Annotated in this window: 104 protein-coding genes, 3 tRNA genes, 3 rRNA genes and 1 pseudogene (2 of these 111 running past the window's edge); 52 read left to right on the top strand and 59 right to left on the bottom strand. The window is 40.0% G+C overall.

Annotation, left to right across the window (positions count from 1 at the left end; genetic code table 11):
- Window positions 1–356 carry the 5' portion of a metalloprotease PmbA gene (gene pmbA / locus L5B83_RS11950; protein WP_265778674.1) on the bottom strand. Its footprint begins 994 nt before the window's first position, so only the first 356 of its 1350 coding nucleotides appear in the window; the start codon lies at window positions 354–356; its stop codon lies beyond the left edge, outside the window.
- A gap of 119 nt (window positions 357–475) precedes the next feature.
- On the opposite strand from pmbA, the gene yjgA reads away from it, so the two are divergent.
- On the top strand, window positions 476–1009 hold the full coding sequence (gene yjgA / locus L5B83_RS11945) for a ribosome biogenesis factor YjgA (RefSeq protein WP_250364125.1): 534 nt from the start codon (window positions 476–478) through the stop codon (window positions 1007–1009).
- Between the two features lie 85 nt (window positions 1010–1094).
- Here yjgA and rpiB read toward each other — a convergent pair whose 3' ends face one another.
- From rpiB to bioA, 25 genes are all read right to left on the bottom strand, one after another.
- Window positions 1095–1532, bottom strand: a complete 438-nt coding sequence (rpiB, locus tag L5B83_RS11940) for a ribose 5-phosphate isomerase B (protein ID WP_265778673.1) — start codon at window positions 1530–1532, stop codon at window positions 1095–1097.
- Window positions 1529–2428 (bottom strand): allose kinase, encoded by a 900-nt coding sequence (gene alsK / locus L5B83_RS11935; protein ID WP_265778672.1) that lies wholly within the window; start codon window positions 2426–2428, stop codon window positions 1529–1531. The genes rpiB and alsK overlap by 4 nt, the downstream gene beginning before the upstream one ends.
- An 8-nt stretch (window positions 2429–2436) precedes the next feature.
- A complete protein-coding gene (alsE, locus tag L5B83_RS11930) occupies window positions 2437–3126 on the bottom strand; it encodes a D-allulose 6-phosphate 3-epimerase (RefSeq protein WP_268739434.1) in 690 nt (229 codons plus the stop codon).
- A 15-nt stretch (window positions 3127–3141) separates the two neighbouring features.
- Window positions 3142–4083 carry a D-allose ABC transporter permease gene (alsC, locus tag L5B83_RS11925; RefSeq protein WP_265778671.1) on the bottom strand — a complete coding sequence of 314 codons (942 nt, stop codon included), beginning with the start codon at window positions 4081–4083 and terminating at the stop codon, window positions 3142–3144.
- A complete protein-coding gene (gene alsA, locus L5B83_RS11920; RefSeq protein ID WP_265778670.1) occupies window positions 4080–5618 on the bottom strand; it encodes a D-allose ABC transporter ATP-binding protein AlsA in 1539 nt (512 codons plus the stop codon). Before alsA ends, alsC begins: the two co-directional genes overlap by 4 nt.
- A gap of 97 nt (window positions 5619–5715) precedes the next feature.
- Window positions 5716–6657: a D-allose transporter substrate-binding protein gene (gene alsB, locus L5B83_RS11915; protein ID WP_265778669.1), complete on the bottom strand. Its 942-nt coding sequence runs from the start codon at window positions 6655–6657 to the stop codon at window positions 5716–5718.
- 7 nt (window positions 6658–6664) lie between these two features.
- Complete coding sequence (alsR, locus tag L5B83_RS11910) at window positions 6665–7516, bottom strand: transcriptional repressor AlsR (protein WP_265778668.1); 852 nt, start codon at window positions 7514–7516, stop codon at window positions 6665–6667.
- A 187-nt stretch (window positions 7517–7703) separates the two neighbouring features.
- The gene (hflC, locus tag L5B83_RS11905; RefSeq protein WP_265778667.1) at window positions 7704–8588 is read right to left on the bottom strand and encodes a protease modulator HflC; all 885 of its coding nucleotides are present in this window, start codon (window positions 8586–8588) and stop codon (window positions 7704–7706) included.
- Complete coding sequence (gene hflK, locus L5B83_RS11900) at window positions 8588–9820, bottom strand: FtsH protease activity modulator HflK (RefSeq protein ID WP_442780647.1); 1233 nt, start codon at window positions 9818–9820, stop codon at window positions 8588–8590. The genes hflC and hflK overlap by 1 nt, the downstream gene beginning before the upstream one ends.
- Before the next feature lie 83 nt (window positions 9821–9903).
- Complete coding sequence (locus L5B83_RS11895; RefSeq protein ID WP_265778665.1) at window positions 9904–10641, bottom strand: 4'-phosphopantetheinyl transferase family protein; 738 nt, start codon at window positions 10639–10641, stop codon at window positions 9904–9906.
- A gap of 30 nt (window positions 10642–10671) precedes the next feature.
- Entirely contained in the window at window positions 10672–10935 is a 264-nt protein-coding gene (locus L5B83_RS11890) for a DUF5339 family protein (protein ID WP_250350899.1), read from the bottom strand.
- 70 nt (window positions 10936–11005) lie between these two features.
- On the bottom strand, window positions 11006–12889 hold the full coding sequence (gene htpG / locus L5B83_RS11885) for a molecular chaperone HtpG (protein ID WP_265778664.1): 1884 nt from the start codon (window positions 12887–12889) through the stop codon (window positions 11006–11008).
- A gap of 147 nt (window positions 12890–13036) precedes the next feature.
- Window positions 13037–14371, bottom strand: coding sequence for an anaerobic C4-dicarboxylate transporter (locus L5B83_RS11880; RefSeq protein WP_265778663.1), 1335 nt, complete (start codon window positions 14369–14371; stop codon window positions 13037–13039).
- A 165-nt stretch (window positions 14372–14536) separates the two neighbouring features.
- Window positions 14537–14767, bottom strand: a complete 231-nt coding sequence (acpP, locus tag L5B83_RS11875; protein ID WP_005544465.1) for an acyl carrier protein — start codon at window positions 14765–14767, stop codon at window positions 14537–14539.
- Window positions 14768–15062: 295 nt separating this feature from the next.
- Window positions 15063–15791: a 3-oxoacyl-ACP reductase FabG gene (gene fabG / locus L5B83_RS11870; RefSeq protein WP_250364119.1), complete on the bottom strand. Its 729-nt coding sequence runs from the start codon at window positions 15789–15791 to the stop codon at window positions 15063–15065.
- A 17-nt stretch (window positions 15792–15808) separates the two neighbouring features.
- Window positions 15809–16753 carry an ACP S-malonyltransferase gene (fabD, locus tag L5B83_RS11865; RefSeq protein WP_265762272.1) on the bottom strand — a complete coding sequence of 315 codons (945 nt, stop codon included), beginning with the start codon at window positions 16751–16753 and terminating at the stop codon, window positions 15809–15811.
- Between the two features lie 47 nt (window positions 16754–16800).
- Window positions 16801–17751, bottom strand: coding sequence for a beta-ketoacyl-ACP synthase III (locus tag L5B83_RS11860; RefSeq protein ID WP_265778662.1), 951 nt, complete (start codon window positions 17749–17751; stop codon window positions 16801–16803).
- A gap of 141 nt (window positions 17752–17892) precedes the next feature.
- A complete protein-coding gene (gene plsX / locus L5B83_RS11855) occupies window positions 17893–18924 on the bottom strand; it encodes a phosphate acyltransferase PlsX (protein WP_265778661.1) in 1032 nt (343 codons plus the stop codon).
- Window positions 18925–18947: 23 nt separating this feature from the next.
- Complete coding sequence (gene rpmF, locus L5B83_RS11850; protein WP_005544470.1) at window positions 18948–19118, bottom strand: 50S ribosomal protein L32; 171 nt, start codon at window positions 19116–19118, stop codon at window positions 18948–18950.
- A 17-nt stretch (window positions 19119–19135) separates the two neighbouring features.
- Entirely contained in the window at window positions 19136–19660 is a 525-nt protein-coding gene (gene yceD, locus L5B83_RS11845; protein ID WP_250364115.1) for a 23S rRNA accumulation protein YceD, read from the bottom strand.
- Between the two features lie 83 nt (window positions 19661–19743).
- A complete protein-coding gene (gene bioD / locus L5B83_RS11840; RefSeq protein WP_265778660.1) occupies window positions 19744–20391 on the bottom strand; it encodes a dethiobiotin synthase in 648 nt (215 codons plus the stop codon).
- A 10-nt stretch (window positions 20392–20401) separates the two neighbouring features.
- Window positions 20402–21163 carry a malonyl-ACP O-methyltransferase BioC gene (bioC, locus tag L5B83_RS11835; protein WP_265778659.1) on the bottom strand — a complete coding sequence of 254 codons (762 nt, stop codon included), beginning with the start codon at window positions 21161–21163 and terminating at the stop codon, window positions 20402–20404.
- Window positions 21163–21867, bottom strand: coding sequence for a DUF452 family protein (locus tag L5B83_RS11830; RefSeq protein WP_265778658.1), 705 nt, complete (start codon window positions 21865–21867; stop codon window positions 21163–21165). Before L5B83_RS11830 ends, bioC begins: the two co-directional genes overlap by 1 nt.
- 5 nt (window positions 21868–21872) lie before the next feature.
- A complete protein-coding gene (gene bioF / locus L5B83_RS11825; RefSeq protein WP_265778657.1) occupies window positions 21873–23042 on the bottom strand; it encodes an 8-amino-7-oxononanoate synthase in 1170 nt (389 codons plus the stop codon).
- Window positions 23035–24324 carry an adenosylmethionine--8-amino-7-oxononanoate transaminase gene (gene bioA / locus L5B83_RS11820; protein WP_265778655.1) on the bottom strand — a complete coding sequence of 430 codons (1290 nt, stop codon included), beginning with the start codon at window positions 24322–24324 and terminating at the stop codon, window positions 23035–23037. The genes bioF and bioA overlap by 8 nt, the downstream gene beginning before the upstream one ends.
- 772 nt (window positions 24325–25096) lie before the next feature.
- Between bioA and asd the strand changes: the two genes are divergently transcribed.
- The gene (gene asd / locus L5B83_RS11815) at window positions 25097–25981 is read left to right on the top strand and encodes an archaetidylserine decarboxylase (protein ID WP_265778653.1); all 885 of its coding nucleotides are present in this window, start codon (window positions 25097–25099) and stop codon (window positions 25979–25981) included.
- A 25-nt stretch (window positions 25982–26006) separates the two neighbouring features.
- Entirely contained in the window at window positions 26007–26639 is a 633-nt protein-coding gene (locus L5B83_RS11810; RefSeq protein ID WP_265778652.1) for an FKBP-type peptidyl-prolyl cis-trans isomerase, read from the top strand.
- 102 nt (window positions 26640–26741) lie between these two features.
- Here the strand turns inward: L5B83_RS11810 and L5B83_RS11805 are convergent, their stop codons facing one another.
- Entirely contained in the window at window positions 26742–29315 is a 2574-nt protein-coding gene (locus L5B83_RS11805; RefSeq protein ID WP_265778651.1) for a penicillin-binding protein 1A, read from the bottom strand.
- A gap of 157 nt (window positions 29316–29472) precedes the next feature.
- Here L5B83_RS11805 and L5B83_RS11800 point away from each other — a divergent pair, with 157 nt between their 5' ends.
- From L5B83_RS11800 to L5B83_RS11765, 8 genes are all read left to right on the top strand, one after another.
- Window positions 29473–30261 (top strand): competence protein ComA, encoded by a 789-nt coding sequence (locus tag L5B83_RS11800; RefSeq protein WP_265778650.1) that lies wholly within the window; start codon window positions 29473–29475, stop codon window positions 30259–30261.
- The gene (locus tag L5B83_RS11795) at window positions 30251–30775 is read left to right on the top strand and encodes a hypothetical protein (RefSeq protein ID WP_265778649.1); all 525 of its coding nucleotides are present in this window, start codon (window positions 30251–30253) and stop codon (window positions 30773–30775) included. Before L5B83_RS11800 ends, L5B83_RS11795 begins: the two co-directional genes overlap by 11 nt.
- Window positions 30756–31295: a hypothetical protein gene (locus tag L5B83_RS11790; RefSeq protein WP_250350919.1), complete on the top strand. Its 540-nt coding sequence runs from the start codon at window positions 30756–30758 to the stop codon at window positions 31293–31295. The genes L5B83_RS11795 and L5B83_RS11790 overlap by 20 nt, the downstream gene beginning before the upstream one ends.
- The gene (locus L5B83_RS11785; RefSeq protein WP_265778648.1) at window positions 31292–31657 is read left to right on the top strand and encodes a pilus assembly protein PilP; all 366 of its coding nucleotides are present in this window, start codon (window positions 31292–31294) and stop codon (window positions 31655–31657) included. Before L5B83_RS11790 ends, L5B83_RS11785 begins: the two co-directional genes overlap by 4 nt.
- A gap of 9 nt (window positions 31658–31666) precedes the next feature.
- Window positions 31667–33079, top strand: a complete 1413-nt coding sequence (locus L5B83_RS11780) for a type IV pilus secretin PilQ (protein ID WP_265778647.1) — start codon at window positions 31667–31669, stop codon at window positions 33077–33079.
- Between the two features lie 134 nt (window positions 33080–33213).
- Complete coding sequence (gene aroK / locus L5B83_RS11775) at window positions 33214–33762, top strand: shikimate kinase AroK (RefSeq protein WP_326938203.1); 549 nt, start codon at window positions 33214–33216, stop codon at window positions 33760–33762.
- Between the two features lie 20 nt (window positions 33763–33782).
- Window positions 33783–34871: a 3-dehydroquinate synthase gene (gene aroB, locus L5B83_RS11770; protein WP_265778706.1), complete on the top strand. Its 1089-nt coding sequence runs from the start codon at window positions 33783–33785 to the stop codon at window positions 34869–34871.
- A gap of 5 nt (window positions 34872–34876) precedes the next feature.
- Window positions 34877–35743 carry a Dam family site-specific DNA-(adenine-N6)-methyltransferase gene (locus L5B83_RS11765; RefSeq protein WP_265778646.1) on the top strand — a complete coding sequence of 289 codons (867 nt, stop codon included), beginning with the start codon at window positions 34877–34879 and terminating at the stop codon, window positions 35741–35743.
- Here the strand turns inward: L5B83_RS11765 and L5B83_RS11760 are convergent.
- Entirely contained in the window at window positions 35731–36045 is a 315-nt protein-coding gene (locus L5B83_RS11760) for a DciA family protein (protein ID WP_250350924.1), read from the bottom strand. The genes L5B83_RS11765 and L5B83_RS11760 overlap by 13 nt on opposite strands.
- Before the next feature lie 106 nt (window positions 36046–36151).
- Between L5B83_RS11760 and secM the strand changes: the two genes are divergently transcribed.
- The 3 genes from secM to mutT all read left to right on the top strand — a co-directional run bounded on the left by secM (window position 36152) and on the right by mutT (window position 39775).
- Window positions 36152–36463, top strand: a complete 312-nt coding sequence (gene secM, locus L5B83_RS11755; RefSeq protein WP_265778645.1) for a secA translation cis-regulator SecM — start codon at window positions 36152–36154, stop codon at window positions 36461–36463.
- 87 nt (window positions 36464–36550) lie between these two features.
- Entirely contained in the window at window positions 36551–39259 is a 2709-nt protein-coding gene (secA, locus tag L5B83_RS11750; RefSeq protein WP_250350926.1) for a preprotein translocase subunit SecA, read from the top strand.
- Window positions 39260–39373: 114 nt separating this feature from the next.
- The gene (gene mutT / locus L5B83_RS11745; protein ID WP_250350927.1) at window positions 39374–39775 is read left to right on the top strand and encodes an 8-oxo-dGTP diphosphatase MutT; all 402 of its coding nucleotides are present in this window, start codon (window positions 39374–39376) and stop codon (window positions 39773–39775) included.
- A gap of 454 nt (window positions 39776–40229) precedes the next feature.
- On the opposite strand, the gene mltF is transcribed toward mutT, so the two are convergent.
- The 3 genes from mltF to mfd all read right to left on the bottom strand — a co-directional run bounded on the left by mltF (window position 40230) and on the right by mfd (window position 45835).
- A complete protein-coding gene (gene mltF, locus L5B83_RS11740) occupies window positions 40230–41618 on the bottom strand; it encodes a membrane-bound lytic murein transglycosylase MltF (RefSeq protein WP_265778644.1) in 1389 nt (462 codons plus the stop codon).
- A 111-nt stretch (window positions 41619–41729) separates the two neighbouring features.
- Complete coding sequence (lpcA, locus tag L5B83_RS11735; protein ID WP_250350929.1) at window positions 41730–42314, bottom strand: D-sedoheptulose 7-phosphate isomerase; 585 nt, start codon at window positions 42312–42314, stop codon at window positions 41730–41732.
- 86 nt (window positions 42315–42400) lie between these two features.
- Window positions 42401–45835: a transcription-repair coupling factor gene (mfd, locus tag L5B83_RS11730; RefSeq protein WP_265778705.1), complete on the bottom strand. Its 3435-nt coding sequence runs from the start codon at window positions 45833–45835 to the stop codon at window positions 42401–42403.
- Window positions 45836–46066: 231 nt separating this feature from the next.
- On the opposite strand from mfd, the gene L5B83_RS11725 reads away from it, so the two are divergent.
- Together L5B83_RS11725 and L5B83_RS11720 are read left to right on the top strand one after the other, a co-directional pair.
- Window positions 46067–46156, top strand: a tRNA-Ser gene (locus tag L5B83_RS11725).
- Window positions 46157–46369: 213 nt separating this feature from the next.
- Window positions 46370–47038, top strand: coding sequence for an integrase arm-type DNA-binding domain-containing protein (locus tag L5B83_RS11720; protein WP_265778643.1), 669 nt, complete (start codon window positions 46370–46372; stop codon window positions 47036–47038).
- A 23-nt stretch (window positions 47039–47061) separates the two neighbouring features.
- Here L5B83_RS11720 and L5B83_RS12520 read toward each other — a convergent pair whose 3' ends face one another.
- The 3 genes from L5B83_RS12520 to L5B83_RS11710 form a co-directional block, all read right to left on the bottom strand.
- On the bottom strand, window positions 47062–47235 hold the full coding sequence (locus L5B83_RS12520) for a transposase (protein ID WP_442780651.1): 174 nt from the start codon (window positions 47233–47235) through the stop codon (window positions 47062–47064).
- A gap of 44 nt (window positions 47236–47279) precedes the next feature.
- On the bottom strand, window positions 47280–47867 hold the full coding sequence (locus L5B83_RS11715) for an IS630 transposase-related protein (RefSeq protein WP_265778642.1): 588 nt from the start codon (window positions 47865–47867) through the stop codon (window positions 47280–47282).
- A gap of 134 nt (window positions 47868–48001) precedes the next feature.
- Window positions 48002–48340, bottom strand: a complete 339-nt coding sequence (locus L5B83_RS11710) for a helix-turn-helix domain-containing protein (RefSeq protein WP_326938367.1) — start codon at window positions 48338–48340, stop codon at window positions 48002–48004.
- 361 nt (window positions 48341–48701) lie between these two features.
- On the opposite strand from L5B83_RS11710, the gene L5B83_RS11705 reads away from it, so the two are divergent.
- Complete coding sequence (locus L5B83_RS11705; RefSeq protein WP_265778641.1) at window positions 48702–49277, top strand: hypothetical protein; 576 nt, start codon at window positions 48702–48704, stop codon at window positions 49275–49277.
- A 196-nt stretch (window positions 49278–49473) separates the two neighbouring features.
- Here L5B83_RS11705 and mreD read toward each other — a convergent pair whose 3' ends face one another.
- The 4 genes from mreD to uvrA form a co-directional block, all read right to left on the bottom strand.
- The gene (gene mreD / locus L5B83_RS11700; protein ID WP_265778640.1) at window positions 49474–49962 is read right to left on the bottom strand and encodes a rod shape-determining protein MreD; all 489 of its coding nucleotides are present in this window, start codon (window positions 49960–49962) and stop codon (window positions 49474–49476) included.
- The gene (gene mreC / locus L5B83_RS11695) at window positions 49962–51008 is read right to left on the bottom strand and encodes a rod shape-determining protein MreC (RefSeq protein ID WP_265762335.1); all 1047 of its coding nucleotides are present in this window, start codon (window positions 51006–51008) and stop codon (window positions 49962–49964) included. The genes mreD and mreC overlap by 1 nt, the downstream gene beginning before the upstream one ends.
- A gap of 80 nt (window positions 51009–51088) precedes the next feature.
- Window positions 51089–52135: a rod shape-determining protein gene (locus L5B83_RS11690; protein WP_250351514.1), complete on the bottom strand. Its 1047-nt coding sequence runs from the start codon at window positions 52133–52135 to the stop codon at window positions 51089–51091.
- A 147-nt stretch (window positions 52136–52282) separates the two neighbouring features.
- Window positions 52283–55111, bottom strand: coding sequence for an excinuclease ABC subunit UvrA (gene uvrA, locus L5B83_RS11685; RefSeq protein ID WP_265778639.1), 2829 nt, complete (start codon window positions 55109–55111; stop codon window positions 52283–52285).
- A 172-nt stretch (window positions 55112–55283) separates the two neighbouring features.
- Here uvrA and L5B83_RS11680 point away from each other — a divergent pair, with 172 nt between their 5' ends.
- Window positions 55284–55799 (top strand): single-stranded DNA-binding protein, encoded by a 516-nt coding sequence (locus tag L5B83_RS11680; protein ID WP_265778638.1) that lies wholly within the window; start codon window positions 55284–55286, stop codon window positions 55797–55799.
- Window positions 55800–56221: 422 nt separating this feature from the next.
- On the opposite strand, the gene L5B83_RS11675 is transcribed toward L5B83_RS11680, so the two are convergent.
- A complete protein-coding gene (locus L5B83_RS11675; RefSeq protein ID WP_265778637.1) occupies window positions 56222–57955 on the bottom strand; it encodes a DUF262 domain-containing protein in 1734 nt (577 codons plus the stop codon).
- Window positions 57956–58098: 143 nt separating this feature from the next.
- A complete protein-coding gene (locus tag L5B83_RS11670) occupies window positions 58099–59385 on the bottom strand; it encodes an ATP-binding protein (RefSeq protein WP_265778636.1) in 1287 nt (428 codons plus the stop codon).
- Window positions 59386–59716: 331 nt separating this feature from the next.
- Between L5B83_RS11670 and L5B83_RS11665 the strand changes: the two genes are divergently transcribed.
- From L5B83_RS11665 to L5B83_RS11620, 10 genes are all read left to right on the top strand, one after another.
- Complete coding sequence (locus tag L5B83_RS11665; protein ID WP_265778704.1) at window positions 59717–59875, top strand: MarR family transcriptional regulator; 159 nt, start codon at window positions 59717–59719, stop codon at window positions 59873–59875.
- Between the two features lie 448 nt (window positions 59876–60323).
- The gene (locus tag L5B83_RS11660; RefSeq protein ID WP_265762337.1) at window positions 60324–62195 is read left to right on the top strand and encodes a PTS mannitol transporter subunit IICBA; all 1872 of its coding nucleotides are present in this window, start codon (window positions 60324–60326) and stop codon (window positions 62193–62195) included.
- 68 nt (window positions 62196–62263) lie between these two features.
- Window positions 62264–63415 (top strand): mannitol-1-phosphate 5-dehydrogenase, encoded by a 1152-nt coding sequence (locus L5B83_RS11655; RefSeq protein WP_265762339.1) that lies wholly within the window; start codon window positions 62264–62266, stop codon window positions 63413–63415.
- A gap of 44 nt (window positions 63416–63459) precedes the next feature.
- Window positions 63460–63969: an MltR family transcriptional regulator gene (locus L5B83_RS11650; protein ID WP_250351509.1), complete on the top strand. Its 510-nt coding sequence runs from the start codon at window positions 63460–63462 to the stop codon at window positions 63967–63969.
- Window positions 63970–64065: 96 nt separating this feature from the next.
- Window positions 64066–64764 (top strand): SIMPL domain-containing protein, encoded by a 699-nt coding sequence (locus L5B83_RS11645; protein WP_265778634.1) that lies wholly within the window; start codon window positions 64066–64068, stop codon window positions 64762–64764.
- Between the two features lie 60 nt (window positions 64765–64824).
- Window positions 64825–65433: a peptidylprolyl isomerase gene (slyD, locus tag L5B83_RS11640; RefSeq protein ID WP_250350968.1), complete on the top strand. Its 609-nt coding sequence runs from the start codon at window positions 64825–64827 to the stop codon at window positions 65431–65433.
- A 174-nt stretch (window positions 65434–65607) separates the two neighbouring features.
- The gene (pepE, locus tag L5B83_RS11635) at window positions 65608–66327 is read left to right on the top strand and encodes a dipeptidase PepE (RefSeq protein WP_265778633.1); all 720 of its coding nucleotides are present in this window, start codon (window positions 65608–65610) and stop codon (window positions 66325–66327) included.
- A gap of 10 nt (window positions 66328–66337) precedes the next feature.
- On the top strand, window positions 66338–67630 hold the full coding sequence (gene dcuC / locus L5B83_RS11630; RefSeq protein WP_265778632.1) for a C4-dicarboxylate transporter DcuC: 1293 nt from the start codon (window positions 66338–66340) through the stop codon (window positions 67628–67630).
- 185 nt (window positions 67631–67815) lie between these two features.
- Window positions 67816–69147 carry a 30S ribosomal protein S12 methylthiotransferase RimO gene (gene rimO, locus L5B83_RS11625; RefSeq protein ID WP_250363629.1) on the top strand — a complete coding sequence of 444 codons (1332 nt, stop codon included), beginning with the start codon at window positions 67816–67818 and terminating at the stop codon, window positions 69145–69147.
- On the top strand, window positions 69132–69623 hold the full coding sequence (locus tag L5B83_RS11620) for a low molecular weight protein-tyrosine-phosphatase (RefSeq protein WP_250363630.1): 492 nt from the start codon (window positions 69132–69134) through the stop codon (window positions 69621–69623). The genes rimO and L5B83_RS11620 overlap by 16 nt, the downstream gene beginning before the upstream one ends.
- 56 nt (window positions 69624–69679) lie before the next feature.
- Here L5B83_RS11620 and L5B83_RS11615 read toward each other — a convergent pair whose 3' ends face one another.
- The 5 genes from L5B83_RS11615 to dnaA all read right to left on the bottom strand — a co-directional run bounded on the left by L5B83_RS11615 (window position 69680) and on the right by dnaA (window position 74483).
- The gene (locus tag L5B83_RS11615; protein WP_442780646.1) at window positions 69680–69880 is read right to left on the bottom strand and encodes a hypothetical protein; all 201 of its coding nucleotides are present in this window, start codon (window positions 69878–69880) and stop codon (window positions 69680–69682) included.
- Between the two features lie 36 nt (window positions 69881–69916).
- Window positions 69917–70609: a 7-cyano-7-deazaguanine/7-aminomethyl-7-deazaguanine transporter gene (locus L5B83_RS11610; protein WP_265778631.1), complete on the bottom strand. Its 693-nt coding sequence runs from the start codon at window positions 70607–70609 to the stop codon at window positions 69917–69919.
- Between the two features lie 304 nt (window positions 70610–70913).
- Window positions 70914–72005, bottom strand: coding sequence for a DNA replication/repair protein RecF (gene recF, locus L5B83_RS11605; RefSeq protein ID WP_265778630.1), 1092 nt, complete (start codon window positions 72003–72005; stop codon window positions 70914–70916).
- 5 nt (window positions 72006–72010) lie between these two features.
- Window positions 72011–73111: a DNA polymerase III subunit beta gene (gene dnaN / locus L5B83_RS11600; RefSeq protein WP_250364062.1), complete on the bottom strand. Its 1101-nt coding sequence runs from the start codon at window positions 73109–73111 to the stop codon at window positions 72011–72013.
- Between the two features lie 10 nt (window positions 73112–73121).
- Window positions 73122–74483 carry a chromosomal replication initiator protein DnaA gene (gene dnaA, locus L5B83_RS11595; RefSeq protein WP_265778629.1) on the bottom strand — a complete coding sequence of 454 codons (1362 nt, stop codon included), beginning with the start codon at window positions 74481–74483 and terminating at the stop codon, window positions 73122–73124.
- 353 nt (window positions 74484–74836) lie between these two features.
- On the opposite strand from dnaA, the gene rpmH reads away from it, so the two are divergent.
- From rpmH to L5B83_RS11535, 12 genes and pseudogenes are all read left to right on the top strand, one after another.
- A complete protein-coding gene (gene rpmH / locus L5B83_RS11590) occupies window positions 74837–74971 on the top strand; it encodes a 50S ribosomal protein L34 (protein ID WP_005539760.1) in 135 nt (44 codons plus the stop codon).
- Window positions 74972–74985: 14 nt separating this feature from the next.
- Window positions 74986–75345 carry a ribonuclease P protein component gene (rnpA, locus tag L5B83_RS11585; protein ID WP_250350957.1) on the top strand — a complete coding sequence of 120 codons (360 nt, stop codon included), beginning with the start codon at window positions 74986–74988 and terminating at the stop codon, window positions 75343–75345.
- Window positions 75309–75569, top strand: coding sequence for a membrane protein insertion efficiency factor YidD (gene yidD, locus L5B83_RS11580; RefSeq protein ID WP_250350956.1), 261 nt, complete (start codon window positions 75309–75311; stop codon window positions 75567–75569). The genes rnpA and yidD overlap by 37 nt, the downstream gene beginning before the upstream one ends.
- Window positions 75569–77182 (top strand): membrane protein insertase YidC, encoded by a 1614-nt coding sequence (yidC, locus tag L5B83_RS11575; protein ID WP_265778628.1) that lies wholly within the window; start codon window positions 75569–75571, stop codon window positions 77180–77182. The genes yidD and yidC overlap by 1 nt, the downstream gene beginning before the upstream one ends.
- Window positions 77183–77697: 515 nt before the next feature.
- Complete coding sequence (gene mnmE, locus L5B83_RS11570) at window positions 77698–79056, top strand: tRNA uridine-5-carboxymethylaminomethyl(34) synthesis GTPase MnmE (protein WP_265778627.1); 1359 nt, start codon at window positions 77698–77700, stop codon at window positions 79054–79056.
- A 180-nt stretch (window positions 79057–79236) separates the two neighbouring features.
- Window positions 79237–80184 (top strand): bifunctional riboflavin kinase/FAD synthetase, encoded by a 948-nt coding sequence (ribF, locus tag L5B83_RS11565; RefSeq protein ID WP_265778626.1) that lies wholly within the window; start codon window positions 79237–79239, stop codon window positions 80182–80184.
- 172 nt (window positions 80185–80356) lie between these two features.
- Window positions 80357–83176 carry an isoleucine--tRNA ligase gene (gene ileS / locus L5B83_RS11560; RefSeq protein WP_265778625.1) on the top strand — a complete coding sequence of 940 codons (2820 nt, stop codon included), beginning with the start codon at window positions 80357–80359 and terminating at the stop codon, window positions 83174–83176.
- An 89-nt stretch (window positions 83177–83265) separates the two neighbouring features.
- Window positions 83266–83760, top strand: coding sequence for a signal peptidase II (gene lspA / locus L5B83_RS11555; protein ID WP_265778624.1), 495 nt, complete (start codon window positions 83266–83268; stop codon window positions 83758–83760).
- Entirely contained in the window at window positions 83757–84701 is a 945-nt protein-coding gene (gene ispH / locus L5B83_RS11550; protein WP_265778623.1) for a 4-hydroxy-3-methylbut-2-enyl diphosphate reductase, read from the top strand. Before lspA ends, ispH begins: the two co-directional genes overlap by 4 nt.
- Before the next feature lie 314 nt (window positions 84702–85015).
- Complete coding sequence (aspA, locus tag L5B83_RS11545) at window positions 85016–86443, top strand: aspartate ammonia-lyase (RefSeq protein WP_265778622.1); 1428 nt, start codon at window positions 85016–85018, stop codon at window positions 86441–86443.
- Between the two features lie 274 nt (window positions 86444–86717).
- Window positions 86718–87419, top strand: coding sequence for an IS3 family transposase (locus tag L5B83_RS11540; protein WP_265778621.1), 702 nt, complete (start codon window positions 86718–86720; stop codon window positions 87417–87419).
- 114 nt (window positions 87420–87533) lie between these two features.
- Window positions 87534–87882: pseudogene (locus tag L5B83_RS11535) on the top strand (IS1595 family transposase); the annotation flags it as partial.
- A 113-nt stretch (window positions 87883–87995) separates the two neighbouring features.
- Here L5B83_RS11535 and L5B83_RS11530 read toward each other — a convergent pair.
- A complete protein-coding gene (locus L5B83_RS11530; protein ID WP_265778620.1) occupies window positions 87996–88376 on the bottom strand; it encodes a hypothetical protein in 381 nt (126 codons plus the stop codon).
- Between the two features lie 156 nt (window positions 88377–88532).
- Here L5B83_RS11530 and L5B83_RS11525 point away from each other — a divergent pair, with 156 nt between their 5' ends.
- The 5 genes from L5B83_RS11525 (at window position 88533) to purT (ending at window position 92283) form a co-directional block, all read left to right on the top strand.
- Window positions 88533–89135, top strand: a complete 603-nt coding sequence (locus tag L5B83_RS11525; protein ID WP_265762891.1) for a beta-phosphoglucomutase family hydrolase — start codon at window positions 88533–88535, stop codon at window positions 89133–89135.
- Complete coding sequence (locus L5B83_RS11520; RefSeq protein WP_265778619.1) at window positions 89136–89744, top strand: sugar O-acetyltransferase; 609 nt, start codon at window positions 89136–89138, stop codon at window positions 89742–89744.
- A complete protein-coding gene (locus L5B83_RS11515) occupies window positions 89737–90192 on the top strand; it encodes a YqaA family protein (RefSeq protein WP_265778618.1) in 456 nt (151 codons plus the stop codon). The genes L5B83_RS11520 and L5B83_RS11515 overlap by 8 nt, the downstream gene beginning before the upstream one ends.
- Window positions 90193–90569: 377 nt before the next feature.
- Complete coding sequence (luxS, locus tag L5B83_RS11510; protein WP_250351492.1) at window positions 90570–91076, top strand: S-ribosylhomocysteine lyase; 507 nt, start codon at window positions 90570–90572, stop codon at window positions 91074–91076.
- 25 nt (window positions 91077–91101) lie between these two features.
- Complete coding sequence (purT, locus tag L5B83_RS11505; RefSeq protein ID WP_265778617.1) at window positions 91102–92283, top strand: formate-dependent phosphoribosylglycinamide formyltransferase; 1182 nt, start codon at window positions 91102–91104, stop codon at window positions 92281–92283.
- Between the two features lie 199 nt (window positions 92284–92482).
- On the opposite strand, the gene L5B83_RS11500 is transcribed toward purT, so the two are convergent.
- Window positions 92483–92800 carry a DUF5389 domain-containing protein gene (locus L5B83_RS11500; RefSeq protein WP_265778616.1) on the bottom strand — a complete coding sequence of 106 codons (318 nt, stop codon included), beginning with the start codon at window positions 92798–92800 and terminating at the stop codon, window positions 92483–92485.
- A gap of 47 nt (window positions 92801–92847) precedes the next feature.
- Between L5B83_RS11500 and L5B83_RS11495 the strand changes: the two genes are divergently transcribed.
- On the top strand, window positions 92848–93717 hold the full coding sequence (locus L5B83_RS11495) for a rhomboid family intramembrane serine protease (RefSeq protein WP_265778615.1): 870 nt from the start codon (window positions 92848–92850) through the stop codon (window positions 93715–93717).
- 25 nt (window positions 93718–93742) lie between these two features.
- Entirely contained in the window at window positions 93743–94501 is a 759-nt protein-coding gene (locus tag L5B83_RS11490) for a DeoR/GlpR family transcriptional regulator (protein WP_250351496.1), read from the top strand.
- 106 nt (window positions 94502–94607) lie between these two features.
- Here L5B83_RS11490 and glpC read toward each other — a convergent pair whose 3' ends face one another.
- From glpC to glpA, 3 genes are read right to left on the bottom strand one after another with little or no spacing between them, the layout of a single operon-like run.
- On the bottom strand, window positions 94608–95879 hold the full coding sequence (gene glpC / locus L5B83_RS11485) for an anaerobic glycerol-3-phosphate dehydrogenase subunit GlpC (RefSeq protein WP_265778614.1): 1272 nt from the start codon (window positions 95877–95879) through the stop codon (window positions 94608–94610).
- On the bottom strand, window positions 95879–97171 hold the full coding sequence (glpB, locus tag L5B83_RS11480; RefSeq protein ID WP_265778613.1) for a glycerol-3-phosphate dehydrogenase subunit GlpB: 1293 nt from the start codon (window positions 97169–97171) through the stop codon (window positions 95879–95881). The genes glpC and glpB overlap by 1 nt, the downstream gene beginning before the upstream one ends.
- Entirely contained in the window at window positions 97161–98852 is a 1692-nt protein-coding gene (gene glpA, locus L5B83_RS11475) for an anaerobic glycerol-3-phosphate dehydrogenase subunit A (RefSeq protein WP_265762884.1), read from the bottom strand. The genes glpB and glpA overlap by 11 nt, the downstream gene beginning before the upstream one ends.
- Window positions 98853–99138: 286 nt before the next feature.
- Between glpA and glpT the strand changes: the two genes are divergently transcribed.
- Together glpT and glpQ are read left to right on the top strand one after the other, a co-directional pair.
- Complete coding sequence (glpT, locus tag L5B83_RS11470) at window positions 99139–100584, top strand: glycerol-3-phosphate transporter (protein ID WP_250351500.1); 1446 nt, start codon at window positions 99139–99141, stop codon at window positions 100582–100584.
- 90 nt (window positions 100585–100674) lie between these two features.
- Window positions 100675–101772, top strand: coding sequence for a glycerophosphodiester phosphodiesterase (glpQ, locus tag L5B83_RS11465; protein ID WP_265778612.1), 1098 nt, complete (start codon window positions 100675–100677; stop codon window positions 101770–101772).
- A 76-nt stretch (window positions 101773–101848) separates the two neighbouring features.
- Here glpQ and ftsY read toward each other — a convergent pair whose 3' ends face one another.
- Window positions 101849–103459, bottom strand: coding sequence for a signal recognition particle-docking protein FtsY (ftsY, locus tag L5B83_RS11460; RefSeq protein WP_442780650.1), 1611 nt, complete (start codon window positions 103457–103459; stop codon window positions 101849–101851).
- Window positions 103460–104030: 571 nt separating this feature from the next.
- Between ftsY and rsmD the strand changes: the two genes are divergently transcribed.
- Window positions 104031–104642: a 16S rRNA (guanine(966)-N(2))-methyltransferase RsmD gene (rsmD, locus tag L5B83_RS11455; RefSeq protein ID WP_265778611.1), complete on the top strand. Its 612-nt coding sequence runs from the start codon at window positions 104031–104033 to the stop codon at window positions 104640–104642.
- A gap of 7 nt (window positions 104643–104649) precedes the next feature.
- Here rsmD and dprA read toward each other — a convergent pair whose 3' ends face one another.
- Together dprA and copM are read right to left on the bottom strand one after the other, a co-directional pair.
- Window positions 104650–105777: a DNA-processing protein DprA gene (gene dprA / locus L5B83_RS11450; protein ID WP_265778610.1), complete on the bottom strand. Its 1128-nt coding sequence runs from the start codon at window positions 105775–105777 to the stop codon at window positions 104650–104652.
- 157 nt (window positions 105778–105934) lie between these two features.
- A complete protein-coding gene (copM, locus tag L5B83_RS11445; protein ID WP_326938368.1) occupies window positions 105935–106237 on the bottom strand; it encodes a CopM family metallochaperone in 303 nt (100 codons plus the stop codon).
- Window positions 106238–106727: 490 nt separating this feature from the next.
- On the opposite strand from copM, the gene L5B83_RS11440 reads away from it, so the two are divergent.
- Both L5B83_RS11440 and L5B83_RS11435 read left to right on the top strand, forming a co-directional pair.
- Window positions 106728–108755, top strand: a complete 2028-nt coding sequence (locus L5B83_RS11440) for a BCCT family transporter (RefSeq protein ID WP_250351506.1) — start codon at window positions 106728–106730, stop codon at window positions 108753–108755.
- Between the two features lie 110 nt (window positions 108756–108865).
- Window positions 108866–110650, top strand: coding sequence for a cation:proton antiporter (locus tag L5B83_RS11435; RefSeq protein ID WP_265778608.1), 1785 nt, complete (start codon window positions 108866–108868; stop codon window positions 110648–110650).
- Between the two features lie 82 nt (window positions 110651–110732).
- On the opposite strand, the gene polA is transcribed toward L5B83_RS11435, so the two are convergent.
- From polA to L5B83_RS11405, 6 genes are all read right to left on the bottom strand, one after another.
- The gene (polA, locus tag L5B83_RS11430; protein ID WP_265778607.1) at window positions 110733–113600 is read right to left on the bottom strand and encodes a DNA polymerase I; all 2868 of its coding nucleotides are present in this window, start codon (window positions 113598–113600) and stop codon (window positions 110733–110735) included.
- Between the two features lie 674 nt (window positions 113601–114274).
- Window positions 114275–114350 (bottom strand) — tRNA-Trp (locus tag L5B83_RS11425).
- Between the two features lie 8 nt (window positions 114351–114358).
- Window positions 114359–114435 (bottom strand) — tRNA-Asp (locus tag L5B83_RS11420).
- 11 nt (window positions 114436–114446) lie between these two features.
- A 5S ribosomal RNA gene (rrf, locus tag L5B83_RS11415) occupies window positions 114447–114562 on the bottom strand.
- Window positions 114563–114612: 50 nt separating this feature from the next.
- Window positions 114613–114728, bottom strand: a 5S ribosomal RNA gene (gene rrf, locus L5B83_RS11410).
- Window positions 114729–114841: 113 nt separating this feature from the next.
- Window positions 114842–115343: ribosomal RNA gene (locus tag L5B83_RS11405) — 23S ribosomal RNA — on the bottom strand (it continues 2601 nt past the right edge of the window).

Here is a 115343-nt window from a genome sequence, read left to right as displayed (position 1 = left end):
GCCTCAAACGCCATTAAATCGCGATCAGCCAAACCGGCACAATCATCAGGTGAGGTATATTTCGCAATGGCAAGTGCTGCCTCCACGGCATTTTTTATTGCCACAGGGCTTAAATCCGAAGTGGAAGCGTTGCCTTTTTGTTGTCCTAAATAAACCGAAATGCCCAATGCGCCATCATTATTAAATTCCACATTTTCAATTTCTTGCAAACGCGTGGAAACAGAAAGCCCATTTACTTTGGTCACAGCGACTTCAGCACTAGCCCCAGCTTTTGTTGCAATATCAATGGCATAACTTACAGCCTCACGTAATTCTTGCTCTTGCTGTTTTAAAAGTGCGGTGGAATTTTGTTGCATTTTTTTAACCTCTTATCAAAATTTGCCGTATTTTATCCCAATTTCCCTTATCTCGCTAATTTAGATGAAATTATGCTACACTAGCGTCTATTTAATGCATTTCGATTTAGGAAACCCTTATGGCAAAACGTAAGAAAGAACAATTTGATTGGGAAGATGACGAACAAGAAGAGATTATTTGGGTAAGTAAAAGTGAAATAAAACGCGATGCAGAAGCGTTAAAACAGCTTGGTGAAAAATTAGTTAATCTGACTAAAACAAACTTGGAAAAAATACCGCTGGAAGAAAATATTCTTGATGCGATTGAACTTGCCCAACGTTTACAAAAAGAAGCCAAGCGTCGCCAATTACAATATATTGGCAAACTGCTACGCCAGATTGATACCACGGCTATTCAAGAAGCGTTGGATAAAATAGAAAATAAGCACAACCATCAACAAGCCTTACTACACAAATTAGAATTATTGCGTGATGAACTTATCATCAAAGGGGATGAAGTATTAGGCGACGTCCTGAATGATTATCCTAATGCGGATCGCCAGCATTTGCGTAACTTAATCCGTGCCGCCCAAAAAGAAAAAGCACAAAACAAACCACCAAAAGCCTATCGTGAACTCTTTCAATACTTGAAAGCATTAGCGATTGAAGAATAATTTCGAATATCTCAATAAAAATGGCACGTTAATGTGCCATTTTTTATATAAGGTTATCTCAGTTCCCTTGAACATACACTTCATTCTATTGAAACAGTTCCATCATCTCCAACCGTTTCTGATGTCGTCCCCCCTCATAAGCTGTATTTAGCCAAAGTGTAGTAAGAGCTAATGCTTTCTCCATAGAAACTACTTTTGCACCAAAGGCGATGATATTACTATCATTGTGTTCTCGCGACATCAGCGTGCTATATTCATCGGCACATAAAGCACAACGAATATGTGAAAATTTATTTGCCGCAATAGAAATGCCGATACCAGTACCACAGATTAATATTCCACAATCAGCTTGTCGCATTTGCACAACTTGTGCGACCTTTTGTGCATATAAAGGATAATCTGTGCGTTGTTCATCATAGGTTCCCATATCTAATAAGCTATATCCTTGAGAGCGAAGCTTTTCTATTAAAAAAGTTTTATGTGCTAGTCCGATATGATCCGAACCAATTGCGATTGTTTTCATAAGGCTTCTCCATAAATTGCTTGTAATGCTGCGCCAATTGCGCCATTAAAATCCGATGATTGTGCTGGGTAAAAATGGATTTTGTCATAAGGAAGTGGCTTTCTAATCATCATTAAACTATCTTTTTGCAAAACTTGATAAGGAAAATCTGACATATCCATTACACCACCGCCTAAAATGATACAATCTGGATCAAATAGATTGGCAGCCATTGCGATTGCTTTTGCTAAATGATGTAAAAAAGATTTTATAAATTCATCCTCCTTTGCTTGCGTGAATATTTGGCTAAATGGAAACGATTTTGGACTGCTGTCATACCATTCTTTTAGAGTTCTACCAGAGCAAATTGTTTCTAAGCAGCCATAATTACCGCATTGACATTGTTTATTACTATTGCCATAAGGAATATGCCCTAATTCGCCTGCAACACCATGTTGTCCAATAAATAGCTTATCTTGTTGATAAATTGAGAAACCAAGACCTGTACCAAGATAAATGCCCAGTACAGCTTTATTTTGTAATTTAAAATGATGGATATCATAGAGTAACTGTAAATTTACATCTCGTTCAAGTTGAACTGGGCAATTAAAATATTGTGAAATCACTGGGATTAGCTGTTTAAATTGCAAAGGATTTACATCGATATTGGGTACAGAAAGTACTTGTGTTCGATCTTTAGAAACTGCAGCAGGCAGCCCAATCACGATATGTTTTATGTGATACTTTTCACAGTGTTGATTAATAAATTGTCTTATTCCTTGAGTAAGATCGTGCTTAATAATATCTTTAGTACGACGTTTTTCTGTCAAAATAATTTTTTTTGCCAAGGTCATCAAGCAGATCCGGATATGTGTTGCCCCCATATCAATGCCGATAACAATCGATGGTTTTCCCATAATTCCTCCTAAAAATTAGGTGAAAATTCAACCGCACTTATAGAATCTTGCATTATTTGCCATGCTTTGCTGATATCAGGATCGTTATTGAATAATCCTGAAGAACCAACAATTAATACGTCAGCTCCCGCCTTAATTAATCTATTAAAGGTTTTTGGATTACAAGAACCATCAATTTCGATTAAATAATTTAGGTGGTGCTGCTGACGATATCGTTTTAATTCTTCAATTTTTTGTAGCATTTCTGGAATAAAGCATTGTCCAGCGAAACCGGGATCAACGGTCAGTACAGTAACTTTATCTACTTTATGTAAATAATATTTTGCTGCTTCAATAGGCGTTTCAGGATTAAAGATCAAACCAATTTTCATCCCTAAACGCGCTATTTTTTCAAATAAACGAAACGCTTGCCCTGAAATAGTTTCAACATGTAACGTAATCATATTGCAGCCAGACTTAGCCAATTCATCAATATAATTTTCTGGTTGAGTTACCATTAAATGACAATCAAGTGGTTTAGTTGAAATTCGATTTACTTGCTGAACAAAAAAGGGCGATAAGGTTAAATTAGGTACATAGTGTCCGTCCATAATATCAATATGAAAATAATCTGCAGCTTTATCAAGAAATTCAATTTGTTCTTTAAATTTAAGTAAATCCATACACATTAATGATGGTGAAATATACACTTTTTTCATTGTATCCTCCTTTTGTTATCGACTAATTAGACGATCAAGCGCTACGGCTGCAATAATTAGTCCGCCCATAACGATCAATTGGTAATAGGTTTGTACTTGAAGTATATTTAATCCGTTATTAATTACGCCTATGATTAAACCACCAATAACGACGGAGAAAATACGTCCTTTCCCACCAAAGAAACTGGTACCTCCAATAATTGCACTGGCAATTGCATAAGTTTCAAAGCCAATTCCAGCTAAGGGTTCTGCAGCACCTAAACGAGCAGTGGACACGACACCAGCAAATCCAGCACAGATACCTGAAATTATAAAAACGATTAGCGTATGAAATTTCACATCAATTCCCGAATAGTAAGCAGATTCTCGGTTTCCTCCTAAAGCATAAATATTCCGCCCTAATCGCATTTTTGTAGTTAAAACCCACAATAATCCTGCAACAATCAAGGCACAAATTACTGGAATAGGAATTCCCAATAAATCTTGGGCAAAGAAATTAACGAATTCAAAAGAAAATCCATAAACAGAATTAGCATCAGAGATAACTAATGTAATCCCTCTAAAAATCGCATTAGTACCTAAAGTAATAATGAATGGATGTAATCCGGTATAATTGACGAGTAGCCCATTAATTGCGCCTAAACTTCCTCCTACGATAACACTTCCGATAAATGCGGCAAATAGAGGATCAATACCTGCTAGCATTAATTTTGCTGTAATCATTCCAGAAAGAGCAAGAATAGCCCCTACCGAAAGATCAATACCTGCAATCAAAATAGCAAAAAATTCTCCAACACCGATTAAAACGGTTACGGAACTTTGTACAAAAATTTGTTGAATATTATTGGCTGTTAAGAAATATTGTGGGGAAAGAAAACCAAAAATAATCACAATAATACTTAGGATAAAAAATGTGCCGTATTTATCCCAAAATTGTGGAAAATTAAATTGTTTCATACTGTCTCTCCTACATTTATTGGTAAGGCATAACTCATAATTTTTTCTTCTGTGAGTGAGATATCATTCTCAAAGATAGTCGATATTTCTCCTTCTCGATATACAGCAATACGATTACAAACCGCCATAATTTCAGGCAATTCGGAAGATACCATCAAAATTGCTTTTCCTGCCGCAGCTAATTCACGCATAATTTTGTAAATCTCTGCTTTTGCTCCTACATCAATGCCTCTAGTTGGTTCATCAAAAATTAATACTTCAGGTTGGCAAGCAATCCATTTCCCAATGATAACTTTTTGCTGGTTTCCCCCAGAAAGCTCCGTAATATTTTGTTTCACGGATGCACATTTAATGCGTAAATTCTGTTGTTGAATTTGAGCAAGATTTTGTTCTATGCTTGGCTGAATAAAGCCCATTGCTCCTTTAAACTTACCTACTTTTAAACTTTGGCTGACTGCAATATTTTGCTGGATAGAAAAATTAGCAAAGAAACCATTCCCACGTCGATTTTCTGTAATGTATGCCATTCCTCTTTTAACCGCTTGGAATGGATTATTTGGCGTGATCTCTTTTTGATTAAGATAAATCTTCCCACTTAATTTCTTATCTACACCAAAAATACAGTTCATTAATTCTGTACGACCAGAACCAACTAACCCCGCAAATCCTAAAATCTCACCACGTTTTAAATCGAAAGAAATATTGTTTACCTGCTTTTTATTCCTACCGGTTAAGTTTTTGACTGAAAAGATAATTTCTTCTGAAGAAGATTGATAAGAAGGAATAAAACGAGATGGTAATTCTCGTCCTACCATCAAGTGGATGATATCGTCATTAGTAACATCTTTTATCATTCCGGAAGCCATACTGCTGCCATCTTTTAACACGGTATAACGATCACAGATTTGACGAATTTCATTAAGTTTGTGTGAAATATAGATAATCGCTTTACCATCTGCTTTAAGCTGACGCATTACAACAAATAAGAATTCAATCTCATTATTGGTCAGTGAAGATGTGGGTTCATCCATAATGATGATACTGACATCTGAAATTAATACTTTTGCGATTTCTACCATTTGCTTATAAGAAATAGATAGGTTTGCAACTTTCTCATCAAGATCCACTTTAATGCCCAAACGTAGTAACGTGATAGCCGCTTGCTTACGCATTTTTTTCCAATCGACAACACGGATACCGCAAATTGTTTTATAAAGCAAACGCCCAATATAGAGATTTTCTAATACAGAGAGTTCATCAATCAAACTAAGTTCTTGATAAATAATTCCAATTCCTAATTTGGCGGCAGTTTTATGATCGAGATAAGGATAAGATTGATTTTCAATGAAAATTTTTCCCGCACTTGGTTTATGTAGCCCAGATAAGGCTTTCATTAAAGTAGATTTTCCCGCACCATTTTCACCTAACAATGCGTGAATTTCATGCGTATAAATATCCATATCGACATTCTGTAACGCTTTAACTGCACCGAAATGTTTCGCTATACCTCGCATTCTTACTAAAGGTTCTCGCATAGCTCCTCCTAATCACTAATTTTAGGCAGATCACCACCGTATCAGTAATCTGCCTACTGATAGATAATAGAAATAAACCTGTAAATAAATTATCTATTTACTTTGTGATTAAAATAGAATCGACAGTTTCAAAAATTGGTTCTTGTTCAAGCGTAATTTTCTTACCTGATTTCACTGATTCAACCAGTAAAGTTAATCCTCTTGCACCAATTTTTGCTGGATCTTGTGCCACTGTCGCGGTGAGTTTTCCTTCTGCTACCATTTTTCTCGCTTCTGGTACACCATCTGTTCCTACGACAAGGATATGATTCAACTTGCCTACATTAGCTACAGCTTGAGCAGCTCCCATAGCCATTGTGTCATTTGCGGCATAGAAAGCTTTAATATTTGGATTACGAGAAAGCACGTTTGTTGCAACATCTAGGGCTTTAATACGATCCCAATCAGCGGGTTGGCTCGCAACTAATTTAATTTGTGGATATTTTTCAAATATGCCTTTTGCACCACGACGACGAGCTTCACCAGACGCATTGCCTGCTTTGCCCTCAATAATTGCAACTTCACCGCCTTTTGAACCAAGTTGATCGACAATAAATTGTGCAGCTTTAGCCCCTACTGCGACATTGTCAGTAGTAATAAAAGCCTCAATATTGCCTTTAGCTTTATGTAGATTTTCTAGATCAATTTTCTCATCTAAATTGACGAGATAGATACCTTTCTGATAGGCTCTTGCACTAGGAATGACAAGGTTAGCTGGAGAAAGCGGTGCAAACGCAATTCCTTTATAATTTTTGTTGATAAGATCTTCAAATAATCTAAGTTGTGATTGGTAATCTCCTTCTGAAGGTGAAGCAAAAACATCGACTTCCACATCCATTGCTTTTGCTTGTTCTTCAATACCTTGTTTCATTCCTACCCAAAACGGATTGGATAAAGTTTTCAAAATCACGGCATAATCTGCAGCCGCGCTATTTACCGAATAGCATAATCCTAATGCGGTAAAGCAAGCCATCAGTTTTTTCATTGATTTTTTCATCATTTACTCCTTACTTTTTACGAAAATATTCCGTTACTAATGACGTTTTTTCCAAATTTTGTTCAGAAAAAACAATATCTTGCTTAGCAACAGAAACGAAAAATGCATCAACAAGGATTAATTGAAGAATCCGAGCAGATGCGTTTTTACCTAATAACGGACTGTCTGGAGCTGGCGTACAAATAACAAAGTCCGCTAATTCTGCAATGGGGGAAATATTACTGTGAGTAATACAAATAATTTTGGCCCCATTTTCTTTTGCTATTTTTGTTGCTCGTAATAAATCACTGGTTTTCCCTGAATGAGAAACGACGAGTACGACGTCTTGTTCATTCAGCAACGACGCTGACATCATCATCAAATGAATATCACGATAGCTATTACAACGAATACCAATACGCAAAAATTTGTGAAAAATATCATCACAGATTGTATTTGAACCACCCGCCGCATAAAGATCACGCTGTCTTGCATTAAAAAAGCATCTTGCTGCCTGCTTCATTATTTCTGGTGAAACAATTGCTTTTCCTTCAGAAATAGTTTGGTAAGAAAGACTAAAAACTTTGTCTATTAAATCTTGCGTTGTATCTTTCTGAGAAAGTTCAAAATGTTCTATATCTTGTTGTTGCAATTGCTCACTTAATATTGCTCTTAATTCTCTAAATCCCTTGAAACCGAGAAGTTTTGCAACTTTGACTATTAGTGCCTCTGAAACATTAAGCTCAGTTGCGATATCTTTTAGGGAAGTTTTAAAATCTAAATTGCCAGAATTTAGCAAATACTCAATGATACGCTTTTCAGTTGCAGTCATTTGTTCTTGCTTCATTCGAATATGAGGAATAATAGTGTTTTCTATATACATAAACTTTACTAATTTTCAAATAGAATAAAATTTATATTATTTATAGCATAAAAAACCGATTTAAAAAGCGATCTACTTCACAAAAATAATTTTTTTGTAAAGTTTTTGTAAGAGGAGAAGAATAGGAAGAAAAGAAAGGAAATCTTAAGTAATGCACCTTAACCTATTGATTAAGGTGCAAATTGGATTATTTCGGCGCTTGCATAAAGCGGAAGAAGTCGCTGTCTGGTTTGAGAATCATCATATTGTTTGATTCTGCAAAACTTTTTTCGTAGGCTTTCATACTACGCACAAAGCTGTAAAATTCAGGTTCTTGTGCGAAAGCATCAGCATATAATTTAGCGGCTGTCGCATCGCCATTGCCTCGTAATTCTTGTGCTGTTTTATTGGCTGTGGCTAAAATAACGGTAACTTTACGATCTACATCAGCCTGAATAAAGGCAGCTTTTTCTTTACCTTGTGAACGATGCTCACGAGCCACTGCATCACGCTCCGCACGCATACGTTGGTAAATTGAGGAAGACACTTCATCAGGTAGATTGATTTGTTTTACCCGCACATCTACTACTTCGATACCTAATTCTGAGGTGCTATCTTGCCCTGTATTCAAGGCCTTGCGTGCGCCAACCATTAATTCGCCACGTGTGCCTGATACAATGTCTTTAATGGTGCGTGAACCCACTTCAGAACGTAAACGGTCATTCACTTTACGGCGTAGTAAATTAGAGGCTTGTGTATAATCACCGCCACCTGTTGCAGTGAAGAAACGGCCGAAATCACTGATTCGCCATTTCACATAAGAATCCACTAAAAGATCTTTTTTCTCAACGGTAACAAAGCGATCTGGCGCACCATCAAGGGTGCGAATGCGGGCATCTAACACTTTCATTGAATCAATAAAGGGGATTTTGAAATGTAAACCCGGTTCATAGACAACCACTTTATTGTCTGAATCACGATGAACCTTGCCGAAACGCAACATAATGCCACGCGTGCCTTCATCAACAATCACAAGGCTAAAATAAATCACCGCGAGCAATACCAGTAAAATAGGGGTTAAAATTTTACGCATTAGTTAAATCTCCCTTGGCGGTTTTCAGATGATTGTTGATCGTTCTCACTGTTGGAAAAACGGCGAGTATCGGAATAAATTTCCTGATTTTTCACCGCACTTTGTGAATTTGATGAATTAGGTGCGGTGCTTTTTTCGCTATTTTTTTGCGATAAAATTTTATCCAACGGCAACACACTTAAATTATTGCTGTTACTATCTAGCAAGACTTTCGGTGTGTTTGCCATCACTTTTTCCATCGTTTGAATATATAAGCGATCACGCAATAATTGCGGTGCTGCTTTAAATTCAGGTAAGAGACGTTGGAAACGTTCTACTTCCCCTTGCGCATTTAACACCACTTGATCTTTATAGGCAGTAGCTTCTTCGATAATACGTTGCGCATTACCACGTGCGATGGGTTCTTGCTCACGGGCATAAGCTTCAGCTTCACGAATGTAGCGCTGTTCATCTTCTTGTGCTTTAATCGCATCATCAAACGCCGCTTTGACTTCTTCTGGCGGACGGGCTGATTGGAAGTTTACATCAAGCACTTCTAGTCCCATATCATAAGGCTGAATAATGCCATTCAAGGCTTTCCAAGTGTCTTCACGCACAATTGAACGCCCTGTGGTTAAAATATCATCCATTGACATATGTCCGATCACATAACGCAAGGCACTGTCTGTAGCTTGGTTTAAGCTATCGTCTGCATTGGTCACGCTGAATAAATATTTCGCTGGATCACTCACGCGATATTGTACGGTCATTTCTACTTTCACCATATTTTCATCGCGGGTAAGCATTGCACCTTGAGTTTTCAATTCTTTCACTTGTTCTACATTGACAGGAATGACTTTATCCACGAAAGTCGGTTTCCAGTTCAAACCCGGTTGGACGATTTTTTCCAATTCACCAAAGCGTAGCACAACACCTCGTTCCGCTTCTTTCACGGTATAAAACCCACTCACGCCCCAAACAATTGCCCCAATCACCGCGGCAATAGGTAATAATTTACCTAAGCCAAAAGACGCCCCTTTACCGCCGTGATGGTTACCACCATTTTGACCACCACCAAGTTTTTTCAATAAATTACTAAAGACTTCTTCAAGGTCAGGTGGGGATTGTTCTTGCTTATTGCGCTTATCCCATTGGTCATTCGGATTGGCTTTGTTATCCGATTGATTTGGGTTATTCCCCGGTTTTCCCCAAGGATCTTGCTCTGAACCATTTAAGGACATTTTTTTCTCCATTTGTCAAAAAATTGTTATCAGTCTAAACAAAATATATCGTGAAGTCTAGGGCGGATTGCCCCCCTTTCTCATTCCCTTTCCTTTCAAAAATCCGTTAAAGTGGGGTTTACTTTATAGCCAATTTTTTGCTTTAATTCGATTTGTTTCAACCCTTTGTCATTCCAATAGAAATAATGCGCGGCGGCAAGCGTTTCATTAGCAAAAGCGGATAAATAAAAGGGCAATTCTTGCGTGAATATGGCTTCCCCTTGTGGGCAATGCGCAGAAAATAATTGCAAATCATCTGCTTGGTGATCCACTTCAGACAATTTTACAATGCCAACCCCTTGAGATTTCAGCAGTGCTTCACGCAAACACCAAATACGATAAAAGGCGTTTTTTTTATCGGGCTGTTTGGCAAACCATTGCTGTTCTTGTTCAGAGGCAAAATAGCCAAGCAAGGCAGTATAATCTCGGGCTTTTTGCGGAAATTCAATATCAATTCCTACCGCACTTTGCTTTTGGCTTGCTTTTTCATTCACGCTTAGCATCACCGCCACCCAATCTCCCGAATGGCTAATATTAAAATCAATCGTGGGGTCAGGAAAATAAGGTCTCTGGCTTTGGCTGTAAGCAATCTGAGATAAAAGTGCGGTGGAAATTTTTGCTGTTTTTAATAACTCCCATAATAAAAAATGCGCCACCCAACGGCAACGATAACGTTGCAGCAAACGCGATTGTTCAGGCGGTGTTTGACGCAATTTTGGCGTGAGTAATGCTGTTGGAATCTGCTCGAAAGGATAAGACTGATGAATATTTCCCCACGCAATAAAAACGCTCATTGATGCTCCTTGTTACGCAGGGAAAGAAAATTAATGCTGAAAACGTGCTAAACGCGCACGGCAGAATTGCGCTTGTTTCTCGGCTGAAAGTTGAGTAAATGCTTTGCGATATTGCGCAAAATCTTGTTGCAATGCCTGCAAGGTTTCCGCAGGTAACGTGGAGGTAGCAACATTCTCATCTAAAATATTGAAATAGGTTTGGCAACTGTTCACTAATTTATCCGATTGACTGATATTCAATACTGAACTACACGCAGATAGCAATAAGCTGATAACGACAATAAATTTTTTCATACCATTCCTTTTTATAAGTCAAAAAATAAGCGTTGCCGCATTTGAGACAACGCTTCTATTCTAACCGAATTTATTTAGATAACAACTCATTTACACGTTTAATGAATGCCGTTGGGTTTTCTAATGAACCACGTTCCGCAAACATTGCTTGCTCAAGCAGTAGCTCAATCCAATTTGCAAATTGTTCTTCATCTGCCATATCAGCGACTTTTTTCACTAAATGATGCTCTGGGTTTAACTCGAACGTATATTTCACTTCAGGTACAGGCTGACCACTCATCGCAAACAATTTTGCCATTTGGGTAGTCATCTGATCATTGTCCGTTGATACCACAGCAGGGGTGTCTGTTAAACGATGGGTTAAACGCACCGATTTTACGCGATCTCCTAATAAGGTGGTTACTCGTTCAATAAAAGACCCAAAGGCTTGATCTTGGGCTTTTTGCTCTTCCTGTTCTTGGTCAGCCAAATCACCTAAATCGAGATCGGATTTTGTGATTGGTTGCAATGGTTTGCCATCAAATTCAGTGAGATAGCTAAGCATCCATTCATCAATACGATCAGAAAGCAATAAGACTTCAATGCCTTTCTTATTAAATAGCTCTAAGTGCGGGCTATTTTTCGCAGCAATATAGCTATCTGCGGTGATGTAATAAATGGCTTTTTGCCCTTCTTTCATTCGTGAAACATAATCATCTAAAGAAACGGTTTGGTCGTTGCTATCATTATGTGTTGAAGCAAAACGATATAAGCGTGCAATTTGCTCACGATTAGCAAAATCTTCTGCAACCCCTTCTTTTAACACCAAACCAAATTCTTTCCAGAATTGTAAATATTGCTCTGGGTTGTCTTTCGCTAATTTTTCTAACAGTTGTAATGAACGCTTGGTGAGCGCTTTACGCAAGGCGGCGGTAACTTTGTTATCTTGCAAAATTTCGCGAGATACGTTAAGCGGTAAATCATTGCTGTCAATTAAACCACGCATAAAACGCAGATAGTTCGGCATAAATTGTTCTGCATCGTCCATAATAAATACACGTTGCACATAGAGCTTCAAGCCTTGTTTATGATCACGGTTGAACAGATCCCAAGGGGCTTTAGATGGCACGTAAAGCAGGCTAGTATATTCTTGATTACCTTCCACTTTATTGTGCGCCCATAAAAGCGGATCAGCAAAGTCGTGGCTTAAATGCTTATAAAATTCCTTATATTCCTCATCAGAAATATCGCCTTTTGAACGCGTCCAAAGTGCTTGTGCTTTGTTAATTTTTTCCCATTTTACGCCCGTTTCTTTGCCTTCATCGTCATATTCTTGCGTTAAAATTTCTACTGGCAAGCCGATATGATCAGAATATTTGCTGATGATTTCACGCAAACGCCACGCATTGGCAAAGCCTTTATCTTCCTCGCGTAAGTGTAAAGTAATCTCGGTGCCACGATCTTTTTTCTCAATATTTTCAACGGTATATTCACCTTCACCAGTAGATTCCCACAACACGCCTTGATCGGCAGGCACGCCCGCGGCACGGGTTTTCACCGTAACTTTATCCGCCACAATAAAGGCCGAATAGAACCCCACACCAAACTGCCCAATAAGCTGGCTATCTTTAGCTTGATCTGCACCCAGTGCGCTCAAAAATTCTTTCGTACCTGATTTGGCAATTGTACCTAAATGGTCGATAACTTGCTCGCGTGTCATTCCAATGCCATTATCGCTAATGGTGATCGTGCCTTTTTCCTCATTAAAGCTGATACGTACTTTTAAATCACCTTCGCCCTCATACAGTTCAGGAGCAGAAAGGGCTTTAAAGCGCAATTTGTCCACTGCATCAGAGGCATTTGAAATTAGCTCACGTAAAAAGATTTCTTTATTAGAATAAAGTGAGTGGATCATTAATTGAAGCAATTGTTTAACTTCAGACTGAAATCCACGGGTTTCTTGATTTTTGTTCATATTGTATCCTCTCTTTTTAATGGGATCTTATATAAGAATAAATGAAGGAATTTCAATGGGTGAGGTTTTATTCGATGAAAGTTTAAGCATTTCTACACAATAAAAATGCGGTGAAAAACCACCGCACTTTTTTATTTATGAAATCAATTATCTAATCACAATTTCTGCGATGACATAACCAACCATACAAGCGACAACCACGCCAATTAAGCCCGGCATCATAAAGCTGTGATTGAAATAGTATTTACCAATTTTGGTTGTTCCTGTTACGTCAAAGTTCACGGTTGCAATATCTGACGGATAATTTGGAATGAAGAAATAACCGTAAGTTGCTGGCATCAAACCAACCAGTAGCGGTGCTGGTAAGCCTAAACCAATACCAACAGGCAACATCATTACTGCCGTAGCGGCTTGACTGTTAATCACAACAGAAACAGCAAACAAGGCGAAAGCAAATGTCCAAGGGTAGGCTTTTACCATTTCAGTAATGCCCGCTTTAAATTGTGGCATAGCATATTGGAAATATGTATCACTCATCCACGCAATCCCAAAAATCGCAATTGCCGCAACCATTCCTGATTTAAATACCACACCATTAGGCACAATTTGCGGGTTGGTTTTTGTTACTAAGAGAATAATCCCACCGAAACATAGCATCATCATTTGAATAATGATAGACATTGAAATGGCTTTTGTCCCCTCGCCGAGGGTACGTACTTCTGGGAACATTGCGATACAAACAATGACAATAAGTGAAAGAATGAAAAGATAAACAGACTGTTTCGCTGCGGGTGGTAATTCTTCATTCAACGTGGTGCTTGTTGTATTTAAAATACGTTCACGCCAAATAGGATCTTGTAAACGGCGTTGATATTCTGGATCTTGTTCTAATTCTTTACCACGACGCATACTATATAATGCAAGTGCAATCGTACCGGCAAACGTAGCAGGAACAGTAACACAAATAATATCCAATAAACTAATATGCTCAAATCCCGGTAATTCCGTAATTTTACCTAGATAATATACCACTGCCGCAGAAAGTGGGCTTGATGTAATCGCTAACTGAGAGGCAACAGAGGCTGCAGCCATTGGTCTTTCTGGACGAATTTTATTTTTTAGCGCAACATCACCAATAATAGGCATAATAGAATACACGGAATGACCTGTACCAAGCATAAAGGTCATCAAATAAGTAACGATTGGCCCAAGTAACGTAACGCGCTTAGGGTTATTACGCAAAATTCGCTCTGCCACTTGTAACATAAATTTTAACCCACCCGCGGCTTCTAATACGGAAGCACAAGTAACAACCGCTAAGATGATTAGCATTACACTGATAGGCGCTTTCCCTACGGGCATTCGTAATACAAAAACCTCAATGGCAAGACCTATTCCTGAAACAACACCAAGACCAATCCCGCCATAACGGCTACCGATATAAAGCATTAAAAGTAGAAATAAAAATTCTAAATAAAGCATAGTCTATCCCTAAAATGAGTTATAAAAAATTCTACTCACAATAATACTTTATTTACTATTTTCTACAATATGGGAAGAGAAATTATTTAATGAAAAGGCTATCTAAATCAAATTTTACAGAAAAGAGAAAAAATTAAGGCGGTTTAAAAACCGCCTTAACTATAATTATTGATTGTTTTGAACGTAATCAATTGCAGATTGAACTGTCGTAATTTTTTCTGCTTCTTCATCCGGAATTTCAATATCAAATTCTTCTTCTAAAGCCATTACTAATTCAACAGTATCTAAAGAGTCAGCACCTAAATCTTCAACGAATGAAGCTTCTGGTTTTACATCTTCTTCTTTAACACCTAATTGTTCAACAATGATTTTTTTTACGCGTTCTTCAATGCTCATTTGCTTTTTCCTATTTATAGTTAGCCATAAAATAATGGTTTTATAGTGTATTTATTTTTTGCTAAGTTGCAACCTCTTTTTACAAGGTCAAACCACAAATTCTTAATGAAAATACACTTGTTAAAATACGTTAGCTTACTCTGCTAACGCAACAGCCAACGTAAATAATTTACATCGCTACCAATGATTCTAGCATTAAGGCTAGTTTTTGGCTATGTTTTCATTCGATAAATTGCGTTAAATTCAAGATAGATCAAACAAATTTAATGGAATACCTCCACGAAATATTTCTATCTTAAGCCATATACATACCGCCATTAACGTGTAATGTGGTTCCTGTAATATAGCCAGCATCATCAGAGGCTAAAAAAGCCACTGCCTTGGCAATATCTTTTGGCTCGCCTAAACGCCCAGCCGGCACGTTAGCCAACGTCGCTGCTTTTTGTTCTTCGGTTAACGCATCGGTCATATCTGTTGCAATAAAGCCGGGCGCAACAACATTAACCGTAATGCCACGGGAAGCCACTTCTTTTGCTAATGCTTTACTAAAGCCGATAAGCCCCGCTTTTGCCGCGCAATAATTTGATTGTCCGGGGTTACCCATTGAACCAACCACAGAACCGATAGTAATAATACGCCCAAAACGTTTTTTCATCATTGAGCGTAGCATCGCCTTAGAAAGATGGAATACAGAAGTAAGGTTAGTTTGTAAAATATCAAACCATTCTTCCTCTTTCATTCTCATTAATAGGTTATCACGGGTGATCCCAGCGTTATTAACAAGAATATCAATATCACCAAAGTCTGCTTTAATTTTCGCTAATACATCTTCAATAGATTGCTGATCTGCAACATTTAAAACTAAACCTTTACCTTTCTCACCTAAGTAAGCTGAAATACTTTCCGCTCCTTTTTCAGAGGTCGCTGTACCAATCACAAAAGCACCTTTAGCACTTAACTCTTCGGCAATTGCACGACCAATGCCACGGGTTGCTCCTGTTACTAACGCAATTTTACCTTGCATAATGTTTCTCCTAATTTTTAGGCTTCAGTTAATAAAGTGTGCGCCTTTTCTAATGAGGCAAGATCATTTACCGCAACAGCCGTTAATTCTTTCACAATACGACTCGTTAATCCTGTTAATACTTTATTCGGTCCGATTTCAAGTAATACTTCAATGCCATTCTGTGCCATTGCTTCTACGCTTTCAGTCCAACGTACAGGGCTATATAGCTGGCGAACAAGTGCGGTGCGAATTTCGTGACTTTTTTCTTCTGCTTTTACATCAACATTGTTAATCACCGCAATTTCAGGCGTTTTGATGGCAATGCTTTCTAAAGAGACTGCTAATTGATCGGCGGCGGGTTTCATTAATGCACAATGAGATGGTACGCTTACTGCAAGTGGTAAAGCACGTTTTGCGCCCGCTTCTTTACAAGCCGCTGCGGCTCGTTCTACTGCAGCTTTTGCACCGGCAATTACCACTTGTCCCGGTGAATTAAAGTTCACCGCTGAAACCACTTCACCCTGCTCTGCCTCTTTACAGGCTTTAATGATTGATTCATTATCTAAGCCAATAATGGCATACATTGCCCCAGTTCCCTCTGGCACGGCTTGCTGCATTAATTTTCCACGTAACTCAACTAATTGGATAGCATCTTGAAAATCAATTACGCCAGCACAGACTAAGGCTGAATATTCACCTAAGCTATGCCCCGCCATAACAGCAGGCACTAACTGTGGATATTGCTGTTGCCATACTCGATAAATTGCAACAGATGCCGCTAAAAGAGCGGGTTGAGTTTGCCACGTTTTATTTAATTCTTCAGCGGGTCCTTGTTGGACTAATTGCCATAAATCATAGCCAAGTACCTCTGAAGCTTGCTTAAAGGTTTGTTCTACAACAGGAAATTGCTCAGCTAATTCCGCTAACATTCCCACTGTTTGTGATCCTTGTCCGGGGAAAACCATTGCAAATTTTTTCATTCTTATATCCTATTTTTGAAATTGAGTTGCTATTCTAGCAGATAAAGTTAAAAACGAACTAAGGCTGATCCCCAAGTCCAACCACCACCAAAGGCTTCTAATAAAAGTAATTGACCGCGCTGAATACGCCCATCGCGCACTGCTTCATCTAGCGCGGTAGGAACGGTTGCGGCACTGGTATTACCATAGCGATCAAGGGTAATAACCACTTGTGCCATATCCATTTCTAGTTTTTTCGCGGTGGCACTAATAATGCGTAAGTTTGCTTGATGTGGCACTAACCAATCCAGATCTTTTTTACCTAAGTTATTGAAAGAAAGGGTTTCTTCCACCACGTTAGATAATTGACTTACTGCTAGTTTAAAGGTCGCATTGCCTTGCATTGAAATATAACCAGACTGCTCATTACCACGTTGCGCCTGCGGTAAGACGAGCATATCTTCTGTATCTGGTGAAGCGTGTAGATGGGTAGAAATAATTCCCGCTTTTTCGCTTGCTTCCAAAATCACAGCCCCTGCCCCATCACCGAATAGCACCACAGTACTACGATCTGTTTCATCAAGATGGCGAGAATTTAGATCTGCACCAAGCACCAAGGCTTTTTTTACCTGTCCGTTACGCACAAATTGATCAGCAACAGAAAGCGCATAAATAAAGCCTGTACAAGCTGCTGCGACATCAAATGCAATCGCATCTTTAATTCCTAATAAGCCTTGTATTTGACAGGCGGCACTTGGATAAGAATGAGAATTTGTCGTTGTCCCCACCACAATCAGATCAATTTCTTGTGGATCAAGATTTGCCATTGCCAAAGCATTTTTTGCTGCTGCTGCGCCCATTGTTGCAACAGTTTCATTCTCACCAGCTATGCGACGTTCTTTAATACCTGAACGAGTCGTAATCCATTCGTCCGAGGTATCCACCATTTTTTCTAAATCCGCATTTGTTCTCACTTGCTCTGGTGCATAGCTACCAGTGGCTAAAATTCTACTATACATAATAATTTCAAATAATTAATGTTCACTAACGAGGAAAGCCCGCTGAAAAAAAAAGTGTATTAAAAGTGCGGTCTGTTTTTTGCACATTTTTACTAAAACACCGTTTATCCTATCAGCTTGACAGAATAATCATCTCCGAGATTACTTTTCTAACCCTGCCAAAATTTTTTCTGGAAGGTTATACCTTGCTTGCTGTGCGGCATCAAGGATTGCATAAGCAAAACCATCAATATTTGCACTACCGTGGCTTTTTACAACCACGGCAGTTAAACCGATTAAGGTTGCACCGTTATATTGATCAGGATTAATTTGTCTTAATCGCTGAAAACTTCCTTTTAATAAAAAAGTTTTGACGAACCAACGCCCAATAAATTTACAAATATGATTTGTTTTATTCAATGTTGAATGCCCTTTGAATAAAGAAATCACATTCTTCGCTGCACCCTCTAAGGTTTTGAGCGCAATATTACCCGCAAAACCATCATTTACGATAACATCTGCTTTACCATTAAGTAATAAATCCCCTTCAATAAATCCGATATAATTTAACGCCGGATTTTGCTTCAACAGGGTGGCGGCCTCACGAATAGACTTATGCCCTTTAATTTCTTCAATACCAATATTCAATAACGCAATACGGGGATAAACCAATCCAAGACAACTTTCCGCAAAAATTGCACCCATTAAGGCAAACTGATAAAGATTCTGTGCAGAACAATCAATATTTGCCCCTAAATCTAACATCACACTGCGATCGCCATTAATCGTAGGAATAAGTGAAACGAGTGCTGGGCGCTCGATTCCTTTAAGCGGTTGCAATAAAATTTTTGCTAAGCCCATTAATGCCCCAGTATTCCCTGCACTGACACAAGCCTGTGCCTCACCTTTCTGCACGGCCTCAATGGCTAAACGCATTGACGTCCCTTTACTATGACGCAAGGCATAAGATAAATCTTGGCTATTATCAATAACCTTAGTGCAGTGGCAAACTTTAATTCGTTCTTGCAAAGATGAAGAGAGGTTTTCTAATAAAGGAAGAATTTGTTGGCTATCGCCAAATAATAAAACAGAAAGCATTGGATCTTGCTCCAACGCTTTTATTGATGCGGGGATAGTAACACGGGGACCAATGTCCCCGCCCATCACATCTAACGCAAGGGTTAGACGGCTCAAGTCAATACCTTATAGAAAAGGAATTACTTGTTGATCACTTTACGGCCACGGTAATAACCGTCAGCGGTAACGTGATGACGTAAATGAGTTTCGCCACTTGCTTTATCTACTGATACTGCAGCAGTAGTTAAGGCATCATGTGAACGACGCATATCACGACGTGAACGAGATTTTTTATTTTGTTGAACAGCCATTGGCTATACTCCTAAATTTACTTTTGCTTTAAACTAGCTAATACAGCGAACGGGTTCGGTTTTTTTGCCAACTCTTCAGGCAATGTTCCAAAAACCTGTTCAGCCACGGACACTTCACAGTGTTCAGATGAATGCATCGGCACAATCGGCAGACATAACATAAGTTCATCTTCAATCGTTGCCAATAAATCTATTTCACCAAATTCGTTAAGTTCTATTGGTTCATAAATGTCTGGTAACGCATCAGCTTGATCCAAATGAGAAACAGGGCTATATGCAAATTCAGTTTCTAAAAGCTGATTAAAAGGTTCTCCACAGCGCTGACAAGTAAGTGCCACCTCAACGCGTGCGTTGCCCTTCATAACAACTAATTTTTGTGGATCAATGAAAAATGATAATGTTACCTGTGCATCGCTGAGCACTTTATCTACTGATTCAGCCAGACGGCAAAGTTGCTTGATCGCATAATAACCATCATAATCCAACCTACGTTGCGCATCTCTTACTGGATCAGTTGTAAGGGGTAATTTTACCTTTTGCATAGGGCGTGAATATTACCTTTTGATGTGCAAATAGTCAAAGGAAATTATAATTTTTTATGTGAAAAAGCCAAATTTCCTTTTTATCAGATTGACGTTAATTTTTCTAAAGAGAGAAATTCCGCTTGCGGAAAATGTTTTTGCAAATAATTTTGCAAATATTGTGCCGTTTCCTTGTTAATCATTTCATCACCTAATGGATAGCGATTATAAATTAATCCTTTTACTTCAATATGATACTGTTTACAGGCTAACAAGCTGAGTAAGGTGTGATTAATGCTACCTAATTTCCCTGAAGTAACAAGGATAAGGGGATATTGTTGCTGGGCAATATAATCCAATGTGGTATGTTGATCATCATAAGGCACACACAAGCCCCCAGCACCTTCCAGTAAAACATAATCATAACGGCTTGCTAGTTCATCTGTGGCTTGACGGATAAGTGCGGTAGAAATTTTTCGATTTTCTAGCTGTGCTGCTAAATGCGGCGAACAAGGGTAAGAAAATAAATAAGGACAAGTCAGCCCTTGCTTATCTTCTGGCAATAAGCCTATGCCTTGTAATTTACGATGCTGTATGATGTCTTCTGAAACGTCTTCACAGCCCGTTTGGATCATTTTCTGCGTAATCACAGAAGCCCCTTGGTCAGCGAGCTTTTTCGCATACCAACCTGTAGCAATGGTTTTGCCCACATCCGTATCAATCCCAGAGATGAATAATACTTGCCCTGCCATTTTATTCCTCTTACGTTAATTTTTCTGCCAAAATAAAAAGTGGCTGATAATTCAACCGCACTTGCCCTTGCGTATTTTGATATTGCGCGTTGTAATCTGCAATAAATTGTTGTAAGCGCCCTTTTGTCCAGCCCCCTTGTCCTGTCGCTGTTACACCAGTCACTTTGAGATGTTGCAAGACCGCCAACGGACTAGCAAAATAAAGCGGAATCGCTTGCTCAAACAGCGCTTTGATTTCAAATCTAGCACTCAACCATTGTTGCCACTGCGATAGATCAGGATAGTCCAAACCAATTCCCGTCAAAGCACGAATTTCTGCTAAATTTTTCGGTGCAAAAGTGCTAATAAGCAAAATGCCTTTTTCACGTAATAAATCGGCACATTTATTGACGAACGCTTGCGGATCGGCAAACCATTGTACTGCTGATGCTGAAGCGATCAGATCATAATCGGTAGGAAAGGGATAAATTTCTCCATCTCCTTGATAAAAAACAAAATTATCTTGTGGGAATAATGTATCAAGTTGATTTTTTACATCACATAAATCGTTAAACGCCCAAGATTTTACTTGTAAATGTTGTGCCAAAAGTTGGCTAAAATGCCCTGTTCCACAACCAATTTCTAACACCTGTGAAAACGTAGTGCGACCCGTTTGCAATAAAAGTTGCAACAGTTGTTGATTAATTTGCTGTTGTGCTTTAGCTTGACTGTCGTAGCTGTGTAAAGCTTGGCTAAAGCATTGCGCAACACGAGATTTATCCACCACGTTCATTAAAATAACTCAGTCCAAGTGTGAAATTGTGCAAAGGGATAGTGAGGCAATGGCATTGTTTGCAAGACAAATTCTGTGGAATTTTGCACCGCACTCGGTTGTGCGGTATTGCCTGTCTTTTCACTCATATAAGTTTGCCAATAAACACGCTGATTCGGACTAGGAAAAATGCGATCTCTCTCACCAATAATGGCGCGTGTCCAATCAATAGTGTCTCCCTTATCCTGTTGAATATATTGATAAAGTTCGCCTAATTCTGACCGCACTTGTTGCCAATCACGTTGTCCTTCTAATTGACAATATTGCTCAAATGTAGCGCTATCACCGCACATTCTGCGTTGAAATTTCGCTAAATGGCGTTCATCTAGCTGTTCCAGTGTACCGATAAATACGGCTTGCGGAATGCCCATTATATCATCACAAGGTTTGCCTGTGCCGTTTATTGCGGTGGCACTCGTAAGAGGCATTTGTCCTAGCACTTGATTTGCCACCCACACGCCCATTGACCAAGCCACGACTCGGATCTGTGCATAATGAGAAAGATCAAAATGAAAATTCAGATCTTGATAGTCATAGCACAGTAATAAATCCGTTTTTTCTGGTAACACCAAGTGAGAAACGGCGCTGGCTGGCGTTCCCCAACCGGCAAAATAGAGGATTAAATTCGGGCTATGTTCTGCGCCTTTGATCAATTCTGTTTGCATTGTTATTACTCAAATTTTACTAAGGTTGTGAGAAAAGCGTTCACGTCTTGTTCTGTCATATCTGCGGTTAAAGATAAGCGAATACGCGATGTGCCTTTAGGCACTGTAGGTGGTCGGATTGGCAAACAATAATAGCCTTGCTCTTGTAACGCAAGTGCCGTTACCACTGTTTTTTCATTATCGCCAATAATATAAGGAATGATACAGCTTTCACTAACAAGAGACTGGGCCAAATTCTGCTCAAAAAACGACCGCACTTTTTCACTTAACTTTTGTAAATGCTGGCGTCGTTGGGTAAAGTGCGGAAGTTTTTCAAATAAAAATGTCGTCCACGCTACACACAGCGGAGGCAGAGCAGTAGAAAAAATCAATGGTCGCATTTTATTTATTAAATATGCTTTAATCAATTCATCGCACACCACATAAGCGCCCATTGAAGCTAAAGCCTTACCAAAAGTGCCAACTAAAAAATCAATCTCTTGAATACAGCCTTGCTGTTCAGCGATACCTAGCCCTGTTTTGCCGTAAGCACCAATAGCGTGGGCTTCGTCCACATATAATAAGACATTGCCAAAGCGTTGCTTGAGAGCCACGAGCTGAGGCAAATCCACCACATCACCGTCCATACTAAATACACTTTCGGTAACAATGATCATTCGTTGATATTGGTTCTGATGCTTACCTAATAGGGTTTCTAAATGGGTAAAATCATTATGTCGATAGCGTACAAAATCCGCTTCACTCAAACGAATGCCATCAATAATACTGGCGTGAACCAGTTTATCCGCTAAAATTAACGTTTTTTTATTCGCCACCGCAGGCAAAATACCGATGTTAGCGTGATAGCCACTATTAAACAGTAAGCACGCCTCTCGCCCAAAACATCGCGCCATTAGACTTTCTAATTGTTGATAAACCGCAAAAGATCCCGTTAATAAACGGGAAGATGAAGAAGTAAAGTGCGGTAATTTTTCGCCGTATTTTTGTAAAAATTCGGTTTTTAATGCCTCATCATTGGCAAGACCTAAATAATCATTAGAAGACATATTGAGCATTAAGCGCCCATCTTTTTCGATCATTTTGCCTTGATGATCTAACTGCGGAAGCTGACGAAACTGCCCAGCCGCCTTGAGTTCAGCCAAGGTTTGTGCAAAATCAGCGAGATGATTATTCATTGTAAACCTCTTTAACTACAGACAATAAGCCTTGCGTGAGCTGGCTAAGTTGCGTTGGCGAAATAATAAAAGGTGGCATAATATACACCAAATGCCCAAAAGGACGTAACCAAATGCCTTTTTCAACAAATTTTGGCTGTAATACGGCTAAATCCACAGGGGATTTCATTTCTAACACCCCAATGGCCCCTAATACACGAACGTCTTTCACCGATTGAAAATCTTTCGCTACCGCAAGCTCTGTTTTTAATTGTTGTTCAATGGCTTTAACCTTGCCTTGCCAATCACTTTCTAATAATAAATCAATGGATGCACTGGCAATGGCGCAAGCAAGTGGATTCCCCATAAACGTTGGCCCGTGCATAAAGCATTTTGCTTCGCCATCACAAATGGTTTGTGCAATATGCGCGGTGGTTACCGTTGCAGAAAGTGTTAAATAACCGCCCGTTAAGGCTTTGCCTAAGCACATAATATCCGGTTTAATGGCAGTATAGTCGGTGGCAAACAGCTTGCCCGTGCGTCCAAATCCTGTGGCGATTTCATCAAAAATCAGCAATACGCCATATTCATCACACAACGCCCGTGCTTTTTCTAAATAGGTGGGCGAATAAAAATACATTCCGCCAGCGCCTTGTACAATCGGCTCTAAAATTAAGGCAGCAATTTCACCGCTCTTTTCTGCAAGTAACGCTTTAAGCGGTTGAATATCCGCTTCTTGCCATTGTCCATCAAAGGGAGTTTTAGGTTGCGGTAAAAAATATTGCACGGGCAAGCCTTTAGCGAACAGGCTGTGCATTCCCGTAACAGGATCACACACTGACATTGCGTGCCAAGTATCGCCGTGATAGCCCGAACGTATCGTGGCAAATTTATATCGTCCAGTTTCACCTTTTGCTTGCTGATATTGCACCGCCATTTTCATCGCGACTTCAACCGCGACAGAACCACTATCTGCAAAAAAAATTTTATCCAGTCCTTCAGGCAATAATTTCACCAAGCGTTGTGCTAATTCTCCCGCAGGATCGTGAGTCAATCCGCCAAACATAATATGGCTCATTTTGTCTAACTGGGCTTTCGCCGCTTGATTCAATTTGGGGTGATTATAACCGTGTAATGCCGCCCACCAAGAGGACATTCCATCAATCAAGGTGTTGCCATTTTTTAATGTGATTTCCACCCCGTCAGCACGTTCCACCGCAAAAATAGGCGCATCGCTATTTATTGATGAATAAGGATGCCAGATATGATTTTTATCAATATTAAGAAGGGATTGTTCTTGCATTTTTATCCTATTATTCCAGCAAATTTTAGGGGGAACGATGTACTCGCCCGTATTTCATATCATTTTTCTGTAGGGACGGACCTGTGTGTCCGTCCGTATAATCATTAATTTTTCGGGCAGACACATAGGTCTGCCCCTACACCAATTATAATAGAGGAGGAACATTACTATTTTTAATCTATTATTCCAGAAAATTTTAGGGGGAACGATGTATTCGCCCGTATCTCATATCATTTTTCTGTAGGGACGGACCTATGTGTCCGTCCGTATAATCATTAATGTTTCGGGCAGACACATAGGTCTACCCCTACACCAATTATAATAGAGGACGAACATTACTATTTTTAATCTATTATTCCAACCTATTCTAGAAAACGATATATTCGCCTGTATTTCATATCATTTTTCTGTAGGGACGGACCTGTGTGTCCGTCCGTAATCATTAATGTTTCGGGCAGACACACGAGTCTGCCCCTACACCAATTATAATAGAGAACGAACATTACTATTTTTAATCTATTATTCCAACCTATTCTAGAAAACGATGTATTCGCCCGCATCTCGTATCATTTTTCTGTAGGGACGGACCTATGTGTCCATCCGTATAATCATTAATGTTTCGGGCAGACACATAAATCTGCCCCTACAGACATATAATCGAAAATGAACACTACCCCTATTCCCACGAGAAATCAAGGCAAATTCTGCATATCATTGCACAAGTAGGATAAGTTGATATAATCCCCTTTCCATTTTAACAAAGGAAAACGTTATGACAGTAAAAACGCAAATGCCTTTAACTTATTGGCAACGTGCAAAAGTGGCATTTCAATATCTGATGCCGCAGCTTTATTTAACTCAACTTGCGGGTTGGTTTGCTAAACAACGCTGGGGAGTTGTTACCCATTTTGTCATCAAATTATTTGCTAAAAAATATCAAGTCAATATGCAAGAGGCCGCAAAACCTCACTTTAATGATTATGCGACGTTCAATGAATTTTTTATCCGTCCCTTAGCAGAAGGTGCAAGAAAAATTGATGAAAATTCTACCGCACTTTGTTTACCTGCGGACGGCAGAATCAGCCAATTAGGACACATTGACGACAATCGTTTATTACAAGCTAAAGGGCATAATTTTCATTTAGAGGATCTATTAGCGAATGATGACGAATTAGTCCAGACCTTTAAAAATGGTGAATTCGCCACTATCTATCTTTCACCGAGAGATTATCACCGTGTACATATGCCTTGTGATGGTACATTACGCAAAATGATTTATGTTCCGGGTGCGCTTTTTTCAGTAAATCCATTTTTAGCCGAGCATATACCAAATCTATTTGCACGTAATGAGCGTGTCATTTGTCTTTTTGATACAGAGTTTGGGCAAATGGTACAAATTTTAGTTGGTGCGACCATCACGGCGAGCATTAGCACGCAATGGGCTGGCATTATTAATCCTCCACGCTCAAATGAAGTGAAAGTTTGGACCTATGAGGGTGAAAATGCGGTAAAACTGCACAAAGGACAAGAAATGGGGGCTTTCCAACTTGGTTCTACGGTAATTAACTTATTCCAACAAAATCAAGTGAAATTAGCCGAGCAATTAGCCGTTGATACACCAGTCCATATGGGTGAAGTCTTAGCCTACAAACAGTAATTTATTTAATAAAAAGGAAAAAACAATGTCAGAACAATTTTTTAATCAAGTCTCTTTAGATGATATCTCAGCAAAAGGTAGCTATGGTATCGGTTTACAAATCGGTCAACAATTAGTAGAAAGTAAATTAGCGGTTAAGCCTGAAGCCGTTGCCAAAGGGATTTTCGATGTGTTAAATCAAAATCCACCTGCAATTGATTTAAACGAAGTAACTCAAGCCTTACAACAACTTCAACAACAAGCTGCCGAGGCGGCGAAAGCACAATTCAAACAAATTGAAGAAGCAGGCAAAGCCTATCTTGCGGAAAATGCCAAAAAAGAGGGCGTGCAAGTAACAGATTCAGGCTTACAATATGAAATCTTAATTGAAGGCAATGGCAAGATCCCAAGTAAACAAGATCAAGTACGCGTTCATTACACAGGTACCCTTACTGATGGCACTGTTTTTGACAGCTCTGTACAACGCGGTCAGCCGGCGGAATTCCCTGTAAGTGGTGTGATTGCAGGTTGGGTTGAAGCCCTTTCAATGATGCCAGTAGGCTCAAAATGGAAACTCACTATTCCACACAACCTTGCCTACGGTGAACGCGGTGCTGGTGCGTCAATCCCACCATTTAGCACCCTTGTTTTTGAAGTGGAATTGTTAGATATTCTTTAATTGATCTTCTCCGTAAAAAAGACCTAGCTAATGGCTAGGTCTTTTTTTCAATTAGAAAAATGCGTGGAAAAACAACCGCACTTTGTTTTTATGCACTCACTACTAGAATAGTTCTTGTTGTTCAGAGGATTTCACTCCACCATTTAAACGCTCTAATAATTCAGGTGACACATAATAGCCACGTTCTTTCACATAAGTACGTTTGGGTTCTGTGCCTTTAATAAAATATTCGTTACGCCCATCGCCATTAGAAAGCAATCCAGATTCCGTATCAATACGTGCTTCTATAATATTTTGTGGAAGTGGAAGAATGCGCTCAGGTACATCTTTCAAGCTTGTTTTCATATAATCAATCCACGCAGGCATTGCTGTTTGTGCGCCAGCTTCGCCTTTTCCTAAATTACGTTTATTATCATCAAAGCCAACATAAACCGCCGTGGTGATATTTGCCCCAAAACCAGCATACCAAGCCACTTTTGAATTATTGGTAGTCCCTGTTTTTCCGCCAATATCCGAACGCTTAATTTGATTTGCCATTCGCCAGCTGGTTCCTTTCCAACCTAAGCCTTGTTCACCATAAATTGCGGTGTTCAACGCACTACGAATTAAGAACGCCAGTTCACCACTAATGACGCGAGGGGCATACTGCACTTGGGCATTAGCTTTTTTATCTTGTGCCATAAAATCAAGTGCATTTTCATCTAACTTTTTATTTTGACGATCAAGTTCTGGAATATCGTTAGGCTGCTCATCTTGATCTAGTTCTTCACCATTGGTGCTGCTATCCGTGGCGGCTAAATTATCTGGTTTTTCTAAATCAAGGTTTTTAAAACCATCTAATTTTTCAGTTTCCCCATAAATCACAGGAATATTATCACAGCTTACACACGCAATTTGTGGGTTCGCAATAAACAGTTCTTTGCCGTTATTATCTAGGATTTTTTCGATAAGGTAAGGATTTACCAAGAACCCCCCATTATCAAACACGGCATAAGCACGCGCCATTTCAAGTGGGGTGAATGACGCTGCACCTAAAGCCAAGGCTTCACTGGCAAAATATTGATCGCGTTGGAAACCAAAGCGTTGTAGGAAATCCGCAGTAAACTCAATGCCTGCCATTTGGATTGCTCGGATCGCAATCATATTTTTGGATTGCCCTAGCCCCACGCGCAAGCGCATTGGCCCATCATAGCGGTTTGGTGAATTCTTCGGTGTCCACACGTTTTGCCCCGGTTTTTTGATCACGATCGGGGAATCTTGTAGCACACTTGATAAGGTTAGCCCTTTTTCTAAGGCGGCTGCATAGATAAAAGGTTTGATAGATGATCCCACTTGCACTAAAGATTGAGTGGCACGGTTAAATTTGCTTTGTTCAAAGCTAAAGCCACCGACTAATGCTTCAATCGCGCCATTATCACTATTGAGAGAAACCAACGCGGAATTGACTTCTGGGAGTTGGGAAAGTTGCCATTCTCCATTACCACGTTGGCGCAACCAAATTTGTTCACCTGCTTTTGGCTGTTTTTTACCCGCCCAGCGCATTGCGTTTGGCGAAAGGGTTAGGCTGCTGCCATCGTCTAATAACACTTTTGTGCCAGCTTTACTATTTTCCAATACCGCAGCAGGTACGAGAGGGGCTGAATCAGGTAATTTTTTTAGGGCGTCGATAATTTTATCTTCGTCCCACGCGCTTTCCTCTTTTTTCCATAACACCGTTGCACCACGATAACCGTGACGCATATCATAGGCGAGCAAATTATCACGCACTGCTTTTTGTGCTTCTGCCTGATCAGCAGAAAGCACCGTCGTATAAACTTTATAGCCGCTGGTATAGGCATTTTCTTCACCAAAGCGTTTCACCATTTCTTGACGAACCATTTCAGTAACATAATCCGCTTTAAAATCTAATTGTGCGCCGTGATAGCTTGCCACAATCGGTTCGTTAATCGCTTCATCATATTCTGCTTGGTTGATATATTTCATCTCTAACATTCGTCCAAGCACCACGTTTCGGCGTGCGGTGGCTCGTTTAAGCGAATAGAGAGGATTCATTGTGGAGGGCGCTTTTGGTAATCCTGCAATGACCGCCATTTCTGACAAAGTAAGTTGATCGAGCGATTTGCCGAAATAGGTTTTTGCCGCCGCAGCAACACCATAAGCACGGTAGCCAAGATAAATCTTATTCAGATAAAGCGCCAAAATTTCATCTTTGCTTAGGGTGTTTTCAATTTCGATCGCCAAAATGGCTTCTTTTGCTTTACGCACGATGTTTTTTTCTGGCGTTAAAAAGAAATTTCGTGCAAGCTGTTGAGTAATAGTACTTGCACCTTGGGAAGCCCCCCCTTTCATCACCGCGACACTAATTGCACGCGCAATCCCCACAGGGTCTAAACCGTGATGTTCATAAAAACGGCTATCTTCTGTTGCCAATACGGCATCAATTAATTTTTTTGGCACTTCATTCAGTTTCACAGGAATACGGCGCTGTTCTCCCACTTCACCAATGAGCTTGCCATCAGCCGTATAAATCTGCATCGGCTGTTGTAATTCCACCGTTTTTAGGGAATCTACACTCGGCAAGCTTGATTTTAATTGAACATAAAAAATTCCTGCGACAACACAGCCTAAAATAATGATTGTCAGCAAGCTACTTAAAATTAATTTTGCGATCCGCATCGTAAAATTCTCTCTTCATTCGTGCAAAATTGAAAAAAATCAGAAAAACTAAAACCCGAAATTTTAGCTTAACTACTTCCTTAAAACGTAAGTATAAAGTTTAGTCAAAGAAATCCAAAGCTAAAAGTGCATTTAAAATGAATATTAGGTAGAAAGAATGAGGAAAATAACGCATTGCGCCGCACAAAAACAACAAGTGGGTGTATGGAAAAAGGGCGAAAATTACCAATGTGTTTGGTTTGATGAAACCAATCAAGTGCAGTGTTGCACGCTATCCTCACCAATTTCGTTACCACAGCTTGCGCGACATATGCCATCATCAAGTCGCCATTCCTTGAAAACAATGAGGTTTATTACCGCAATCTCACCACAATACACGTGGATACAAACTCTGTTATTACCACAAATTTTAACGGCCGCAGAATGTGAGCAACAATGCCGATTTTTATTCTCACAAGCCTTGCCTCTTCCTATTGAAGAAATTTGGTTTGATTATCAATTAGAAACGCTCAAACAGGGCGTGAAACTGAGTATTGTTGCGATAAAAAAACAAACCGCCTTGGATTATCTAAACGCTTACGCCCCTTTGCCCATTCAAGTGCTGGATTGCTGTATTCACGCTATTATCCGAGCATTTCACTACCTGACGGGGATTGGCACGGAAAGTCAGGTACTTTTTCTTTACCAAGATGAGCAATACACCTTTGCCATTCAACCCAACGCGCCCGCAATGCAATTTATGCAACATATTGATAAAAATCTCCCCGCACTTGCTGAAATGTTCTGCCAACGTTATTCCTTTCAGCCTGAACAAATTTATGTCTATTGCGGTGATGTACAAGCCCAACCCTTACCTAGCCAATGGCAGACCGTCGAAACCCATTTGCCTTTTATCGCGTTAGGTAATGCGTTATGGCAACAAGAAGGAGCAGGGAATGGCGATTAATTTACTACCGTGGCGATTGGCGACTCATCATAAGAATGTAAAAAAATTGCTGATTCGGGCAGGCATTTGCTTAGCCATTAGCCTTGCTGGTCAGATTATGATGCGCCACGTTTTGCACGCAGAGCAAGCCATCGCACCACAAAAAAATGAGCAATATGAAAGCCTCTCACAGCGTTTAGCCGAAACCATTGAACAAATTAATGCGTTAAGGCAAAACTATGTTTCTCAACAAGAACAACAACCTTTGCCAGCACAAAGCATTCTTCAATTTTTAAACTGGCTTGCGGCGCTTCCTTTGCAACAAGGGGAATTAAATGAAGTGTCACTGACACAACAAAAATTATTACTCAGCGGTTTTACGGAAAATCAGCAAGAATTTGAACAATTACAGCAACGTATTACGCAATTAGAACAATTTAACCACTCACAACTTACCCAATTTCAGCCCACGGGTTCACAACTGACGTTTGAATTTCAATTAAGCAATGAACAAGATGACGATGCTACTTTTTAACAATCCGCATAATTTACTTGGCAAGTTCGCCCAACTTTCCGCCTTCAAGCAATATGCCATATTGCTCATTTGCACCTTTTTGCCGTTATTTTTCTTGGTGATCGAATATCAGCAAGCCCAACAGCAAAATGCGCAAACCGCACGTCAAATTGTGCAATTAACGCAAGATTTGGATCATCAAAAACAAATTTTAAGTTCATTACAGCAAAGTAAACAACGCTCCTTTACCCCCGAACTCACACGCGATATCGCTGAAATAAACCAAGCACTACGCCCACAGGATTTTCAATTACAAGTCAAAAATAGCCAGTGGCATTTTTACCAAGCCCCTTATTTAACAATGCAGTTGGCTGGCAAATTTGAGCATTTACGCCAATTTTTGACCGCACTTTTAGATCGCACGCCACAGCTCAATGTATTACAACTTCACATTTACAAAACACAAGAAAATCCATTCTCACAACGTTCACTCATCACTGAGGTTCGCTTTAAACTTTCTTTATATAAGGATAAGCAATGAAAAAATCGTTTCTTTTTTTGATCCTGTTCAATGCCTTTTTTTCTGCGCAAGCACAGGATCCCTTTGATCATACTCAACGTAAAACACAAACGAAAGTTATCAATCAAGCAAATTCTGCACACTGCCCTAGTCATCAAAAAGTCTTAGCGGAAAATTCCTCTTTCCAGCAACTTAAGTTAGTCGGCATTATTCAGTTACCAGAACATTTCAACGCCATTTTTAGTCATCAACATCAACAAATTATCTTTGTTAAAAACCAAGATGTGATCGCTCAAGAAAGATTACAGATTACGGAAATCTCACCACAGCAAATTACACTTTTTGACTGTACGCAATCACAAGTTGTTTATCTAACCTTTTAGGAGAGAAAAATGCGATTATTAAAGTGCGGTGCATTTTTTCTGAGTTTTTCATTGCTTGCCTCAGCAAGCGAAAAAACCGATGAAACCTTTTCAATTCGCTTACAGCAAGCCCCTTTGGTACATACCGTGCAACAACTCGCGGCACAACAAAACGTGAATTTAGTGATCGATGATGAATTGCAAGGCTCGATTTCGTTACAACTGCAACAAACAACGCTTGCGCAATTTCTGCAAGTGGTGGCTAAAATTAAACAACTCCAATTTTGGCAGGAAAATGGCGTTTATTATTTGAGCAAAGCCACACCACATTCTTCATCAGAAAGTGCCAATCCCCTTCCCATTGAATTTGTCGATACATTGCCCGAAATGAGCGCCCCCGTGTTGCCCTCGCTATCCACAATGACGATAAAATTACACTATGCTAAAGCTTCTGAAATGATGAAAACACTGACTTCAGGCAGTGGTTCATTGCTTTCTGCAAATGGCAGTATAAGCTTTGACGATCGTAGCAACCTCTTGATCATTAAAGATGAAAAAGCAATATTGAAACAAATTAAAGGGATAGTAACGGAAATGGATAAACCCATTGAGCAAATCGCTATTGAAGCGCGTATTGTTACCATTAGCGATGAAAGCCTGAAAGAACTTGGCGTGCGTTGGGGGATTTTCACGCCGACAGAGGCAAGCCATAAAGTGAGTGGTAGTCTGAATGCGAATGGCTTTACCAATATTACGGATAATCTTAATGTGAATTTTGCCACCACGAATACGCCCGCCGGCTCAGTGGCACTGCAAATTGCCAAAATTAATGGACGATTGCTTGATTTAGAATTAACTGCGTTGGAGCGCGAAAATAGCGTGGAAATCATCGCTAGCCCAAGTTTGCTTACAACGAATAAGAAAAGCGCTAGCATCAAGCAAGGGACGGAAATCCCTTATGTGGTGAATAATAGTAAAAATGATAGCCAGACCATTGAGTTTCGCGAAGCCGTGCTAGGATTAGACGTTACCCCTCATTTATCAAAAGATAACGGCATTTTACTGGATTTAGTCGTCAGTCAAAATGCGCCGGGGCGGCGTGTTGCTTACGGTGAAAACGAAGTGATTGCCATTGATAAGCAAGAAATTAACACGCAAGTCTTTGCCCAAGATGGGGAAACCATTGTGTTAGGGGGTATTTTCCACGACACCATTACCAAAGCCTTAGATAAAGTGCCTGTGCTAGGTGATATTCCCGTAATTAAACGTTTATTCAGTAAAGAAGTGGAACGTCATCAAAAACGGGAACTGGTTATTTTCGTTACACCACATTTGATCAAAAAAGGGCAACGCGCAGAAAAACCAAGTGCGGTGAAAAATCCACCAAAAAATCACCGCACTTCGCCATCTTCTTTGAAAATTTCGTCCAAATCTCGCAAATAAATTTATTTTGACGGTTGAAAAAGGTAGGCATTTATTGCGATAATCGCACTTATTTTTTGGGTGATCTTTTCCAACCATATTTCTTTTTATGGTTGTCTTTTTATTTGTCGTTAAGATCAATTATTTTAAATTTTATTAAAGAAGAACAACGAGAAATGGCAGAAAAACGTAATATTTTCTTAGTAGGTCCAATGGGCGCGGGAAAAAGCACTATTGGTCGTCAATTGGCGCAAATGTTAGGAATGGATTTTATTGATACCGATGCGGAAATTGAACAACGTGCCGGTGCTGACATTAGCTGGATTTTTGATGTTGAAGGCGAAGAAGGTTTCCGCAAGCGCGAAGAACGTATTATTAATGAATTAACACAAAAACAAGGCATTGTGCTTTCCACAGGTGGCGGAGCGGTAATGTCAAAAGAAAACCGCAACCATCTTTCTGCGCGTGGCATTGTGATCTATTTAGAAACCACCGTAGAAAAACAATTTCAACGTACGCAACGCGATAAAAAACGTCCGTTACTACAAGATGTAGAAGATCCACGCCAAGTGCTTGAGGAACTTTCAAAAATTCGTAATCCGCTGTATCAAGAAGTGGCGGATATTACCTTACCCACTGATGATCAAAGTGCCAAAGTAATGGCAAATCAAATCGTTGATTTAATTGAAAATATCAACGGCTAATTAAGCAAAAGGAAAAAATGATGTTGTGCGTAAATGTTGAATTAAAAGAACGTCGTTATCCTATTTATATCGGCGCTGGCTTGCTCTCCGATCCTAGTGTTTATCCCCTAAAAGCAGGCGATAAAGTGATGCTTGTGAGTAATCCAACCATTGCACAACATTATCTTGTTCCAGTCACAGAAACATTAACTCAGCTTGGTTGCCAAGTTGATCACGTATTGTTACCCGATGGTGAGCAATATAAAAATCTTGAATCGCTCAATCTGATCTTCACTGCATTATTAGAAAAAAATCACGGTCGCGACACGACTTTGATTGCGTTAGGTGGCGGGGTGATTGGCGATGTCGTGGGGTATGCTGCAGCCAGTTATCAACGTGGTGTGAGTTTTATCCAAATTCCAACCACGCTACTTGCTCAAGTCGATTCTTCTGTTGGTGGAAAAACCGCCGTGAATCACCCACTCGGTAAAAATATGATTGGGGCGTTTTATCAACCTTGTGCGGTGATTGTAGATACCCTCACCCTTCATACCTTACCGAAACGCGAAGTCAATGCTGGTTTAGCGGAAGTGATTAAATACGGCGCTATTTTAGATTACCCATTCTTTGAATGGTTAGAACAACATATTGATGAATTGGTTGCCCTTGAACAAGCCCCGTTACAGCACTGTATTGCCCGTTGTTGCCAAATTAAGGCTGATGTGGTGGCAAGAGATGAAACCGAAAAAGGCGACCGAGCCTTACTTAATTTAGGTCATACTTTTGGTCACGCCATTGAAACCCATTTAGGCTATGGGCAATGGTTACACGGTGAAGCCGTCGCCGCTGGCTCAATGATGGCAGCAGCCCTTTCTGAAATGTTAGGCGATTTATCCGTACAAGATGTGGGCCGTTTAGAAAAACTTTTTGCGCGTGCGAACTTACCTACAGTTTCGCCAGATACAATGCAACCTGAAGATTACCTACCACATATGATGCGTGATAAAAAAGTATTAGCTGGAAAATTACGCCTCGTATTGCTGAAATCACTCGGACAGGCTTATGTGGCTACCGATAGCGACAAAGATCTTGTTCTTGCAGCCATTGCCCGTTGCACACAAACTGACTAACTTCAATGTATCCTAATGCGACAATTTTCCCACAACAAAAATACCGCCCTTTTCTAAAATGGGCGGGCGGAAAATTTCGTCTTACCGATCAAATTAATAAATTATTTCCTAAGAAAAAACAATGCCTTATTGAACCTTTCGTCGGCGCTGGGGCAGTTTTTTTGAATAGCCAATTTGAACACTATATTTTGGTAGATATTAATGCGGATTTAATCAATCTGTTTAATACGGTTAAGCAAGATGTAAATTTGTATATTGAGGCAGTGAAAACGGTCTTTTTCCACCCTGATGCCAATACACCTGAGTATTATTACGCACAGCGTAGCCAATTTAATCAATCCACCAATCACTTTGAACGTTCCGTTTTGTTTTTGTATCTCAACCGTTTTGGTTTCAATGGGTTATGCCGTTATAACAGTAAGCAGGAATTTAACGTGCCTTTCGGAAGTTATAAAACCCATTATTTCCCCGAACTTGAGCTACGTTATTTTGCCCATAAAGCACAAAGTGCGATGTTTATTTGTGCCGATTTTCACGAAGCGTTTAAATTTGCGGATGAAAATTCCGTTATTTATTGTGATCCGCCTTATGCGCCGATTAAGCAAGAAAGCAATTTCACCAGTTATGCGGGGAATGATTTTTCTTTAGCGCATCAACAAGCCTTGGCAAACTTAGCACAACATACCGCCAAGGAACATCAAATTCCTGTCTTGATTTCCAATCACGATACCAAATTTACACGTCAAATTTATCAAGGGGCGAAAATCAAACGTTTAAAAGTGCAACGTTCAATCAGCCAAGCCTCTCATAAACGGATTAAAGTCAATGAGTTAATCGCCACTTTTCACGGCAACCAAACTCAACGAGGCTGACTGAGCAAGGCAGGATTGACGTTAAATTGAAGTTGCTGAATTTGCGGATTTAACTCCTTTACTTTTGCTAATAGCTCTTTTTCTCTGAATAACAAACCTTGGCGCACCATCGCATTTGCCACCTCAATCACCAATACCGTTTCAGAAAAATTCGCTACACGATAAAAACCGTTAAATTGACTTGGAAATAACCGAGCTAATTGCTCGTTTAATTGTTGTAACAAAATGCCTTTTTGCATAATTTTGCCAAGGCGAGAATTTTCTAACACGTCTTGTACATTGGTGGGTTTACTGTATCGCATTACTTGTTTTCTACTTTTTTGACCTAATATTACACATCAAAGTAAGACATTGTAGTGATTTTCCGCTACAATGACAGCGATTTTTTGATTAAAAATAAGTTACCGAATGATTTCATCTAAAAGCACACAGAATTTTTGGTCGCAATTCCTACTCAGTATGATTGCGATCTTTGCCTTGCCTAATGCACAAGGTGTAGAAAATGCAGGGCTTACTTGTGAAAATTATTCTCGGGAACAACGCCAAACGCAACAGCTTGCTTGTCATCAGCTTGTTGCGCACAAACAAAGTATTCAACAGCAACAAAAACCAACGAAAAGCCATTTTGTTGCCCCAAAAATTCTCCATCAAAAAGCACCGCACTTTATTTTTCCTGTATTGCGTGCGGCTACACCAATCCGCGCTGGCCCTGTTGCTTAGCCTTTTTCCGCCAAATATTACCCTTTGAATGATTTCAGCACCTTGCTGAAGTTTAATTTAACCTATTGATATAAAAGAAATAAGATTATGTTTAGAACTATTTTTACAAAAATTTTTGGCAGTCGTAATGACCGCATTCTACGTCGCTTAAACAAACAAGTGGCAAAAATCAACAAAATGGAACCGGAATTTGAAGCGTTAAGCGATGAACAATTACAAGGCAAAACCGCAGAATTTCGTGAACGCCTAAAAAACGGTGAAACCTTACAAAGTCTATTACCTGAAGCTTTTGCTACGGTGCGTGAGGCAAGTAAACGTGTACTTGGTATGCGTCATTTTGATGTCCAATTAATTGGTGGTATGGTGCTGAATGATCGCTGCATTGCAGAAATGCGTACTGGGGAAGGGAAAACGCTGACCGCTACATTACCTTGCTATCTTAATGCCTTAACTGGAAAAGGGGTACACGTTGTAACGGTAAACGATTATCTTGCTCGTCGAGATGCAGAAACTAACCGTCCTTTATTTGAATTTTTAGGTATGACTGTGGGCGTAAATATTCCGGGATTACCTGCTGAGGAAAAACGTGCTGCTTATGCCGCAGATATTACTTATGCAACAAATAGCGAATTAGGCTTTGATTATTTACGCGATAACCTTGCTCATTCTGCTCAAGAACGTTTCCAGAAAGAACTCTACTACGCCTTAGTGGATGAAGTGGATTCTATTTTGATTGACGAAGCTCGTACTCCGCTAATTATTTCAGGGCCTGCGGAAGATAGTTCGGAACTTTATATCGCTATTGATAAGTTAATCCCACACTTAATTAAACAAGATAAAGAAGACACCGAAGACTATCAAGGTGATGGGGATTACACCTTAGATTTAAAAACGAAACAAGCTTATCTGACTGAACGTGGGCAAGAAAAAATCGAAACGTGGCTGATTGAACAAGGATTAATGCAAGAGTCAGAATCCCTTTATTCCCCAGCCAAAGTCGCATTGTTACACCACGTTTATGCTGCATTGCGTGCGCATACCCTCTTTGAACGTGATGTTGATTACATCGTAAAAGATGGTGAAATTATCATTGTTGATGAACATACAGGGCGTACAATGGCAGGGCGTCGTTGGTCTGAAGGTTTACACCAAGCCATTGAAGCCAAAGAAGGGGTGCCAATCCAAAATGAAAATCAAACGGTGGCATCCATTACTTACCAAAATTATTTCCGTCTTTATGAAAAATTAGCCGGAATGACCGGAACAGCAGATACGGAAGCCTTTGAATTTCAACAAATTTATGGCTTAGAAACCATTGTAATCCCAACCAATCGACCAATGATTCGTGATGATCGTACTGATTTAATGTTTGAAAATGAACAATACAAATTTGCGGCGATTATCGAAGAAATCAAAGACTGCATTGCCCGTAACCAACCTGTATTAGTAGGGACAGCATCGATTGAAAAATCAGAATTATTATCAGATGCGTTAACCAAAGCGGGAATTAAGCACAGTGTGCTAAATGCCAAATTCCACGCACAAGAAGCAGAAATCATTGCCAATGCAGGCTATCCCGCTGCTGTGACTATTGCCACCAATATGGCAGGACGCGGTACAGATATTGTACTTGGCGGGAACTGGAAAGCAGAAGTGGCGAAATTAGATAATCCAACTGACGCACAAATCGACGCGATCAAAGCCAACTGGCAAACACGCCACGACATTGTAAAACAAGCTGGCGGTTTGCATATTATCGGCACAGAACGCCACGAGTCACGCCGTATTGATAACCAATTGCGTGGACGTTCAGGACGTCAAGGCGATCCCGGTTCATCACGTTTCTACTTATCCTTAGATGATGCCTTAATGCGAATTTACCTGAATGAAGGTAAATTGAATATGATGCGTAAAGCCTTCAGCACACCGGGGGAAGCAATGGAATCTAAGTTGCTCACCAAAGTAATTGCCTCAGCCCAAGCAAAAGTGGAAGCGCATAACTTTGACGGGCGTAAAAACTTATTAGAATTTGATGACGTTGCGAACGATCAACGCCACGCGATTTATCAGCAACGTAATGAATTACTGGATAATGAAAACATCGCTGACACCATTGAAGTGATCCGCCAAGATGTGTTTAACACGGTTATTGATCAATATATTCCACCAAATTCTCTGGAAGAAATGTGGGATATTCCCGCGTTAGAACAACGTTTAAAACAAGATTTTGCGTTAGATTTACCTATCGCACAATGGTTAGAAGAAAATAATGCCTTACACGAAGAAACCTTGCGTGAACGCATTATTGAAGCGGCTGTTGCTGAATATAAACGTAAAGAAGAACTAGTTGGTTCGGAATCAATGCGCCATTTTGAAAAAGGCATTATGTTACAAACCCTTGATGAACTTTGGAAAGAGCATTTATCGGCAATGGATCACCTGCGCCGTGGCATTCACTTGCGTGGTTATGCACAAAAAGATCCAAAACAAGAGTATAAGAAAGAATCTTTCCAAATGTTCACAGATATGCTTGACGCATTAAAGCTCAGCGTTATCACGACACTCAGCCGTGTACAAATCCGTACGCAAGAAGAAATTGAACAAGCAGAAAGATTACAACAAGAAATGGCTGCCCGTGAACAGGCACAAATGCAATATAACACTGACGATGAACAAGCGGAACAAACCCCATTGCCGCCTTCAGATCGTAAGATTGGTCGTAATGAGCCTTGCCCGTGCGGTTCAGGGAAAAAATACAAACATTGCCATGGCAATCGTGCGGCGAACTATCGTTAATTGATAAAATATAAAAGTGCGGTAAAAATTTCTGATTTTTTTACCGCACTTTATAGAGGGTCTGTTGATCATTCATTTTACATTTGAGTTATCCACAAACCCTAAGGAGAAAAAATGGCAAAACCGATTATCCAAGTTGCAGCCGGGATCATTCGTAATGAATTTGGGCAAATTTATCTTACTCAACGCCTTGAAGGGCAGGATTTTGCGCAATCTTTAGAATTCCCCGGCGGGAAAGTCGATAAAGGTGAAACGCCCGAGCAAGCCCTTGCCAGAGAACTTGAAGAAGAAATCGGCATTCATATTCTCAACGCCGAGTTATTTGAGCGTTTTACCTTTGAATATCCCAGCAAGGTCATTCAATTTTATTTTTACCTTGTGGAACAATGGGTGGGCGAACCTTTTGGTCGAGAAGGGCAGGAAGGAATGTGGATTGCACAATCTGAACTCGATGCCAGTCAATTTCCGCCCGCTAACAGCAAGCTTATTCAACGTTTACTGGCTGAAAATCAATAAGTTATCACCAATAAAAAAGCATTATATGAAAAATATAATGCTTTTCTTTTTTCAACGAATTAGGTGCTATGCCCATTTAGCACGCTAACGACGTGGTGATCTCACCCAAAAAATCTCATAAAACGTGGTTAAATTGCTTGAGAAAATTCCTTTATGCTCTACAACACGCTGTCTTGTGTTGTGTGCGATTTGGGCTATTTTTAGTCCCGTTACCCAAATAGCGCCTTAACAACAAATATCCTGTATCACAAATTGCAATGAATGACGTTCGTGTAAGCGGAATTTTCTTTGCTTCAAACGTTTTAGTCTTAACGCTCGTACCTGAGATAAACGGAATAATTTCGTGTTGTTTTTCTTCAAAAATGTTTTTCTTTTTATTGCCATAATGTCCTTCTCTTTTCTATTCACAGCCTAAGGAAAATCCTCTAAATGATTTTCTATGTTAGGGTAAACCTTAGTGTGGTGCTTCTTGGTTTTGCTGTATGCGGTGATAATTCACAATGCTGTTCATATAGCGACGAATATTTTCAACATATTGATAAGCCTCATAACCTCGTGCATAGCCATATTTTAAATTAGTGTAATAACGTTTTTCCGCCAATAAAGGCAGATTTTTCTTCACATCAAGCCAGTTATCGGGATCGCCACCAAGGCTCTTTGTTAAGCGGCGTACATCAAGCAAATGCCCAAGCCCCATATTATAGGCACACAAAGCAAACCAAATGCGATCTTCTTGGCGGATGGTATTTGGCATTTGCGCCAGTAATAAATGCAAATATTCCGATCCCGCTTTAATGCTTTGTTCCGCATCTAAACGATTGTTGATTTTCATTCGTTCCGCTGTGGCCTTAGTCAGCATCATCATTCCGCGTACGCCTGTTGGCGAGGTGGCTTCTGGGTTCCAATGGGATTCTTGATAGGCAATCGCAGCCAATAAACGCCAATCTAACTCCCCTTTATACTTATCAAAAAGATCCGCATATTTCGGTAAAATCGTTTCAATTGCATTTAAATAAGAACGGGTATCCACATAGTCAAATTGGGCTAAATGGTTAAAATATTTTTCCTCAATGCGTGCAATAAGCCCTGTTTCAATGGCATTATTCATAAAATCGAGCAAGGCGGCTTGCAGTTCATTATAGGTATTATTCGCCAAATACCAATGAATGGTCGCTTCGTCAGTAACATCAAAGGCAACCGCCAGCTGTGGCTTAATTTGTTGCGTAATAGAAATATCTATTGAATTGGCAATGGTGTAATCCAGTTTACCTTCTGCGACTTGCAGTAATAATTCCTCTTGGCTTTGATCCACTGTTGTCCATTGCAAATCAGGATATTGTTCTTTAAAACGATTAAGTAACAGATTGAGTTCAGAGCCTTTCGCCACCACTAAGCGTCCATTTAATTTTTCTAACGAAGTAGGGCGATTTTCTCCTTTACGGTAAACCAGTTGCCACGAGGCAGAAGAATACGCAGGACCGAGCTGAAATTGTTCTAACTTTTCGGGTTGATAAAGCAAATTCGCTGCTGCTAAATCAATTTGATGCGCGGATAAGGCAGAAAATAGTGCTTGAGTACTCTCCATTGGGCGAATATCCAATTCCACATCCAAATAATCTGCAAAGGCTTTCGTGAGTTCATATTCAAACCCCGTTGCGCCCTCTGAACCAATAAAATAAGAAATGGGATTATTCAGTGTGCCAACAATCAATTTACCTTTGGTTTGCACCATTGCATAAGGATTATCTTCCGATTGCATTATGCGTTGCCACGGGAACACCATATCAATGGCCCACAATAATAAGGCAACGGCACTCACTATACGTAAAAATAAACCTTTCAATCTTGCTCTACTCTATCATCACAACACATTGTCTGTGTTTGGTTAACGTTAAAAGTGCGGTAAAAAATCATTTAATTTTGTACCGCACTTATCAAATAAATGAAAACGAAATTATGCGGCTTTCGCCATTTCAAATTCAATCAACATCATTAAAATATGGATCACTTTGATATGAATTTCTTGAATGCGATCGGCATAACGGAAATGTGGCACGCGAATTTCGACATCAGCAAGCCCCGCCATTTGCCCCCCGTCTTTACCTGTCATGGCAATCACTTTCATCCCTTTCTCTTTTGCCGCTTTAATCGCATTCAAAATGTTCTTAGAATTACCTGAAGTGGATAAGCCAAAGAGCACATCCCCTTTTTGCCCCACAGCCTCAATATAACGAGAGAACACATAATCATAGCCAAAATCATTGCTCACACAGCTTAAATGGCTGACATCAGAAATCGCAATGGCAGGGTAGCCGGGGCGGTTTTCACGATAACGCCCCGTGAGTTCTTCAGCAAAATGCATTGCATCGCAGTGCGATCCACCATTTCCGCACGAAAGCACTTTTCCACCTTGTTTAAAACTCTCTGCAATTAACAACGCTGCTTGTTGAATTAATTCAATATTTTTTTCATCATTGACGAATTTATTAAGCACATCTTGTGCTTCGTTAAGCTCGGCTTTAATTTGATCTAAGTACATTTTATTCTCCTTTTGCAAACACACCTCAAAATTAAAATGGCGTTAATCTATCACGATTTTGCCATTAATTCATTATATTTCCGTTGCTATGCGTTTAATGTTTGGAGTAATTCCGTTACAAAATCCAACCGCACTTTATTCTCTGTTAAATCACGCTGAAATCTAAATTTCGTTGGGCCGTCAAAGCGATATACCGCCGGCGATTGCTGAATAAGTTGCAAGAATTTTGTCGGATCAAGGCTGGCTTTAGGAGAAAACTCAATAAAGCCACCTTGCGCCGTGGCTTCCATACGAATAATCTGCAATGGCTTAGCTTGCAAACGCAACTGGGCAATCTGTAATAAATTTTTTGCAGGTGTCGGCAATAAGCCAAAGCGATCGATTAATTCCACTTTTAATTCATCAAGCTCTTGGGGGGTTTCAGCACCGGCAATGCGTTTATAAAAACCAAGACGCATATTCACATCGCCTAAATAATCATCAGGTAACAAGGCGGGAATGCGTAAATCAATTTCAACTTGACGCTGAGTGAGTTCATCAAGGGAAGGCTCACGTCCCTCTTTCAGCGCATTCACGGCACTTTCTAGCAGATCCATATACAAAGAGAAACCAATGCTTTCAATTTGTCCGCTTTGTTCATCACCAAGTAATTCCCCTGCCCCACGAATTTCTAAATCTTGCGTTGCCAACATAAAACCTGCGCCAAGGTTATCAAGACTTTCCAATGCTTCAAGGCGTTTTACTGCATCTTTTGTCATCGCTTTCGGATGAGGCGTCAATAAATAGGCATAAGCTTGGTGATGAGAACGCCCCACTCGCCCACGCAATTGGTGTAATTGGGCTAAACCGAAACGATCCGCACGCTCGATGATGATAGTGTTCGCAGTAGGCACATCAATCCCTGTTTCAATAATGGTCGAGCAAACCAGTACGTTGTAGCGCTGATGATAAAAATCTGACATCACACGCTCTAACTCACGCTCACGCATTTGTCCGTGTCCAATAACAATGCGCGCTTCAGGCACAAGTGCGGTTAAATTTTCGGCACAATTTTCAATACTCGCCACATCATTATGCAAATAATAAACCTGCCCACCACGTAGAATTTCACGCAAAATGGCTTCGCGGATAATTAAATCATCAGCTTGCCGTACAAAGGTTTTAATCGTCAAACGGCGTGCTGGTGGCGTGGAGATAATAGAGAGATCGCGAATACCATTCATTGCCATATTTAGCGTGCGTGGAATCGGCGTTGCCGTAAGGGTGAGAATATCTACATTGGCTCGCAATTGCTTAATTTTTTCTTTTTGACGCACGCCAAAACGGTGTTCCTCATCAATAATCAGCAAGCCTAGATCGTTAAATTTAACTTCTGGCTGAATAAGTTTATGTGTGCCAATCAAAATATCAATTTTCCCCTCTGCTAAAGCTGCAAGCAGCGTTTTTTGCTCTTTTGCTGTTTTAAAGCGGGAAAGCACTTCCACATTCACAGGTAAATTAGCAAAGCGATCTTTGAAATTTTCATAATGTTGTTGTGCAAGGAGAGTGGTTGGCACAAGTACGGCAACCTGCTTATGATTCATCACCGCTAAAAATGCGGCACGCATTGCCACTTCTGTTTTACCGAACCCAACATCACCACACACCAAACGATCCATTGCTTTCGGCTGGCACATATCAGAAATCACCGCATTAATCGCCGTCATTTGATCCAAGGTTTCTTCAAAAGGGAAAGTGGCTGAAAACTGCATAAACTCATCACGATCATAATGAAAGGCAAAGCCTTTTTGCGATTCGCGGCGCGCGTACACATCAAGTAATTCAGCGGCGACATCACGAATTTTCTCCGCTGCTTTCTGGCGGCTTTTCGCCCAAGCATCACTGCCTAATTTATGCAATGGCGCCGTTTCTTCCGAGCCGCCTACATAACGGCTAATCAAATGCAGTGAGGTTACCGGCACATAAAGTTTGGAATCATTAGCATATTGCAGCAGCAAAAATTCCGATTTTATCCCCGCATTTTCTAACGTAACCAAGCCAGCATAACGCCCTACCCCGTGATCTAAATGCACCACAGGCTGACCAATTTTCAGTTCAGCCAAATGGCGGATTAAGGTATCTGGATTAACCGATTTTTGTCGATCTCGACTACGCTGCTGTACTCGTTCACCAAGTAATTCCGTTTCCGTAATCAATGCAATGGAATCGTTGCCTTTATCAATAATAAAGCCTCGATCTTGGCTACAAATCAGTAAATTTTGCTTCGCTTGTAAATCGGAAAGATGCGTAATTTGCTTTGGTCTTAACTTCAACGAACTAAGCAAATCAAGCAGGGTTTCTCGCCGCCCTTCTGTTTCAACACAAAACACAATATCCCCATTAAATTGCGTCATAAACTCACGCAAATTTTGGAGAGGTTCTTTTTGTTGTAGCTTTAAGCTTAAATCCGGCAAGCTTTGCACGGGTAAGTTTTGCTGACGTACAGAAGCGCGTGCCACTTTCTCCGCTTTCAAGATGATTTTAGGAAAATGTTTGAGCTGATGATTAATTTGGTCAATCGGCAACCAAAGCTGATCTGGCGGTAATAAAGGGCGCATAGGATCAACACGGCGGCTTTCATAACGTTGCTCACAATCTTGATAAAAACGCTCACCTTGTTGCTGATTGCTAGCAAAATCAACAAATAAAGTCTGTTCAGGCAGGTAATCAAATAAGGTTGCCATTTGCTCAAAAAACAGAGGTTGCCAATATTCAATCCCAGCCGCCAACGTGCCTTTGCTCACTTGCTGATAAATATGCTCTGGATCACGGCGAATTTCACCAAAAGTATCACGAAATTTTGTACGGAAAAACTCAATGCCTTTATGATCCGTAGGAAATTCTTGTGCTGGTAATAAACGGATAGAAGGAATTTCTTCTAATGTTCGCTGGCTATCCACATCAAAGGTGCGAATGCTCTCAATTTCCTCATCAAAAAAATCTAAGCGAAAAGGCACCGCACTTCCCATAGGAAAGAGATCGAGTAACGCCCCACGCAATGCGTATTCACCGTGTTCCAACACTTGTTCCACAGCACGATATCCTGCATTTTCTAACTGCAAACGGAAATCGTTAATAACAATACGATCACCTTTTTTAACCAGTAAAACATTATGTTGCAAATACGCTGGCGGGCAAATTTTTTGCATTAAGGTACTGATTGGCAAAATAAAAATGCCATTTTTTGCATTTTGTAAATGGAATAACGCACTGAGTCGGGAAGAAATAATATCTTGATGTGGCGAAAAACTGTCATAAGGCAAGGTCTCCCAATCAGGAAAAAAGGTAACCGGCTCAGAAATAATTTCTGCCAAAATTTTAGATAAACGTACCGCACTTCGTGTGTCTGGCGTAACAACAACCGTTATTCCTTGATGTTGTTGGGCAATTTCAGCAATTGCTAAAACATCACTGCCTGCAATGACATTAGCTAAAATTTTGTGATCATTCGCTTTTGTTGGGATATTCAAATCAAAATACATCATAATACTAAGTGCGGTGTTTTTTTCCGTCTTTTTTAAGATTAAAAATACGGCTAGTCTAACGGAAATCCACGCATTTGCAAAGAAGAACACTGTTTTTTTACACAGTATAAAAATGCAAAAAATGACCACTTGCATTGACTGTCCCTATTTTAATCAGTTAGGTGATAAAGACAGAAAAACGCTTGACGAAAGCCGATGAAATCTTTATATTCTGCCTCTATTCCCAATGGTGAGATGTCCGAGTGGTTGAAGGAGCACGCCTGGAAAGCGTGTATGTGCGAAAGTGCATCGGGGGTTCGAATCCCCCTCTCACCGCCATTCTACTGTTTTTCTACGTTCGCCTACGTTCAAAATTTCAAAAAAATGCAACAGAAACAACATTTTACTGTTCGTTTTTATTCATTTTTGTTTTTTCTTTGTTTGCTTACATCCACACTTTTTAGATCCCTGTTTAGATCCCTCACTTTAAAGGGATTTTTACGAGGGATCTAAAAGGTTAATTATCCTTTATTTTTCATAAGGTTATGAGATATGAGCAAAATTGTTAAACCTTTAACCAATACTACCCTTCAAAATCTAAAGCCTATGGCGAAAGAATATATTAAATCTGATGGGCAAGGGCTTTATATTAGAGTAAAACCCAATGGCGCTAAGATTTGGTATTTCGCCTATAAATACCTTAGGAAACACAAAAAAATTAGCCTAGGTTCATTTCCTGATTTATCTTTAGCAAAGGCTAGAGAAATTGCGCAGGAATATCGTACGCTACTTGTGCAAAATGTTGATCCGCTAGACTACAAAAATGTGCAATTTAAACAATTGGAAAATGAGAATATTACATTAAAGGAATTAGCGGCTAAATGGCGTGAGCGGCGTTTATGTAGTAGTAGACTAATTCCGCAGTCCTCAATAGGTGGTAAACTATCACAAAAAGAGGACAATGTAATGAGAAGAACATTTAGCCCAGAATATAAAGCCGCCGCGGTAAAATTGGTGACTGAACAAGGTTATTCCATCTCACAAGCCTGTTTGGAATTAGGGATAGGGGAAACCGCATTACGTCGTTGGGTAGTACAAGCAGAGCAACAAGGCTATGTATTACCCGGCACTAAGCCTATATCCCCCGAACAACAACGCATACGGGAACTGGAGCAACGAATAAAAATACTCGAAGAGGACAAAGAAATCCTAAAAAACTGAAACAATTGTCAAAATAAAAAAAATCAAGTATCAACACAATCAAACCGCCATTGTTTTCTCAGACTTTTAACCCAAGCCCATGTTTTTTCAATTGGATTTAAGTTAGGGCTATAAGGCGGTAGCCATAAAATCTTATGTTCTGTCTGGTCAACGGCTTCGATAATATCTTGTCGTTTATGGAACGCGGCATTATCCATCGCGATAACTGTCGGCTTCTCCAGCTCTGGTAACAATGCTTCGGTCAGCCAAACATAAAAATATCACTGTCAATCGGACAGTCAAATAATCTGAGTGCAAATAAATTCCCCTCTCGAATAGCGCCGATTGCATTGGTTCGAGTAGCCATTTTCTGCCAGTTGTGTGTAGCTTGGCACTTCTCTCCGACGGGTGCATAGCCGTGGGTGCGAAAAGTCTGTTTCTCAAATCTGCTTTCGTCTAAATAAACGATGTTATATCCCACTTCAGAATAAGCTGTTAGTTCTTCTTTAAAGCGCGGTCTTTTCTGTTCGTCTGCCTGAGGATGGTGTAGTGTTTTTTTACGGCTGATTTTCAAACGGCGTAAGGCTTTGCAGATAGCACTCTGCGTTGTGCCTATGCGTGCTGTTCTTTCAGCCAGAGTAGCCTCAGGGAAGCATTTGACATCATTGAGTAGGTCTTCGGTATGGATGGTTCTTGGCTTTTTTTGGTGTCTTTTTTTCGGTTGGATTTCTTTCTTCCATGCGTAAAAAGTGGATGTACTGATGCCGTAGATTTTTAGAAAATCTACAATTCGCTCTGCTTTTTTGGCTTGTTCTATGATTTTTTTACGGAAATGTACGGGATAGGTCACATACTGTGCTCTATTTTGGTTTTTGGGGAATTTTACTATAGAATTCGGAAGTGAAGTTACTCTTGCTTTAAGGTTTGAATCAATTCTTTTAAAAGTAAAATTTCAGTATTTTTTTGTTCTAAGATAAACTGGAATTATCGTTCTTTTTGTTTTAAAAGTTCATCTTTGTGATTAATGATTAAGTTCAATTTCTCAATCTCAAATACACTACCATCAGTATTCCCATAGTGGTTATTTGCGCCATCATTGCCAATGACTTGCAATATTAAGTTTTTTTCCTCACTAGAAATTAATTCGATGATATCTAAGTTAAATACTTCCGCAATTTGTTCTAGTCGAGAGAGATTAATTTTACTTTCTCCACGTTCCATTTTTGCGTAACCATTTTTAGACATCTGAATTTTTTCCGCCATTTCTTCTTGCGACCATTGATTTATTTCTCTTAATGCACGAATTTTTTCATTTATCTTCATATTCATCCTTTATATGGTAAAAAAACAATAAAAATGGTTAGATTACTTACTTTTGTTGGTGGACTAATTTAGTGCTGGAATTATACTTAACTAATCATTTATCATCAAGTTTAACTTGTTTTTTACTTAATTTAGGAGAACTCAAAATGTAAAATTATTACGAAATGCTTGGCTTAGATATCAATGCGTCATTAGATGAAATTAAAATAAAACTGAGAGAAGCTCATCAAAATAACAAATTTGAAGCATCATTATTGAGACAAATGAGTTCTATATTACTCAATGAAAATTAAAGCAATCTTATGATAAAAAATTATTTGATTTTATTCTAAATCAAAGTAATATTTCTAATGAAAAATCTTTGTCAAATAACAAACTCTTTAACTCTATTTCCGAAAAATTAGATGATAACTTTGGTATAGATAACAAATACATTTATATGGTATTGGTACTGATGGCAATAAATATGGCGAGTATTTTTTTGCCTATTACCATTTCAAATGTGACTAGTTTTGTTTTAAGTATTGTTATCATGATACTGTTAATTCAAGATTGGAACCTTTTAAAGCAAATTGATAAGAATACTTTCTCAAAATGGTGGTCATTGATTCCGCCAGTTTATTTATTTAAACGAGCCAAACGATTAGAAACCAAACAAACATATTTCCAAATTTATACGGGCTTATGGATTGGTTTTATCTTGTTATTTTTTGTGTTTATTAGTAGCAAAGGGCAGCTGGCATCCTCAGCTTGTGATACAGTTACTAAAATTATCCATGAACAATTTCATCAATCAACAAGTTGCAAATCAGTTAGCATCATTGAAAGTGATGGTAAATACCATTCTGCTATCGCCGAACTTTCTAATGGTAGAACTATTGACGTTAATATTACAGAAACACCGAGTGGCGATATTTATGTAGAAATTGAACCATAATGGCAGTAAAAAATTCGGCTCTTAGAGCCGAATTTTCATTTTCAGGCAGCCTAAAAAGCGTTTTTAAGGTTTAAATCCCAAAAACCATGAGCGCTTAAAGCATATAGCGAGTATATAATGAAATTTCGGATGATATATGTTGTTTGGCAAGGGAAATCCAAAATTTAGCCCCAAATTTAACTCCCAATCAGCCCCGCTATCCAATATGTAATTCCTTTACCATTTTGCGTAATAGCAAAAATACCCAAATCCATAATACCCCGCTCGTCATAGCACCAAAAATCTCTTGCCAATTAAAATCCGCACTATGCAAGAATAATTCAACAATAAAAATACCTATTCTTACGCTAAAAACAGCGAAAATAACAAATATCCCCTGCATCCATAACGATAGGTTACGAATTAATATACTATTCACCGCTAATAAATAAGCAAAAACAGAAAGCACTAATGCGTGAATACCTAAGGTTGAGCCAAGTACAAGATCCCAAGCAATCCCCATACAAAATGCCGTGCCTACACTAATTTTTGCAGGCATTGCTAAAATCCAATAAGTTAAAACGAGCAATAACCAAGCAGGCTTGAAATGATGTAAACTGCTTGGCCAAGGCGCAATTTCTAACACCATTGCAACTAAAAAGGTGGATACAATAAATAATAATTGTAAAAAAGCACGACCTTGCATTAATCTTCCTCTCGATAATGTTGCAATTCAGGCTCAACAGGTTCGGAAGGCATTTCCATTTGTTCCGTATGGATGTCCTCTAGCGTTGGCGTTGATGGTTTTTCTTCTGGTTCTTCAGTCGTCATCAATGGCGGTAGAATGTCTTGCTTTTTCTGTGTTTCAAGACGCTGGCGAACGGCTTTACGCACTTCTTCTGGTGTACTTGAATTGACTTTACGCATATCTTCATTCGTCGGCCATAAAAGCAAGACATAACGTAAGCGCTCGAGCGATGCAAGCGGCTTTGCGGTGATCGTGGCAAAATAATTTTTTCCATCGCGCGATACATTTTCTACAATCGCAACAGGATATCCTTCAAGAAAACGTCCTCCTAATCCTGAAGTAACCAAGAGATCACCTTTAACAATATCCACTGAACGTGGCACATTGTCTAAAGTAAGTTCATCGCTGTGTCCCGTACCACTTGCGATCACGCGTACATCATTACGCAACACTTGCACAGGAATAGAATGCGTTACATCAGTGAGCAATAACACACGGCTTGTATGACTTCCCACAGAAATAATTTGCCCAACGACACCTTTTTCATCAATAACCGGTTGCCCAACATAAGCGCCATCATTTTCTCCTTGGTTAATGACCACTTGCTGGCGATAAACATCTGTTTCTGCAGTTAAGACCTCAGCAATTTTTTTGTATTCGTCTGTGCGTAATGGGGAATTTAGCAATAAACGTAAGCGTTGATTTTCTACTTTGAGTTGATCCAAGAGTAATAAATCGGCATTTTTTTCGCGAAGTTGTTCTCTTAGCACTTTATTTTCGATTTGTAATTTGTTGGTATCAACAAGATTGTAAGATACGCCGTCTAGCACTGTTCTTGGTGTGTTGGCAAGATAATAAACGCTACCAATCGCCGTTTCCATTATGCTACGTGCCTTTATCATCGTATTGGTTTGTCCATCAAATAAAATAAGCACGATAGAAGCTATCACGGCAAAAATTAAACGGATGCCAAGATAGGGGGCTTTTCCAAAGATCGGTTTCATTAATATCACTCAGAAAGAAGTGCGGTCAAATTTTTAGCATTTTTTGACCGCACTTTTATAAACATTTATAACATTGGAAATTAAATGTCGTCACTGAAAATATCAGCACCGTGCATATCTAATGCTTCACCACCACCGCGTGCGACACAGGTAAGTGGATCGTCTGCCACAATAACTGGTACACCCGTTTCTTTTGATAATAACACATCAATATTGCGTAATAACGCACCACCACCAGTTAGCACAATGCCACGTTCAAAGATATCGGCTGCGTGTTCTGGTTGGCATTCTTCAAGTGCAGTCCGCACTGCGGCAACAATACCATTTAATGGCTGTTGAATTGCCTCTAAGACATCACGCGAGTTTAAGGTAAAGGTTCTTGGCGCACCTTCTGAAAGGTTATGACCGTGAACTTCTAGCTCTTTAATTTCATCGTCTTCTTGAATATAAGCAGTACCAATTTCTTCTTTGATACGCTCTGCTGTCGGCTCACCAATAATAGATCCAAAGGTACGACGCACATAAGCAATAATGGCTTCATCAAAACGGTCGCCACCAATACGCACAGAAGAAGAATACACAATACCGTTTAAAGAAATCACCGCAACTTCTGTGGTACCACCACCAATATCGATAACCATTGAACCCGTTGCCGTAGAAACGGGCAATTTCGCGCCGATTGCAGCGGCCATAGGCTCTTCAATTAAATACACTTCGCGTGCGCCCGCACCTAAGGCAGATTCCTTAATCGCTCGGCGTTCAACTTGGGTTGCACCAGCAGGCACGCAGACTAACACCCGTGGACTTGGGCGCATAAAATTTCCGCTATGTACTTGCTTAATAAAATACTGCAACATTTTTTCGGTTACCGAGAAATCCGCGATAACCCCATCTTTCATCGGACGAATGGCTAAAATACTTTTCGGTGTGCGCCCAAGCATTAATTTTGCTTCTTTTCCTACCGCTGCAATACTTTTCATTGAACCTGCACGACCTTGACGAATTGCGACCACAGAAGGTTCGTTTAGCACAATGCCTTGCCCTTTCACATAAATCAACGTGTTGGCTGTACCTAAATCAATAGAAAGATCATTGGAGAATAAACCACGAATTTTTTTAAATAGCATAAGAATTCCGTTAAAATCACTGTATAAAAAACACTCACATTTAAGTGTGAGAAAAATTGTGCTAAATGTATCAAAAAATCAACATTGATGATAGAAGTTTTTATACAATTCTGCCTAAAAAATTACCGCACTTTGATTTCAGTCCATTTATTTTTCAAGGATTTGTTTCAAGAACCGCGCAGTATGAGAACCTTTCACTTTTGCGACTTGCTCTGGCGTGCCAGTGGCAATGATTTCACCGCCGCCACTTCCCCCTTCAGGACCAAGATCAACAATCCAATCTGCGGTTTTAATCACATCTAAATTATGCTCAATCACCACAATGGTATTACCCTGATCACGCAAGCGATGTAGCACCTCGAGGAGCTGTTTAATATCAGCAAAATGTAAGCCTGTTGTCGGTTCATCAAGAATATATAAGGTTTTTCCCGTATCTCGTTTTGACAACTCCGTGGCGAGTTTCACTCGTTGCGCCTCCCCACCTGACAATGTTGTGGACGATTGCCCAAGGCGAATATAAGAAAGTCCAACATCCATTAATGTCTGTAATTTGCGTGCAATTTGTGGAATCGCATCAAAAAACTCTCGCGCTTCTTCAACAGTCATATCAAGCACTTGATTAATCGTTTTTCCTTTATAACGAATTTCTAATGTTTCACGATTATAACGTTTTCCTTTACATTGATCGCAAGGCACATAAACATCAGGCAAGAAGTGCATTTCTACTTTGATTACCCCGTCCCCTTGGCACGCCTCGCAACGTCCACCACGCACATTGAAACTAAAGCGTCCCGGATTATAACCACGTGCGCGTGATTCTGGCACGCCCGCAAATAATTCACGAATTGGCGTGAATAATCCGGTGTAAGTTGCAGGATTGGAACGTGGCGTGCGTCCAATCGGGCTTTGATCAATATCAATGACTTTATCAAAGAATTCTAACCCTTGAATAGATTTGTAAGGGGCGGCTTGTGCGTTTTCTGCACGGTTTAACGCACTCTGCGCAAGTGGGAACAAGGTGTCATTAATCAGAGTAGATTTACCTGAACCTGATACCCCTGTGATACAAGTGAATAATCCGACAGGTATATCTAAATTGACGTTTTTCAGATTATTGCCTGATGCCCCTTTGAGTTTTAATATTTTCGCTTTATCAAGTGCGGTGCGTTTTTTAGGAATTTCTATTTTTTCTTTTCCCGACAAGAATTTTCCAGTTAAAGAATGTGGGTTTTGCATAATTTCTTTTGCTGTGCCTTGTGCAACCACATTACCACCATGCACGCCCGCTCCCGGTCCAATATCAATGATATGATCCGCCGCTAAAATTGCATCTTCATCGTGTTCAACCACAATAACAGTATTGCCTAGATTTCTTAGATGAATCAACGTGTTAAGCAAACGTTCATTATCACGTTGATGTAACCCAATAGAGGGTTCATCAAGCACATACATCACCCCCACCAAGCCTGCGCCAATTTGACTAGCAAGACGAATACGCTGTGCTTCACCGCCAGAAAGGGTTTCTGCCGAGCGGGAAAGAGAAAGATAATTTAGCCCCACATTCACCAAAAATTGTAACCGCTCTTTAATTTCTTTTAGGATTTTGTCAGCAATTTGCGCGCGCTGTCCGCTTAGGGTTAGGCTATCCACAAAATGAAACGCTTCGCCGATGCTTTTTTCTGAAACTTCAGGCAAATTCGTTTCACCGATAAACACATTGCGAGCTTCAGGGCGTAAACGCGAGCCACCGCAATCCTTACAAGGACGGGTGCTGATATTTTTCGCTAATTCTTCACGTACAGACATTGATTCCGTTTCCTTGTAACGGCGTGCCATATTATTGAGAATGCCTTCAAAACTATGACGGCGTAATACCACATCGCCACGGTCGTTCATATATTGGAATTCAATTTCTTCTTTACCTGAACCGTGCAAAATAATGTGCTGAATTTTTTTCGGTAAATCTTCAAAAGGGCTTTCTACATCAAAGCCATAATGTTTGGCGAGCGAAGTGAGCATTTGGTAATAATAGAAATTACGGCGATCCCAGCCTTTAATCGCCCCCCCTGCTAAGGAAATAGTTGGATTTTGTACCACGCGTTTTTCATCAAAATATTGTTGAACACCTAAACCGTCGCAAGTAGGACAAGCCCCCGCTGGGTTATTAAAAGAGAATAAACGAGGTTCTAATTCTGGCACAGAATAACCACAATGCGGGCAAGCAAAATTGGCTGAAAAAAGCAATTCTTCCCCTTGCGGTTCATCCATATTTGCCACCACTGCCGTGCCACCAGAAAGTTCTAATGCTGTCTCAAAGGATTCGGCTAAACGCGTTGCCAAATCTGGACGAACTTTAAAACGATCCACCACCACTTCAATAGTATGTTTTTTCTGCAATTCCAATTTAGGTGGATCGGATAAATCACAAATTTCGCCATCAATTCTGGCTCGAATATAGCCTTGCGCAGCAATATGCTCCAAAATTTTAATATGCTCCCCTTTGCGATCTTTTACCACTGGGGCAAGTAACATCATTCGGCTTTCTTCGGGCAAAGCCAACACTTTATCCACCATTTGGCTAATAGTTTGTGCCGCCAAAGGAATATGATGATTTGGACAGCGCGGTTCCCCAACACGGGCAAATAATAAACGCAAATAATCGTGAATTTCCGTGATTGTTCCCACGGTAGAACGTGGATTGTGTGAAGTGGATTTTTGTTCAATGGAAATGGCTGGAGATAGCCCTTCAATATGATCCACATCTGGTTTTTCCATTAGCGATAAAAACTGGCGCGCATAAGCAGAAAGGGATTCCACATAACGGCGCTGCCCCTCAGCATAAAGGGTATCAAATGCGAGGGAAGATTTTCCCGAGCCAGAAAGCCCTGTAATCACAATCAATTTATCACGCGGAATAGTCAAATTAATATTTTTTAAATTATGGGTTCTCGCCCCACGCACATCTATTTTTTCCATAATCTTTTAGTCTGTTCAAGCAATTTAAGGTGATTTTGCGATCATTATCGCATAATCTGAAATAACTGTGCAAATATCCAGTTGATTTGCATTGAATTAATAGCTTTTTATTTTTTTTTAAGGCAAAATAGCAAAAATTTTTACCGCACTTAATAATCAGACAGAGGAATTTATGGCTGGAGTAAACAAAGTTATTATCGTAGGAAACCTTGGAAATGATCCTGAAGTTCGCACAATGCCAAATGGTGAAGCTGTTGCAAACATTAGCGTAGCCACCAGTGAGAGCTGGATGGACAAGAATACTGGCGAACGTCGTGAAATCACTGAATGGCATCGCATTGTCTTTTATCGTCGTCAAGCTGAGATCGCAGGAGAATATTTACGAAAAGGGTCAAAAGTGTATGTGGAAGGACGCTTAAGAACTCGTAAATGGCAAGATCAAAATGGACAAGATCGTTACACCACTGAGATTCAAGGTGATGTGCTACAAATGTTAGATAGCCGCGCAGAACGTGGGCAAGGTGGCTATGCGCCACAAGGCGGGGGTTACCAACAACAAAGTGGCAACCAATACGCCCCTCAAGGAACACAACCAACATATCCATCATCAAAACCAGCGCAGCAACCAACGCCAGCGCCTCAGCCAGCGATTGATGATATGCAATTAGATGATGATATTCCATTCTAACCCTTTCCAAACTGCTTGGTCATTGCCAAGCAGTTTTTGTATTGCTTTCTAAAATCTCAACATCACATTTTTACTGTTTTATCTTCCCTGCTCACACTGATAAAAGGCGTTCCTCGCTACCCATTTTGTAGAAGAAGCCCCTCCTTTAGCCACTGATATCCTCGATATTCACCTTAGATTAGCGATTTTGTTTTACCATAAACTTCGTCAAGTTATCTATTATGGTTTTTACTATAGTCACTGAAACACTAAATTCACGTACATCTTCCGCTATAGCTTGAGTGGAAATTGAAGGTAATACCTATTTCTTAATGTTGAATATGAATAGAATAATATGCAACTGGTGGAGTATTTTTTGGGGAGAATAAGTAAAAAAGAATGCCATCTAAAGTTCAGACGGCATTTGATAATGCTATATTAATTTATAAATCCATTGGAGTAATGTCTTTTAAAAAGGTATCTCTTAATTGATTACCACGTTCTTCAATATGCTCAAGACACCACTCATTTTTATCAAGCAAATAACCATTGATTTCCACATTTCCACTTTTTAAACCAATGTTATTACCCTTTTCGTCTTTCACTTCACCCTTTTCACCAAATGATCGGTTAGATAAATTACTATTATAAGCGGACAAAGTTAGATTTCCCAATGAGTGCAATTTGTCTTTACAATCCTCATACCATTCACCTTCTTTGGGCTTTTGCGGATAAATATGCTCCACCGACCAAATTGCTTTTCCTTTCTCATTGACCGCCCAAAAATCTACTTGGTTTTCGGCTGTACGATGTTTCTGTTCTAAGTAGATTAGAATATAACGTATTAAGGCTGGATTATCATCATATAATGTCTTACTTTGCAATGCTTCTTCGATTCGTTCTCGTGAAGGTAATTCTTTTTGTAATTCATTTAATAGAATTTTTTCATTATATTCGTTATGTTGTGTTTTTGTTGTTCGAATAAAAATTTCGTCTAAACGATTAGTTGCTGGACTATCTGTCAAGTGGCGGATCATAAACCATTTTTCAATATACTTCAGTAAGTGGGCAAAATTCTGTTGTGGATATTTTTCAAACAGGAATAATAGTAATGTATAAGCTGGTGCAATCCCTAATTTTTTTAAATCAAATAATTTATTCTTATACTTACTCCATAATTCATCCCTCTCTTGAATATTTTCAGGGTATGATAAATATTTATAAATTTCTGATTTTTTAGTTAATTCATTTAATACCTTTTCTGCATCATTTTTGATTTCATTTGTGTACGTTTTAATTAAATCATTTTTAGTAATTTTTTCTTTGCCACTAGTCGAATTAAAAATTAAATTTATTGGCTTAAATGCTTGATAAAAATGACGTAAGTAGCGAACTTGTACATCATAATCACTAATATTATTCACTATTTTCTGCCATTCTAAGTTTGTTTCTTCTGCAGTTTTGTTTTTAACATAGCTGATCAGGCTATTTTTAATCAAATCCATTGGCGTCAGTGGTACACCGCGATTATTGATACTTTCAAATAAAATAAAAGCAGATGTTTCATCTTGTGTATCAATACGAACTACACAAGCGGATGTAACTTTATCTAAAAAATCAAACAATTCTTTTATATTACCTTCAATAGTTGTTTCAATACGCTCTGAGAAATGCTTAAACGCTTTGTAAATACGGCGGTTACCAAAGTTAGCTGGTGCTGTATTATCTTCTCCTTTGACAATCCTATGAACTAAATATTCAAAATCGGCTCTATTGTTATTTTGGATTGAAGCAATAAATCGAGTATTTTCTTTATATAAAAAATACTTTTTTGTTGATACGACTTTTTCAAGATAATCATCATTTTCAGCAATGATAGAATTGCTTCGTAAAGGTTTAAGTTTGTTATATATTGCTAACAATAACAAATTTAGCGTAGTTAAACGCTGTTGTCCGTCAATTACCGTTGATTTATTCTCTTCTCCTAAAATGCAAATAAGTGATCCTAGAAAATATCCCTTATCATTTTCAGATAAATCGTCAAATAAATTATCCCATTGATTTTTATTCCACGCATATTCACGTTGATATGGTGGAATAACGTACTGAAATGTTTTCCCTTCACTGTCTTGACTTAGTAAAGCTGAAATAGTTATTTGTTTTGCTGATTGGATCATATTTCCCTTCCTTTATATATAAAATAAATTTAGATAAAATTGAGTATATACACCATTTTATAAATAAAACAGCTATTTTTTCCAATGGTGAGTAGATTTTCTTTATTCTTGTTCAAACATTTTATTCTCCTTAGTTAGATAATTTAAATTTTAATTCCATACAACGGCACATTCACCATCCAATCCTGTTCCCTAAAATCTGCCATTGAGAAGCGAAAAGCCTGTTCGGGTTGGAATTGTTCTACATATACTTTCAAACTTTTCGCTTTCAGATTTTCTTCTGCTTTGACTTCAATCGGGATTACAGTTTGTTTGCGTTGTAACACAAAATCCACTTCCGCCGTGCCTTTTTCTGTTGCCCAATAAAAGACTGGATTTTCTTGAGTTGCAATCAATTGTTGCAACACATATTGCTCGGTCAATGCACCTTTAAATTCGGTAAAAATACGGTTGCCTTCCAACAGTGTAGTAGCGTCCAAATAGCTTTGAGCGGCAAGTAAGCCGACATCTAAACCATATAATTTAAAAGCGTTATCCTGATAGGCAGACAAAGGCAAATACGGCTTTTTCACACGCTGTACAACCTGAACTAAGCCACTGTCTTTCAGCCATTGCAAGGCAATTTCATAATCTTTGCTTCTCGCCCCTTTTTGCATTTGTGCATACATAAATTTTTTGTTTTCTTTCGCCAGTTGTTCAGGAATAGATGCCCAAATCGACCGCACTTTTTTTACCGTTTGCACATCGGAAATATGCTTAGAAAAATCCTGTTCATACGCCATCAATAAATTGCGTTGCACTTGGCGAACTTCGTTCAAATTTTGTGTATCAATAGAGGTTTGCACCGCCTCAGGCATTCCGCCGACAAAATAATATTGACGCAGAAAGTCGATATAACGGCTTTTCATCGCAGAAATCAGCGACCAATCTTGCATTTCCAACAGTTGAACCAAATCAGACTGCCCCAGAGCGGTTAAAAATTCGTGAAAAGTCATAGGATAAAGCGGTAAAAAATCCACCTTACCCACAGGAAAAGACACCTGATGATGCAGGGAAACGCCAAGTAATGAACCAGCCGCCACAATATAAAATTGCGGTGCATTTTCATAAAAATATTTAAGTGCCGATAAGGCTTGCGGCACTTCTTGCACTTCATCAAAAATAATCAGCGTGTTATCCGTTTGAATATCCACACCACTTTCAATTTTCAAGCCTAAAATCAAACGTTTAATATCATAATCGCCCGAAAATAGTGTTTTCATTCGGGGATTATTATCAAAATTGATGTAGGCAACCTGTTCAAATGTCTGTTCACCAAAATGTTTCATCACCCAAGTTTTGCCGACTTGTCTTGCCCCTTGAATAATCAAGGGTTTGCGGTTGGGCTTGGTTTTCCATTGTATGAGTTTATCTAAAATATCTCGTTGCATAACTCACCTTATTGAATTTTTTTGATCTATTTTAGTTGGCTCAAACATTTTTATCAATGAAAACCCTACTTAAAAATACATTTTTTCCAACTAAAAAATGTGTGAAATTACATTTTTCTATTGACAAAAAGGTATTTAATCATCAAAAAAGCAAATTTAACAATATCCAAAACCAAGCAAAGTAAATTTTAGTACCAATATCCTTTACCTTTTCTCTTTATCACACCTAAAATAGCACCCAATTTAGTAACTTTTAGGACTTTAAATAATGAGCAGCTTCGAAAAACTAGGCAAACAAATCAGTGAAGCAGATGCCACAATAAACGCTTAGATAGTTAAATTAGGCTTAGGTTATAACCATTTTGCCGTACTGCACTCATTGGCGGTGGCGGAAAATGAGCAATGTACACAAAAGCAGATTTGTGAGGAATGGCTGTTGCCGAAGCAGACGCTGTTTAACGTGTGTAAGGAATATAAGGAAAAAGGCTGAATTGAATTTAGCGAAAGTGCGGTGGATACTCGTGCCTTCACTCGTATTTACACAGAAACTTGCCGTACCAGTGATTTTGACCAAGTGGATTAAAGGCTCAAATACTTCAACTACCACCGAACATGTGGCACTATCCCATAAGTTCGTTAATTTCTTTATTGCTTTCTCAAATCTCAACATCACATTTTTACTGTTTTATCTTCCCTGCCACACTGATAGAAGTCGCGCCTTTCTATACATTTTCATCTTATTTATGTGATATAGATCACATAAAATTTCATTCAGATAAAATTATGTGATCTACATCACATTTTGATTTTATATACCTAAAAATATCTTGTGATCTACTTCACATTTTTAAACTTAAAAATTTGGGCTTTAATTTTCGCTTTGCTATGCTTTCGTTCATTAAATGGACACAACTTAGCTCAATACTAATGAGGTTAATATGTTATCAGCAAATGCAAAACTTAAAGTCCAAAGCTTTGGACGCTTTTTATCAAATATGGTAATGCCGAATATTGGGGCATTTATCGCTTGGGGATTTATCACCGCCCTTTTTATTCCAACAGGTTGGTTTCCAAATGAAACGCTCGGCAAACTTGTTGGGCCGATGATTACCTATTTATTACCCTTATTAATTGGTTATACTGGGGGGAAATTAGTGGGTGGCGATCGCGGTGCCGTTGTGGGCGCAATTACCACTGCTGGGGTCATCATTGGTACAGATATTCCAATGTTCCTTGGTGCAATGATCGCCGGGCCAACAGGTGGTTGGGCAATTAAGCATTTTGACCGTTGGGCTGATGGTAAAATTAAAAGTGGTTTTGAAATGTTAGTGAATAATTTTTCATCTGGCATTATCGGTATGCTACTTGCCATTTTGTTCTTCTTGGTTGTAGGCCCAGCAGTAAAAATACTTTCTACTACCTTAGCGGCTGGCGTTGATGTGCTTGTTCAAGCCCATTTATTACCATTAACCTCTATTTTTGTTGAACCCGCAAAAATTCTTTTCTTAAATAATGCGATTAATCACGGCATTTTCTCACCACTGGGTATTCAACAATCACAAGAACTTGGGCAATCTATTTTCTTCTTAATTGAAGCAAATCCGGGCCCGGGTTTAGGCGTATTATTAGCCTATATTCTGTTTGGTAAAGGTTCTGCAAAACAAACAGCAGGGGGCGCCGCGGTTATCCACTTCTTCGGTGGTATTCACGAAATTTATTTCCCTTATGTGTTAATGAATCCACGTTTATTAATTGCTGTTATCGCAGGGGGAATGACTGGGGTGTTCACGCTGGTGTTATTTCACGCAGGCCTCATCGCCCCTGCCTCACCGGGTTCAATCATTGCTGTATTGGCGATGACACCTTCACATTCTATCTTTGGCGTACTTTGTTCGGTGGCATTAGCAACTGTTGTGTCTTTCATCATTGCTGCATTCTTCCTAAAAATCCAAAAAGAAGATACTTCAGATAAATTAGCAGAAGCACAAGCGGCTTCAAAAGCAATGAAAGGTGGTGTAGCACAGCCAATCACTGATTATAAAGGCTTACAAAAAATCTTCGTTTCTTGCGATGCAGGTATGGGATCAAGCGCGATGGGTGCAAGTATGCTACGCAAAAAAGTAAATGATGCAGGCTTGCCAATTGAGGTGGCGAACTGTGCAATCAATGACTTGCCAGATAATGCAAGATTAGTCATTACGCACCAAGACTTAACGCTACGCGCACAAAAACAAGTACCAAATGCAATGCACTTGTCTCTTACCAATTTCTTAGATAATAAATTCTATGATAATTTGGTGAATGAATTAAAAGCGCATTTCGCTGAAGCGGCTTCAAAACCCACAGACAGTGCAGAAGTCGCAGAAATGAATGGGGCAACCTTCAACTTAAGTGCGGATCAAATTTTCTTAGGATTAAAAGCAGAAAATAAACAAGACGCCATTCGTTTTGCCGGTGAACAACTAGTAAAAGCAGGCTTTGTGTTACCAAGTTATGTCGATGCAATGTTTGAACGTGAAGAATTAGTTTCCACTTACTTAGGTGAGGGGCTAGCGGTTCCGCACGGCACGGTTGATGCAAAAGACGCCGTATTAAAAACGGGTATCGTGGTATGTCAATATCCTGAAGGGGTACGCTTCACGGAGGAAGAAGATGGCATCGCTAAATTAGTCATCGGTATTGCCGCTCGCAACAATGAACACATTCAAGTGCTGACGGCAATCACGAATGCATTAGATAGTGAAGAAGCGATTGCCACACTGACCTCTACAACAAATGTAGAAGATGTGTTAGCGTTACTCAAATCTTAAAGTGCGGTATAAAATGGCATCGTTTTTTACGATGTCATTTCTCATTATAAACGTTATTGGAGAAAAAAATGAAAGCATTACATTTTGGCGCAGGTAATATTGGACGAGGATTTATCGGCAAATTACTTGCTGATAGCGGTATTGAGGTGGTTTTTGCTGATGTAAATGACGACGTTATCCGTTTATTACAAACACAAAAAAGCTACAACGTTAAAGTGGTGGGCGAAAAGGTTAATCGTATTGAACAAGTGTCCAACGTAACCGGCGTTAATTCAAAAGATGAAAATGCACTGATTGAACGCTTTAAGCAAGTGGATTTGGTCACCACAGCAGTTGGTCCAAATGTGCTAAAAATTATTGCCAGCACCCTTGCCAAAGGATTAATTGCTCGCATTGAAGCAGGTAATACCCAACCACTAAATATTATTGCTTGTGAGAATATGGTGCGTGGCACAACCTTCTTAAAAGAACAGGTTTTTCAATATTTAGATGAAAATCAACAGCAACAGGTTGAGGCATTAGTCGGTTTTGTTGATAGTGCAGTGGATCGTATTGTACCGCCTGTGCAAGCCAACCCTGCCGATCCCCTTTTAGTCACAGTAGAAGAATTTAGTGAATGGATTGTGGATAAAACGCAATTTAAAGGCACAATCCCACAAATTGCTGGAATGGAACAAACCGATAATCTTATGGCGTTTGTAGAACGTAAATTATTCACGCTAAACACAGGACACGCCGTTACCGCCTATTACGGCAAGTTAAAAGGCTACCAATTTGTCAAAGAAAGCATTGAAGATCCGACGGTACGCGCTTTTGTTAAAGCCGTTATGGAAGAAAGTGGTGCCGTATTAATTAAACGCTATGATTTCGATCCGCAAGCTCACGCCGCTTATATCGAAAAAATCCTAGCTCGTTTCGCCAATCCTTATTTAGTGGACGATGTAGATCGCGTAGGACGTGAGCCATTACGAAAACTCAGTTATAATGATCGCCTAATTAAACCATTGCGTGGCACATTAGAATACCAATTGCCACACCAATATTTGGTACAAGCCGTGGCTACCGCATTATGCTATCGCAATGACAACGATCCGCAAGCACAAACGTTAGCACAATCGTTAACACAAAATGGCGTGATCAATACCTTAAAACAATATACTGAATTACAAGATAATGCCGTGATTGAACAAATTGCACAAGCCTATCAAGCACTTGTGTAAGCTGTCTTCCCATTATCTGTATCAATCACATTAGGAAGGTATCATTGGACGATCCTATTTACGAAAAACTCACCGAAGCCACCTCTATTCGTGGCTTTATTACCGCCAGCGTTGCACTTTTTGATGAGGCGGTGGACAGCTTAATCAATCGTGTATTCCGCAAAACGGATTTTGCGGTCAAATCGGTGGTGGACTCCCTATTTATGACGTCAGGCCCCCTTTTTGATCTTTCCATTCGCTTAAAAGTGCTACTTGGGCTTGGCGTCATTGAGCATAAGATTTTTGAAGATATTAATGCCTTTATCAAATTTAAAGAAACATTAAACAACGATGAAAAAGAACATCGTTTTTTCGATCCACTGATTATTGAATTTGTACAACACTTACATTTACAGCAAGACAAAAACTTACTTAATTTTCCTGATGATAAAGAAGATCCAAATTCTCTCAGCTATCAAATCAAAACCCAACGTAAAGAAAAATTAGTACGCTCTTGCTTAATGCTCACCATTAATGCGATTTACGAACATTTACAGGTGGAAAGCCCGTTGTAAAAATTGATAAAAAAGCACCGCACTTACTATTTTCGGAACTATTTACCTCTTTACCTGTCGATATAGCAACAAATCAATTAATTTATAAGGAATTTTATGCGTTTAAAACAACTTACTTTTGCCTTAATGGCATTACCATTATCGTTATCTACCTATGCTGTAGAGAATACTCATAATATAGTGAGTTTTTCTGTTGATGTTGAAAAAGAACTTTCGCATGATTTACTCCAAGCCACCTTGTTTACCCAAGCGGAAAACAAAGATCTTGCGTTGGCGAATAAAGAAGTGAGCAATAAAATTAATCAAGCCTTTGAGATATTAAAATCCTATCCAGACGTTGAATTAAGTGATAATTCACGTAGTACACAAGTCCGTTATAACAGTGATGGCAAGCAAAATGGCTGGATTGCGCGCGCCCAGTTAGTGTTGCAAAGTAAAAATAATGAAGCCTTATCTAATGCAATGACGAAACTTAATGGTATTTTGGCAATTGAATATGTAAACTCTCAAGTGTCTTCTGCTGCAATTAATCGAGTTGAAGACGAAATGACAAAACAGGCGCTTGAACAATTAAACCGCAAGGCAAACTTAATTCAACAATCACTTGGCGCGAAAGGTTATAAAATTGTGGAATTAAATATTCGCACTCCAATGGAAAGCGGACGCTTTGTGGCTCGCCCTTATGCGATGGCGAAAATGGCAAGTTCAATGTCGAATGATGAGGTGCAATTAGGCAACGGCAAAGCTAACGTAAGAGCAAGCATTGAGGCAAAAATTCAGCTAGTTCAGGAATAATGACAGCCAGCCCCATTTCTTATACAATGAGGCAATTTTAACAAGCCAACGAGGTTATCAATGAAAGTTGCAAAAAATGTGGTGGTGAGCATTGCTTACCAAGTTCGTACTGAAGATGGAGTATTAGTCGATGAAGCTCCAGTCAATCAGCCTTTAGAATATTTACAAGGGCATAATAATTTAGTCATTGGCTTAGAGAAAGCCCTAGAAGGTAAATCTGTTGGTGATAAATTTGAAGTTCGCGTAAAACCAGAGGAAGGTTACGGGGAATATAATGAAAATCTTGTTCAACGTGTACCAAAAGATGTGTTTGTCGGTGTCGATGAGCTTGTCGCAGGAATGCGCTTTATCGCCGATACCGATGTAGGGCCATTACCTGTTGTGATCACGGAAGTGGGTGAAAATGATGTGGTTGTCGATGGTAATCATATGCTCGCAGGACAAGAATTATTATTTGATGTAGAAGTTGTTGCAACACGTGAAGCAACCTTAGAAGAAATCGCACACGGTCATATTCACCAAGAGGGTGGTTGCTGTGGCGGACATGGTGATAGCGATGAAGAAGGACACGGCTGTGGTTGTGGCGGTCATCACCATCATCATAACCACGATCACCACCATCATCACGATGGTGAAGGTTGCTGCGGAAATGGCGGCTGTAAGCATTAAGGCTAGAGAATTATGTTGAACCACGCAAATCGCGTGGTTTTTTTATGATCTTTCGCAAGAAATCTTATTTTTCATTCTTGATTTTATTTCTTTTTTGTTCTGACTACGCATAATAGAGAAATACGAATTACCTAAAATAAGGTATTAACTGAACGCTTTTATAAGGAGAAAAAAATGAAAAAGATGTTATTAATGAGCGGATCAAAATATAAAGATACAGGTTATTTAGTACATTGTATGCCGTGGCTGAAAACTTTTCTTTCTGAATACCGAGGAAAAACCATTGGATTTGTCCCTTATGCTGGTGTCAGTCGTAGCTATGATGAATATGAAAATGGAGTAAAACAAGCATTTGCTGAATTAGAGATGGATATTATTTCTGTTCATCGAGGAAAAACACACCTCGATATTATCGAACAAGCTGATGTGATCGCAATTGGTGGAGGTAACACCTTCTGCTTGCTTAATGGATTGTATGAGCATCGTTTATTGGACGCGATTCGCCAGAAAGTACAACAAGGCACGCCTTATTTTGGTTGGAGCGCTGGTGCCAATGTGGCTGGTAAAAGTATTATGACAACCAATGATATGCCAATTCTTTATCCCCCTTCCTTTGATGCTTTAAATCTATTTCCTCACCAAATTAATCCACATTTTATTTCAGGTAAAATAGCAGGACATAATGGTGAAAGTCGTGAAGAGCGTTTAGCGGAGTTTTTAATGATTAATCCTGAATCACAGGTTTACGCATTACCTGAAGGCACGGCATTGCATATTCAGGGGCAACAAGCAAGTGTACTAGATATTAGCCAAGCACAGCAAAGTGCGGTGTTAAAATTGAGCAAAAATGGGGCTTGTCAGTCTTACCTCGCTGGATCGATTTTTAATTATTAAGGAGAATAATATGCTTGAACTTAAATCTTTCGTGGCAATTTTGGGCGTTGTTGTTGCAGTTTATTTATTGGTAAAAAAATATGAAACGCGTACCGTATTAATTGGTTTAGGCTTATTAATGTCTTTATTAACGCTCAACCCAATGGGGGCGTTAGATGCCTTTGCTAAATCAATGACCAGCAGTGGATTAATTATGGCAATCTGTTCCAGTATGGGCTTTGCTTATGTGATGAAATACACAAAATGTGATACTCATCTTGTGCATTTAATGACTCGGCCCTTATCAGGACTAAGATTTTTCTTAATTCCTTTTGCCACAATGATTACTTTTTTTATTAATATTGCGATTCCTTCAGCAGCCGGTTGCGCTGCCGCCGTTGGCGCAACATTAATCCCCGTGTTAAAAAGTGCAGGTGTGCGACCTGCTACGGCTGGGGCAGCCATTTTGGCTGGTACATTTGGTTCAATGATGAGTCCCGGCTCTTCTCATTCTGCAATGATTGCCGAAATGTCAAATTTAACGATTACGCAAGTCAATTTATCTCATGCACCTTATACGATTATCGCTGGTGCGATTGCAGCGGTTTCGCTAACTTTAGTCGCATTAATGCTAAAAGATTATGGCGAAGAACATCGCCAAGCCTATTTAGCAGAAGCTAAAGAATCTGAACAATCTTTCCAAAAATCAAACATTTTCTTTGCCATTGCACCTTTATTACCATTAGTGATTTTAGTAATCGGTGGAACCACTTTACAAGAAATCCCGGCACTTGCTTGGACGAAAATGGGGGTACCGCAAGCAATGTTAATTGGGGCAATTTATGCCATTTTCGTTACACGTATTTCTCCGGCTAAAATTACAGAAGAATTTTTTAATGGAATGGGGAGCGCTTATGCAAATGTGTTAGGCATTATTATTTCAGCGAGTGTTTTTGTGGCAGGGCTAAAATCGACTGGTGCCATTGACAGCGCCATTGAATTTCTTAAGCATTCAAACGAATTTGTCCGTTGGGGGGCAACGATTGGTCCATTCTTAATGGGCTTACTCACAGGTTCTGGCGATGCGGCAGCAATCGCTTTTAACACAGCAGTAACACCACACGCAGTCGAATTAGGCTACACACACTTAAACCTTGGTATGGCGGCCGCTATTGCCGGGGCTATTGGACGCACTGCCTCGCCAATCGCAGGCGTAACGATTGTTTGTGCAGGATTAGCGATGGTTAGCCCTGTGGATATTGTTAAACGTACAGGTTTAGGAATGGTGCTTGCTGTACTATTCTTGGCATTATTTATGCTTTAATTTTTTCACGGTGGGAAAATTTAACACATTCCCACCGCACTTTATGATTCCTTCTATCTAAAACGCTATCTCACTTTCTTCACATAAAGTGCGGTGCTTTTTTCTGTAAATTTCCCCTCACTTATCGCCTTTTGCATACGAATTTTGTACAATGCACCGTTTTGAGTGATTATTGAGATTATTTTATGAGTTCAGCACCAAATATTGGTTTTATTAGTTTAGGTTGTCCTAAAAATTTAGTGGATTCAGAACGTATTTTGACGGAGCTGCGTTCTGATGGGTATAACATTATTCCAAGTTATGAAAATGCCGATTTAGTGATCGTTAATACCTGCGGATTTATTGACAGCGCGGTGCAAGAGTCGTTAGAAGCCATTGGTGAAGCGTTAGAAGAAAATGGTAAAGTGATTGTTACAGGCTGTTTAGGAGCTAAAGAAGATCGTATCCGTGAAGTACATCCAAAGGTATTAGAAGTAACTGGCCCACATAGTTATGAAGCGGTGATGACACAAGTGCATAAATATGTACCAAAACCCGCACACAACCCTTATATCAGTCTTGTGCCAGCGCAAGGAGTGAAATTAACCCCAAAACATTATGCCTATTTGAAAATTTCAGAAGGCTGCGATCATCGTTGTACTTTCTGTATTATCCCTTCAATGCGTGGTGATTTAGATAGCCGTCCGATTACGCAAGTGTTAGATGAAGCCAAACGCCTTGCTGATGCTGGGGTGAAAGAGCTACTTATCGTGTCGCAAGATACTTCAGCGTATGCCTTGGATCAGGGTAAAGAAAATCAAAATAAAACGGTTTTCTGGAACGGTAAGCCAATCAAAAATAATCTGATCAGCCTGTGCGAGCAGTTGGCGACCTTAGGCATTTGGGTACGTTTGCACTATGTATATCCTTATCCGCACGTGGATAATTTAATTCCACTTATGGCGCAAGGCAAAATCTTGCCTTATTTAGATATTCCATTACAACACGCAAGCCCAAAAATTTTGAAAGCAATGAAGCGTCCGGGGTCTATTGATCGCACGTTAGAACGTATAAAAAAATGGCGTGAAATTTGCCCTGAATTAACCTTACGTTCCACTTTTATTGTTGGCTTCCCGGGTGAAACGGAGGAAGATTTTCAACAACTATTAGATTTCTTACAGGAAGCCCAGCTTGATCGAGTTGGCTGTTTCAAATTTAGCCCTGTTGAAGGTGCACCAGCCACAGATATGCCAGATCAAGTACCAGAAGACGTAAAAGAAGCGCGTTTCCACCGTTTTATGCAAGTACAACAAGCTATTTCAGCACAACGCTTACAGCAAAAAATTGGCAAAATCCTGCCTGTCATTGTGGACGAAATAGATGAAGAAGGGATTATCGGACGCTCAATGGCGGATGCCCCAGAAATTGATGGCGTGGTGTATGTAGATAACTTATCTCACCAAGCTGTGAGCGTAGGACAAGTGATTAACGTAACGATCACACAAGCCGATGAATATGATTTATGGGGAACCTGCTAATGGTTGCGCCAGTGAACGTGTTATTTGTCTGTTTGGGGAACATTTGCCGTTCCCCAATGGCGGAATATCTTTTCCGTGAAAAAGTGAAACAAGCAGGCTTAGCCAATAAAATGATGAGTGATAGTGCTGGCACATCTGGCTGGCACGATGGCGAGGATATGCATTGCGGTACAGCTGAAACCCTTGAATTACATCATATTGATAATAAAGGTTTTACTAGCCGAAAAGTGCGGTTAAAAGATTGGCAAGATTTTGATTATATTATTGCTATGGATAACCAAAATTTAGCCGATTTAGAAAAATTATTTGGACATCACCCTGAAAAATTATTTCAAATCACTCAGCTTTGTCCTGATTTAGGTATCGATCATATCCCTGATCCTTGGTATACCAAGAATTTTACCCAAACTTACGAATTATTAGATCAATGTTGTGATGCCTTGTTAGCACACATTCGTAAAGAAAAATCTTGTTAAAAACTACCGCACTTTTGTTGATAAAAGCTGATAGGTTATGGCTATCAGCTTTTTTGCTATAACTTGCTTATTGTATTATTCTGCTTCAGCAAGAGTAAAGCAAAGGTTGAGATTAATAGCACGAATGCTGCGCCGATATAAAGATTTTGTTTTTCCCATCCGTTATCTAATAAAATACCAGCGATTATTGGAGCAAGGATTGCGCCAATGCGTCCTATGCCGATTGACCAGCCAGCACCTGTACTTCGTATATTCATTGTGTTTCCTTATGATATGTTGATGAATAAATCCTTTTATTCTCTTGTGAGTTGTTGAAGCTTACGCAAAATAATATTCAGTGCGACGCCATAGGCAGGAACAAATAGCACGATGCCGACAAAAAGTTTGAAAAGATAATCTACAAAACCAAGTTCAAACCAATGTTCCGCCATAAAAGGATCACTGCTTGCGAAAAATGCGACGGAAAAGAATAAGAAGGTATCTGCCATTGAACCGAAAATCATTGAGCTACTCGGCGCAATCCACCAGGTTTTTAACTGGCGTAATCGATTAAATACAAGTACATCAAGTAATTGACCGAAAACATAGGCGACAAAACTGGCAATAGCAATGCGAAAAACGAATAAGTTGAAATCAAATAAGGCTTCGATCCCTTGATATTGCGTGTCCAAAAAGAGCGTGGAAATCACATAACTGATAATTAATGCGGGAAACATCACGGCAAAGATGATCCATCTTGCGGCGGTTGCCCCAAAAATTCGTACAGTTAGATCCGTTGCAAGGAAAATAAATGGGAAAGTAAGCGTTCCCCAAGTGCTGTGGAACGAGAAATCTGCTAGTCCGAGTAGATGAAATGGCAAGTGTATCTCAAAAGGGATCTGTACTAAATAGTTACTTGCGGCAATAATAAAAATGTGGAAAAAAGTTAAAATAATTAATGCGTTACGTTTTTGATGAACATTAAAGATCGGAGAAGTTACTTTCATCTTTTATACCTTTTTGTTGAAAATATTGGGGTGAGGGAACCCAAATTAAGTGGAAAAATTGCGTAATCTTTGAACTGCTGATGTTCGACATACAGGTTATTCAAAGGATCGCTGATAATACGTATTTTTGTTGATATTTCAAGGAATATCTCGATTTATTTTGAGGAATAAGTGCAGAAAATTCTCTATTATAAAGTGGGGTGCTTTTTTGTTGATTTTTGTTTTGAGGGAATGGGGAATGATTTGTGTATAGCTGACATTTGCTGAGAGAACTATAAGAGGTTTCTTGTTTTAGCAAGAGAGGTTAGGAAGAGCAAAACACGTTTTCACTGAGTTTACCGTTATTGACACTAAAAGTACGGTGTTTTTCTGGTTGCATTTCTTTTAGTTGGTTGTGTGTAATGGCGGTAACGAACACTTGTGAACCACTTTGTTGTAGGCGTTCAGCTAATAATGCACGTTTTGTTTGATCTAATTCAGAAGCGAAATCATCAATTAAAAAAATACAATGACGATTTTTTTGTTGCATCAAATGTTCACCTTGAGCTAGGCGCAAGGCGCACATTAGTAGTTTTAATTGCCCACGAGAAAGCACATCTTCTACCGGCAACCCATTGGCTTTAAAGCGAAAATCGGCCTTTTGCGGGCCAGATACGGTGTAACCAATGGCACGATCCCGTTCAAAATTTTGACATAACAATTCGGCGTAATCGCTGTTTTTATCCCAGCCTTGATGAAAACTGACACTGATTTCTAATTCAGGCAGAAATAGCTGACAGGTGCGTTCAATTTCAGGGCGTAAGGCTTCGGCATAATCGGCACGCCATTGGCTGACTTGGTTAGCAAGATTGACCAGCGCTTTATCCCAAATCTGAATATGTTCATAGTGCAAGGCTTGTTGTAAAGCCGCATTGCGTTGCTTCAATAAGCGGTTAAGTTGGCTCCAAACAGGGTGAAAATCACGATGATGATGGAATAGTCCCCAATCTAAAAAAGCACGGCGATAGCTTGGCCCACCGTTGAGCAAGGTCAATCCTTCTGGGGTAATCATTTGCATTGGTAATAAATGGGCAAGATCGGCAATTTTTTTTGCTTCTTCACCGTTAATTTTTACCTGTGTGTTACCTTGGCGGTGTTTTTGCAATCCCACTGACCACTGATGTTGTTGCTCTTGAATTTTGCCATAAAGGGTGAAGTGAGGCTGTTCGTAAGAAATAATGCGATTTGCTACCGCACTTTTAAAAGAACGTCCGTGAGCAAGATAAAAAATGGCTTCAAGTAGGCTGGTTTTACCGCTGCCGTTATTGCCCACTAAAAAGTTAAAGCCGTGGTCAAATTCTAGATCCACGGCGTTTAAATTACGAAAATTTTCAACCGTTAAGCGTGAAATTGCCATATCAATTATAAACGCATTGGCATAATCACATATTCTGCGCTATTGTCATCCACATCTTCAATTAAGCAGCTTGAAGAAGCATCTGTCAATCGCATTCGCACTTGTTTGCATTTGAGGGCATTGAGTACATCAAGCAAATAGCTGACATTAAAGCCGACTTCCATTTCTTCGCCGTTGTAGTCGATGTCAATGATTTCTTCGGCTTGCTCTTGCTCTGTATTTGTCGCGGTGATTGTGAGCTGGTTTTCTGCAAGCTGTAAACGTACTGTTCTTACTTTATCATTGGATAAAATCGCGGCACGGGCAAAGGCTTGTTTTAAACTTTCCCATTCGCCTGTCATAATACGTTGCGCATTGCGTGGTAATACGCGACGGTAATCTGGAAAACGCCCATCAATTAATTTAGAGGTAAAAATAATATGTCCTAAATCAATGCGTAAATTATTTGTACCAATTTGTACGCGAGCTGGCTGATCATTACTTTCTAATAAACGGGCTAATTCTAGCACGCCTTTACGTGGCACAATGACAGAATGAAGCTGTAAATCTTGTTCTAGGGGAATTGTACAAACTGCAAGGCGATGTCCATCTGTTGCAACAGTACGCAATAAGTTACCTTCGGTTTCAAATTTCATTCCATTTAAGAAATAACGCGCATCTTGATTTGCCATAGAAAATTGAGTGGCATCAATGAGGCGACGTAAGGTGGCTTGTGTGGTGGTAAAATCTACCTCTGCTTGCCAATCAGCTAAATTTGGATATTCCTCAGCTGGAAGGGTTGTTAAATTAAATTTACTTCTACCGCAATGCACTAAGGCACGTTCTTCTTCAAAACTTACCGTAATATCTGAACCATCAGGAAAACTACGGCAAATATCAAGGAATTTTTTAGCGGGTATGGTGAAATGCCCATCTTGTTCAGCACTATTTAACTGTGCTTGGGTGGAAAGTTCCACTTCTAAATCTGTTCCTGTAATGGTTAAAGATTGCCCTTCGATGTGTAGTAACACATTGTTTAACACAGGAATATTAGGGCGACTACTCAATACACCACATACTTGTTGTAAGGGCTTTAACAGGTTTTCTCTTGATACAGTAAATTGCATAGTTTCGTCCTTAAACTGATAAGGTTCGGATTAAATTAGACCAATCTTCTTGAATGCTTGGGTCTTGTTGCTTGAGTTTATCTACACTGCGACAGGCGTGTAAAACGGTAGTATGATCACGATCACCAAAGCTACTGCCAATTTCAGGGAAACTGCGATTAGTCAGTTCGCGTGAAAGTGCCATTGCAATTTGGCGAGGGCGAGCCACTGATCTTGCGCGGCTTTTCGATTTAAGATCGGCCACTTTGATACGGTAATATTCTGCCACGATTTTTTGGATGTTTTCCACGGTCACTAATTTTTCTTGTAACGCCAGCATATCTTTGAGGGTCTCACGCACAAAATCAATGGTAATCGGTTTGCCCGTAAATTCTGCATTAGCGTGAACACGGTTGAGCGCGCCTTCTAATTCACGCACGTTCGTGCGTAATTTTTCGCCGATAAATAACGCCACTTCTTCGGGTAAGCGCATATTTTTTTCTTCTGCTTTTTTCAATAAAATGGCGACACGAGTTTCAAGTTCTGGGGGTTCAATGGCTACGCTTAATCCCCAACCAAAACGAGATTTTAAGCGATCTTCAATTTTCTCGATCTCTTTTGGATAGCGGTCAGAGGTTAAAATAATTTGCCGACTACTTTCAAATAACGAGTTGAAAATATGGAAAAATTCTTCTTGCGTACCGTCTTTGCCCGCAAAGAATTGAATATCATCAATCAGCAAGGCATCTAAAGTGCGGTAGAATTTTTTGAAGTTTTCCATTTTGTCTTCTTGCAGCGCCCGGACATATTCTTGCATAAAGCGTTCTGCGTGGATATAAATTACGCGTGCTTCTGGTTTTGTGGTTAAAATGCCATTACCTACGGCGTGTAATAAGTGGGTTTTACCAAGCCCTGTGCCACCGTAAAGAAATAGCGGATTGGCGCTTTGCTCCCCAGGGTTAATCGCCACTTTTTGCGCCACGGCTCGGGCCAGTTGGTTGGATTTCCCCTCCACAAAGTTTTCAAAAATGTGCTTGGTATTTAAGTTAGAACGATAGCTGGTTTTTTGCTCGCTTGGCTGCGCTGGTGCATTATTCTGAGCGACAGCAGGTGGCGGTGTGGTTTTACGCATTGCAGGTTTTGAACCTTCTTGCACTTTCACACTAAAATCCGCATTGCCAGAAAATTGCTGGGCTAAACGGCTGATTAATTCAAGATAATGAGTTTCCACCCAGTTTTTAACAAAAACGTTGGAGGCATATAACACCATATTGTTTTCACCCACAATATCAGCTTGCAATGGGCGTAACCAAGTGCTGAAATCCGTTGGTGAAACTTGATCTTGCAGTTGTGAAAGGCAATCCTGCCAAAGTGATGCGAGCGTGGTTTTCATTGTTATTATGTCTAGTTTATTAGTTAAACGTTTGAATCGTCCGCAGAAAAGTGCGGTGAGAATTCGGCTAATTTTACAATAAAGTTGAGAAAAGATCTTTATAAAAGGATCAAAAAAATCGAAAAAGGCTGCTTGAGATTTCTGCCAAAAAAAGTATAATTCACCCCGCTTTTATGCTTTCAAATAAGAAAAATGCAGATTATGTTGCGATTTTTCTTATTCTTATTTGACGAACGGTTCATTTGTGATTACAATTGCGTTCCTTATTTAGTAACCCTTGTTTCAATTCGTTTTTGGCTATCTAAATGTCAAAGGCAATAATTAAACAATGTTGATTTAGGTAGATTATAATTATGAAACGTACATTTCAACCTTCTGTATTAAAACGTAGCCGTACTCACGGTTTCCGTGCGCGTATGGCAACTAAAAACGGCCGTCAAGTTTTAGCTCGTCGTCGTGCTAAAGGTCGTAAGAGTTTATCTGCATAATCCAGCCTTTTGCTGTGATTAAGCTAAACTTTTCTAGGGAGTTACGTCTGCTAACTCCCGCTCAATTCAAATACGTTTTCCAAGATCCACAACGTGCCAGTTCAGCGCAAATTACTATACTTGCTCGCATTAATCAGGAAAATCACCCCCGTCTTGGGCTTGCTGTTGCTAAGAAGCATTTAAAACGCGCCCACGATCGTAATCGCATTAAACGTCTATGCCGTGAACGCTTTCGCTTATTGCAACACCAACTGCCAAATTATGATTTTGTGATTGTTGTTAAACAAGGCATTGGTCAGTTAGATAATCAACAACTATTCAATTTATTGGATAAATTATGGCAACGCCACATTCGCTTGGCTCAAAAATCTTAATTGCGCTTATTCGCTTTTATCAACTGGTAATTAGCCCTTTAATTGGCCCACGTTGCCGATTCACACCAACCTGTTCTTGCTATGGCATTGAGGCATTAAAAACGCACGGTGCGTTAAAAGGTGGTTGGCTTACGTTAAAACGTATATTAAAATGTCATCCTTTACACGCGGGTGGATACGATCCTGTTCCACCAAAGATCAATAACAACAAAGAGAACAAATAATGGATTCAAGACGTAGCCTGTTAGTGCTCGCACTACTCTTTATTTCTTTTCTTGTTTATCAGCAATGGCAAGTGGACTATCATTCACCTAAGCCAGTTGCCACTGAACAAGTTCAGACAACAAATAATCAAAGTGAATTCGCTTCAAATTCGGATCTAACTAACCTTGCACAAGGTAAAGTGATTACTTTAGAAAATGACGTTTTCCGCTTACAAATTAATACATTAGGTGGAGATGTTGTTGGTTCTGAATTATTAAAATATGATGAAACATTACATTCTAATACGCCATTCATTTTGTTAAAAGATACGCCTGAGCATATTTATATTGCACAAAGTGGTCTGGTTGGTAAAAACGGGATTGATACCAAAGCCGGTCGTGCAAACTATCAAGTAGAGGGGGATACCTTCAAATTGGCAGATGGGCAAAATGAACTTGCTGTCCCTTTCGTGTTTGAAAAAGATGGGGTAACTTATCGCAAAATTTTCGTATTAAAACGTGGTGAATATGATGTGGCAGTGAATTTTGAAATTGCTAACCAAAGCAATCAAGCCATTGAAGTTGAACCTTATGCCCAATTAACCCATACATTGGTTGAAAGCTCAGGCAGTATGGCGATGCCAACCTATACAGGCGGTGCTTATTCTTCTTCTGAAACAAATTATAAAAAATACAGTTTCAAAGATATGGAAGAAAAAGATCTTTCGCTACAAACCAAAGCGGGCTGGGTTGCAATTTTACAACACTATTTCGTTTCTGCTTGGATCCCAAATCAAGATGCAACCCATCAATTTTATTCTACCACCGACAAAGCACGTAACTTAGGCTCAATCGGTTATCGTGGACCAGCTATTGATATTCCATCAGGTGCAACAGAAACCATCACCAGCAAATTATGGACAGGGCCGAAATTACAAAATGAAATGGGACAAGTGGCAAACCATTTAGATCTTACCGTTGATTACGGCTGGGCGTGGTTTATTGCGAAACCCTTATTCTGGCTACTTACCCACATTCACGATTTAGTGAAGAACTGGGGGCTTGCGATTATTTGTGTAACCTTAGTGGTGAAAGGGCTTTTATACCCATTAACTAAAGCACAATACACTTCAATGGCAAAAATGCGTATGCTGCAACCGAAAATCCAAGAAATGCGTGAGCGTTATGGGGAAGATCGTCAGCGTATGAGCCAAGAAATGATGAAATTATATAAAGAAGAAAAAGTAAACCCACTCGGTGGTTGTTTACCAATTTTATTACAAATGCCAATTTTCATCGCCTTATATTGGACGTTTATGGAAGCCGTTGAATTACGCCACGCCCCATTCTTCGGTTGGATTCAAGATTTATCAGCACAAGATCCATATTACATCTTGCCTATTTTAATGGGCGTGTCGATGTTTTTATTACAAAAAATGTCGCCAACTCCAGTGGCTGATCCAATGCAGCAAAAGGTAATGACCTTTATGCCAGTGATTTTTACCGTATTCTTCCTATTCTTCCCGGCAGGATTGGTACTCTACTGGTTAGTCTCCAACCTTATCACTATTGCGCAACAACAATGGATTTACCGTGGGTTAGAGAAAAAAGGATTACATTCCCGTAAAAAATAACTCGCTAGCGTAGATAATTGAGTTATGGGCGAACCTAAGTGTTCGCCCATTTTAGATCAAAAAATCCCTTTAATTTATTGATATTGTTATCTAACTGGCTGTTTGAAAAGAACGTTAGTGATTACTTTTTATCTGTAATACAATTATCCCCCTGTAGGGGTGAACCTAAGTGTTCGCCCATTTTAAATCAAAAAATCCCTTTAATTTATTGATTTTGTTATATAACTGGCTGTTTGAAAAGAACATTAGTGATTGCTTTTGATCTGTAATACAATTATCCCCCCTGTAGGGGCGAACCTATGTGTTCGCCCTAGCTATTGAATTGAAAAATTGCCTTATGGTAACGCTTGAATGAACAATGGCAATGGTTGGACAGTACTCAGGAAACAGGTTCATCAGTGGTCGAAGAAATCTAATAAAATAAAGATTATTCACCGCACGGCTTATTGTGCTTTTACAAGTATGAGATAATATTTGAGCGTTTTTAAAAGTGCGGTCGTTTTTTAGGAAAAATTATGTCAAAAGAAACCATAGTCGCCCAAGCCACGCCAATTGGACGTGGCGGTGTCGGTATTTTACGGGTATCAGGGCCGCTTGCCCAACAAGTAGCAGAAGCGGTGCTAGGCAAAGCCCTGAAGCCACGCATAGCGAATTATTTACCGTTTAAAGATAACGATGGCACGGTGTTAGACCAAGGGATCGCGCTATTTTTTAAAGCCCCAAATTCTTTCACCGGTGAAGATGTATTAGAGCTACAAGGCCACGGTGGGCAGATTATTTTAGATCTCTTGCTCAAACGCATTTTGCAAGTTAAAGGCGTGCGCTTGGCTCGCCCGGGGGAATTTTCTGAACAGGCATTTTTGAATGATAAATTGGATCTTACCCAAGCAGAGGCGATTGCAGATCTGATTGATGCCACTTCTGAACAAGCGGCACGTTCTGCACTGAAATCCCTCCAAGGGGAATTTTCTAATAAAATCAATCAGCTTGTTGATGATGTCATTTATCTACGCACCTATGTGGAAGCCGCAATTGATTTCCCTGATGAAGAAATTGATTTCTTAGCCGATGGTAAAATCGAAGCCAAATTGCGTGAGATTATTGCTCACCTTGCTGCCGTGCGAGCGGAAGCCAAGCAAGGGGCGATTTTGCGTGAAGGAATGAAAGTGGTGATCGCGGGTCGCCCAAATGCGGGAAAATCTAGCCTACTTAATGCACTGGCAGGGCGTGAAGCTGCCATTGTTACCGACATTGCAGGCACAACACGCGATGTGCTGCGTGAGCATATCCACATTGACGGAATGCCGTTGCATATTATTGATACCGCAGGTTTGCGTGATGCCACCGATGAAGTAGAACGCATTGGGATTCGCCGTGCGTGGGACGAAATTGAGCAAGCAGATCGCATTATTCTGATGTTAGACAGCACCGATAGCGAAGAAAATCTCGCGCAAGTGCGGTCAGAATTTTTGGCAAAATTGCCGAACAATATCCCTTTGACCATTGTGCGTAATAAAGCGGATTTAAGTGGTGAAGCGGAAACCATTCGCGAACAAAATGGACAAACCTCAATCAGCCTTTCGGCGAAAACACAAGTTGGTGTGGACTTACTGCGTGAACATCTCAAACAATCAATGGGCTATAACACCAGTACAGAAGGTGGTTTTCTTGCACGCCGTCGCCATTTAGAGGCTTTAGAACAAGCGGATATTCACTTGCAAGCAGGACTCATTCAGCTGACGGAGTTTTATGCCGGTGAACTGCTCGCCGAAGAATTGCGAATGGTACAAAATCACCTGAGCGAGATCACAGGACAATTTACCTCTGATGATCTGCTTGGCAATATTTTCAGTTCATTTTGTATTGGTAAATAAGTGAGTGAAAATCAAAGTGCGGTGTGATTTTGCCAATTTTTTAGCTGAAATAGCTTAGCGACAAAATGATAGCTAACACAAATTGAGCGAGTATTTCCTCACTGACAAGCCACAGAGGACTTGAATAAATCAGCGCCATATGGTGTGTATGGCGAAAAATGAAAGAGTACGGAATTTTTAATGCAATTAATTCAAGGGTTAAAACAACTACCAGCCACTTTGCGACAGCAAGGCTGTGCCTTAACGATTGGTAATTTTGATGGAGTGCATTTAGGGCATCAGGCGGTGTTACGCCACTTGCGTGAAAAAGCCACCAGCCTTTCTTTACCAATGGTGGTGATGCTTTTTGAACCACAACCAAGCGAATATTTTATGGCAGATAACGCCCCGCCACGTTTGATGCGGTTACGTGATAAATTGAGTGCATTGGCTGAATTAGGCGTAGATTATGTGATTCGCATAAAATTTGACCGCACTTTTGCCCAGCTTTCTGCTGAACAATTTATTCAACAATACTTGGTACAGAAACTCAATGTGAAATTTTTAAGTATTGGTGATGATTTCCGTTTTGGGGTTGGGCGTACAGGGGATTTTGCTCTGTTACAACAAGCGGGGGAGCAATACGGCTTCCGTGTAGAAGATAATTGCAGTTTTCGTTTAAATGAACAACGTATCAGTAGCACGGCGATTAGACAAGCCCTTGCCGATGATCATTTAGCCCTTGCTAAGCAACTTTTGGGCAAGCCTTATTGCATTTATGGGCGTGTTGTACAAGGCAATAAATTAGGGCGAACTATTGGCTTTCCAACAGCAAATATTCGCTTACAACGCCAAGTTAATCCCGTGAAAGGGGTATATGCAGTAAGAGCTAAATTGCCTAATGGTACAGAATATGAAGGGGTGGCAAATATTGGACGTCGCCCGACCATTAATGGGATTAAACAATTGTTAGAGGTTCATCTATTTGATTTTAAACAAGATATTTATGGACTACCGCTTAAGGTGGAACTGTGTCATAAAATTCGTGATGAAGTCAAATTTCCCTCTTTTGAGGATCTTAAAGCACAAATTGTAAAAGATGTGGACGTGGCGAAGGCGTATTTTCGCCAAGCTAAAAGAACGAGCTAAAGGGCTTAATGTGCGGTAAAAAAGTTATCAAAAAATCACCGCACTTTCATTAGGGATTGAATCATAATTCCGCCATTCCTATTCTTTAATATTGTGTTATTTATGCGTATAATGCCAAAGTTATTGTGCATTTAATGCAAGATTTTATTTTATACAACGTGGAAAAAACAAAATGTCGAATGAAAACGTAGATTACAAAAATACGCTAAACCTGCCAGCAACAGGTTTTCCGATGCGTGGTGATCTGGCAAAACGTGAGCCAGCAATGCTAAAAAATTGGTATGAGAAAAAACTTTACGAAAAAATCAGACAATCTGCTCAAGGAAAAAAATCCTTTATTTTGCACGATGGGCCTCCTTATGCTAACGGCTCAATTCATATTGGACACGCTGTAAATAAAATTCTGAAAGACATTATTGTAAAATCCAAAACCGCCGCAGGTTTTGACAGTCCTTATATCCCGGGATGGGATTGCCACGGCTTGCCGATTGAATTGAAAGTAGAAGGTTTGGTAGGAAAACCGGGCGAAAAAATTTCTGCCGCACAATTCCGCCAAGAATGCCGTAACTATGCCCGTGAACAAGTGGAAGGGCAAAAGAAAGATTTTATCCGTCTAGGCGTCTTGGGCGATTGGGATAATCCTTATTTAACAATGAATTACGACACTGAGGCCAATATCATTCGCACGCTGGCTAAGGTGGTCGAAAACGGGCATCTTTACAAAGGCTATAAACCTGTGCATTGGTGTTTGGACTGTGCTTCTTCTTTGGCAGAAGCCGAGGTGGAATATGAAGATAAAACTTCCCCGTCTATCTATGTAACATTCCCTGCAACGGATGAAAGTGCGGTGCTAAATAAATTTAATCTAAGCCAAACAGGTAGCGGTGAAGTAGCGGCAGTGATTTGGACAACCACCCCTTGGACATTGCCATCAAACCGTGCCATTGCAGTGAATGCAGAGCTGGTTTATCAATTATTACAATTTGGCAATAAGCGTTTAATTTTAGCGAAAGCGTTGGTCGAAAGCGTGCAAAAAGCCTTAGGTGAAGAAAACGTGAAAGTGCTAGGTGAAGCAAAAGGGGCTGACTTAGAACTTCTTCGTTTTAACCACCCGTTCTATGATTATAGTGTGCCAGTGATTTTAGGCGATCACGTTACCATCGATGGCGGTACAGGTTTAGTGCATACCGCACCAGATCACGGTCAAGACGACTATTTGGTTGGCTTGAAATATGGTTTAGAAATGGCGGCATTAATTAATGATGCAGGCGTATTTAAAGCTGAAACGCCATTTTTTGCGGGTAAAGGCGTGTTTGAAAGCAATGATTTGGTTATTGAAAAACTTACAGAAACAGGTAACTTATTGAAATTAGAAAAAATTCGTCATAGTTATCCGCATTGCTGGCGACACAAAACGCCAATTATTTTCCGTGCGACACCGCAATGGTTTATTGGAATGGAAACAAATGGCTTACGTCCGCAAGCGTTAAGCGAAATCAAAAAAGTACGTTGGATTCCAGATTGGGGGCAAGCGCGTATCGAAACAATGGTGGAAAACCGCCCAGATTGGTGTATCTCTCGTCAGCGTACTTGGGGCGTGCCAATGGCGTTATTTATCCATAAAACCACAGAAGAATTGCACCCTCGCACACTTGAACTTATTGAGCAAGTCGCGCAACTCGTGGAACAATCCGGCATTCAAGCGTGGTGGGATCTTGATCCAAAAGATTTGCTTGGTGAAGATGCTGAACATTATAAAAAAGTGCCAGATACCCTTGATGTTTGGTTTGATTCAGGATCAACGTATTCTTCGGTTGTGAAAGCACGTCCAGAATTTAATGGGCAGGAAGCCGATATGTATTTAGAAGGCTCGGATCAGCACCGTGGTTGGTTTATGTCATCATTAATGCTTTCAACGGCAACGGATAACAAAGCTCCTTATAAGCAAGTACTAACCCACGGTTTCACCGTTGATGGCAAAGGGCGTAAAATGTCTAAATCTATCGGTAACATTGTTACCCCACAAGAAGTGATGGATAAATTTGGTGGCGATATTTTACGTTTATGGGTGGCTTCAACAGATTATACAGGGGAAATGTCTGTTTCAGACGAAATCTTAAAACGTGCAGCCGATAGTTATCGCCGTATTCGTAATACCGCGCGTTTCCTTTTGGCGAACTTAAATGGGTTTGATCCGAAACGTGATTTAGTGAAACCAGAGGAAATGATCGTGCTAGATCGTTGGGCGGTGGATTGTGCTTTAAATGCACAAAAAGAAATCCAAGAAGCGTATGATAATTATCAATTCCACGCCGTTGTTCAGCGTTTAATGAAATTCTGTTCCATTGAAATGGGATCGTTTTATTTAGATATTATCAAAGATCGTCAATACACCACCAAAGCGGACAGCCTTGCACGTCGTAGCTGTCAAACAGCCTTATGGCATATTGCCGAGGCGCTGGTTCGTTGGATTGCGCCAATTTTATCTTTCACTGCCGATGAAATCTGGCAATATATCCCGGGTGAACGTGCGGAATTTGTGTTTACAGAGGAATTCTATAACGGCTTATTCCCATTAAACGCAGAAGAAACAATGAATGATGCCTATTGGCAACAAGTGTTGAAATTGCGTGATGAAGTAAACCGTGTGTTAGAGCAAGCCCGTGCAGATAAAACCATTGGTGCCGCATTGGAAGCGGAAGTAACCCTTTATGCCAACGATGAATACGCGAAGATCTTATCGCAACTTGAAAATGAATTGCGTTTCGTCTTAATCACGTCAAAAGCTCAAGTCAAACCATTGGCTGAAGCCGATGTTGAAGGGGGCGAGGTAGAAGGCTTTAAGGTGAAAGTGGTGCGTTCTGCAAATGAAAAATGCCCACGCTGTTGGCACTATTCTGATACCATTGGTACAAACCCAGCACACCCGACGCTGTGTTCGCGCTGTGTTGAAAATGTCGATGGCAAAGGCGAAGTCAGACGTTTTGCGTAAAAATTCATAAAAATTCCACCGCACTTTGATTTGCTGAAATCATAAAGTGCGGTGATTTTTTAAGGCGTTTTATAAAATAAGGAAACCCAATGTTAAAAAACTCAGGACTTGCTTTTCTTTGGCTAAGTGCAGTGGCGTTTTGTTTAGATTTATTGACTAAATATTTCGTGGTCAGTCATTTTGAGCTATATGAAAGTATCCACATTTTGCCTATTTTTAACCTGACCTATGTGCGAAATTATGGTGCGGCATTTAGTTTTTTAGCGGATCATTCAGGCTGGCAGAAAAGTTTTTTCATCTTACTTGCCATTGGGATTTCGGTAATACTCACGGTTTTCTTAGCAAAAAATAAAGCGAGCCAAAGCTTACAAAATACCGCCTATGCGTTAATTATTGGTGGGGCATTAGCCAATATGGCTGATCGGGCTTATCACGGCTTTGTGGTGGATTTTTTTGATTTCTACTGGCAACAATGGCATTATCCCGTGTTTAATGTCGCGGATATTGCTATTTGTATTGGCGCAGCATTGCTTGCTATTGATGCGATTAAAAATAATGAGAAAAAAACGGAGAAAGCCAAGTGAAAATTATTTTAGCCAACCCACGTGGCTTTTGTGCTGGGGTAGATCGTGCAATTAGCATTGTCGAATTAGCCTTAGAAATTCACGGTGCGCCGATTTATGTGCGCCACGAAGTGGTACATAATCGCTTTGTGGTGAATGGATTGCGTGAACGTGGCGCTGTGTTTGTAGAAGAATTAGATGAAGTGCCAGATGGTGCTATCGTCATTTTTTCCGCCCACGGCGTTTCTCAAGCTGTTCGTCAAGAAGCCAAAAGACGTGCATTGAAAGTCTTTGATGCGACTTGTCCGTTAGTAACTAAAGTGCATATGCAAGTGGCACGAGCTAGCCGAAAAGGTACTAAAGCTGTGCTAATCGGACACGAAGGCCACCCAGAAGTAGAAGGTACAATGGGGCAATATGATAATGCAGAAGGCGGAATTTATTTGGTGGAAGATGTGGAAGACATTGCAAAATTAGCCTTAACAAGGGATGATGACATCACTTTTATGACACAAACCACCCTTTCTATTGATGATACCAGTGAAGTGATTGCCGCGTTGAAAGAAAAATATCCCGCTATTCAAGGACCGCGTAAAAATGATATTTGTTATGCCACCACCAATCGCCAACAAGCGGTAAGAGAATTAGCTAAGATGGCGGATTTAGTCATCGTAGTTGGCTCAAAAAACTCTTCAAATTCCAACCGTTTAGCAGAACTTGCCACAAGAATGGGGGTAACAGCTCAATTGATTGATGATGCCAATGATATTGACATTGCTTGGCTCAAAGAGGTCTCCACCATAGGCATTACCGCCGGCGCTTCTGCGCCAGAAGTGCTAGTGCAATCTGTGGTAAATCGCTTAAAAGAACTAGGTGTAACGCAAGTAGAAGAGCTACAAGGCTGCGAAGAAAACACCGTGTTTGAAGTACCAAAAGAGTTGCGAATTAAAGAGGTGCATTGATCCTTAGTCTGTTACGAAACTACTTATAGATGAAACGCTCCTAAATCTTGGGTAGTTTTGCGGGTAGGTTAGTCGGCTACCAATTTCTCTATTGCTTTTTTTCTTAAATTCAGTGCGTATTCGTGAAAGTATTGTACGATGATTGAATAAGTTTAGCTATAAGTCTTTTTCTCAAATTTATTCACAAAAAAATCTAATTCCTTTGATAAATTAATATCTTGTATCCTCTTCTTGCAATGTGATCTAGTTCAATTTTTTATTACAAACACCTCTTTATAATAATTCCATATCCTGTTCAACATAAGGAAATTATTATGAAAAAAACACGTATAGAAGTAGATTTACTTGGTGAACGTGAAGTACCCAATGAGGCTTACTGGGGCATTCATACTTTGCGTGCAATGGAAAATTTCAACATTTCAGACAAGACGATTTCTGATGTACCCGAATTTATCCGCGGAATGGTTATGGTGAAAAAAGCCACCGCACTTGCTAATGGTGAGTTAGGTGCGATTCCGAAAAAAATTGCTAATGCCATTGTTAAAGCCTGCGATGAAGTGCTAGAAAATGGACGTTGTATGGATCAATTCCCAACTGATGTATATCAAGGTGGTGCAGGGACTTCTGTCAATATGAATACTAATGAAGTCATTGCCAACCTTGCGTTGGAATTATTAGGGCATAAAAAAGGGGAGTATAACATCATAGATCCAATGGATCATGTCAATGCAAGCCAATCCACCAATGATGCCTATCCGACAGGTTTCCGTATTGCGGTATATAACAGCATTATGCACTTGCTGAAAAATATCCGTTATCTACAAAAAGGGTTTGATGCAAAAGCAAAAGCTTTTTCTCATGTACTTAAAATGGGGCGTACTCAGTTACAAGATGCTGTTCCAATGACTGTAGGGCAAGAATTTAAAGCCTTCTCCGTGTTATTGGAAGAAGAAGTACGCAACCTAAAACGCACCGCAAAGTTATTACTTGAAGTCAATCTCGGCGCAACAGCAATCGGCACGGGTTTAAATACACCTGAAGGCTATGCAGAATTAGCGGTGAAATATCTCGCTGAAGTGAGCCAATTACCTTGCGTACCTTCGGAAAATTTGATTGAAGCTACTTCTGACTGTGGGGCTTATGTAATGGTTCACAGTGCTTTAAAACGTACTGCAGTGAAATTATCCAAAGTATGTAATGACTTACGTCTTCTTTCTTCAGGTCCACGAGCAGGTTTAAATGAAATCAATTTACCTGAATTACAGGCGGGTTCATCCATTATGCCAGCGAAAGTAAACCCTGTTGTACCAGAAGTGGTGAACCAAGTCTGTTTTAAAGTGATCGGTAACGATACCACTGTAACCTTTGCTGCCGAAGCAGGCCAATTACAGCTTAACGTAATGGAACCTGTCATTGGTCAAGCAATGTTTGAATCCATTGAGCTTCTCAACAATGCGTGTGTGAACTTACGTGATAAATGCGTGAATGGTATTACTGTCAATGCAGATGTGTGCCAAAACTATGTCTTAAATTCCATTGGCATTGTGACTTATCTCAATCCATTTATTGGTCATCATAATGGCGATATCGTCGGTAAGATTTGTGCTGAGACAGGGAAAAGTGTACGCGAAGTAGTGCTAGAACGTGGCTTGCTGACAGAAGCACAACTCGATGATATTTTATCGCTAGAAAACCTAATGAATCCACGTTATAAAGCAATGCGCTTTACTGAAGAGAAATAAGCGCATTAAATTAAATCATCAAGTGCGGTGAAAAATGACCAAATTTTCCACCGCACTTATTTTTTTAATGAATGAAACGGTTTGGTTACTAAAAATATCGCTAAGGCAATAATATTTACCATTTGAAGAACTTTTCAACATTCCCAATCTGCTTATTCCTTTCGATAAAGGTTTTTTATTATACAAATAAGTCTTTATGTCAAAAGAAATGACGTATAGGTATGCAGATTAAGTTGTCTCTATATTGCCTTATTTGCCTTAACGGGTGTGTGCGTTGTTTCAGGTATCAGAAAGTGCCTATTATGCTCAGTTAAGACAGTGTAGCAAGTCAAACAAATATGGACGTTTATCGTTAGACATCGAGGCATTATTTGATGAAAGTCGAGGTGCAGCAGGTAAACGAACATTGAAGGCGAGATTACAACATAAAGGGATGAAGGTAGGATTAGCGCGTATCCGTAAATTGATGAAACAACAGGGCTTAGAGAGTAAACAACCCAAGAAGCGTTATTCTTATCCGCTCATAGAGGAACAAACGATGCCATTTAATAGCCTATTAAACCGCAAATTTAGCCCCGATTCCCAGACCTCCGTCTTGTGTGGCGATACCACTTATCTGAAAGTTAATGGCGAATGGCATTATCTTGCAGTTGTGCTGAATGTAGCCCAACGTCAAGTCGTAGGTTGGCGATTACAAAGAAAGTATAATGCGGAGTTAGTCGTTGAGGCATTAAATCCTGCGATGCTGACGACAGTAAGGACAAAAGAGATGATATTTCATTCAGACCAAGGAAGTGTTTATCGGAGTTATCCCTTTACGCAATGTGTGAAACGTCATGGATTAATCCAGAGTATGAGTCGTCGTGGCAATTGTTGGGATAATGCACCGATGGAGCGTTGGTTTAGAAGCTTCAAATACGAATGGATGTTAAAAAAAGGGGGATGCGTCATTGTCGGCAGCAAAGGAGGATATTAAGAATGATGTATTTTATTATAATACCGTTCGTCCTCCTGCTTACAATCAGGGATTACCCCCCATTTTAGCAAAACAACCTATCAGGGACTATTAAATTAGTGGATCACTACATTTTTTGGTATGCTGAAACGAGAAGGAAAAGTCTATACGGTTGTTGTTCAAAACACTAAGGCTAACACCTTACTCCCTGTAATTAAAAGGAAAATTATGCCTGATAGCATCGTTTATACCGACTATTATCATCGCTACGATGTGCTAGATATAAGCGAATTTAAGCACTTCAGAATTTCATTTCGCAGAAGCAAAAAATCACATTAATGGGATTGAAAATTTCTGGAATCAGGCTAAACGAGTACTAAGAAAATATAACGGAATTGACAAAAAATCTTTTCTGTTATTCTTGAAAGAATGTAAATTTCGGTTTAACTTTGGGACACCAAAAGAACAGCTAAAAACACTGTGACCTTGGTGTGGAATTTAGGGCTAATCTAATACAGCCCCTAATTAAATAATGGTATCCTTTCGGGTGCGCCATCTTGTCTAATACTTTTTTTATTTACTTCTCTTAATATATTTTCATACTGCCTTAGTTAGAATTTGTGGTTGGCTTAATGAAAGCGAATAAATATTTGCGATAAAATGCGTTTGTTCACTGTCAGGAATTGAGATAGGCAGTAATGCAAGCAATTCTGAATGGCGTTGAAAAATCTGTGGAAAAACAACCGCACTTTGTATTTCAGCCAAAATATCTGCTGCGAGTGGGGTTGCAGTATACCCCCGTTTTATTCGCCCTAATGCCATTGCAATGTGATTGAACAGTATTAAAACCTGTGGACTTTCGACATCAACGTGCCATTGCTTGAGCAAATGATCGCGGATATGTAGCATCCATTGCACGATTTCTTCATCGATCAACTTTCGCTGTAATAAAAAAGTTAATTGTTGTTGCAGCCTCATTGCCACCTCGAAATCATTTTTCGGTTAGAAAGTGCGGTGATTTTTTGTGATAAATTCTGTTTAAGTCTAACTTTACCGAAATCTCTTCAAATAAAACAGTGCAGGGATCACAAATTTGTAGCAAAATACGAAAAATTTTAAAAAAGGGAGTGATTAATGACAGATTTAGCGTTTTTGGCTGATTATGATGGGCTCATTTTTGATATGGATGGTACCGTTATCGACACAATGCCGAGTCATAAAAAAGCGTGGGATAAAGTAGGGGAAACCTTGGGTTATCCTTTGAATGGACAGATGATTTATGACCTTGGTGGTGCGCCAGTAAAAGTGATTGCTGAAAAAATGATGAAAGAAGCGGCAATGCCAATGGCGTTATTTGACGAAGTGATTCAATTGAAACGCCAATATGGCATTGAATTAATTATGCAACATTCCACATTATTACCCGCTGCACAGGTGGTGAAAAAATTTGCTGGACAAAAACCATTAGCGTTGGGAACAGGATCGCACCGCAATGTGACCAATTTATTGCTTGATAAATTTGATTTACATTCTTATTTTGATGCGGTGGTTACCGCAGAAGATGTAGTTAATCACAAACCTGAACCCGATACATTTTTACGCTGCGCAGAATTGATCAAGGTTAATCCACAACGTTGTGTGGTATTTGAAGATGCGGATCTTGGCGTGCAAGCTGGGTTGGCGGCAGGAATGGACGTTTTTGATGTGCGTATCAATCAATTAATTAAGGGTAATTAAATGTTATCTGATAAACAAAAAATGCTCGCAGGCTTGGCGCATAAACCCAATGATCCTGAATTAGCACAACTTCGTCTTGAAAATAAAAAGCGACTTTTCCAATACAATACACAAATTTGCCCTTCGGAAACAGAAAAAAGAGCGGTGTTAATTCAGCAGATTTTAGGGAAATGTAAAAATGAACCTCATATTAATGCCCCGTTTTTTTGTGATTATGGCTGCTTTATTGAAGTTGGAGCGAATTTTTTTGCTAATTATAATTGTACAATGCTCGATAATGGGGGGATCACCATTGGGGATAATGTGATGCTAGCACCAAATGTGAGCCTTTATACGGTAGGGCATCCTCTTGATGCGGCGTTACGCAATCAAGATTGGGAACACGCACTGCCGATTTCTATTGGCAATAATGTATGGGTGGGGGGCAATGCCATTATCTTAGGCGGAGTAACGATTGGCGATAACGTGGTGATTGGCGCAGGATCGGTGGTGAACAAAGATATTCCCGCCAATAGCCTTGTGGTAGGCAATCCAGCCAAAGTGATACGCCAAATTACGGAGCAAGATAGGCTCAATTACATTCACAAATATATGGCAGGCTATGCTTGATTGGCTGAGAGAGGGGCTATTGGGATCACAAAATAGCCTGTGGATAATGTTTAGTAGTGCCTTTTTTAGCGCCACCGTGCTACCCGGCAATTCTGAAATTATTTTCCTTTTTTTGACCGCACCTTTTATTGGGACGATTTTTTCCATTGATCTTGTTGAATTGCTTATTGCTGCCGTGCTTGGCAACACATTAGGTGGTATGACCACGTATGTGATTGGACGCGGGCTTCCAAAACTAGAACAAAAAAATCGACAACAACGCTGGGCATTAAACAAAATTCAGCGTTATGGCATTTGGACATTATTATTAAGCTGGTTACCCATTGTGGGCGACGCCTTTTGTGCGATGGCAGGTTGGTTGCGGTTTAACTGGTTGAAATCCTTATTATTTATAATGATTGGAAAATTATTTCGCTATATGTTGTTATTGCTCATTAGCCATATTTAAGTAAAAAAAAGCCACCTTGAAAGGTGGCAAATAACCTAAGGAACCAATTTTTATTAAACAACTGCAAGTTGCTATTTTTTGTGGAAAGCTATAATAACATAACTTGAAGAAAATTTACAAAAAATTACAAAAATAAATTTGGGTTGTTCGCTTTTTGTACTTTGCTTATACTAGCTTGACGTGTATAACTCGGCTATTGCAGAAATTAGGCAAGAAAAAGCCACTCATAAAGAGTGGCAAAAATAACTTAAGGAATCAAATTTATTAAAACAACTGCAAGTTGCTATACTGTCAGACCGAATAATAACAGAAAAGTTCAGAGAATATTGAATTTTTTTTACAAAAATTTACATTTTAATTCAAGAAAAGGAAACCTTATGCCATTACTCGATAGTTTTAAAGTTGATCATACGAAAATGAATGCCCCAGCAGTACGTGTTGCAAAAACAATGCGAACCCCAAAGGGCGATGACATTACGATTTTTGATTTACGTTTTTGTCTTCCAAATAAAGAGATTTTGCCCCCTAAAGGTATTCATACCTTAGAACATCTTTTTGCTGGCTTTATGCGTGATCACTTGAACAGTGAAAATGTCGAAATTATTGATATTTCGCCAATGGGTTGCCGTACGGGATTTTATATGTCATTGATCGGCACGCCAAACGAGCAACAAGTGGCGCAGGCTTGGCTTGCTTCTATGAATGATATTTTACAAGTGCAAGATCAAAAAAATATTCCTGAATTAAACGAATATCAATGTGGTACTTACACTGAACATTCTTTGCCAGAAGCCCATCAAATTGCACAACATATCCTTGAACGTGGTGTCGGGGTAAATAAAAATGAAGATTTATTATTAGATGAACGTCTTTTAACACAATAATCGTTAATTAAAGAAGGAAAATGCAATGGCAACATTAGGTACGGCACTCACTGCAAATGCAACGAAAGTGATGATGTTAGGTTCAGGTGAATTAGGCAAAGAAGTGGTGATTGAGTTACAACGTTTGGGCGTTGAAGTGATTGCCGTTGATCGTTATGAAAATGCACCTGCTCAACAAGTTGCTCATCGTGCTTATACCATTTCAATGCTTGATGGTGAAGCATTGAAAGCGTTAGTGGAAAAAGAACAGCCAGATTATATTGTGCCTGAGGTAGAGGCGATTGCGACGGAAACCTTGATGGAATTAGAGCAAGCTGGGTTTAATGTTGTCCCTACGGCGAAAGCCACTCGCTTAACGATGAACCGTGAAGGCATTCGCCGTTTGGCCGCCGAAGAATTAGGCTTGCCAACATCGCCTTATCAGTTTGTTGATAATTTTGCGGATTTCCAACGGGCAGTAGAAAAAATTGGTGTGCCTTGTGTGGTAAAACCGATTATGTCTTCTTCTGGACACGGACAAAGTATCGTGAAATCCCTTGAACAGTTGCAAACCGCGTGGGATTATGCCCAGCAAGGCGGACGCGCTGGGGCAGGACGTGTGATTGTTGAAGGGTTCGTAAAATTTGATTATGAAATTACCTTGCTTACGGTTCGTCATATCGGTGGCACGGCGTTCCTTGCCCCTATTGGGCATCGTCAAGAAGAGGGCGATTATCGTGAATCTTGGCAACCTCAAGCAATGTCTGAAGTGGCATTAGCGAAAGCCCAGCAAATTGCAGAAAAAATCACGACTGCACTAGGTGGGCGAGGCATTTTTGGTGTAGAAATGTTTGTATCGGGCGATGATGTTATTTTCAACGAAGTGTCGCCTCGTCCACACGATACAGGAATGGTTACCCTTATCTCGCAGGAATTATCAGAATTTGCTTTGCACGCTCGTGCAATTTTAGGGCTTCCAATTCCACAAATAAATTTAATTAGCCCAGCTGCCTCAAAAGCTATTGTAGTAGAGGGACATTCGCAAAATGTACAGTTTTCGGGATTAGAAAATGTGCTAGCTGAACCTAATACCGATCTTCGTTTATTTGCTAAAGGTGAAGTGCAAGGGCATCGCAGAATGGGGGTATTACTCGCTCGTGATGAGAATGTCGAGAAAGCGTTGCAAAAAGTACAACGTGCTTACGATAAACTGGAAATTATTTTATAACAAGTAGGCGAACAACGTTCGCCTCGTTTATATTCAGTCATCGTTTCGATAAAGTGCGGTAGAAAATTGACTTGGATTTTTGTTTATAGATAGACAGTGCAGAATATAGAATGCCGTTTTAAGGTGAATTAACTTGTTTTCGCATATCGCGGAGATATCTTATTCTGAACTTAAATCAGGCGATGAGCAATTTCCTCATTTAAGCACGGAATCCCACAACACAGATATAGCTTAAAATAGCGTAAAAAATCACCGCACTTAATAACAGCAAGCCTTTGGCTTTTGGTGCATTGCGTTGATGAATCAGGTAAAGTATTCTTGCACTAATGCCTAAAATGAGCGGGTAAACCCAGAAAAAAATGGACATCAACGTGATTTGTAAATCGCTCAAACTTGGGTTTTTCAATAAATTTGGCGAGATAAGTAGCGCCAAAGGCCATAACAAAATGGGCAGGCAGAAAATGGCAAGCGCCCAAGTGAAAGGGCTAAAGCCAGTAGGCATTTTTTGTTTATTCATATTCAGCAATCATTTATTCAATATTTTGGGAGAAAGGAATATAACAAATGCAACGTTTATTTGGTAGTGAAATCAGCAATTTTGCCTTTTACTTTCGTGATTATATTGCGCAGAAATATCAAGTGCCACTTGAAGTGAAAGAAGAGCAAACAAAATATGGCATTATGCTTGCTGTATATGTGGCGGAGGATTGCCCACAATTAAGCCAAATAGCGCAAGAGCGTGATGAATTTCTTCGCCATCCTTTTGCAGAGAAATATCAACAGGCCAGCTGGGAAACGGGCAAACTTGAACAAGATAACGAAAATAAAGTGCGGTGGAAATTACCTTCATTTTCACAATGGAAACAACAAAAATTCACCGTTTTTTTAACCGCACTCTGTTTGTGCGTTTACCTTTTTCAGTTGCTCGGTTTTAATCAGCCAATTTTGTTAGCAACACATTATCCTGACAGCTATGCGGAACAAGCAGAACTTTGGCGCTATTTTACGCACAGCCTTGTGCATCTTTCCCTTTGGCATATCACCTTTAATTTAGTGTGGTGGTGGATTTTTGCAGGGAAAATTGAGCAGAAATTTGGCACAACAACCCTTGTTCTATTGTATTTGCTTTCCGCATTTATCAGTGGCTTTGCTCAAAATATGGCCTCGGGCCCCGCATTTTTTGGCTTATCTGGTGTCGTGTATGCGGTGTTGGGTTATGTTCTTGTATTAGATAAATTGAGTCGCCAGTCGCTCTTTCATCTACCGCAAGGCTTTTTTACTATGCTTCTTGTTGGTATTGCCTTTGGTTTTGTTAGCCCATTGATTGGGATTTCGATGGGAAATAGCGCACATATTAGTGGTTTTCTTACAGGCATTATACTGGCTGGGCTAAAAATCTTGCTAAGTCATCCCAACAGTCTCATTAAAAAATAAACACAACATAAGTTAGGAATAAGAAATGAAACAATCTCTTCGCCATAAAAAAATCATTTCCTTAGTGAAACAAAATGGCTATCTTAGCACAGAAGATCTGGTTAATTTATTAGGTGTCAGTCCACAAACCATTCGGCGTGATTTAAATGAGCTTGCGGAAAATAATTTAATTAGCCGTCATCACGGAGGCGCAGCTTCGCCATCCACCTCTGAAAATTCGGATTATGTAGAACGGAAACATTTTTTCTCAGCAGAAAAAAGACGAATTGCGGCTGAAGTTGCAAAGATTATTCCAAATGGCGCTTCTTTATTTATGGATATTGGTACGACACCAGAAGCAGTAGCAAATGCGTTGTTAAATCATAAAAATTTACGCATTGTAACCAATAACCTCAATGCCGCTTATATTTTGATGCAGAATAAAAGTTTTAATATTACGATGGCAGGCGGTTCATTACGCCAAGATGGCGGGATTATTGGTGAAGCGACAGTGGCTTTTATTAAACAATTTCGCTTAGATTTTGGTATTTTAGGCATTAGTGCCATTGATGCCGATGGTACCTTACTAGATTATGATTACCACGAAGTTCAAGTGAAGCGTGCCATTATTGAAAGTTCGCGTAATACCATTCTTGCTACGGATCATTCTAAATTTAATCGCCGTGCAATGGTTTGTCTTGGATCGTTATCAGAGTTGAGCCATTTATTTACCGATACCCCACCGTCTGACACGATCAGCCAATTACTTGAAGCGAGTAATACCGTGGTACATATTTGTGAATAATGTTCATTATTTCATCTGATTAACATAAGGCGATGAGACAAAACAGGAAAAAATAACACCGCACTTGTGAAATAAAAGGGAGAGGAAATCCTATCCCTTTTTATCTTTAAGCGAGGGCTTTGGCAAGTAAGGTTACGGGGTGTAAGCAAGTAAGGCGAGTAGACATATCAATTTGCCATTTGCAGGTTTCGCACTCAGAAATAACAAAATCAAATTGCCCTTCTTCAATATGCTCAAATAAGCTTTTACCAATCGCTTGAGAAACCTCGTAATTTTCGGCTTTAAAGCCGTAAGTGCCAGCAATACCACAGCATTGACTTGGTAGCATCACCACCTCTAAATCAGGGATAAGTTTAAGTAACGCAAGGGTATAAGGCGCCCAGCCAGCTTTATCCACGTGGCAAGCTGTGTGATAAGCCACTTTTAACGGCATTGATTTAAATTGCGGTGATTTTTGATGTTGCAAGCGTTGATATAAATATTTAGTCACAATATTTATATGCGGACGCACTTTGGCGTTATCCATAGCTAAAATATGATGGTATTCATCACGCAGATTCATTGTACAGCTAGAAGATGTGCCAACCACATCAAGTTCTTGATTAATAATGGTATTTTCAAGTTGAGCAAGATTAAATTTCGCTAATTCTTTTGCCCGTTTAGGAAAACCATTCACACTTAATGGCAAGCCACAGCATTTTTCTTTTTCCAACAACATCACACCAATGTCTAACGCATTGAAAACCTTGATTAAATCCTTACCAAGTTGAGGATTATTATAATTTACATAACAACCGTGATAATAGGCGACTTTATCTTTATAGTAACGCTGACGTTCAAGGGCGTTATTTTTATACCATTGACGGAATGAACCAAAAGAATATTTCGGCAAACTGCGGTGTTTACTGACTTTTAATGTTTTTTCTAACAGAAATTTTGTCGCCTTTAACCCTGTAATGGTGTTCACCACAGGGGCAAATGGCGTGTTGAGCTTACCCATAATATCCGTATTACTTAACACCGCATCGCGTAATTTATGAATAAGCGATTTTTTTTGCGCTTGCAGGTGATTATTTCTCGCTCGTACGATTAAATCACCGATTTTAACATCTGAAGGGCAAGCCACTTCACAACGTTTGCAGTTGGTGCAATATTTGAGTGCTTCATCATAAAATGCAGCACTTTTTAAGCGAAAGCGTTCTCCGTCTGGGCCTGCTTGTTTTGGACCGGGATAGAGCGGATTTTGTTTTGATACAGGACAAACTGCAGTACAAGCAGTACATTTTATACAGCTCTCAAAACTGTTATCTACATATTGATGAGAGGGCGGTAATGCGGCATTTTGTTTTGCATTTTCGATTAATTGTTGAATGTTCATTATTTACCCCCTGCCAGAATCTGTTCTGCCACAGTAAGTGCGGTAACCACTGCCACGCCAGAGCTACAGCCGAGTTCTAAATTGTTATAACCGCCAATCACTGATCCCACAGCGTATAAATTCGTTAAAATTTCACCGCACTTTTGTACTTGGCATTTTGCGTTAATTTTTACCCCCGCACTTTGATAAGGTTGTGGGGCAGAGAAACGATCTTTCGTCCAAGAAAGACGATTGTTATTATCAAAATCGCCATTACCCACAATATCCAAATCAAAAATGGGTTCTCGAATACGCTCAAACTCTGCCACAATGCCTGAGCTAAAATAATGCCCTGAAGCCAGTACAAAATGATTAGCATAAAGCGCATCATCCTGATGTAATTGGCTGTAAAGCGCTTTAACTTGTTGATCGGCAATGTCAGCACGCAATGCTCTATCGCCATTTAGCATCATTCCCCCTAATTTCTCAAACTTAGCACGTAAATTTTTACGCTGACGCATACCTAATAATGAAGGTGGGAGCGTTGGTAATTCGTATAAATTCAGTCCTGAAGCCTGTTTTAAACTCTGGAAAAAGGCTTGATTTTCAATGCCAAAACAAGCCGGTAAAAATACCGCACTTGCCCCATTTGCGGCTTGCTTTATTTCTTGGACTAATTCACTGAATGCCAATTTATATTCCAAGACTTGAGAGATATTGACACTACGGAATTCCCTTGCATTTGTGCGAAGTTCATCCAGTTGCGGAATAGATAAGTAGCCAATTTTTACCTCACAATGGGCAAATTGTGGATTTTGTTTCAGGTTATCCGCAAGTAATTGGGGTTGAAAATCGTGATAGCCTTCTATTCCTAATACGGCAATATGTTTATGTGGATAGGCGGTTTGTGATAATGGCAATGTCGGTACACTATCTGCTGAAAGCCAAGTACGTCGCAATCCACCTAAAGGGGTAACACGAAAATGATTTTCTTTATATGATCCAATCAGTGCTAAATTCAGTGATTGAGCGAATTGCTCAAATGCCTGTGCTTTTGCGATCACCTGCTCTTGACCTAATAAACTATAAGGGTGATGAGGCAGTTGTTGGGCAAATTGTGGATAAGATTCAACAAAATTTTCCACCGCACTTCCATCAGGGAGTTGGCTCAGTAAATCCAGTGAACCAGAAGAAAAATCCATCGCTGCTTGTCCATTATTGATAATGGCGCAATGTTTGCCTTGCTGTTGTAGTGCGATGCCACAAGTTAATCCTGCTAAGCCACCGCCAATAATAATTACATCAAATTTCATTGCTATCTGTCCCCTGTGTGGCTTGTTCTTCAAGCGGTTTTACATCATTCAAACCGAGTAAGCTGTAATAAATCCAACTGGTAAATTCGGCTTCACGTACGGCTTCACCCCAAGCGATAGGTTGAATACCTCGCCAACGTTCTTCCATAAAAGAAGCGAGTTGCGTAGTAGATTGGCGAGGCGTTGCAACATTAAAACGAGCCATTAAGCCAGCTGCACGACAAGCACAAAGTTCCGCTTGGCAAGTCCCCATTCCAACACGTGTACGGCGGCGTAAATCCACTAAATTATTAACCTTGAGTTCATCTACCGCATAGCGAACTTCCCCCGCACTGACCGCTTCACACTCACAGACTAAAGAGCGATCTAGGCGTTCTTGCTCAAGTAATTTTGTGGCGCGCTGACCGTGCCGATAAACCGCGGAGATTTTAATTGGGGTGGGGAGAGAAATAATCTGTTTATAGGTTTCTTCTTGCGTGGCATCTGAACCGGGTAAGGCGCGGTTAGCTGTAGTACAGGTTGCCGATTTATTGAGTTTTTTACAAACTAAATCCGTTGCCCATTCAGCCATTAGGCGATAGGTCATTAATTTCCCCCCAGTAATGGTAACAAACCCTTCTAAACCATCTCGCTGGGCGTGATCAAGTAACACAATACCACGACTAACATTACGCCCAGAAGGATCATCATCTGTTGCAACCAGTGGGCGAACGCCAGCATAAGCACGTAAAACACGCGTGTGGCGTAGCGAAGGTGCCAGTTTTTCACCTTCTCGGAAAAGAATATCCACTTCTTCAGGAGTTACCACCATATTATCAATTTGATCATAAGGTATGCGACTTGATGTGGTACCGATGACACAGATGGTATCGCCCGGCACTAAAATATCAGCATCCGCAGGTTTGCGACAACGATTGATAACCAAATTATTAATGCGATGCCCCATAATCAGTAATGCTCCTTTTGCTGGGAACATTCTAATTTTCAAATCCGCATATTCGGCAATACCTTGCCCCCAAATCCCCCCAGCATTGACCACAACAGGAGCAAAAAAGAGACGTGTTACTTTATTCTTATGATCATAAACTTTCGTACCAATAACACGATCCCCTTCGCGGATAAGAGAGATGACTTCACAATAAGTAAAAATTTTAGCGCCATTTTCACTGGCATCAAGCATATTCGCTGCGGTTAAGCGAAAAGGATCAATTGATCCATCAGGGACAACAACCGCACCCACTAAGTGAGGGTTTACTGACGGCTCTAAGCGTTTGGCTAATTCTGGCTCAACAGCAACCGCTTCAATACCTGCAGCATCACAGGCATTGAGAAACGTTTTTTGATAATTAAGATCATCTTCCGGTAAGGTAATAAATAGCCCTTTCGTATCTTCAATACAATGGCGGGCAATGTTTTTTAAAATTAAGTTTTCTTGAATACATTCGCGTGCAGACTCTTCATCATTGACCGCATAGCGCGCCCCACTATGTAATAAACCGTGATTACGTCCCGTTGCACCCGTGGCAATATCTCGTCGTTCCAGTAATACACAATTGATCCCACGTAAGGCACAATCGCGTGCAATTCCCGCGCCTGTTGCACCACCGCCGATGATGATGACATCGGTATTGATAGGCGAAAAGTCCTCTGCATTTTTATAAAAGTGCGGTGATATTTTCATCGCTTTTCCCCCACATTAAATTTGTAAATAAAAAGATAACAATTTGTAGTGCTATCATACGCCAAATGTTCGTTTTAGAAAATAAAATGCTCGATTTTGTATTAAATTCTGTGAGGTAGATCACTATTTATCCTTGCTTGAAAAAAAGTTGTTATTTTTTTGTGATAAACATCACATCTTAAAATTTATTTACTTTTCGTTTTTGATTTTATCGTTATGATATGGCGGAAATGTTCGTATAAGAGCGTATTTCATTTATAAAAAATAACAATATTGGAGAATTTCTATGTTTGGACCATTTAAACCAGCGCCGCATATTGCGGAGTTGCCAAAAGAGAAAATAGATTCCACTTATAAACGTTTGCGTTGGCAAGTGTTTGCGGGAATTTTTTTCGGTTATGCCGCTTATTATTTCGTGCGTGCTAATTTTGATTTAGCACAAAAAGGGTTGATTGAAGCAGGGCTTTATAATAAAGCCGAACTTGGTATTATCGGAACGGGGGCGGGTTTAGCCTACGGTTTATCTAAATTTATTATGGCAAGTATTTCGGATCGTTCAAATCCGAAAGTGTTCTTACCTTGTGGTTTGTTGCTTTCTGGTTTATGTATGACCCTAATGGGCTTAATGCCTTGGGCAACATCGGGCATTTTAGTGATGTTCGTGATGATTTTCCTCAATGGTTGGTTCCAAGGAATGGGATGGCCACCTTGTGGTCGTACAATGGTTCACTGGTGGTCTAAATCAGAACGCGGAACCATCGTCTCTATTTGGAACTGTGCGCATAACGTAGGGGGAATGGTTCCGGGGGCAATGGTGTTATTAGCCAGTGCAATTTATTTCAGCGAACACGGCGTGCAAGCGACAGCTAAAGATGTATGGCAACAAGCCCTTTATTATCCCGGTATTGCCGCAATGCTTGCTGCGATCCCTGTTTTCTTTGTAATGAAAGATACGCCACAATCTTGCGGATTGCCTGCGATTGAAAAATGGCGTAATGACTATCCTGATGATTACAATGAAAAAACATACGAAAATGATCTTACTGCAAAAGAAATTTTCGTTACTTATGTATTGAAAAACAAATTGTTATGGTACATCGCGATTGCTAACGTGTTTGTTTATCTTATTCGTTATGGTGTCTTGAAATGGTCGCCAGTATATTTAGGGGAAGTGAAACATTTCAACATCAAAGGGACTGCGTGGGCATACACTATTTATGAATTAGCCGCGATTCCGGGAACATTAATTTGTGGTTGGGTATCGGATCACTTATTTAAAGGTAAACGTGGTTTAACTGGCTTTATTTTTATGATCTTAACCACCGCAGCAGTGGTCGCATTATGGCTTAACCCAGCAACACCAGAGTCAGAATTAGCGCAATATGCGGGTAAAGCTTGGTATGAAAACCCATATCAATTAACAGACTTTATCTTAATGACAACCATTGGTTTCTTAATTTATGGTCCAGTAATGTTGATTGGTTTACACGCCCTTGAACTTGCACCGAAAAAAGCAGCGGGAACAGCAGCAGGTTTCACCGGCTTATTTGGTTACCTCGGTGGTACAGTTTCGGCTTCAGCCGTTGTTGGTTGGGCTGCAGAATATTACGGCTGGGATGGCGGTTTCTATGTAATGATCGCAGGGGGTATCTTAGCTGTGTTGTTACTTTTAATCGTAACTATTCAAGAAGCAAAACATAAAGCCGCATTAGGTGATCACTACGGCAAATAATCTATAAACAAAAGGAAGTCTGAAAAAGGCTTCCTTTTTTCTTGGCAAAAATCTTTGTAAAAAATAACCGCACTTTAAAAGGAGGTTTTTATGACGTTTAAACTCAAAAAATTAGCACAAGTTGTGGCGTGTTCCACCTTAGCTTTCACCTGCATACAATCTGCATTTGCAATACCAACAATGGATAACAAAGAAAAGCTCGTTATTGCTCACCGTGGTGCAAGTGGCTACTTACCAGAGCATACCTTAGAAAGTAAAGCCCTTGCGTTTGGACAGAAAGCGGATTATTTAGAACAAGATTTAGTGATGACAAAAGACGATCATCTAATTGTTATTCACGATCATTTTCTAGATGGCTTAACTGATGTGGCAACGAAGTTTCCTGATCGTAAGCGTGAAGACGGTCGTTATTATGTGGTTGATTTTACACTCGCCGAAATTCAGTCTTTAAATATGACTGAAAACTTTGAAGTGAAAGACGGAAAGCAAGTGCAAGTTTATCCTGATCGTTTTCCAATGTGGAAATCTCATTTTAAAATTCATACCTTTGAAGATGAAATTGAATTTATTCAAGGCTTAGAAAAATCTACAGGGAAAAAAATTGGTATTTACCCAGAGATTAAAGCACCTTGGCTACATCATAAAGAAGGAAAAGACATTGCCAAAGCCACCTTAGAAGTGCTAAAAAAATATGGCTATACAAAAAAATCTGACCCTGTTTATTTACAGACCTTTGATTTTAATGAACTTAAACGGATTAAAACAGAATTACTTCCACAATTAGGTATGGATTTAAAATTGGTTCAGTTAATAGCCTACACTGATTGGCACGAAACGGAAGAAAAAAATCCGCAAGGTGAGTGGGTAAACTATGATTATGGCTGGATGTTCAAAGATGGCGCAATGGCAGAAGTGGCAAAATATGCTGACGGTGTCGGACCCGGTTGGTATATGCTGGTTGATAAAGAACATTCTACGAAAGATAACGTCGTTTATACCCCATTAGTGAAAGAATTGAAAAAATATAATATGGAATTACATCCTTACACCGTACGTAAAGATGCGTTGCCAGCTTTCTTTAGCAATGTCAATCAAATGTATGATGCGTTACTCAATCAAGCTGGCGCAACAGGGATTTTCACGGATTTCCCAGACACTGCGGTGAAGTTTTTGGGGAAGGATAAATAGGTTACAAATTTTTGCTTGAAAGTGAGTTAAAGAAAAATAAAAAATCGGAAAGGTCTCTTTCCGATTTTCTTTTTGCTTAATGATGTGTCGTTTCCGTATTAAACAACGCCTCAATAAATTCATCTGCTTTAAATGGGCGTAAATCCTCAATTTTTTCACCAATACCAATATAACGAATTGGCAGGCTAAATTGATCGGCGATGGCGAAAATTACTCCGCCTTTGGCTGTGCCATCTAATTTGGTTAAGCTAATTCCCGTTAAGCCCACGGCTTCGTTGAATAGTTTGGCTTGGCTAATTGCGTTTTGCCCCGTGCCGGCATCAAGCGTGAGCATAATTTCGTGTGGTGCGGTTTCATCATATTTTTTCATTACACGAACAATTTTCTTCAGCTCATCCATCAAGTTATTTTTATTTTGTAAACGCCCTGCGGTATCCGCAATCAAAATATCAATATTTCGTGCGGCTGCAGATTGCATTGCATCATAAATTACGGAGGCTGAATCCGCGCCAGTACTTTGTGCAACTACGGGAATATTGTTACGCTCCCCCCACACTTGAAGTTGTTCTACGGCAGCGGCACGGAAGGTGTCTCCCGCCGCTAACATCACCGATTTGCCTTGCATTTGGAATTGGCGTGCAAGTTTTCCAATGGTGGTGGTTTTTCCTACACCATTAACGCCGACCATTAAAATCACATAAGGTTTTTTGCTATGATCAATTTCCAAAGGCAGTGCCACAGGTTTAATAATTTCAGCTAACTCTACTTTTAATTGTTGATAGAGCAAATCCGCATCTTTTAACTGCTTACGACTTGCGTGCTGAGTTAAATTATTGATAATTTTGGTCGTTGTTGGCATTCCAATATCAGCGATGAGGAGTTGTTCTTCTAATTCTTCAAACAGATCATCATCAATTTTTTTACCGGAAAATAACCCGAAAAAGCCTGAACCGATATTTTGTTTCGTGCGAATTAAGCCTTTCACTAAACGGCTAAAAAAGCCCCCTTCACTTGGTTTTTCTTGGGTTGAAATATCAGCATTTTGCACCGTACTTTGTTCTTGTGAAAATTCTGCTTGCTCTGCGATTTTTGTTTCTTGTGCTAAAACATCAGGATTTTCTACCGCACTTTGTTCTTGTGAAAATTCTGCTTGCTGTGCGATTTCTGTTTCTTGTACTAAAACATCAGGATTTTCTACCGCACTTGGTTCTTGTGGAAGTTCTGCTTGCTCTGTGATTTCTGTTTCTTGTGCTAAAACATCAGCATTTTCTACCGCACTTGATTCTTGTGGAAGTTCTGCTTGCTCTGCGATCTCTGTTTCTTGTGCTAAAACATCAGGATTTTGCACCGCACTTGGTTCTTGTGAAAATTCTACTTGCTCTGCGGTTTCTGTTTCTTGTGCTAAAACATCAGGATTTTGCACCGCACTTGGTTCTTGTGGAAGTTCTGCTTGCTCTGTGATTTCTGTTTCTTGTGCTAAAACATCAGCATTTTCTACCGCACTTTGCTCTTGTGAAATCACTGCTTGCTCTGCGATTTTTGTTTCTTGTGCCAAAACATCAGGATTTTCTACCGCACTTGGTTCTTGTGGAAGTTCTGCTTGCTCTGCGATTTCTGTTTCTTGTGCTAAAACATCCGCATTTTCTACCGCACTTTGCTCTTGTGGAAGTTCTGCTTGCTCTGTGATTTCTGTTTCTTGTGCTAAAACATCCGCATTTTCTACCGCACTTGGTTCTTGTGAAAATTCTGATTGCTCTGCGGTTTCTGTTTCTTGAGCTAAAACATCAGGATTTTGCACCGCACTTTGTTCTTGTGAAAATTCTGATTGCTCTGCGGTTTCTGTTTCTTGTGCTAAAACATCAGGATTTTGCACCGCACTTGGTTCTTGTGGAAGTTCTGCTTGCTCTGTGATTTCTGTTTCTTGTGCTAAAACATCAGGATTTTGCACCGCACTTTGTTCTTGTGAAAATTCTGCTTGCTCTGCGATTTCTGTTTCTTGTATTTCAGCTTGGTTTGATGTTTCTTCTTTCTTTTTTCCTAATCCAAACCAAGACCAAAAACCACCTTTTTTATTTTTTTCTGCCATAAATTGCTCACTATTATGAAAAATTACTGATTTTTTGAATTTGTACTAAGCCATTTTTATACTAAACTATGTGCCTTAATTTTATTCTGTTATTCAACGCAAAAACAGGCTGAAAATTAGCATTAAGCTCAGCGAAAAGTTTGCATAGTTTATCATAATTTGGCGAATCCCTATGAAAAAAAATCCTGTTACCCACAAGCAACATACTAACTTGGCAAAAGGTGAAGTCCGTATTATCGCTGGGCTTTGGCGTGGACGGAAATTGCCGGTGCTTAATGTACAAGGCTTGCGACCAACAGGGGATCGGGTGAAGGAAACGCTATTTAATTGGCTGATGCCTTATATTGTAGATGCGAGCTGTTTGGATTGTTTTGCGGGTAGTGGTTCATTAGGGTTAGAGGCGCTTTCACGGCAAGCCAAGCAGGTTACCTTTTTAGAGCTTAATAAACAGGTAGCAAACCAACTCACGCAAAATTTACAGCAACTGAAATGTACGCCACAGCAAGGGCGAGTGATTAATCAAGATAGCTTGCATTATTTACAGCAAGCACCGCAAGATCCCTTGTTTGACGTGGTATTTCTCGATCCGCCTTTTCATTTCGATTTCGCTCAACAATCTGTTGATTTACTGACCTCATTTAATTGGCTCAAGCCAGATGCGCTCATTTATGTGGAAACAGAAAAAAATAAAACCTTGCGTGTGCCGAATACTTGGCAGCTGTTAAAAGAAAAAAACACAGGGCAAGTGAGTTATCGCTTGTATCAATATGTGTTGGGCGAGTAATGCTGTATCAACCTCTTCGATATAATCCATTTTCACTTACCACTAAACCTTGCAGTTCTAAACTTAATAGTTGGGTGAGCAATTCATCAATAGGTAAGGATAACCGTGCGGAAAGCTCATCAAGGCTGATGGCAATATGGCTAAGTTGGGCGTAAAGTTCAGGGGAACTTGGTGGCTCATTTGGCTGTGTGGCTGAGTTTTTTGGTGAGCCGTTTAAATTAAGTGGAAGATCTTGTTGTTTTGCCACCGCATAACGTGAGGCGTTATCGCCATAATTTGGCAGATTGTCTAGAATGTCCTGCACGTTTTCCACCAATGTTGCGCCTTGTTTAATTAATTTATGACAGCCTTCGCTGAACCCATTTTGAATATAACCGGGGAGCGCAAAGATTTCTCGATTTTGCTCAAGGGCGTAGCGAGCGGTAATCAGTGAACCACTGCGTTCTGTTGCTTCGATGATTAATGTACCAAGAGAAAGCCCACTGATAATACGGTTTCGACGAGGGAAATTTTCTGCTACCGGAGGCTGGTTGGGCAAAAATTCAGAAACCAATGCACCATTATTTTCAAGAATTTGCTGAGCTAAGCCACGATGTTTAGCAGGATAAATAGCATTTAGCCCACTGCCTAATACCGCAACGGTCTGCCCTTTCTGTGCCACCACCGCGTGATGACAAAAGCCATCAATCCCTAATGCCAAACCACTGGTAATGACAAAACCCGCTTGGTTTAATTCTTGCGCGAAAAACTTCGCCCAATATTCCCCATAATTTGAGCAATAACGGCTACCCACAATGGCAATTTGTGGTTGTGAAAGTGCGGTCATATTTCCTTGCAAAAATAAAAGCGGTGGGGCAGAAGGAATTTGTTTCAGCAAATAAGGATAACGTTGCTCGGTAAAATTCAGTAAAACATTCCCCGCACTTTGCGCCCAATCTAATGCTGGATCGATAAATTTACGCTCAGGATAAAACCAACGCTGAATTTGTTTTTCTGTCCAACCGATTTGTTTGAACGCGATCGCGTCATAGTCTAAAAGCTGTTCAGGCGGAATGTCAGCCAATATTTTTTGAATGCTATTAGCGCCAAGTTTGGGGATTTGTAATAAACGGAGTACGATTTCGTTGTTTAACATTGCTATTGTAGAAATTGGCAAAATAGAGGCATAGCTTAAAATAAAGCGTAGAATAAAGGTAAATTTTATGCATATTTTGCGACGGTGATCGAAAATTTCGTCGCGATTAAACGTAGGGAAGTAGATCACGCCCTAATCATTGGGCGTGATTTCTGTGTTATTGTTTAGTTTGATGAGTTTCCAACCATTGTTGCATAAATTGGATTTCGCTTTGCTGTGCTTTAATAATATTTTCCGCAAGTTGGCGTAATTCAGGATCTTTGCCATATTTTAATTCTATTTCTGCCATTTTTACTGCACCTTCGTGATGAGGTAGCATACTGGCTGCAAATGCCACATCGGCATCTTGATACTGCATTCCTTTTTCCATATCCCTGTGCATTGCTGACATACTTTCCATTAACGCATTTTGCATTTCGTTAGGTTGATGGGCAGAATGCACGTGTTGCATTTCAGCCATTGCCGTCGTGGAAAGTAAACCGATTAAAATCAAGCGAGCTTTTTTCATTATGATGACCTTCTTTTTTGTGTAATTAAATAAGGCAAAATAATAAACCTTATCCTAAGGTTAAGGTCAAGAAAAAGCACGTCCTTTTTGTCGGGAGTGAGTTTATAAAATGTAAGGCTATCTTATTGATATATAAGTAAAAATCATAAACTCTGTGAAAATTCGATATTTTATGCTATAATCTGTTTGTTTTTGAGAATTTCATATTGATAAAGTATGATTTTTTCGTCTTTTTGTACTGTTATGTACAACTCAATGCGTTGTATAAACGTTTATTGCTGAGAAAGACAAATCAATAGTCTTTTTTAGCTCAAAATTGAAGCAATTTCATTCATTAATTTGTTTTGCATTTTTTGTTTTAGCGAACGCTCTCACTGCGATTTCAATTGACTTATTGGCATTGATAATGCGTACAACATTAACATAAAGGAGAATAATTGTTGTGTCTTTTTCTACTTTTATTCATAAAAGATCATCGTTTAACCCCTTTGTCATAGGGGCAACCTTATTACTGGTGCTTTTGTTGCTTGCCGCAACCTTAATTTTGCCAGAAAAAACCACCGCACTTTTAAATTGGGCAAAAGCGGGCGTGTTTGCGAATTTTAGCTGGTTTTATATTTTAGCCTTTTCCATTTTTCTGTGTTTTTTATTCGTATTGTCAGTGAGTAGCTTAGGTAACATTAAGCTCGGGGCAAATGAAGAAGAGCCTGAATTTTCTTTTCTTTCTTGGTTAGCAATGTTATTTGCTGCTGGAATGGGGGTGGGATTGATGTTCTTCGGTGTAGCAGAACCACTCACCCATTATTTTTCCTCGATCACCACAGGATCGGCGGAACATAAACAGCAAGAAGCCTTATTACACACCTTTTTCCACTGGGGTATTCACGCGTGGGCGGTGTATGGGGTGATTGCGCTTGCGTTAGCGTATTTCGGTTTCCGTTATAAATTACCCTTGGCATTGCGCTCTTGCTTTTATCCTCTATTGAAAGATCGGATCAACGGCAAAATTGGCGATGTGATCGATATTATGGCATTAATCGCCACCCTATTCGGGATTATCACGACCTTAGGTTTTGGCGCAGCTCAGCTTGGGGCAGGGCTAACTGAACTGGGCGTGGTGCAAGAAAATAGTTTCGGTTTGCAAACGATTATTATCGTCGTAGTGATGTCTATTGCCGTGTTTTCTGCTATTTCAGGAGTGGGAAAGGGCGTCAAATTGCTTAGTGAGATCAATTTGGGATTAGCATTAACGCTAATGCTGTTTATTTTAGTCGCAGGCCCAACCCTCTATTTATTAACCACATTTAGCGATAACATTGGCATTTATTTAAGCAATTTAGTGCGTTTAAGTTTTAAAACCTACGCTTACGAAACAGAAAACACCGCGTGGTTTACCGGCTGGACGGTGCTTTATTGGGCGTGGTGGTGTTCTTGGGCGCCGTTTGTCGGTTTGTTCATCGCACGTATTTCTCGTGGTCGCACCATTCGTGAATTTATTTTTGGTGTGCTAGCCGTACCAAGCTTATTCAGCATTCTTTGGTTTACCGTGTTCGGTGATAGCGCAATTTGGTTAGAATTAAACGTGGCGAACGGGGCATTGCACGAGTTCACCTCGGCACCAGAAAAATTATTGTTTAAATTCTTAGATTATTTACCGCTCTCTGCCCTCACAGGAACCTTAGCCTTAGTGATCATTTCGTTATTTTTTATCACGTCGGCAGATTCGGGTATTTATGTGCTAAATAATATGGCATCTCGCGATAAAAGCCTTTCTGCGCCACGTTGGCAAGCAATGATGTGGGGTGTTGTGATGATGGTACTTGCCATTGTACTAATGCGTGAAGGTGGGCTAGGCACACTGCAAACAATGACCTTGTTAGTCGCACTTCCCTTTGCAATGTTGATGTTAGTGATGTGCGTGAGTTTATGGAAAGGCTTGAATGCGGATCAAAAATATTTCGCCGCGAAAGTCACGCCGACCAGTTTGTTATGGACGGGCGAAAAATGGAAAGAACGTTTGGGGCAAATGCTCAACCAAACGCAAGAAAAGGATATTGTCAAATTCCTAAAACGTACTGCCTTGCCTGCAATGCGTGAGTTACGGCAAGAGTTAGTGGAAGTTTACAATCTTAATGTGGACGTTGTCCCGTCACTGGATGCTGAAGAACCTAGCGTGGAACTTATCATCAAAAAAGAATCAATGCGTGATTTTATCTACGGGGTGAAATCCGTGAGCCACGAAATTTCATCGCAGTTAGTTGATGATGAAAATCTCCCACATATTCAACATTCAATAACATATCAACCGATGACCTACTTTGCAGATGGTCGCACGGGTTATGATGTGCAATATATGACGCGTGATGAACTGATTGCAGATATTTTGCGTCAATACGAACGCTATATCAGCTTACTAGAAGATGTCGGACAAGAGCTAATGTCGCACGAACAAACAGAATTAGCAGAATAAGCTGACTTATTGTCCCACAATAAAAAACAAAGTGCGGTCAAAAAATGATAGAATTTTGCCCGCACTTTTTTACGCGAGCTTTTCTCGCTTTGATTATTTATGGAGAACTTATGGATACCGCATTTATTTTATCTGCCATTGTCGGCTTAGGCATAGTGGCACAATGGTTAGCTTGGTATTTAAAACAACCTTCAATTTTATTTTTATTACTGATAGGGATTATTGTCGGCCCCGTGCTGAAGTTGTTTAATCCCGATGTCATTTTGGGCGATTTGCTCTTTCCTTTTATTTCCCTTGGGGTGGCTGTGATCCTGTTTGAAGGCGCGCTTACATTAGAATTTGATGAGATTAAACAACACGGCAAGGTCGTGCAACTCTTGGTTTCGCTAGGAATGCTCATCACCGTCAGTGTGATTTCCGTCGCCACTTATTTTCTGTTTGATGTGGATTGGCGCATTGCCCTGCTTTTCGGTACATTAGTGTGTGTAACCGGTCCAACGGTAATTGTGCCGTTATTACGTAGTGTTCGCCCCAACAGTAATATTGCCAATATTCTCAAATGGGAAGGCATTATCATTGATCCGATCGGCGCGATTGCGGTGGTTTTAGTGTATGAATACATTATTTCTGGCGGTGAATCTAGCGAAATCGGCACCTTTGCGAAAATCATTGCGGTAGCAGGTGTCATCGGAATGGCGGGGGCGTGGCTGTTAGCAAATTTGATTAAACGCCATATGATCCCAGAATATTTACGCAACGTGTTTGTGCTTGCTTATATTTTACTGTTATTTACCGCCTCAAACCATTTTGCCCACGAATCAGGTCTCTTAACCGTCACCGTATTAGGCGTGGCATTGGCTAATTGGAAAGGCTTTCCTAAAGATCATATTTTAGAATTTAAAGAGTCCCTGACCGTTTTACTGATTTCTACCCTGTTTATTATTTTAGCTGCACGAGTGAATTTAACTCATTTAGTTAGTGTGGGCATTGCAGGAATTTTGCTCTTATTCGTGGCAATGTTTATTGCGCGTCCGCTCGCCATTTGGTTTTCTTCAATCGGTTCAAGTTTAACTTTAAATGAAAAGCTGATGATTAGCTGGATTGGGCCGCGTGGAATTGTGGCAGCGGCAATTTCTTCCTTATTTGCCATAAAATTGCAGGAAACGCACATTCAAGGCGTGGAATTGCTCGTACCATTAGTATTCACGATTATTATCGGTACAGTGTTAATTCAAGGCTTGGGGGCAAAAACCATTGCAAAATGGCTGAATGTGCAAGAGGCTGTGTACAAAGGCGTACTGATTATTGGCTCAAACCCTGTGGCGTTGGCAATCGCGAAATCTCTAAAAGATCAAAATGTGGAAGTGCTAGTAGCAAGCCGCCACTATAATGAAGTCGCCAAAGCAAGAATGTTAGGGCTTCGCACCTACTACGGTAACCCTGTTTCTACTCACGCAGACGGGCATTTAGATCTGATTGGGCTAGGCAATATGTTCGCTATTAGTACGGATAAAGAACTCAACACCTTGTCGGAAATTCATTATCGCCACGAATTTGATAAAGAAAACATTTACCGCATTCGTTTCAGTGATGATAACAACCCAACGGAACGTTATGATATTCAAGATAACTACCGCTCTAACTGGCTTTTTGGCAAAAATGTTACCTATGCCAAATTGGCGAGTATGTTAGCAAAAAATGCACGGATTAAGGTTACCAATCTCACTGATAGCTATACCTATCAGGATTACAAAACCACCAATAAACAATTTGTGCCGTTATATACCATTGATGATAAAGGCTTTATTTCGATTATCAATGATGAACAAGCGATCCCAACCCTCTGCCGTATTGTCGCCTTGGTGGCAGAAGACGAAACGGCGAAAAGCCAATAAAAGCGCATAAAAATAAGTGCGGTGGAAAAAATGGATATTTTCCACCGCACTTTGTTTCTAACTGCATACGCATTAACGCGAATTAATGGGCTTCGTCCCAGTTTTCGCCCACGCCGACATCGACAATTAACGGTACAACAAGATCAGCGGCGTTTTCCATTAAAGATTGGATTAGCGTGCTGTAATGTGCGATATGTTCTTCTTTCACTTCAAACACCAATTCATCGTGAACTTGCATAATCATCGCAATATTTGGATCTTGATTGATGGCGTGGTCAATGGCGATCATCGCGCGTTTAATAATATCCGCGGCTGTGCCTTGCATTGGGGCATTGATTGCCACGCGTTCCGCCCCTTTTCTGCGCATTGCGTTGCTGGATTGAATTTCAGGCAGATATAAACGGCGTCCGAACAAGGTTTCCACATAGCCTTGCTGTTTGGCTTTTTCGCGAATATCAGTCATAAAGGTTTGCACATCTGGATAGCGTTGGAAATACAAATCCATATATTTTTGTGCATCGCCACGCGCAATGCCAAGCTGACGGGAAAGCCCAAACGCACTCATTCCATAAATTAGCCCAAAGTTAATGGCTTTTGCGCTGCGACGTTGTTCGCTCGTTACGTCATCAAGTGGCACACCAAAAATCTCTGCGGCAGTGGAGCGGTGAATATCCTTGCCTTGCTGGAATGCACTGATCAACCCTTGATCTTGGGATAAATGTGCCATTATACGCAGTTCAATTTGGGAATAATCTGCGGCGATAATTTTGTACCCTTCACGCGCAATAAAGGCTTGACGAATACGGCGTCCTTCTTCATTACGAATGGGAATATTCTGCAAGTTTGGATCGCTCGAGGACAATCGCCCCGTTGCCGTTACGGCTTGATGATAGGAGGTGTGAATTCGCCCAGTGCGCGGATTGATCATCTGCGGAAGTTTATCCGTATAAGTGGATTTCAACTTCGCTAAACCACGGTGTTCAATGAGTAATTTCGGCACAATATGCCCTTGTTGAGCCAGCTCTTCTAACACTTCTTCATTGGTGGAAGGCGCGCCTTTTGGCGTTTTTGCGATAATTGGCAGATTCAATTTTTCAAACAAGATTTCTTGCAATTGTTTAGTGGAAGCAAGGTTGAAGGTTTCCCCAGCAGCTTGATGCACTTGACTTTCAAGTGCGGTCAATTTTTCGCTAATTTCTTGCGATTGGGCAAGTAAGATTTGGCTATCCACTAAGACACCATTGCGTTCAATACGTGATAACACGCCCACTAATGGCATTTCGATGTCATCAAATAACGTCACCAAACTTTCCGTTTTCGCCAATTCTGGCCATAAAGTTTGATGCAATTTCATTGTGATGTCGGCATCTTCCGCCGCATATTCACTGGCTTGTGCAATAGCGATTTTATCAAAGGTGAGCTGCTTTTTGCCCTTGCCTGCAATGGCTTCAAATTCAATGGTTTGGTGATCCAAATAGCGTTTGGCAAGCTCATCCATATTGTGTCGCCCTGTGCTATTTAGCACATAGGATTCCAACATTGTGTCAAAACGCACGCCTTGTAAGTGAATACCGTGATTCGCGAATACGCTAAGATCGTATTTAATATTTTGTCCCACTTTTTCAATCTGTGGATTTTCTAATAACGGTTTAAGTGCTTGCAAACATTGTTGTTTGTCCAATTGGTTCGGTACACGCGCAAAATAGGTTTCGCTAGCTTGTTCCGACTCGTCAAACAAATCCCCTTGTGATTGGCTTTCGCACGCCACTTCGTGCAAATGATCAAGAGGGATATAGCACGCCTCGCCACTTTCTAAGGCAAAAGAAATACCCACCAAGTTCGCTTGCATCACATCTAAATTATCCGTTTCCGTATCCACTGCAATGAGGTTGGCGCGCTGTATTTTATTGAGCCATTCATCGAGCTTGGCTTGGTTATCCACCGTGTAATATAAAGTGCGGTCTATTTTTACCGAATTTTGCACCGCACTTTTCACCTTATTTTCATTTTGTGTTATAGGGGTTGCAAATTTAGCGCTTTGTAAATCGCCTTTGGTTAAACCGCTTTCCCCCTCTATGACTTCATTAAGCCAACGCTTAAATTCATAGCGGGCGAAATATTCCACTAATTCATCACGCTGATTTTGCCCAAGTGTAAGTGCCTCTGGCTTCACGGCTAATGGCACATCTGTTTTGATTGTCGCGAGAATATAGGACAAATCAGCATCCGCTTTCGAGGCAAGTAGTTTCTCACCTAATTTTTTTGCGCCACGAATGGGCAATTCAGCAACTTTTTCCAAATTAGCATAAATTTCTGCCATACTACCAATGCCCTGCAACAAGCCGAGCGCGGTCTTTTCGCCTACGCCAGCCACACCGGGGATATTATCTGCACTGTCGCCCATCAAGGCTAAATAATCAATGATTAATTCAGGGGGAATGCCGTATTTTTCAATCACGCCCTCACGGTCAAGCAGGCTGTTATTCATTGTGTTGATGAGCATAATATTATCGTCCACCAACTGTGCCATATCTTTATCTCCCGTGCTAATGAGGACTTTCTTGCCCGCTTGGGAGGCTTGCACCGCCAGTGTGCCGATAACATCATCTGCTTCCACCCCCTCAATGGACAAAAGCGGAATGCCAAGGGCTTTGATAATGGCGTGCAATGGCTGAATTTGTTTGCGCAAATCATCTGGCATTGGCGGACGGTGCGATTTATATTGCTCAAATAATTCATCACGGAAAGTTTTTCCTTTCGCATCAAACACCACCGCAATATGGCTCGGCTGCACCTGTGCAATCAAACTTTTCAGCATATTCAACACGCCATACATCGCGCCCGTTGGCTCACCAAGGGAATTGGTAAGTGGTGGAAAGGCGTGAAACGCACGATATAAATAAGATGACCCATCAACTAACACAAGTGGGTTTTCTGTAATTTTAGCCATAAGATTCTCGATAACTGTGATGAAAAATGGGGATATTATAGCGGAAATAGAGACGTTTTTTGCATTTTTATTACGACTAGGATTAAAAGAATGGAAAAAACTTATTGGAATTAAGATCTTTCTGTCGCAGTAATAAATGATGAGTGTGTCAATGAAAGAGGATGAATGAAAAGGTCAGAATGTTTTGAGTATTTATACGCTCATAGCTCATGGATGTCCCCTCTTTTAATCCATAGCTTTAAAGCTTTGTTATGGTCAATTAAAATAGGAATGATACTCTAACATTTCTATTAAACAACTTGAGCAGAATATATTCCTTCAATCTATTGTTTGAAATAAAGCAATCATATTCTAAGAGTTAAGCCAGCATACGATAGTTGATGATGTTGTATTATTGAAATTAATCTTCTATATCATAGTCATAATTTAAGGATGGCTATTCTCATCTCATTTGTTAAAATGGTTTTAAGTAAATAATATAACAGATTAGGGCTACAGTAGATTAGCCCTAAATTTCATACTATTTTCTCAAAGTTTAAGTTGCATTTTAGTATTTGCATATGAAACCTAAATTCATATTTTTCCAAGAAAAAAGGGAAAGTTTTCGATTTATTCCATTATATTTCTGAATTACTTGCATTACACAAAATTAATATAGAAGGGGAATAGGATAATGGCAGGGGCGGAGAGGCTCGAACTCCCAACACCCGGTTTTGGAGACCGGTGCTCTACCAATTGAACTACGCCCCTAAGTGAAGTGGCGGAACGGACGGGACTCGAACCCGCGACCCCCTGCGTGACAGGCAGGTATTCTAACCAGCTGAACTACCGCTCCGCAAAATTTGTAATTGGCAGTGACCTACTCTCACATGGGAAAATCCCACACTACCATGGGCGTTATAGCGTTTCACTTCTAAGTTCGGCATGGAATTAGGTGGGTCCGCTACACTATTGCTGCCAAAAAATTTTATTTTGTTAATTTACTAATATCATAACAAATTAACAAAATAAAACTTGGCGGTGCCCTACTCTCACATGGGAAGCTCCCACACTACCATCGGCGTTACAGCGTTTCACTTCTAAGTTCGGCATGGATTTAGGTGGGTCCACTGCACTAACGCCGCCAAGATAATTCTTTCGCTTATCTAAAGCTTATCTCTTTTCTTTACAGACTTCAAAGCATTCCGCTCTAAAATCCCTACTCTTTCAATCAAAAACAAGCCAAAACCCTTGAGTGTTGTATAGTTAAGCCTCTCGGGCAATTAGTACTGGTTAGCTCAACGACTCACATCGCTTACACACCCAGCCTATCTACGTCTTAGTCTCAAACAACCCTTACCAACTTAAAGTCGGGGAGAACTCATCTTAAGGCAAGTTTCGTGCTTAGATGCTTTCAGCACTTATCTCTTCCGCATTTAGCTACCCAGCAATGCCTCTGGCGAGACAACTGGTACACCAGTGATGCGTCCACTCCGGTCCTCTCGTACTAGGAGCAGCCCCTCTCAATTCTCCAACGCCCACGGCAGATAGGGACCGAACTGTCTCACGACGTTCTAAACCCAGCTCGCGTACCACTTTAAATGGCGAACAGCCATACCCTTGGGACCTACTTCAGCCCCAGGATGTGATGAGCCGACATCGAGGTGCCAAACACCGCCGTCGATATGAACTCTTGGGCGGTATCAGCCTGTTATCCCCGGAGTACCTTTTATCCGTTGAGCGATGGCCCTTCCATTCAGAACC

This window comes from Avibacterium sp. 21-599 (assembly GCF_026226765.1).
GTDB lineage: Bacteria > Pseudomonadota > Gammaproteobacteria > Enterobacterales > Pasteurellaceae > Avibacterium.
This window is presented reverse-complemented; position numbering and strand designations above follow the sequence as displayed.

Excerpts from the sequence above, each read along its gene's own strand:
- recF (WP_265778630.1), bottom strand. The coding sequence starts at position 72,005 with ATGGCAATTTCACGCTTAACGGTTGAAAATTTTCGTAATTTAAACGCC.
- alsC (WP_265778671.1), bottom strand. The coding sequence starts at position 4,083 with ATGAAACAATTTAATTTTCCACAATTTTGGGATAAATACGGCACATTT.
- glpB (WP_265778613.1), bottom strand. The coding sequence starts at position 97,171 with ATGAAATTTGATGTAATTATTATTGGCGGTGGCTTAGCAGGATTAACT.
- L5B83_RS11670 (WP_265778636.1), bottom strand. The coding sequence starts at position 59,385 with ATGCAACGAGATATTTTAGATAAACTCATACAATGGAAAACCAAGCCC.
- L5B83_RS11830 (WP_265778658.1), bottom strand. The coding sequence starts at position 21,867 with ATGCAAACAGAATTGATCAAAGGCGCAGAACATAGCCCGAATTTAATC.
- yidC (WP_265778628.1), top strand. The coding sequence starts at position 75,569 with ATGGATTCAAGACGTAGCCTGTTAGTGCTCGCACTACTCTTTATTTCT.
- L5B83_RS11785 (WP_265778648.1), top strand. The coding sequence starts at position 31,292 with ATGAAAAAATCGTTTCTTTTTTTGATCCTGTTCAATGCCTTTTTTTCT.
- L5B83_RS11615 (WP_442780646.1), bottom strand. The coding sequence starts at position 69,880 with ATGAATATACGAAGTACAGGTGCTGGCTGGTCAATCGGCATAGGACGC.
- mreD (WP_265778640.1), bottom strand. The coding sequence starts at position 49,962 with ATGCAAGGTCGTGCTTTTTTACAATTATTATTTATTGTATCCACCTTT.
- L5B83_RS11795 (WP_265778649.1), top strand. The coding sequence starts at position 30,251 with ATGGCGATTAATTTACTACCGTGGCGATTGGCGACTCATCATAAGAAT.
- L5B83_RS11610 (WP_265778631.1), bottom strand. The coding sequence starts at position 70,609 with ATGAAAGTAACTTCTCCGATCTTTAATGTTCATCAAAAACGTAACGCA.
- bioF (WP_265778657.1), bottom strand. The coding sequence starts at position 23,042 with ATGAATAATCATCTCGCTGATTTTGCACAAACCTTGGCTGAACTCAAG.
- ribF (WP_265778626.1), top strand. The coding sequence starts at position 79,237 with ATGCAATTAATTCAAGGGTTAAAACAACTACCAGCCACTTTGCGACAG.
- L5B83_RS11800 (WP_265778650.1), top strand. The coding sequence starts at position 29,473 with ATGAGGAAAATAACGCATTGCGCCGCACAAAAACAACAAGTGGGTGTA.
- L5B83_RS11660 (WP_265762337.1), top strand. The coding sequence starts at position 60,324 with ATGTTATCAGCAAATGCAAAACTTAAAGTCCAAAGCTTTGGACGCTTT.
- dnaA (WP_265778629.1), bottom strand. The coding sequence starts at position 74,483 with ATGAAAACCACGCTCGCATCACTTTGGCAGGATTGCCTTTCACAACTG.
- fabD (WP_265762272.1), bottom strand. The coding sequence starts at position 16,753 with ATGAAAAAATTTGCAATGGTTTTCCCCGGACAAGGATCACAAACAGTG.
- hflK (WP_442780647.1), bottom strand. The coding sequence starts at position 9,820 with ATGGAGAAAAAAATGTCCTTAAATGGTTCAGAGCAAGATCCTTGGGGA.
- mfd (WP_265778705.1), bottom strand. The coding sequence starts at position 45,835 with ATGTATTTTGATTTGAATATCCCAACAAAAGCGAATGATCACAAAATT.
- L5B83_RS11525 (WP_265762891.1), top strand. The coding sequence starts at position 88,533 with ATGACAGATTTAGCGTTTTTGGCTGATTATGATGGGCTCATTTTTGAT.
- hflC (WP_265778667.1), bottom strand. The coding sequence starts at position 8,588 with ATGCGTAAAATTTTAACCCCTATTTTACTGGTATTGCTCGCGGTGATT.
- alsR (WP_265778668.1), bottom strand. The coding sequence starts at position 7,516 with ATGTATATAGAAAACACTATTATTCCTCATATTCGAATGAAGCAAGAA.
- dcuC (WP_265778632.1), top strand. The coding sequence starts at position 66,338 with ATGCTTGAACTTAAATCTTTCGTGGCAATTTTGGGCGTTGTTGTTGCA.
- secA (WP_250350926.1), top strand. The coding sequence starts at position 36,551 with ATGTTTAGAACTATTTTTACAAAAATTTTTGGCAGTCGTAATGACCGC.
- L5B83_RS11760 (WP_250350924.1), bottom strand. The coding sequence starts at position 36,045 with ATGCGATACAGTAAACCCACCAATGTACAAGACGTGTTAGAAAATTCT.
- luxS (WP_250351492.1), top strand. The coding sequence starts at position 90,570 with ATGCCATTACTCGATAGTTTTAAAGTTGATCATACGAAAATGAATGCC.
- mnmE (WP_265778627.1), top strand. The coding sequence starts at position 77,698 with ATGTCAAAAGAAACCATAGTCGCCCAAGCCACGCCAATTGGACGTGGC.
- yjgA (WP_250364125.1), top strand. The coding sequence starts at position 476 with ATGGCAAAACGTAAGAAAGAACAATTTGATTGGGAAGATGACGAACAA.
- asd (WP_265778653.1), top strand. The coding sequence starts at position 25,097 with ATGACAGTAAAAACGCAAATGCCTTTAACTTATTGGCAACGTGCAAAA.
- yceD (WP_250364115.1), bottom strand. The coding sequence starts at position 19,660 with ATGCAAAAGGTAAAATTACCCCTTACAACTGATCCAGTAAGAGATGCG.
- aroB (WP_265778706.1), top strand. The coding sequence starts at position 33,783 with ATGTTGTGCGTAAATGTTGAATTAAAAGAACGTCGTTATCCTATTTAT.
- rpiB (WP_265778673.1), bottom strand. The coding sequence starts at position 1,532 with ATGAAAACAATCGCAATTGGTTCGGATCATATCGGACTAGCACATAAA.
- L5B83_RS11655 (WP_265762339.1), top strand. The coding sequence starts at position 62,264 with ATGAAAGCATTACATTTTGGCGCAGGTAATATTGGACGAGGATTTATC.
- L5B83_RS11515 (WP_265778618.1), top strand. The coding sequence starts at position 89,737 with ATGCTTGATTGGCTGAGAGAGGGGCTATTGGGATCACAAAATAGCCTG.
- acpP (WP_005544465.1), bottom strand. The coding sequence starts at position 14,767 with ATGAGCATTGAAGAACGCGTAAAAAAAATCATTGTTGAACAATTAGGT.
- copM (WP_326938368.1), bottom strand. The coding sequence starts at position 106,237 with ATGGCTGAAATGCAACACGTGCATTCTGCCCATCAACCTAACGAAATG.
- bioA (WP_265778655.1), bottom strand. The coding sequence starts at position 24,324 with ATGCAAGAACAATCCCTTCTTAATATTGATAAAAATCATATCTGGCAT.
- lspA (WP_265778624.1), top strand. The coding sequence starts at position 83,266 with ATGTTAAAAAACTCAGGACTTGCTTTTCTTTGGCTAAGTGCAGTGGCG.
- glpA (WP_265762884.1), bottom strand. The coding sequence starts at position 98,852 with ATGAAAATATCACCGCACTTTTATAAAAATGCAGAGGACTTTTCGCCT.
- L5B83_RS11890 (WP_250350899.1), bottom strand. The coding sequence starts at position 10,935 with ATGAAAAAATTTATTGTCGTTATCAGCTTATTGCTATCTGCGTGTAGT.
- rpmF (WP_005544470.1), bottom strand. The coding sequence starts at position 19,118 with ATGGCTGTTCAACAAAATAAAAAATCTCGTTCACGTCGTGATATGCGT.
- htpG (WP_265778664.1), bottom strand. The coding sequence starts at position 12,889 with ATGAACAAAAATCAAGAAACCCGTGGATTTCAGTCTGAAGTTAAACAA.
- L5B83_RS11765 (WP_265778646.1), top strand. The coding sequence starts at position 34,877 with ATGTATCCTAATGCGACAATTTTCCCACAACAAAAATACCGCCCTTTT.
- L5B83_RS11860 (WP_265778662.1), bottom strand. The coding sequence starts at position 17,751 with ATGTATAGTAGAATTTTAGCCACTGGTAGCTATGCACCAGAGCAAGTG.
- L5B83_RS11710 (WP_326938367.1), bottom strand. The coding sequence starts at position 48,340 with ATGAAGATAAATGAAAAAATTCGTGCATTAAGAGAAATAAATCAATGG.
- L5B83_RS11720 (WP_265778643.1), top strand. The coding sequence starts at position 46,370 with ATGAGCAAAATTGTTAAACCTTTAACCAATACTACCCTTCAAAATCTA.
- L5B83_RS11495 (WP_265778615.1), top strand. The coding sequence starts at position 92,848 with ATGCAACGTTTATTTGGTAGTGAAATCAGCAATTTTGCCTTTTACTTT.
- L5B83_RS11435 (WP_265778608.1), top strand. The coding sequence starts at position 108,866 with ATGGATACCGCATTTATTTTATCTGCCATTGTCGGCTTAGGCATAGTG.
- bioC (WP_265778659.1), bottom strand. The coding sequence starts at position 21,163 with ATGAACGTGGTGGATAAATCTCGTGTTGCGCAATGCTTTAGCCAAGCT.
- slyD (WP_250350968.1), top strand. The coding sequence starts at position 64,825 with ATGAAAGTTGCAAAAAATGTGGTGGTGAGCATTGCTTACCAAGTTCGT.
- L5B83_RS11690 (WP_250351514.1), bottom strand. The coding sequence starts at position 52,135 with ATGCTATTTAAAAAAATTCGTGGTTTATTCTCCAATGATCTTTCTATT.
- glpQ (WP_265778612.1), top strand. The coding sequence starts at position 100,675 with ATGACGTTTAAACTCAAAAAATTAGCACAAGTTGTGGCGTGTTCCACC.
- fabG (WP_250364119.1), bottom strand. The coding sequence starts at position 15,791 with ATGCAAGGTAAAATTGCGTTAGTAACAGGAGCAACCCGTGGCATTGGT.
- L5B83_RS11490 (WP_250351496.1), top strand. The coding sequence starts at position 93,743 with ATGAAACAATCTCTTCGCCATAAAAAAATCATTTCCTTAGTGAAACAA.
- secM (WP_265778645.1), top strand. The coding sequence starts at position 36,152 with ATGATTTCATCTAAAAGCACACAGAATTTTTGGTCGCAATTCCTACTC.
- L5B83_RS12520 (WP_442780651.1), bottom strand. The coding sequence starts at position 47,235 with ATGGATAATGCCGCGTTCCATAAACGACAAGATATTATCGAAGCCGTT.
- aspA (WP_265778622.1), top strand. The coding sequence starts at position 85,016 with ATGAAAAAAACACGTATAGAAGTAGATTTACTTGGTGAACGTGAAGTA.
- L5B83_RS11790 (WP_250350919.1), top strand. The coding sequence starts at position 30,756 with ATGACGATGCTACTTTTTAACAATCCGCATAATTTACTTGGCAAGTTC.
- L5B83_RS11620 (WP_250363630.1), top strand. The coding sequence starts at position 69,132 with ATGGGGAACCTGCTAATGGTTGCGCCAGTGAACGTGTTATTTGTCTGT.
- L5B83_RS11500 (WP_265778616.1), bottom strand. The coding sequence starts at position 92,800 with ATGAATAAACAAAAAATGCCTACTGGCTTTAGCCCTTTCACTTGGGCG.
- dnaN (WP_250364062.1), bottom strand. The coding sequence starts at position 73,111 with ATGCAATTTACTGTATCAAGAGAAAACCTGTTAAAGCCCTTACAACAA.
- L5B83_RS11675 (WP_265778637.1), bottom strand. The coding sequence starts at position 57,955 with ATGATCCAATCAGCAAAACAAATAACTATTTCAGCTTTACTAAGTCAA.
- glpT (WP_250351500.1), top strand. The coding sequence starts at position 99,139 with ATGTTTGGACCATTTAAACCAGCGCCGCATATTGCGGAGTTGCCAAAA.
- alsA (WP_265778670.1), bottom strand. The coding sequence starts at position 5,618 with ATGCGAGAACCTTTAGTAAGAATGCGAGGTATAGCGAAACATTTCGGT.
- L5B83_RS11805 (WP_265778651.1), bottom strand. The coding sequence starts at position 29,315 with ATGCGGATCGCAAAATTAATTTTAAGTAGCTTGCTGACAATCATTATT.
- L5B83_RS11520 (WP_265778619.1), top strand. The coding sequence starts at position 89,136 with ATGTTATCTGATAAACAAAAAATGCTCGCAGGCTTGGCGCATAAACCC.
- L5B83_RS11780 (WP_265778647.1), top strand. The coding sequence starts at position 31,667 with ATGCGATTATTAAAGTGCGGTGCATTTTTTCTGAGTTTTTCATTGCTT.
- alsB (WP_265778669.1), bottom strand. The coding sequence starts at position 6,657 with ATGATGAAAAAATCAATGAAAAAACTGATGGCTTGCTTTACCGCATTA.
- L5B83_RS11810 (WP_265778652.1), top strand. The coding sequence starts at position 26,007 with ATGTCAGAACAATTTTTTAATCAAGTCTCTTTAGATGATATCTCAGCA.
- bioD (WP_265778660.1), bottom strand. The coding sequence starts at position 20,391 with ATGGCAGGGCAAGTATTATTCATCTCTGGGATTGATACGGATGTGGGC.
- uvrA (WP_265778639.1), bottom strand. The coding sequence starts at position 55,111 with ATGGAAAAAATAGATGTGCGTGGGGCGAGAACCCATAATTTAAAAAAT.
- yidD (WP_250350956.1), top strand. The coding sequence starts at position 75,309 with ATGGCAACGCCACATTCGCTTGGCTCAAAAATCTTAATTGCGCTTATT.
- dprA (WP_265778610.1), bottom strand. The coding sequence starts at position 105,777 with ATGTTAAACAACGAAATCGTACTCCGTTTATTACAAATCCCCAAACTT.
- L5B83_RS11645 (WP_265778634.1), top strand. The coding sequence starts at position 64,066 with ATGCGTTTAAAACAACTTACTTTTGCCTTAATGGCATTACCATTATCG.
- rsmD (WP_265778611.1), top strand. The coding sequence starts at position 104,031 with ATGAAAAAAAATCCTGTTACCCACAAGCAACATACTAACTTGGCAAAA.
- purT (WP_265778617.1), top strand. The coding sequence starts at position 91,102 with ATGGCAACATTAGGTACGGCACTCACTGCAAATGCAACGAAAGTGATG.
- L5B83_RS11530 (WP_265778620.1), bottom strand. The coding sequence starts at position 88,376 with ATGAGGCTGCAACAACAATTAACTTTTTTATTACAGCGAAAGTTGATC.
- glpC (WP_265778614.1), bottom strand. The coding sequence starts at position 95,879 with ATGAACATTCAACAATTAATCGAAAATGCAAAACAAAATGCCGCATTA.
- L5B83_RS11895 (WP_265778665.1), bottom strand. The coding sequence starts at position 10,641 with ATGAGCGTTTTTATTGCGTGGGGAAATATTCATCAGTCTTATCCTTTC.
- polA (WP_265778607.1), bottom strand. The coding sequence starts at position 113,600 with ATGGCTAAAATTACAGAAAACCCACTTGTGTTAGTTGATGGGTCATCT.
- rimO (WP_250363629.1), top strand. The coding sequence starts at position 67,816 with ATGAGTTCAGCACCAAATATTGGTTTTATTAGTTTAGGTTGTCCTAAA.
- ileS (WP_265778625.1), top strand. The coding sequence starts at position 80,357 with ATGTCGAATGAAAACGTAGATTACAAAAATACGCTAAACCTGCCAGCA.
- alsE (WP_268739434.1), bottom strand. The coding sequence starts at position 3,126 with ATGAAAAAAGTGTATATTTCACCATCATTAATGTGTATGGATTTACTT.
- L5B83_RS11880 (WP_265778663.1), bottom strand. The coding sequence starts at position 14,371 with ATGCTTTATTTAGAATTTTTATTTCTACTTTTAATGCTTTATATCGGT.
- lpcA (WP_250350929.1), bottom strand. The coding sequence starts at position 42,314 with ATGTACTTAGATCAAATTAAAGCCGAGCTTAACGAAGCACAAGATGTG.
- L5B83_RS11680 (WP_265778638.1), top strand. The coding sequence starts at position 55,284 with ATGGCTGGAGTAAACAAAGTTATTATCGTAGGAAACCTTGGAAATGAT.
- mreC (WP_265762335.1), bottom strand. The coding sequence starts at position 51,008 with ATGAAACCGATCTTTGGAAAAGCCCCCTATCTTGGCATCCGTTTAATT.
- mutT (WP_250350927.1), top strand. The coding sequence starts at position 39,374 with ATGGCAAAACCGATTATCCAAGTTGCAGCCGGGATCATTCGTAATGAA.
- rpmH (WP_005539760.1), top strand. The coding sequence starts at position 74,837 with ATGAAACGTACATTTCAACCTTCTGTATTAAAACGTAGCCGTACTCAC.
- alsK (WP_265778672.1), bottom strand. The coding sequence starts at position 2,428 with ATGGGAAAACCATCGATTGTTATCGGCATTGATATGGGGGCAACACAT.
- pepE (WP_265778633.1), top strand. The coding sequence starts at position 65,608 with ATGAAAAAGATGTTATTAATGAGCGGATCAAAATATAAAGATACAGGT.